General features: G+C 61.7%; 99 protein-coding genes, 3 tRNA genes and 1 riboswitch (1 of these 103 only partly in view). Of the genes, 53 read left to right on the top strand and 49 right to left on the bottom strand.

Going from position 1 to position 115,343, the window contains the following annotated elements:
- The 4 genes from modC to QWI18_RS13565 form a co-directional block, all read left to right on the top strand.
- Positions 1–38, top strand: the end of a protein-coding gene (modC, locus tag QWI18_RS13580) for a molybdenum ABC transporter ATP-binding protein (protein ID WP_192131839.1). 1,051 nt of this gene lie to the left of the window's left edge; the window shows 38 of its 1,089 coding nt (coding positions 1,052–1,089); its start codon lies off the left edge, out of view; its stop codon occupies positions 36–38.
- Between the two features lie 101 nt (positions 39–139).
- The gene (locus tag QWI18_RS13575) at positions 140–1,210 is read left to right on the top strand and encodes a DNA topoisomerase IB (protein WP_192131841.1); all 1,071 of its coding nucleotides are present in this window, start codon (positions 140–142) and stop codon (positions 1,208–1,210) included.
- Positions 1,207–1,380, top strand: a complete 174-nt coding sequence (locus QWI18_RS13570) for a hypothetical protein (RefSeq protein ID WP_192131843.1) — start codon at positions 1,207–1,209, stop codon at positions 1,378–1,380. The genes QWI18_RS13575 and QWI18_RS13570 overlap by 4 nt, the downstream gene beginning before the upstream one ends.
- 36 nt (positions 1,381–1,416) lie before the next feature.
- Positions 1,417–4,083 carry an excinuclease ABC subunit A gene (locus QWI18_RS13565; RefSeq protein ID WP_369319041.1) on the top strand — a complete coding sequence of 889 codons (2,667 nt, stop codon included), beginning with the start codon at positions 1,417–1,419 and terminating at the stop codon, positions 4,081–4,083.
- 47 nt (positions 4,084–4,130) lie between these two features.
- Here QWI18_RS13565 and QWI18_RS13560 read toward each other — a convergent pair.
- Positions 4,131–4,217: transfer RNA gene (locus QWI18_RS13560), tRNA-Leu, on the bottom strand.
- Between the two features lie 232 nt (positions 4,218–4,449).
- Between QWI18_RS13560 and sodC the strand changes: the two genes are divergently transcribed.
- The gene (sodC, locus tag QWI18_RS13555; RefSeq protein WP_369319040.1) at positions 4,450–4,968 is read left to right on the top strand and encodes a superoxide dismutase [Cu-Zn] SodC; all 519 of its coding nucleotides are present in this window, start codon (positions 4,450–4,452) and stop codon (positions 4,966–4,968) included.
- Positions 4,969–5,759: 791 nt separating this feature from the next.
- Here the strand turns inward: sodC and QWI18_RS13550 are convergent.
- From QWI18_RS13550 to QWI18_RS13520, 7 genes are all read right to left on the bottom strand, one after another.
- Entirely contained in the window at positions 5,760–6,413 is a 654-nt protein-coding gene (locus tag QWI18_RS13550; protein ID WP_065990461.1) for a DUF6036 family nucleotidyltransferase, read from the bottom strand.
- A gap of 302 nt (positions 6,414–6,715) precedes the next feature.
- Positions 6,716–6,789, bottom strand: a tRNA-Cys gene (locus QWI18_RS13545).
- Positions 6,790–6,834: 45 nt separating this feature from the next.
- Positions 6,835–6,910: transfer RNA gene (locus QWI18_RS13540), tRNA-Gly, on the bottom strand.
- A gap of 61 nt (positions 6,911–6,971) precedes the next feature.
- A complete protein-coding gene (pgsA, locus tag QWI18_RS13535) occupies positions 6,972–7,532 on the bottom strand; it encodes a CDP-diacylglycerol--glycerol-3-phosphate 3-phosphatidyltransferase (protein WP_065990459.1) in 561 nt (186 codons plus the stop codon).
- 32 nt (positions 7,533–7,564) lie between these two features.
- A complete protein-coding gene (uvrC, locus tag QWI18_RS13530; RefSeq protein WP_296309801.1) occupies positions 7,565–9,388 on the bottom strand; it encodes an excinuclease ABC subunit UvrC in 1,824 nt (607 codons plus the stop codon).
- A complete protein-coding gene (gene uvrY, locus QWI18_RS13525; RefSeq protein WP_065990451.1) occupies positions 9,389–10,033 on the bottom strand; it encodes a UvrY/SirA/GacA family response regulator transcription factor in 645 nt (214 codons plus the stop codon). It lies immediately after the preceding gene.
- Between the two features lie 192 nt (positions 10,034–10,225).
- Positions 10,226–10,576, bottom strand: coding sequence for a helix-turn-helix domain-containing protein (locus QWI18_RS13520; RefSeq protein WP_065990449.1), 351 nt, complete (start codon positions 10,574–10,576; stop codon positions 10,226–10,228).
- Positions 10,577–10,657: 81 nt separating this feature from the next.
- On the opposite strand from QWI18_RS13520, the gene QWI18_RS13515 reads away from it, so the two are divergent.
- The 11 genes from QWI18_RS13515 to QWI18_RS13465 all read left to right on the top strand — a co-directional run bounded on the left by QWI18_RS13515 (position 10,658) and on the right by QWI18_RS13465 (position 23,794).
- Entirely contained in the window at positions 10,658–10,885 is a 228-nt protein-coding gene (locus QWI18_RS13515) for a DNA-binding protein (RefSeq protein WP_192131880.1), read from the top strand.
- A 590-nt stretch (positions 10,886–11,475) separates the two neighbouring features.
- Positions 11,476–12,561: a 3-deoxy-7-phosphoheptulonate synthase gene (locus QWI18_RS13510; RefSeq protein WP_369319039.1), complete on the top strand. Its 1,086-nt coding sequence runs from the start codon at positions 11,476–11,478 to the stop codon at positions 12,559–12,561.
- A 301-nt stretch (positions 12,562–12,862) separates the two neighbouring features.
- Positions 12,863–13,744: an esterase/lipase family protein gene (locus QWI18_RS13505; RefSeq protein ID WP_369319038.1), complete on the top strand. Its 882-nt coding sequence runs from the start codon at positions 12,863–12,865 to the stop codon at positions 13,742–13,744.
- A 108-nt stretch (positions 13,745–13,852) separates the two neighbouring features.
- On the top strand, positions 13,853–14,134 hold the full coding sequence (locus QWI18_RS13500) for a peptidylprolyl isomerase (RefSeq protein ID WP_065990442.1): 282 nt from the start codon (positions 13,853–13,855) through the stop codon (positions 14,132–14,134).
- 211 nt (positions 14,135–14,345) lie between these two features.
- Positions 14,346–16,214 (top strand): extracellular solute-binding protein, encoded by a 1,869-nt coding sequence (locus tag QWI18_RS13495; protein ID WP_369319037.1) that lies wholly within the window; start codon positions 14,346–14,348, stop codon positions 16,212–16,214.
- On the top strand, positions 16,214–17,278 hold the full coding sequence (locus tag QWI18_RS13490) for a microcin C ABC transporter permease YejB (protein ID WP_192131888.1): 1,065 nt from the start codon (positions 16,214–16,216) through the stop codon (positions 17,276–17,278). Before QWI18_RS13495 ends, QWI18_RS13490 begins: the two co-directional genes overlap by 1 nt.
- Complete coding sequence (locus QWI18_RS13485; protein ID WP_192131890.1) at positions 17,278–18,300, top strand: ABC transporter permease; 1,023 nt, start codon at positions 17,278–17,280, stop codon at positions 18,298–18,300. Before QWI18_RS13490 ends, QWI18_RS13485 begins: the two co-directional genes overlap by 1 nt.
- Position 18,301: 1 nt before the next feature.
- The gene (locus QWI18_RS13480) at positions 18,302–19,885 is read left to right on the top strand and encodes an ABC transporter ATP-binding protein (RefSeq protein WP_065990434.1); all 1,584 of its coding nucleotides are present in this window, start codon (positions 18,302–18,304) and stop codon (positions 19,883–19,885) included.
- 63 nt (positions 19,886–19,948) lie between these two features.
- Positions 19,949–21,364 (top strand): sigma-54 interaction domain-containing protein, encoded by a 1,416-nt coding sequence (locus QWI18_RS13475; RefSeq protein WP_369319036.1) that lies wholly within the window; start codon positions 19,949–19,951, stop codon positions 21,362–21,364.
- 257 nt (positions 21,365–21,621) lie between these two features.
- The gene (locus QWI18_RS13470; protein ID WP_369319035.1) at positions 21,622–23,013 is read left to right on the top strand and encodes a GntP family permease; all 1,392 of its coding nucleotides are present in this window, start codon (positions 21,622–21,624) and stop codon (positions 23,011–23,013) included.
- Positions 23,014–23,023: 10 nt separating this feature from the next.
- The gene (locus tag QWI18_RS13465) at positions 23,024–23,794 is read left to right on the top strand and encodes a 3-hydroxybutyrate dehydrogenase (protein WP_065990430.1); all 771 of its coding nucleotides are present in this window, start codon (positions 23,024–23,026) and stop codon (positions 23,792–23,794) included.
- A 154-nt stretch (positions 23,795–23,948) separates the two neighbouring features.
- Here the strand turns inward: QWI18_RS13465 and QWI18_RS13460 are convergent, their stop codons facing one another.
- Positions 23,949–25,115, bottom strand: coding sequence for a PilT/PilU family type 4a pilus ATPase (locus tag QWI18_RS13460; RefSeq protein ID WP_065990428.1), 1,167 nt, complete (start codon positions 25,113–25,115; stop codon positions 23,949–23,951).
- Positions 25,116–25,393: 278 nt separating this feature from the next.
- On the opposite strand from QWI18_RS13460, the gene QWI18_RS13455 reads away from it, so the two are divergent.
- Positions 25,394–25,669 carry a peptidylprolyl isomerase gene (locus QWI18_RS13455; RefSeq protein ID WP_369319034.1) on the top strand — a complete coding sequence of 92 codons (276 nt, stop codon included), beginning with the start codon at positions 25,394–25,396 and terminating at the stop codon, positions 25,667–25,669.
- A gap of 178 nt (positions 25,670–25,847) precedes the next feature.
- On the opposite strand, the gene QWI18_RS13450 is transcribed toward QWI18_RS13455, so the two are convergent.
- From QWI18_RS13450 to QWI18_RS13415, 8 genes are all read right to left on the bottom strand, one after another.
- Positions 25,848–26,789, bottom strand: coding sequence for a sugar kinase (locus QWI18_RS13450; RefSeq protein ID WP_369319033.1), 942 nt, complete (start codon positions 26,787–26,789; stop codon positions 25,848–25,850).
- A gap of 12 nt (positions 26,790–26,801) precedes the next feature.
- A complete protein-coding gene (locus QWI18_RS13445) occupies positions 26,802–28,007 on the bottom strand; it encodes an amino acid deaminase (protein ID WP_192131897.1) in 1,206 nt (401 codons plus the stop codon).
- 40 nt (positions 28,008–28,047) lie between these two features.
- The gene (locus QWI18_RS13440; RefSeq protein WP_369319032.1) at positions 28,048–28,809 is read right to left on the bottom strand and encodes an IclR family transcriptional regulator; all 762 of its coding nucleotides are present in this window, start codon (positions 28,807–28,809) and stop codon (positions 28,048–28,050) included.
- Positions 28,810–28,965: 156 nt separating this feature from the next.
- Complete coding sequence (locus QWI18_RS13435) at positions 28,966–29,352, bottom strand: RidA family protein (RefSeq protein ID WP_369319031.1); 387 nt, start codon at positions 29,350–29,352, stop codon at positions 28,966–28,968.
- Between the two features lie 24 nt (positions 29,353–29,376).
- Positions 29,377–30,168 (bottom strand): amino acid ABC transporter ATP-binding protein, encoded by a 792-nt coding sequence (locus QWI18_RS13430; RefSeq protein ID WP_065990418.1) that lies wholly within the window; start codon positions 30,166–30,168, stop codon positions 29,377–29,379.
- On the bottom strand, positions 30,165–30,827 hold the full coding sequence (locus QWI18_RS13425) for an amino acid ABC transporter permease (protein WP_065990416.1): 663 nt from the start codon (positions 30,825–30,827) through the stop codon (positions 30,165–30,167). The genes QWI18_RS13430 and QWI18_RS13425 overlap by 4 nt, the downstream gene beginning before the upstream one ends.
- A 12-nt stretch (positions 30,828–30,839) precedes the next feature.
- Positions 30,840–31,502, bottom strand: coding sequence for an amino acid ABC transporter permease (locus tag QWI18_RS13420; protein ID WP_065990414.1), 663 nt, complete (start codon positions 31,500–31,502; stop codon positions 30,840–30,842).
- Positions 31,503–31,577: 75 nt separating this feature from the next.
- Complete coding sequence (locus QWI18_RS13415) at positions 31,578–32,426, bottom strand: transporter substrate-binding domain-containing protein (protein ID WP_192131899.1); 849 nt, start codon at positions 32,424–32,426, stop codon at positions 31,578–31,580.
- Between the two features lie 583 nt (positions 32,427–33,009).
- Between QWI18_RS13415 and QWI18_RS13410 the strand changes: the two genes are divergently transcribed.
- The 8 genes from QWI18_RS13410 (at position 33,010) to QWI18_RS13375 (ending at position 40,803) form a co-directional block, all read left to right on the top strand.
- Entirely contained in the window at positions 33,010–33,378 is a 369-nt protein-coding gene (locus QWI18_RS13410; RefSeq protein ID WP_192131901.1) for an NUDIX hydrolase, read from the top strand.
- Between the two features lie 229 nt (positions 33,379–33,607).
- Complete coding sequence (locus tag QWI18_RS13405; RefSeq protein WP_065990411.1) at positions 33,608–34,918, top strand: PAS domain-containing methyl-accepting chemotaxis protein; 1,311 nt, start codon at positions 33,608–33,610, stop codon at positions 34,916–34,918.
- A 152-nt stretch (positions 34,919–35,070) separates the two neighbouring features.
- On the top strand, positions 35,071–35,601 hold the full coding sequence (locus QWI18_RS13400; protein WP_065990408.1) for a GAF domain-containing protein: 531 nt from the start codon (positions 35,071–35,073) through the stop codon (positions 35,599–35,601).
- A gap of 169 nt (positions 35,602–35,770) precedes the next feature.
- Positions 35,771–36,124 carry a type II toxin-antitoxin system RelE/ParE family toxin gene (locus QWI18_RS13395; protein WP_369319030.1) on the top strand — a complete coding sequence of 118 codons (354 nt, stop codon included), beginning with the start codon at positions 35,771–35,773 and terminating at the stop codon, positions 36,122–36,124.
- On the top strand, positions 36,124–36,426 hold the full coding sequence (locus QWI18_RS13390; protein WP_369319029.1) for a Fis family transcriptional regulator: 303 nt from the start codon (positions 36,124–36,126) through the stop codon (positions 36,424–36,426). Before QWI18_RS13395 ends, QWI18_RS13390 begins: the two co-directional genes overlap by 1 nt.
- Before the next feature lie 335 nt (positions 36,427–36,761).
- Positions 36,762–38,348: an ABC-F family ATPase gene (locus QWI18_RS13385; protein ID WP_074883050.1), complete on the top strand. Its 1,587-nt coding sequence runs from the start codon at positions 36,762–36,764 to the stop codon at positions 38,346–38,348.
- A gap of 321 nt (positions 38,349–38,669) precedes the next feature.
- The gene (locus QWI18_RS13380; RefSeq protein WP_192131903.1) at positions 38,670–39,896 is read left to right on the top strand and encodes an MFS transporter; all 1,227 of its coding nucleotides are present in this window, start codon (positions 38,670–38,672) and stop codon (positions 39,894–39,896) included.
- A gap of 157 nt (positions 39,897–40,053) precedes the next feature.
- Positions 40,054–40,803, top strand: a complete 750-nt coding sequence (locus QWI18_RS13375; protein ID WP_296310054.1) for an endonuclease/exonuclease/phosphatase family protein — start codon at positions 40,054–40,056, stop codon at positions 40,801–40,803.
- 12 nt (positions 40,804–40,815) lie between these two features.
- Here QWI18_RS13375 and QWI18_RS13370 read toward each other — a convergent pair whose 3' ends face one another.
- Positions 40,816–40,980 carry a hypothetical protein gene (locus QWI18_RS13370; protein ID WP_167355805.1) on the bottom strand — a complete coding sequence of 55 codons (165 nt, stop codon included), beginning with the start codon at positions 40,978–40,980 and terminating at the stop codon, positions 40,816–40,818.
- A gap of 226 nt (positions 40,981–41,206) precedes the next feature.
- Here QWI18_RS13370 and QWI18_RS13365 point away from each other — a divergent pair, with 226 nt between their 5' ends.
- The 5 genes from QWI18_RS13365 (at position 41,207) to QWI18_RS13345 (ending at position 46,391) form a co-directional block, all read left to right on the top strand.
- On the top strand, positions 41,207–42,202 hold the full coding sequence (locus tag QWI18_RS13365) for an aldo/keto reductase (protein ID WP_065990399.1): 996 nt from the start codon (positions 41,207–41,209) through the stop codon (positions 42,200–42,202).
- A 60-nt stretch (positions 42,203–42,262) separates the two neighbouring features.
- Positions 42,263–42,985, top strand: a complete 723-nt coding sequence (locus tag QWI18_RS13360; RefSeq protein WP_296310047.1) for an aspartate/glutamate racemase family protein — start codon at positions 42,263–42,265, stop codon at positions 42,983–42,985.
- A gap of 220 nt (positions 42,986–43,205) precedes the next feature.
- A riboswitch (cobalamin riboswitch) is annotated at positions 43,206–43,400 on the top strand.
- A gap of 143 nt (positions 43,401–43,543) precedes the next feature.
- Positions 43,544–44,545 carry an ABC transporter substrate-binding protein gene (locus QWI18_RS13355; protein ID WP_369319028.1) on the top strand — a complete coding sequence of 334 codons (1,002 nt, stop codon included), beginning with the start codon at positions 43,544–43,546 and terminating at the stop codon, positions 44,543–44,545.
- An 11-nt stretch (positions 44,546–44,556) separates the two neighbouring features.
- Complete coding sequence (locus tag QWI18_RS13350) at positions 44,557–45,588, top strand: iron ABC transporter permease (protein WP_296310043.1); 1,032 nt, start codon at positions 44,557–44,559, stop codon at positions 45,586–45,588.
- Positions 45,585–46,391, top strand: coding sequence for an ABC transporter ATP-binding protein (locus QWI18_RS13345; RefSeq protein ID WP_369319027.1), 807 nt, complete (start codon positions 45,585–45,587; stop codon positions 46,389–46,391). Before QWI18_RS13350 ends, QWI18_RS13345 begins: the two co-directional genes overlap by 4 nt.
- Before the next feature lie 550 nt (positions 46,392–46,941).
- Here QWI18_RS13345 and QWI18_RS13340 read toward each other — a convergent pair.
- Both QWI18_RS13340 and QWI18_RS13335 read right to left on the bottom strand, forming a co-directional pair.
- Positions 46,942–48,216: a glucarate dehydratase family protein gene (locus QWI18_RS13340; protein WP_369319026.1), complete on the bottom strand. Its 1,275-nt coding sequence runs from the start codon at positions 48,214–48,216 to the stop codon at positions 46,942–46,944.
- Positions 48,217–48,247: 31 nt separating this feature from the next.
- Complete coding sequence (locus QWI18_RS13335; protein ID WP_369319071.1) at positions 48,248–49,591, bottom strand: MFS transporter; 1,344 nt, start codon at positions 49,589–49,591, stop codon at positions 48,248–48,250.
- A 169-nt stretch (positions 49,592–49,760) separates the two neighbouring features.
- Between QWI18_RS13335 and QWI18_RS13330 the strand changes: the two genes are divergently transcribed.
- Positions 49,761–50,669, top strand: coding sequence for a LysR substrate-binding domain-containing protein (locus QWI18_RS13330; RefSeq protein WP_369319025.1), 909 nt, complete (start codon positions 49,761–49,763; stop codon positions 50,667–50,669).
- Between the two features lie 93 nt (positions 50,670–50,762).
- Here QWI18_RS13330 and QWI18_RS13325 read toward each other — a convergent pair whose 3' ends face one another.
- The gene (locus QWI18_RS13325) at positions 50,763–52,052 is read right to left on the bottom strand and encodes an MFS transporter (protein ID WP_065990385.1); all 1,290 of its coding nucleotides are present in this window, start codon (positions 52,050–52,052) and stop codon (positions 50,763–50,765) included.
- 337 nt (positions 52,053–52,389) lie between these two features.
- Here QWI18_RS13325 and uxuA point away from each other — a divergent pair, with 337 nt between their 5' ends.
- Positions 52,390–53,433 (top strand): mannonate dehydratase, encoded by a 1,044-nt coding sequence (gene uxuA / locus QWI18_RS13320; protein ID WP_296311488.1) that lies wholly within the window; start codon positions 52,390–52,392, stop codon positions 53,431–53,433.
- Positions 53,434–53,476: 43 nt separating this feature from the next.
- On the opposite strand, the gene QWI18_RS13315 is transcribed toward uxuA, so the two are convergent.
- The 3 genes from QWI18_RS13315 to QWI18_RS13305 all read right to left on the bottom strand — a co-directional run bounded on the left by QWI18_RS13315 (position 53,477) and on the right by QWI18_RS13305 (position 56,693).
- Positions 53,477–54,184 (bottom strand): FadR/GntR family transcriptional regulator, encoded by a 708-nt coding sequence (locus tag QWI18_RS13315; RefSeq protein ID WP_065990381.1) that lies wholly within the window; start codon positions 54,182–54,184, stop codon positions 53,477–53,479.
- Positions 54,185–54,540: 356 nt separating this feature from the next.
- Entirely contained in the window at positions 54,541–55,671 is a 1,131-nt protein-coding gene (locus tag QWI18_RS13310; protein ID WP_369319024.1) for a mannitol dehydrogenase family protein, read from the bottom strand.
- A gap of 11 nt (positions 55,672–55,682) precedes the next feature.
- Positions 55,683–56,693 carry a zinc-binding alcohol dehydrogenase family protein gene (locus tag QWI18_RS13305; RefSeq protein ID WP_369319023.1) on the bottom strand — a complete coding sequence of 337 codons (1,011 nt, stop codon included), beginning with the start codon at positions 56,691–56,693 and terminating at the stop codon, positions 55,683–55,685.
- Between the two features lie 301 nt (positions 56,694–56,994).
- Here QWI18_RS13305 and QWI18_RS13300 point away from each other — a divergent pair, with 301 nt between their 5' ends.
- A complete protein-coding gene (locus QWI18_RS13300; RefSeq protein ID WP_192136043.1) occupies positions 56,995–57,396 on the top strand; it encodes a hypothetical protein in 402 nt (133 codons plus the stop codon).
- Between the two features lie 45 nt (positions 57,397–57,441).
- On the opposite strand, the gene QWI18_RS13295 is transcribed toward QWI18_RS13300, so the two are convergent.
- Positions 57,442–58,293, bottom strand: a complete 852-nt coding sequence (locus QWI18_RS13295) for a DUF1989 domain-containing protein (protein ID WP_296307139.1) — start codon at positions 58,291–58,293, stop codon at positions 57,442–57,444.
- Positions 58,294–58,509: 216 nt separating this feature from the next.
- Here QWI18_RS13295 and QWI18_RS13290 point away from each other — a divergent pair, with 216 nt between their 5' ends.
- Positions 58,510–59,535 carry a LacI family DNA-binding transcriptional regulator gene (locus tag QWI18_RS13290; protein WP_369319022.1) on the top strand — a complete coding sequence of 342 codons (1,026 nt, stop codon included), beginning with the start codon at positions 58,510–58,512 and terminating at the stop codon, positions 59,533–59,535.
- A gap of 58 nt (positions 59,536–59,593) precedes the next feature.
- Positions 59,594–60,592, top strand: coding sequence for an inositol 2-dehydrogenase (iolG, locus tag QWI18_RS13285; protein WP_296307140.1), 999 nt, complete (start codon positions 59,594–59,596; stop codon positions 60,590–60,592).
- A 56-nt stretch (positions 60,593–60,648) separates the two neighbouring features.
- On the opposite strand, the gene QWI18_RS13280 is transcribed toward iolG, so the two are convergent.
- The 8 genes from QWI18_RS13280 to QWI18_RS13245 form a co-directional block, all read right to left on the bottom strand.
- Positions 60,649–63,750, bottom strand: a complete 3,102-nt coding sequence (locus tag QWI18_RS13280) for an error-prone DNA polymerase (protein WP_369319021.1) — start codon at positions 63,748–63,750, stop codon at positions 60,649–60,651.
- Positions 63,747–65,174 (bottom strand): DNA polymerase Y family protein, encoded by a 1,428-nt coding sequence (locus QWI18_RS13275; protein WP_369319020.1) that lies wholly within the window; start codon positions 65,172–65,174, stop codon positions 63,747–63,749. Before QWI18_RS13275 ends, QWI18_RS13280 begins: the two co-directional genes overlap by 4 nt.
- A 7-nt stretch (positions 65,175–65,181) precedes the next feature.
- Positions 65,182–65,799, bottom strand: coding sequence for a translesion DNA synthesis-associated protein ImuA (gene imuA, locus QWI18_RS13270; protein WP_192136057.1), 618 nt, complete (start codon positions 65,797–65,799; stop codon positions 65,182–65,184).
- Positions 65,799–66,416, bottom strand: a complete 618-nt coding sequence (gene lexA / locus QWI18_RS13265; protein WP_369319019.1) for a transcriptional repressor LexA — start codon at positions 66,414–66,416, stop codon at positions 65,799–65,801. The genes imuA and lexA overlap by 1 nt, the downstream gene beginning before the upstream one ends.
- 121 nt (positions 66,417–66,537) lie before the next feature.
- Positions 66,538–67,341 (bottom strand): isocitrate lyase/phosphoenolpyruvate mutase family protein, encoded by an 804-nt coding sequence (locus tag QWI18_RS13260; RefSeq protein ID WP_369319018.1) that lies wholly within the window; start codon positions 67,339–67,341, stop codon positions 66,538–66,540.
- 70 nt (positions 67,342–67,411) lie between these two features.
- Positions 67,412–67,951: a methylated-DNA--[protein]-cysteine S-methyltransferase gene (locus QWI18_RS13255; RefSeq protein ID WP_192136027.1), complete on the bottom strand. Its 540-nt coding sequence runs from the start codon at positions 67,949–67,951 to the stop codon at positions 67,412–67,414.
- A gap of 216 nt (positions 67,952–68,167) precedes the next feature.
- Positions 68,168–69,088, bottom strand: coding sequence for a DNA-3-methyladenine glycosylase (locus QWI18_RS13250; RefSeq protein WP_192136025.1), 921 nt, complete (start codon positions 69,086–69,088; stop codon positions 68,168–68,170).
- Between the two features lie 250 nt (positions 69,089–69,338).
- Positions 69,339–70,019: a hypothetical protein gene (locus QWI18_RS13245; protein ID WP_065990356.1), complete on the bottom strand. Its 681-nt coding sequence runs from the start codon at positions 70,017–70,019 to the stop codon at positions 69,339–69,341.
- A 480-nt stretch (positions 70,020–70,499) separates the two neighbouring features.
- On the opposite strand from QWI18_RS13245, the gene QWI18_RS13240 reads away from it, so the two are divergent.
- The 7 genes from QWI18_RS13240 to QWI18_RS13210 all read left to right on the top strand — a co-directional run bounded on the left by QWI18_RS13240 (position 70,500) and on the right by QWI18_RS13210 (position 78,541).
- Entirely contained in the window at positions 70,500–71,486 is a 987-nt protein-coding gene (locus QWI18_RS13240; protein ID WP_192136021.1) for an aliphatic sulfonate ABC transporter substrate-binding protein, read from the top strand.
- Positions 71,483–72,361, top strand: a complete 879-nt coding sequence (locus QWI18_RS13235; RefSeq protein ID WP_192136019.1) for an ABC transporter permease — start codon at positions 71,483–71,485, stop codon at positions 72,359–72,361. The genes QWI18_RS13240 and QWI18_RS13235 overlap by 4 nt, the downstream gene beginning before the upstream one ends.
- A gap of 929 nt (positions 72,362–73,290) precedes the next feature.
- Entirely contained in the window at positions 73,291–74,274 is a 984-nt protein-coding gene (locus QWI18_RS13230; protein ID WP_369319070.1) for a LacI family DNA-binding transcriptional regulator, read from the top strand.
- A 105-nt stretch (positions 74,275–74,379) separates the two neighbouring features.
- Positions 74,380–75,201 carry a sugar phosphate isomerase/epimerase family protein gene (locus tag QWI18_RS13225; RefSeq protein ID WP_369319017.1) on the top strand — a complete coding sequence of 274 codons (822 nt, stop codon included), beginning with the start codon at positions 74,380–74,382 and terminating at the stop codon, positions 75,199–75,201.
- On the top strand, positions 75,194–76,159 hold the full coding sequence (locus QWI18_RS13220; RefSeq protein WP_369319016.1) for a sugar kinase: 966 nt from the start codon (positions 75,194–75,196) through the stop codon (positions 76,157–76,159). Before QWI18_RS13225 ends, QWI18_RS13220 begins: the two co-directional genes overlap by 8 nt.
- A 70-nt stretch (positions 76,160–76,229) precedes the next feature.
- Positions 76,230–77,546 (top strand): MFS transporter, encoded by a 1,317-nt coding sequence (locus QWI18_RS13215; RefSeq protein ID WP_369319015.1) that lies wholly within the window; start codon positions 76,230–76,232, stop codon positions 77,544–77,546.
- Between the two features lie 14 nt (positions 77,547–77,560).
- Positions 77,561–78,541, top strand: coding sequence for a 2-hydroxyacid dehydrogenase (locus tag QWI18_RS13210; RefSeq protein WP_369319014.1), 981 nt, complete (start codon positions 77,561–77,563; stop codon positions 78,539–78,541).
- 111 nt (positions 78,542–78,652) lie between these two features.
- On the opposite strand, the gene QWI18_RS13205 is transcribed toward QWI18_RS13210, so the two are convergent.
- On the bottom strand, positions 78,653–80,278 hold the full coding sequence (locus QWI18_RS13205) for a methyl-accepting chemotaxis protein (RefSeq protein ID WP_369319013.1): 1,626 nt from the start codon (positions 80,276–80,278) through the stop codon (positions 78,653–78,655).
- 391 nt (positions 80,279–80,669) lie between these two features.
- Here QWI18_RS13205 and QWI18_RS13200 point away from each other — a divergent pair, with 391 nt between their 5' ends.
- Positions 80,670–80,951 carry a DUF1652 domain-containing protein gene (locus tag QWI18_RS13200; RefSeq protein ID WP_296307175.1) on the top strand — a complete coding sequence of 94 codons (282 nt, stop codon included), beginning with the start codon at positions 80,670–80,672 and terminating at the stop codon, positions 80,949–80,951.
- A gap of 18 nt (positions 80,952–80,969) precedes the next feature.
- On the opposite strand, the gene QWI18_RS13195 is transcribed toward QWI18_RS13200, so the two are convergent.
- Positions 80,970–83,507: a UvrD-helicase domain-containing protein gene (locus tag QWI18_RS13195; protein WP_369319012.1), complete on the bottom strand. Its 2,538-nt coding sequence runs from the start codon at positions 83,505–83,507 to the stop codon at positions 80,970–80,972.
- Between the two features lie 276 nt (positions 83,508–83,783).
- Here QWI18_RS13195 and QWI18_RS13190 point away from each other — a divergent pair, with 276 nt between their 5' ends.
- Positions 83,784–84,479, top strand: coding sequence for a pirin family protein (locus tag QWI18_RS13190; protein ID WP_369319069.1), 696 nt, complete (start codon positions 83,784–83,786; stop codon positions 84,477–84,479).
- Positions 84,480–85,368: 889 nt separating this feature from the next.
- On the opposite strand, the gene pgm is transcribed toward QWI18_RS13190, so the two are convergent.
- From pgm to QWI18_RS13165, 5 genes are all read right to left on the bottom strand, one after another.
- Positions 85,369–87,012 carry a phosphoglucomutase (alpha-D-glucose-1,6-bisphosphate-dependent) gene (pgm, locus tag QWI18_RS13185; protein WP_369319011.1) on the bottom strand — a complete coding sequence of 548 codons (1,644 nt, stop codon included), beginning with the start codon at positions 87,010–87,012 and terminating at the stop codon, positions 85,369–85,371.
- Positions 87,013–87,186: 174 nt separating this feature from the next.
- Positions 87,187–89,418 (bottom strand): ATP-dependent DNA helicase, encoded by a 2,232-nt coding sequence (locus tag QWI18_RS13180; protein WP_369319068.1) that lies wholly within the window; start codon positions 89,416–89,418, stop codon positions 87,187–87,189.
- A gap of 736 nt (positions 89,419–90,154) precedes the next feature.
- Entirely contained in the window at positions 90,155–91,552 is a 1,398-nt protein-coding gene (locus QWI18_RS13175) for an aminotransferase class I/II-fold pyridoxal phosphate-dependent enzyme (protein WP_192130477.1), read from the bottom strand.
- Positions 91,553–91,654: 102 nt separating this feature from the next.
- Positions 91,655–93,157 carry a hypothetical protein gene (locus QWI18_RS13170; protein ID WP_065990327.1) on the bottom strand — a complete coding sequence of 501 codons (1,503 nt, stop codon included), beginning with the start codon at positions 93,155–93,157 and terminating at the stop codon, positions 91,655–91,657.
- A gap of 528 nt (positions 93,158–93,685) precedes the next feature.
- Complete coding sequence (locus QWI18_RS13165) at positions 93,686–94,708, bottom strand: zinc-dependent alcohol dehydrogenase family protein (RefSeq protein ID WP_192130475.1); 1,023 nt, start codon at positions 94,706–94,708, stop codon at positions 93,686–93,688.
- Between the two features lie 475 nt (positions 94,709–95,183).
- Here QWI18_RS13165 and QWI18_RS13160 point away from each other — a divergent pair, with 475 nt between their 5' ends.
- Positions 95,184–96,098, top strand: a complete 915-nt coding sequence (locus tag QWI18_RS13160; protein WP_065990323.1) for a LysR family transcriptional regulator — start codon at positions 95,184–95,186, stop codon at positions 96,096–96,098.
- Positions 96,099–96,761: 663 nt separating this feature from the next.
- Here the strand turns inward: QWI18_RS13160 and QWI18_RS13155 are convergent.
- Genes QWI18_RS13155 through QWI18_RS13135 form a run of 5 tightly spaced genes read right to left on the bottom strand, consistent with a single transcriptional unit; the run spans position 96,762 to position 101,649 of the window.
- Positions 96,762–97,145, bottom strand: a complete 384-nt coding sequence (locus QWI18_RS13155) for a 5-carboxymethyl-2-hydroxymuconate Delta-isomerase (RefSeq protein ID WP_192130473.1) — start codon at positions 97,143–97,145, stop codon at positions 96,762–96,764.
- A 60-nt stretch (positions 97,146–97,205) separates the two neighbouring features.
- Positions 97,206–98,036, bottom strand: a complete 831-nt coding sequence (locus QWI18_RS13150) for a phytanoyl-CoA dioxygenase family protein (protein ID WP_192130472.1) — start codon at positions 98,034–98,036, stop codon at positions 97,206–97,208.
- 40 nt (positions 98,037–98,076) lie between these two features.
- Positions 98,077–99,456, bottom strand: a complete 1,380-nt coding sequence (locus QWI18_RS13145; protein ID WP_369319010.1) for an MFS transporter — start codon at positions 99,454–99,456, stop codon at positions 98,077–98,079.
- 9 nt (positions 99,457–99,465) lie between these two features.
- On the bottom strand, positions 99,466–100,641 hold the full coding sequence (locus QWI18_RS13140; protein WP_369319009.1) for a hypothetical protein: 1,176 nt from the start codon (positions 100,639–100,641) through the stop codon (positions 99,466–99,468).
- Positions 100,642–100,662: 21 nt separating this feature from the next.
- Positions 100,663–101,649: an aldo/keto reductase gene (locus QWI18_RS13135; RefSeq protein ID WP_192130469.1), complete on the bottom strand. Its 987-nt coding sequence runs from the start codon at positions 101,647–101,649 to the stop codon at positions 100,663–100,665.
- Positions 101,650–101,963: 314 nt separating this feature from the next.
- Here QWI18_RS13135 and QWI18_RS13130 point away from each other — a divergent pair, with 314 nt between their 5' ends.
- Genes QWI18_RS13130 through QWI18_RS13095 form a run of 8 tightly spaced genes read left to right on the top strand, consistent with a single transcriptional unit; the run spans position 101,964 to position 109,967 of the window.
- Entirely contained in the window at positions 101,964–103,619 is a 1,656-nt protein-coding gene (locus QWI18_RS13130; RefSeq protein WP_369319008.1) for a GH3 auxin-responsive promoter family protein, read from the top strand.
- A 15-nt stretch (positions 103,620–103,634) separates the two neighbouring features.
- Positions 103,635–104,513, top strand: coding sequence for an alpha/beta hydrolase (locus tag QWI18_RS13125; RefSeq protein WP_369319007.1), 879 nt, complete (start codon positions 103,635–103,637; stop codon positions 104,511–104,513).
- Positions 104,500–105,693, top strand: a complete 1,194-nt coding sequence (locus tag QWI18_RS13120) for an enolase C-terminal domain-like protein (RefSeq protein ID WP_369319006.1) — start codon at positions 104,500–104,502, stop codon at positions 105,691–105,693. The genes QWI18_RS13125 and QWI18_RS13120 overlap by 14 nt, the downstream gene beginning before the upstream one ends.
- Positions 105,690–107,393 carry a thiamine pyrophosphate-binding protein gene (locus QWI18_RS13115; protein ID WP_192130465.1) on the top strand — a complete coding sequence of 568 codons (1,704 nt, stop codon included), beginning with the start codon at positions 105,690–105,692 and terminating at the stop codon, positions 107,391–107,393. Before QWI18_RS13120 ends, QWI18_RS13115 begins: the two co-directional genes overlap by 4 nt.
- Positions 107,394–107,402: 9 nt before the next feature.
- Positions 107,403–108,275, top strand: a complete 873-nt coding sequence (locus tag QWI18_RS13110; RefSeq protein WP_192130464.1) for a sugar transporter — start codon at positions 107,403–107,405, stop codon at positions 108,273–108,275.
- Positions 108,268–108,588 carry a Dabb family protein gene (locus QWI18_RS13105; RefSeq protein WP_192130463.1) on the top strand — a complete coding sequence of 107 codons (321 nt, stop codon included), beginning with the start codon at positions 108,268–108,270 and terminating at the stop codon, positions 108,586–108,588. Before QWI18_RS13110 ends, QWI18_RS13105 begins: the two co-directional genes overlap by 8 nt.
- Entirely contained in the window at positions 108,575–109,285 is a 711-nt protein-coding gene (locus tag QWI18_RS13100; protein ID WP_192130462.1) for an SDR family oxidoreductase, read from the top strand. Before QWI18_RS13105 ends, QWI18_RS13100 begins: the two co-directional genes overlap by 14 nt.
- A gap of 46 nt (positions 109,286–109,331) precedes the next feature.
- On the top strand, positions 109,332–109,967 hold the full coding sequence (locus QWI18_RS13095) for a TetR/AcrR family transcriptional regulator (protein WP_192130461.1): 636 nt from the start codon (positions 109,332–109,334) through the stop codon (positions 109,965–109,967).
- A 201-nt stretch (positions 109,968–110,168) separates the two neighbouring features.
- On the opposite strand, the gene QWI18_RS13090 is transcribed toward QWI18_RS13095, so the two are convergent.
- The 4 genes from QWI18_RS13090 to QWI18_RS13075 all read right to left on the bottom strand — a co-directional run bounded on the left by QWI18_RS13090 (position 110,169) and on the right by QWI18_RS13075 (position 115,135).
- On the bottom strand, positions 110,169–112,571 hold the full coding sequence (locus QWI18_RS13090; protein WP_369319005.1) for a TonB-dependent siderophore receptor: 2,403 nt from the start codon (positions 112,569–112,571) through the stop codon (positions 110,169–110,171).
- Positions 112,572–112,640: 69 nt separating this feature from the next.
- Positions 112,641–113,606 carry a FecR domain-containing protein gene (locus QWI18_RS13085; RefSeq protein WP_369319004.1) on the bottom strand — a complete coding sequence of 322 codons (966 nt, stop codon included), beginning with the start codon at positions 113,604–113,606 and terminating at the stop codon, positions 112,641–112,643.
- On the bottom strand, positions 113,603–114,112 hold the full coding sequence (locus tag QWI18_RS13080; RefSeq protein WP_192130458.1) for a sigma-70 family RNA polymerase sigma factor: 510 nt from the start codon (positions 114,110–114,112) through the stop codon (positions 113,603–113,605). Before QWI18_RS13080 ends, QWI18_RS13085 begins: the two co-directional genes overlap by 4 nt.
- 141 nt (positions 114,113–114,253) lie before the next feature.
- On the bottom strand, positions 114,254–115,135 hold the full coding sequence (locus QWI18_RS13075) for an alpha/beta fold hydrolase (RefSeq protein WP_369319067.1): 882 nt from the start codon (positions 115,133–115,135) through the stop codon (positions 114,254–114,256).
- Positions 115,136–115,343 lie beyond the last annotated feature (208 nt).

The following is a 115,343-nucleotide window of genomic DNA, read 5'->3' as shown; positions in this document are numbered from 1 at the left end:
TGTGGGCGCAGATCAAATCAGTCGCGCTGCTGGCGTAGGCGAGCAATCACCCGTCCCATTCATCAGGTATGCAATTAGTCGGCACGACTGCGCAGCGCAACGGTCAATGCAAAAAGACCCGCATTCAGGACTGCCTTTCATGCCGGACACAATCCACAGCGAAGACCTGCCCAAAGATCTGCATTACGTCGACGACAGCCAGCCCGGATTTACCCGCAAGATTCTGCGCGGCAAGTTCGCCTACTTCGACACTGACGGCCAGCGCATCCGCGACGAGAACGTGATCAAACGCATCAACGCGCTGGTGATCCCACCGGCGTACACCGACGTGTGGATCTGTGCCGACCGCCAGGGCCATCTGCAAGCGACAGGCCGTGACGCTCGCGGACGCAAGCAGTACCGCTACCACCCGCGCTGGCGCGAGATTCGTGACGAGAACAAATACTCGCGGATGATTGCCTTCGGCCAGGCGTTGCCCAAGGTGCGCAAGCAGCTGGAAACGCAGCTGGCCAAACCCGGCATGGGCCGCGAGAAGGTCATGGCGGCGGTGCTGTCGTTGCTCGACCAGACGCTGATCCGCATCGGCAACAGCCAGTACGCCCGGGACAACCGCTCCTACGGCCTGACCACGCTGCGCAACAAACACGTCGACGTGAAGGGCAGCAAGATCTACTTCGAGTTTCGTGGCAAGAGCGGCGTCGAGCACCGGCTCAGCGTCACTGACCGGCGCTTGGCGAACATCATCAAGCGCTGCATGGAATTGCCCGGCCAGAACCTGTTCCAGTACCTGGATGACGACGGCCAGCGGCATACCGTGTCCTCCCACGACATCAACCAGTACTTGCACACCCTCACCGGCGCCGATTTCACAGCCAAGGACTACCGCACCTGGGCCGGCAGCGCGATGGCACTGGCGACCCTGCGCAAGCTGCACTGGGAGCCGGAGGCAGACGCGAAGAAACACGTCGTGTCCATGGTCAAGGAGGTCGCGCGGCTGCTGGGCAATACCCCAGCGGTCTGCCGCAAGTGCTACATCCACCCGGCCGTGCTGGAAGCCTTCGCGATGGGCGAACTGTCCAAGCTGCCGCGCATCCGCCAGCGCAAGGGCCTGCGTCTGGAGGAAGTGGCGCTGGCCGGCTTCCTCCAGGGCCTGCAGGCCGCCGAGGTCATTCGTGAAGCATCCGAAGAACTGACAGGAGAAACAGCATGACCACCCACAGCGCGCATATCCCCGGCGAAAAACTCAACGACCCGGACGCACGCCCGGCTGACGTCGCCGATGACCGCGAGCGCACCGACGACGTGCGTGAAGACGAGCCGCTGACCGGCGGTGATCACGACGACGCCGGGCACACCCCCAAAGTGCCCCTCGCCGAGTAAACCGCTCCCGCTTTCCAGGATTCAAAGGCCTCACCCATGACCACACCGCCGCACCTGCCAGACGACGCCCGCCCTTCTTCCTTCACCGTCGACGCCGACCGCCCCGGATTCGTCCGGGTTCGCGGCGCCCGAGAGCACAACCTCAAGGACGTGGACGTCGACATCCCCCGCGACGCACTGGTGGTGTTCACCGGCGTGTCGGGGTCAGGCAAATCATCGCTGGCCTTCTCCACCCTCTACGCCGAAGCCCAACGCCGCTATTTCGAATCCGTCGCGCCCTACGCCCGACGCCTCATCGATCAGGTGGGCGTGCCCGACGTTGACTCCATTGAGGGCCTGCCCCCGGCCGTCGCGCTGCAGCAGCAACGAGGGACGCCGAGTACGCGCTCATCGGTCGGCAGCGTGACCACTCTGTCCAGCCTGATCCGCATGCTCTATTCCCGCGCCGGCACCTATCCGCCGGGGCAACCGATGCTCTATGCCGAAGACTTTTCGCCCAACCTGCCCCAGGGCGCCTGCCCCGAGTGTCACGGCCTGGGCCGGGTCTATGAGATTCCTGAAGAACTGATGGTCCCGGACGACTCTTTGACCATCCGCCAACGCGCGATCGCGGCATGGCCCCTGGCATGGGGCGGCCAGAACCAGCGGGACATCCTCGTCACCCTGGGTTACGACGTCGACACCCCGTGGCGCGACCTGCCGAAAAAGGATCGCGACTGGATTCTGTTCACTGATGAGCAGCCTAACGTGCCGGTCTACGGAGGGCTGACCCCGGAAGAAACCCGTCTGGCGATCAAGCGCAAACTCGAACCCAGTTATCAGGGCACCTTCACCGGTGCCCGCCGCTACGTGCAGCACACCTTTGCCACCACCCAGAGCGCGTTGATGAAAAAACGCGTGTCGCGTTTCATGCGCGGCAGCCCCTGCCCGTTGTGCGATGGCAAACGCCTGAAGCGCGAGGCCCTGTCGGTGACGTTTGCCGGCCTCGATATCGGCGAATTGGCGCAGATGCCGCTGCTGCGGCTGGCTGAAGTCTTGCGTCCAGTGGCTGCGGGCGTTTTTGAAAATGAAGATCGCGGCAGCGCTGTGCTGGATCGCGAGCAGATGGCCAAGGCGAAAAAGAAGCGGGTCACTGCAGGCGGTTCGGCCCACGACGCAGCCCCCGATGTGCGCGCGACACCGAACCTGTCTGTCGAGAAGCGCCTCGCCGCCCAACGCATCGCCCAGGACTTGCTGGCGCGGGTCAGCACCCTCACCGAACTGGGGCTCGGCTACCTGGCGCTGGATCGCAGCACGCCGTCGCTGTCATCCGGTGAACTGCAGCGCCTGCGCCTGGCGACGCAATTGGGCTCGCAACTGTTCGGCGTGATCTACGTGCTGGACGAGCCTTCTGCCGGCTTGCACCCGGCGGACAGCGAAGCGCTGTTCACGGCGTTGCAGCAGCTGAAGGCTTCCGGCAACTCGCTGTTCGTCGTCGAGCATGACCTGGAAACCATGCGCCGCGCCGACTGGCTGATCGACGTCGGCCCTGCTGCCGGCGAGCATGGCGGGCACGTGCTGTACAGCGGCCCTCCCGCAGGTTTGGCCGAGATCGAATCCTCGCAAACGGGCCGTCATCTGTTCGCCGAGCATTCCGCGCTGAGTTCGGCAAGAAGACAGCCGACCGACTGGCTGCGCCTGGAAGGCATTACCCGCAACAACCTCAATTCACTGAGCGCTGAATTTCCGCTGGGCTGCTTCACCTCGGTGACCGGCATCTCCGGTTCGGGCAAATCCAGCCTCGTCAGCCAGGCATTGCTGGAGCTGGTGGGCGCCGAATTGGGACGCCCTGTTGCGGAGGCCGAGGCGGAAGAATCCAGCCTGGAAGACGATGCGCCGCAACCCACCGGCGGGCACATTGCGGGCGGAATGAGCGCGATCAAGCGGCTGGTGCAGGTTGACCAGAAACCCATCGGCCGCACCCCGCGTTCCAACCTGGCGACCTATACCGGCCTGTTCGACAACGTGCGCAAGCTGTTCGCCGCGACGCCCGACGCGCAGAAGGCCGGCTACGACGCCGGACAGTTCTCGTTCAACGTCGCCAAAGGCCGCTGCGCGGTGTGCGAGGGCGAAGGGTTTGTCAGCGTTGAATTGCTGTTCATGCCCAGCGTCTACGCGCCCTGCCCGACCTGCCATGGTGCGCGCTACAACCAGGACACCTTGGCGATCAAGTGGAATGGGTTGAGTATCGCCGACGTGTTGCAGCTGACGGTTGAACAGGCGGTGGATGTATTCGCCGATCAGCCGGGGGTTGTCCGCTCGCTGACGGTGCTGCGTGATATTGGTCTGGGCTATTTGCGTCTGGGTCAGCCTGCGACTGAGTTGTCCGGCGGTGAGGCTCAGCGCATCAAACTGGCGACGGAGCTACAGCGCAGTCAACGCGGCGCCACCTTGTATGTGCTCGATGAGCCGACCACGGGCCTGCACCCCACCGATGTGGATCGCCTGCTGACGCAGTTGAATGCGTTGGTGGATGCGGGGCACAGCGTGGTGGTGGTTGAGCATGAAATGCGCGTGGTGGCGCAGAGTGACTGGGTGATCGACATCGGCCCGGGCGCTGGGGACAAGGGTGGCAATGTTTTGGCGTGTGGGACGCCTGAGCAGGTTGCCGACGTGGAAGAGAGCCGGACGGCACCGTTTTTGCGCAAGGTATTGAGGGGGTAAAGACGAAAAAGGCACTTGAGGTTGCCCTCAAGTGCCTTTTTTCTGAATGGTGCCCCGAGCCGGAGTCGAACCGGCACATCCTTTCGGACGACGGATTTTAAGTCCGGTGTGTCTACCAATTTCACCATCAGGGCGGTAGCACATATCAACCTCGACCTTCGCGCGTCGTATAGCGAGGCCAGCTGACAAGAGTGGGGAATATATACACCCGCAGCCCTGGAGGCAAGTTCAAAGCTTTCGGATTCAATTGGTTACGTTTGTTTACCGTCGCAGGCTCGATACCTGTTTATGCTTTCTCGCAGCTTAGGGTGACTCGTTGTCGCAGCTGTGCTGCTCCTTTCTTTTGACGAACCAAATGAGGTGTCTATGAAATCCGCTTTATGGCTGGGCCTGATTGGAGCATTTACGGTGGGCGCTCAGGCGGCATCGCTCAATGTTCCGATGAACATGGTGAGCGCTGATGGCAGCCCGCAGCCTGTTGGCGAGGTCACCATCAGCGAGACCGCTTACGGGCTGGTGTTCACCCCCGAGCTAAAATCTCTACCCGCCGGCATTCATGGCTTTCATGCTCACGAAAATGCCAGTTGCGACCCAGGCATGAAAGACGGCAAAAAGGTCGCGGCACTTGCAGCAGGCGGCCACTTTGACCCGGCGCGCACCGGCAAGCACCTGGGCCCCTATGGCGAGGGCCACTTGGGTGACCTGCCGGCGGTCTACGTCAACGCCGATGGGGTGGCCAACTATCCCGTGCTCGCACCACGTCTGAAGAAGATTTCCGACATCAAGGGTCACGCGCTCATGATCCATGTCGGCGGCGACAACCACTCCGATATGCCCATGCCATTGGGCGGTGGCGGTGATCGCATGGCGTGCGGTGTTATCTGACGGCACTCAAACCTGCTTCACTAAACACCACCCACAAAAAAGCCCGTAAGACGTTGATCTTACGGGCTTTAAATGTGGAGGCAGAGGTCGGAATCGAATCGGCCTAAGCGGATTTGCAATCCAATCCTCTGGTGAATACGGATTATGCCTAATGCAAAGATTACATCTGAGTAAAACTAAACTCAAAAAAGAAACTTTGTTCCTCTGTAGGTACCATGCCAAAGGGCCCCCGGATGGTTATCACATCCGGGGGCCCTTTGGCATGGTACCTACAGCGCATTGTCTGTCAAGACATTTCTAACCTTAGAAGCTATTTCAAGCTAGGTTTCACGTTCACGTTTGGCTGGATACGGTCAGATTTTGGCACTAAGTTTTATGCAGTGTGCAATTGTTGCTGAGTAGCTTCGAAGTGCCTAGTTTGGAATTGCATTAGCGCCTGAACCTTCAAACCCAGACCTTTATCCAAGCCCCATGAAAGAGCCAATCGATCTGCGCGCCCCTTCACAGTCACCTGATCAGCCTTATGGGCCACAACACGCTTGAGGGCCCGATTCGCTTCAAAGACGCGGGCCTCCGTAGCACACGTAAATTGAGTCAAGCGCTCCAACAAATACCCTGCTCTCCGCACCTCGACAGCGCTCCGCCTCACACGCAAAAATGAGTCAAGTGCTGAGTCTAAATTATCCGAGGAGTACCAAAAAGCGCGTGCAGCGCGAACGAGGACTGCATCATCAGCTTGATCAAGAGGTTGCTTTGTCAGCAGGTCCAAATCATCCGAGAGGACGGTGGCATTAGCGCGCTTCGTCGTCATCGTTCGTCTCCAGGTAGTCCGCAATAATATTACGAAGGATCGAGCTTGGGGGTTCCTTGTTGCCAACGTACACGTCAATAGCCTGTAAAGCTAGTCGATTGAGATCCGCGGCGGACATTAGGCCTCTTCGCAAAAGCTTTTCAATATCCTCGATGTCCTGTTCAGTGGCTCTTGCTAGCTTAGAGATAGCCAAATCCACCGGTGAAGCGATCATCACATGAATCGGCGAAGACTCACCAAAATCCCCAAGTCGTATCGCCCGCTCCAGATAGTCCTCGTGTAGAGGCCCCAGAGTGGTATTGAATGTTAGATCGTAGTTTAGAGCCAGCGTGCGACCTGTCGAAGGGTCTATAAACTCCTCGGGAGTCGCACCCAAGCTTGCGATTAGCTCATCCTTGCTGAGGGGGAGAGCATTATCAAAATAATACACCTCAGCATCAACATCTACAGAGACCCGATGACTCGTGTAAAGGTTAACCGCTACCCCGCCAAAGATAATGAGCTTGACTGAGCCCGGAGCAGCGCCCTCTACCTCTAGCTCCTCTTGGACTCCTTTGAACATAGCAACGACCGCCTGCCCCAGTGGTTGGGACGTGTCGACGTGTACGGGCAGTATATCTGGGATAGCTTTCATCAAAGGTCCGTCTTGGTGCGTTCAGATCCAATCGCGGTACTTGGCGCGATACCGCTGAAGCGCACGAATCTACCTCGAAACGCTCTAAATTTCGAGGGCGCAGTCCTTTGCAAGGCGGAATTGCTGGAATGAAAATGACCAATCTAGGGGAAATTGAGATGACGTCGAGGAGCTCCACGACTGTCCAATGGTCGCCCGGCAGGCAGGGGATTGCGGAACGCCTGCCCAAAGTTGCGGAACGTTTTACTTTTTCACGGCCCACAAAAAAGCCCGTAAGACGTTGATCTTACGGGCTTTAATAGTGGAGGCCGAGGTCGGAATCGAACCGGCGTAAGCGGATTTGCAATCCGCGGCATAACCATTTTGCTACTCGGCCTCAAACGCTCAACGATCCAACCACTACCGCTAAACGCATACAAACTGGAGCGGGAAACGAGACTCGAACTCGCGACCCCGACCTTGGCAAGGTCGTGCTCTACCAACTGAGCTATTCCCGCTTTGTGTGGGCGCCATTCTATACACTCAAATGACCCCGTCAACCCCTTGATTTAAAAAAACTTATTTTTCATCTGTGGTCGTGCGCAGATGCGGCCATGCGGCGCGAAGGTATTGCACCATCGACCACAGCGTAAGGCCCGCAGCGATCATCAACAGCACGTAACCCAACACCACCCAGAAGGTAAACGCAGGGGGGTTGGCCAACAGGATGACCAGCGCGAGCATCTGCGCAGCGGTTTTCCATTTGCCCAGGTTCGATACGGCGACTTGGGCTCGCGCACCCAGCTCGGCCATCCACTCGCGCAAAGCCGAGATAACGATCTCTCGACCGATGATCACGGCGGCCGGCAAGGTCAGCCAAAGGTTGGCGTGAGCCTGCACCAGCAACACCAGCGCAACGGCCACCATCAGTTTGTCAGCCACCGGGTCGAGAAAGGCCCCGAACGGTGTGCTTTGCTCCAGGCGTCTTGCCAGATATCCATCCAGCCAGTCGGTCGCGGCTGCCAGGGCGAACACCGAACTGGCGGCCATGTAGCTCCAGTGGTACGGCAGATAGAACAACAGAATGAAGATCGGAATCAGCAGGACACGTAATACGGTGATCAGATTAGGGATATTCATCGGCACAACTGGCTACGAGGTGAGCGAGCATTCTACTCGCTGTGCAGGTTTGCATAAATCGACTCTGCGAGCTTTTTGCTGATTCCCGGCGCCTTGGCGATTTCTTCGATGCTGGCACGGGACAATTCCTGAAGGCCGCCGAAGTGCTTGAGCAGGTCGCGGCGCCGGGTCGGGCCCACCCCTGCGACGCCTTCCAGGGTTGACGTTCGCCGGGTTTTACCGCGTCGCGCACGGTGCCCGGTGATGGCAAACCGGTGGGCTTCGTCGCGGATCTGCTGGATCAGGTGCAGCGCCGGAGAGTCGCCCTTGAGGGTGAACTCATGGGCCGCGTCGTTCAAGTACAACGTCTCGAAACCGGCCTTGCGCGTAGCGCCCTTGGCGACACCCAACAGAATCAGGTCGGGGATGGCCAGTTCGTTCATGACGTCGCGGGCCATGCTCAACTGGCCCTTGCCCCCGTCCACCAGCAAGATGTCCGGCAATTTGCCCTCGCCGTCCTTGATGCGGCTGAAGCGACGCGTCAGTGCCTGGTGCATCGCGGCGTAGTCGTCCCCCGCCGTGATGCCTTCGATGTTGTAGCGGCGGTAATCGGACTTGATCGGGCCCTCGGGACCGAACACTACACAAGACGCCACCGTCGCTTCGCCACTGGAATGGCTGATGTCGTAGCATTCCAGGCGCTGCGGTGGTTCATCCAGCTTGAGCACTTGCGCCAAGGCTTCAAAGCGCGCCGTAACGTGCTGACGGTTGGCGAGCCGCGCCATCAGTGCCTGCTCGGCATTGGTCACGGCCAGTTGCTGCCAGCGCGCACGGGTGCCACGCACCCGATGGCTTATGATGATTTCGCGGCCGCGTGAAGCATCGATCGCGTCGATCAGCGCGGGGAAATCCTCGCTGACCACGTTAACGATGACCTCCCCCGGCAGTTCGCGCTCGCCCCCGCCCAAAAAGTATTGGGCCAGGAAGGCCGACATGACTTCGCCCACCTCCTCCTCGATCCCGACCTGGGGGAAGAAATTCTTGCTACCCAATACCCGCCCGCCACGCACGCTGATCAAGTGCACGCACGCGCCGCCCGGATTGACGAACGCGGCCACGACGTCGACGTCACCAGTGCCGCCGTCCATGCTCTGCTGGTCCTGCACGCGGCGCAGCAGGCCGATCTGATCACGCAGCTCGGCGGCGTGCTCGAAATCGAGGTTCATCGCCGACTTTTCCATCAGCGCGTTGAGCTCGTCAGTGAGGGCATTGCTGCGCCCCTCGAGGAACATCACCGAGTGACGCACATCCTCGTTGTAGATCTGCGGCTCGACCAAGTTCACACAGGGCGCCTTGCAGCGCTTGATCTGATACTGCAGGCAAGGCCGAGTGCGGTTTTTGTAGAAGCTGTCTTCACACTGACGAACGTGGAAGGTCTTCTGCAGGATGCTCAGGCTTTCGCGGATCGCACCGGCGCTGGGGTAAGGCCCGAAATAGCGGCCCTTGGCCTTCTTGGCGCCGCGATGAATGCTCAGTCGGGGAAATTCGCCGTCAGACAGGTGCACATACGGGTAGGACTTGTCGTCGCGCAACAGGATGTTGTACGGCGGACGCGACTCCTTGATCAGGGTTTGTTCCAGCAGCAGCGCCTCGGTTTCATTGGCGGTGATGGTGGTTTCAACCTGAGCGATCCGCGCGACCAGCGCACCGGTTTTCGGTGCATGGCCGGTCTTGCGGAAATAGCTGGCGAGGCGCTTCTTTAAATTCTTGGCCTTGCCGACGTACAGCAGCTTGCCGTCGATATCGAACATCCGATAGACGCCGGGGCGGCCACTGCAGGTGGACAGAAAAGCACTGGGATCAAACGGTTGGGTCATTTATGCGCTGGCGTCGACCATGCCATGACGGACGGCCAGCAGGGCCAGCTCCACGTCACTGCTAATCGACAGCTTCTCGAATATGCGGTACCGGTAGGTATTCACGGTTTTGGGGGACAGGCAAAGCTTGTCGGAAATCGTCTGCACTTTCTGGCAGCCGACAATCATAAGGGCAATCTGGATTTCCCGCTCGGACAAGAGGTCGAACGGCGAATTGCTGGTCTGGGGCTGGAAGGATTTGAGCGCCAGTTGCTGGGCGATCTGCGGGCTGATGTAGCGCTGCCCGGCGAACACCAGGCGAATGGCCTGAACCATCTCGGTCAGACCGGCGCCTTTGGTCATGTATCCCGCCGCGCCCGCTTGCAGCAGGCGCGTTGGGAACGGGTCTTCTTCGCACACCGTGACCGCCACCACCTTCATGTCGGGATGGCTGCGGATGAGTTTGCGCGTGGCTTCCAGCCCGCCGATGCCAGGCATCTTGACGTCCATCAGCACGACGTCGGGTTTCAGCTCGCGGGCCTTCTGCAACGACTCTTCGCCGGACTCGGCCTGTCCCACCACCTGCAAGCCTTCGATGTCGGCCAACATGCGTGTGATACCTGTCCGAACCAGATCATGGTCATCGACAACCAGCACCCTAATCAAGCAGACACCTCACCGAACAATGCGTGGCGACGACCCGCCACGTTAGCGAAAAGAAAGTAAGCGACCTGCTCTGGAGCACTGCGAGTGCATGTGTACCAGATGATCTACAAAGAGGTTCACACGCTATCATCATCGACCGCAAAACTTGATAAAAATCTTCAAACGCCCGACCGCTGCATCGCCCGGATTGCCTTATAACTTCCTGTCCGGGGCGTAACTGCTCTGATATTCCGCCAGGGTCGTGGTTAACCGGCAGATGGCATCTTGTTCCTCCTTTCCCAGGCTGCGGTAACTCCCCACCATCCATTCTTCGTTTTCGCTCAGGCCGACAATGGGCACCGGAGTGCGGGAACCTGTCAGCACGTACAACACGTCGACACCGCGAGGGGCAACGCGGGCGAGATAATCGGCCTTGGGGGTGCGTTCACCGTTTTCGTACTTGCCCTGCGCGTTGGCTTCCACGCCACCGATCTCACCGAATGCGCGTTGTGAAAGCCCCAAGCGCTCGCGCTCTTCCCTAATTCGGGCACCTATTCCACTCATTTGGATGCATAGCCTTGTTGACATCACTCTTTTGAGTGATAGAATCGAAATAATTTGAACGAACTTGAACGGTTTTGAACTATGCCCGGAATCCGTACCGCCGCACAAGCCAAGGCTTGGCTGGAACAGCAAGGCAAATCGGTTCAAGAGTTTGCCAGGGAGCACAACGTGGACCCGGCGACGACCTATCAAGTGTTGTCCGGGCGAAAGAAGGGACGCCGGGGCGAGTCCCACAGAGTCGCGGTGCTGCTGGGAATGAAGATCGGCGTGATACCGACCGCCGGATCGTCGGAAGTACCCGAAGACTGATTCATTTTTTTGGCCGTGTTGTGGGTTGCTTAAAAGCGTGTTGTCCCCAATCAGCCTGATTGTAATTTCCAATTGAAGAACCCGATCGGTCTGAAGTAAGCTCGGCGGCATTCCTCGGAGTCAGACCATGTTGCGTTCCCTTTCCTTACAGTTGTTCAGCGCCGCCGACGGTTCACGTCAGGCTGAGCGTGCGGCTGCCTGGAATGCGACGGCGTCTACCGCTCCTGCTTCTTATTTTTATGGGTATTGGTTTAGCCACTGGCGCGCCTGATACCCGAACGGCGCCCTGAACTTCGGGACGCCCACCAGAGATAACTCTCACCCCCGGTCGGCTTCCCGACCGGGGGTTTTGTTTTTCTGGGCCACACATTTCTGACTGATTGATTCAAGGAGCTGCACATGAACCACCACCACTATTACCGCCACGACACCGACTTCGCCTGGCGATTTAGCAACCTCCGTTCGGGACAGCCTGCCGCCTCCGATCGGTCACTGACAGGTGGCATCGCCCTGCTCACAGCCAACCCGGCCAATTGTCGAACACCCCAGTAGGTCCGCGCGGGCAAACCCGCCGACCAGGAAGCCAGCACATGAATTCGCCCGTCGTCAGCAACACCCTCATCGATTTGCCCTCCGGCGTCGTCACTCTGAATGACAGCCGCCCTGCCCCGACACGCTTGCCCACGCCCTTCCAGCTGAAACATCAGCTGCCGCTGGACGCTGCCCTGACCGCTCAGGTCGCCGCCCACCGCCAGTCGATTCGCGCCATTCTCAACGGTGAAGATTCGCGCCTGCTGGTCGTTGTCGGCCCGTGCTCGATCCACGATCCCCACGCCGCTGTGGAATACGCCGAACGCCTGGCGCATCTCGCCGCCGAGGTCAGCGACCAGATGCTGCTGGTGATGCGCGCCTACGTCGAGAAGCCGCGCACTACCGTCGGCTGGAAAGGCCTGGCGTACGATCCCGCGCTGGACGGCAGTGACAACATGGCCGAGGGCCTTGCCCTGTCGCGGCAGTTGATGCGTGAGATGGTCCGGCTCGGCTTGCCGATCGCCACGGAATTGCTGCAGCCGATGGCGGCGGGTTACTTCGATGATGTGTTGAGCTGGGTGGCCATTGGCGCAAGAACCACCGAATCGCAGATCCATCGGGAAATGGCCAGCGGCCTCGGCGTGCCCACGGGTTTCAAGAACGGCACCGACGGCGGCATCTCCGTGGCCTGCGACGCCATTCGCTCGGCGGCCCACGCCCACCGGCATTTCGGTATGGACCCTCAGGGCCACCCGGCGATTATTGAGACCTCGGGCAATCCCGACATCCACATCGTGCTGCGCGGCGGCCACGGCGGGCCCAACTATGACGCCGCCAGCGTTGCAGCGGTGAATGCCAGCCTGGCGAAGCACCGCATGGCCGCGCGCATCATGGTCGATTGCAGTCACGCCAACAGCGGCAAGGATCCGCTGCGTCAGCCCGCCGTTTTCAACGACGTGCTGCAGCAACGGGTGGCCGGTGACCGGACACTGATCGGCATGATGCTGGAGAGTCACCTGTTCGAAGGCTGCCAGCCGTTGAGTGCTCCCCTCAAATACGGCGTGTCGGTGACGGACGCGTGCCTGGGCTGGGAGTCAACGGAACGCCTGCTGCGCGATGGCGTGAACAAACTGCGCTACAGGTAACATTTGCAAACGGGAAGCCGGTAGCAGCCATGCGTCCGGCTTCCCGCAGAAGCGTCGTCGCCGTCAACTGCGGCCCGTGGCAGCGAAGACGCCCCTCGTGGGAAAGCGCCCCGCGCCTTCGGCGTATTTGCACCGTAACGCCCGCGTCTTTTCCAGCCTCTGCGGGACACAAGGTCTGGAGCGATGAAACGCTCGCCACGACCTGCACTAACCGGCGCATGGCCATACTCCGCTGCGCCCTCCGCCCATGACCTTCGCTGGTTAAGCTCAATCCTTCTTTTATATCGAAGGAATGATCGACATGTACAAGGAAGTCACCACCAAATACCCCATCTTGCTGGTCCACGGGCTGTTTGGCTTTGACCGGATCGGCAAGGTCGAAATGTTCCACGCCATCCCCCAGGCGCTCGAGCAAGCCGGATGCAGGGTCCACGTGCCGGCGCTGTCCGGCGTCCACGACAACGAAATTCGCGGGGAGCAGTTGATTGATCAGATCGAACGCTTCCTGCGCCGCACCGGTTACCTCAAGGTCAACCTGATCGGGCACAGCCAGGGCGCGCTGACCTCCCGCTATGCCGCTGCGATGCGTCCGGATATCGTGGCGTCGGTCACTTCCGTGAGCGGCCCCAATCACGGATCGGAGGTGGCCGACCGGGTACGTCGGGCGCTGACGCCCGGACAGATGCCTGAAGCGGTGGCGTCGCGGCTGACCGCAGGTTTTGCCCACTTCCTGGCGCTGCTGAGTGGTAACTCGGACCTTCCACAGGATCCGGTTCAGGCACTGGATGCGCTGACGACCGAGGGCGTCGCGGCCTTTAACCGCACGTATTCCCAGGGACTGCCCGCAACATGGGGCGGCGAAGGCGCCGAACGGGTCAACGGCGTTCATTATTACTCGTGGAGCGGGTGCATCGATGGCTCGCTGTTTTCCGAGGGCCGCAATGCCCTGGACCCGCTGCACCTGGCGCTGCGCAGTTATGCACTGCTGTTCGAAAAGGAGGCTGCGTCCAATGACGGCCTGGTCGGCCGCTTCAGCTCTCACCTGGGCAAGGTGATCCGCTCCGACTATCCGATGGACCACGTGGATTCGATCAACCAGAGTGCCGGTCTGGTCCGCAAGCAGGTGGACCCGGTGAAGCTGTACGTGGATCACGCCGCTCTGCTGTTCCGCAAAGGGCTTTGACCGACGATGTCGTCTGTCACGGGCCGTCAAAGGCGCCTGAACTTTCTCGGGAAACGAGGCCCTTATTCCGGTACGCTTCGTTTCTTTTTTTCACAGGAGTCACCCAAAATGGCCAAAGCCACTGCCCGCCACATCCTCGTCTCCAGCGAAGACAAGTGCAACGAACTCAAAACGCAGATCGAAGGCGGCGCTGATTTTGCTGAAGTCGCAAAATCCAATTCCAGCTGCCCGTCCAGCCGTCAAGGCGGCGACCTCGGCTCCTTCGGCCCGGGTCAAATGGTCAAGGAATTCGACACCGTGGTGTTCAGCGCGCCGCTGAACGTTGTTCAGGGCCCGGTGAAAACCCAGTTCGGTTATCACCTGCTGGAAGTGACCAGCCGCCAGGACTGATCCTCCGCGCTGCTGCACCAACGGCCCGCCCTTGAAAGCGGGCCGTTTGTTTATCCGATGCCCGCTCGGCAATGCATTGTCCGGTTACAAAGACGCCGGCTTTGCGGTACCTTGCCTGCGGGGCAATCAATAAAAAACCGGACCGGCCACCCCGCGCCGTCATGACCTTCAACCCAGATATTGCTCGCCGATGTCAGTCAGGATTCGTGCAATGCGTTTTGTTTTGTCATCGCTGATGGTCGCAACACTCGTCCTCGTTTCTGGTTTTCAGGTTTTATCCGCCGCCCCTCAACACGCATTGACCGTTTACGGCGAGGCGCCGCGTTACCCGGCGAACTTCGGGCATTTCGATTACGTGAACGCCGACGCCCCCAAAGGCGGAAGCATGCGCCGCTCGGCCCAGGAAATCGGTCAGTTCGATCACATCATGCCGTACCTCGACAAAGGCACCGGCGTGGCCCAGGTCAACGGCTTGCTGTACTCGCCCCTGGCGGTCAGGTCGCTGGACGAGCCCTACACCGTTTATGGCCTGATCGCAGAGAAAATGGAGCGCGCCCCCGACGGCCTGTCATTGCGTTTCTACCTGAACCCCAAGGCTAAGTTTTCCGACGGCTCGGCCATCACCGCCGAGGACGTGCGCTTCACCTACAACCTGCTGATGACCCAGGGCAGCCTGTCGTACCGCACCGAGTTTCAAGACGTCAAAGGCGTCGAAGTCGAGTCGCCGACGCAGATCCGCTTTGATTTCAAAAGCAGTGAGAGCCGCACTTTGCCCCTGGATCTGGCCTCGCTGCCGGTGTTTCCCGAGCATTGGTGGAAAGACCGCGACTTCGCCAACGGCGGCGGCTTCGAGATTCCGGTGGGCAGCGGCCCGTATCGCATCGGCAAGGTCGACCCCGGGCGCAGCATCACCTTCGAACGCAACCCGGACTGGTGGGGCAAGGACCTGCCGGTCAATCGCGGCCTGTACAACTTCGATCACTTCAGCGTCGAGTATTTCGGCGACACCGACGTCGCCCGCCAAGTGCTGCGCGGTGGCGGTTATGACTACAACCGCGAATATTCCGCCACGGGTTACTCCATCGGCTACGACAGCCCGGCGTTGACCGAAGGCCGCTTGCAGCGGGCGCACCTGGCCAAGGGCGCGGTGCAGAGCTCTCAGGGTTTCATCTTCAATCTGGACCGTCCGAAATTTCAGGATCGCCGCGTGCGTCAGGCGCTGGCGATGCTGTGGGACTTCGAGTGGACCAACAAGCAGATGATGCGCAACGTTTATGTGCGTCAGAACAGCTACTTCTCCAACAGTGATCTGGCGGCGACGGCGTTGCCCACCGCGTCCGAGCTGAAGATCCTCGAGCCGTTGCGCGGTCAGGTGCCGCCGGAAGTCTTCACCACGGTGTTCCAGACCCCGAAAACCGATGGCAGCGGCTTCATTCGCGACAAACAGCTGCAAGCCCTGGCGTTGCTTGAAGAAGCAGGCTGGATGCCCCAGGGTGACAAGCTGGTCAACGCCCAGGGCCAACCGTTGAGTTTTACCTTTCTCAACGGCCAGAGCGGCTTCGAGAAAATCCTGCTGCCGTATAAGCGCAATCTGGCGCAGATCGGCATCGACTTCGAAATCCGCCGCATCGATTCGGCGCAGTACCTGAACCGGGTCATGGCCCGGGATTACGACATGATCGTCACCGGCTACGGCGTCTCGACCTCCCCGGGCATGGAGCTGTACAACAACTTCGGCTCGAAGGTCGCCAACGATCCGGGGTCCAGCAACTACATGGTCTTGCGCGACCCGGCCGTTGACACCCTGATCGAGGGCCTGGCAAAAGCCGACAGCAAGCCGGCGATGATCGATTACGCCCATGCCCTGGACCGGGTGCTGCAGTGGGGCTTCTACTGGATTCCAAACTATTACCCGCCCGGCTCGTCCACGGTGTGGTGGAACCGTTTCGGCATTCCCAAGGTGCAGGCCAGCAACAGCGAAGCCATCGATACCTGGTGGGAAGTCAGCCCCCAGGCACTGACCAACGAACAGTTCGCCCAGCAACGGGGCGCTTCGGCCATTCCCTCGGAGGTCAAGTAATGCTCGGCTACCTGATGAGGCGCCTGCTGCTGATCATTCCGACGCTGCTGTGCATTCTGCTGGTCAACTTCTTCATCGTGCAGGCAGCGCCCGGCGGGCCCGTCGAGCAAGCCATCGCCAAGCTGCAAGGCGTCGCGGGCGGCACCATCGGCGCAGGCCACACCGAAACCATGAACGCCGGGCAGTCCCGGGCCAGTCGCGGGCTCGACCCCAAGCTGATCAAGGAAATCGAGCACCAGTACGGTTTTGACAAGCCTCTGCATGAGCGCCTGTGGCTGATGCTGAAGAACTACGCGCAGCTGGATTTCGGCAACAGCTTCTTTCGCGGCGCCAAGGTCACGGACCTGATCCTGCAAAAGATGCCTGTCTCCATCTCGCTGGGCCTCTGGGCGACGCTGATCACCTACCTGGTGTCGATCCCCCTGGGCATCCGCAAGGCGGTCAAGCACGGCAGTCACTTTGATATCTGGAGCAGCACGGCCATTATCATCGGTTACGCGATGCCGGCCTTTCTGTTCGCCATGCTGCTGGTGGTGCTGTTTGCCGGCGGCACGTCGCTGAGCTGGTTCCCGGTCCGCGGGCTGGTGTCCGAGAACTTTGATCAACTGAGCACTCTGGGCAAGATCGCCGACTACTTCTGGCACCTGGTGTTGCCGGTCACGTCGCTGGTCATTGGCGGTTTTGCAACGCTGACCATTCTGACCAAAAACTCCTTCCTGAACGAAGTCACCCGCCAGTACGTGGTGACCGCCCGGGCCAAGGGGCTGAGTGAGCGACGGGTCCTCTACGGCCATGTGTTCCGCAACGCCATGTTGCTGATCGTGGCGGGCATTCCCCAGGCGTTCATCAGTGTGTTCTTCGCCGGTTCGTTGATGATCGAAGTGATCTTCTCCCTCGATGGCCTCGGCCGCATGAGCTACGAAGCCGCGGTGTCGCGGGATTACCCGGTGGTGTTCGGCTCGCTGTTCATCTTCACGCTGTTCGGGTTGCTGATAAAGCTGGTCGGAGACATCTGCTACACCCTGGTCGACCCCCGGATCGACTTCAGCGCGAGGAATGCGTGATGCGCAGACTGTCTCCGGTGGCTCGCCGTCGTTTCGAGCGCTTTCGCAACAACCGCCGCGGCTGGTGGTCGCTGTGGCTGTTTTGCGGGCTGCTCGTGCTCAGCCTGTGCGGCGAGCTGATTGCCAACGACAAACCCCTGGTGCTGAGTTATCAGCATGAGCTGTACTTCCCCGCCTTCAAGCGCCACACCGAGCAGGAATTCGGCGGCCAACTGCCCTTTCAGCCGGACTACCGCAGCGACTACGTGCGCCAGCTGATCAGCAAGGGCGATGGCTGGATGCTGTTTCCGCCGATTCCGTTCAGTGATGACACACCCAACTATGACCTGAACAAACCGGCGCCGAGCCCGCCCTCCTCAATCAACTGGCTGGGCACCGACGATCAGGCCCGGGACGTGCTGGCCCGGGTCATTTTCGGCGCGCGGGTATCGATTCTGTTTGCCCTGGCGTTGACGTTCATCAGCGCGCTGATCGGCATCGCAGCCGGCGCGTTACAGGGCTATTACGGCGGCTGGGTGGATTTGATCGGACAGCGCCTGCTGGAAGTCTGGTCTGGCCTACCGGTGCTGTACCTGCTGATCATCCTGTCGGGCTTCGTCGAGCCAAACTTCTGGTGGCTGCTGGGGATCATGGCGCTGTTTTCATGGCTGGCGCTGGTAGACGTGGTGCGCGCCGAATTCCTGCGCGGGCGCAATCTGGAATACGTCAAAGCGGCGCGGGCGCTGGGGCTGAGTGATCGCAAGGTGATCCTGCGGCACATTCTGCCCAACGCGATGAACGCCACCCTGAGCTATCTGCCGTTCATCCTCACCGGGGCGATTTCCACGCTGACCGCGCTCGACTTCCTCGGCTTCGGCATGCCCGCCGGCAGCGCGTCACTGGGCGAGCTGATTGCCCAGGGCAAACAGAACCTGCAAGCGCCATGGCTCGGTTTCACGGCATTTTTCACACTGGCGCTGATACTGTCGCTGCTGGTGTTTATTGGCGAGGCCCTGCGGGATGCCTTCGACCCGAGGTCCTGAGATGTCCGAAAACCTGATCGAAATCCGCGACCTTTCGGTGTCGTTCAACGGGCACACCGTGGTCAAGCACCTCAGCCTGGACATTCCGGCCGGCGAGTGCCTGGCACTGGTCGGCGAGTCGGGCTCGGGCAAATCGGTGACCGCCCATTCGATCCTGCAACTGCTGCCCCAGGCCGGCACGCTGAGCACCGGCAGCATTCGCTACCGCGGCAAAGAGTTGCTCGGCGCCGATGGCAACGTCATGCGCGAGCTGCGCGGCAATCAGATCGCGATGATCTTTCAGGAGCCAATGACCTCGCTGAACCCCCTGCACACGGTGTCCCGGCAGATCGGCGAGACCTTGTTGCTACACAAGGGCATGGCAGGCAAGGCGGCCCAGGCAAGGATCATCGAGCTGCTGGAGCTGGTCGGCATTCAGCACCCGAAAAAGCGCCTGAAGGCCTATCCCCACGAGTTGTCCGGCGGCCAGCGCCAGCGGGTGATGATCGCCATGGCGCTGGCCTGCGAGCCGGAACTGCTGATTGCCGATGAGCCCACCACGGCGCTGGATGTGACGGTGCAGCGCAAGATCCTGCTGCTGCTCAAACAGCTCCAGCAACGGCTGAACATGTCGCTGTTGCTGATCAGCCACGACCTGAATCTGGTCCACAGCATCGCCCAGCGGGTGTGCGTGATGCGCGCCGGGGAAATCGTCGAGCAGTCCAACTGCCAGTCGCTGTTCAAAAACCCGCAACACGCCTACAGCCGCTTGCTGCTGGACGCCGAACCGGCGGGCGAGCCGTTACCCCGGGACACCCGCGAGAAGGTGCTGGAAGTCGATAACCTGCGCGTCTGGTTCTCCCTCGGCGGCGGGATTTTCAACCGGCACCACGAATACCTGAAAGCGGTCGATGACATCAGCCTCAGCATCGAGCGCGGCAAAACCCTGGGCATCGTCGGCGAATCCGGCTCGGGCAAGTCGACACTCGGTCAGGCCATCCTGCGCTTGCTCGAGTCCCGTGGCAGTATCCGCTTCAAGGGTCACGCGCTGGACAGCCTGAATCAAAAGCAGATGCGCCCATGGCGCAAGCAGATGCAGGTGGTTTTCCAGGACCCTTACGGCAGCCTCAGCCCGCGCATGTCAGTGGCACAGATCATCAGCGAAGGGCTGGAAGTCCACAGCGACCTGGACCAGGCCAGCTGTGAGGCCGAAGTGATCCGCGCGCTGGAAGAAGTGGGCATCGACCCGTCCAGCCGGCACCGTTACCCCCATGAGTTTTCCGGCGGGCAGCGGCAGCGGATCGCCATTGCCCGCGCGCTGGTGCTCAAACCTGCCTTGATATTGCTCGACGAACCGACGTCTGCGCTGGACCGCACCGTGCAGAAGCAGGTCGTCGCGTTGTTGCGGCAATTGCAGGAGCGGCATGGCCTGACCTATCTGTTTATCAGCCACGACCTGGCCGTGGTCAAGGCGCTGGCCCATGACCTGATCGTGGTCAAGGACGGCAAAGTGGTCGAGCGCGGCGCGAGCCACGACGTGTTCGATGCGCCGCAGCACCCTTACACCCGGGAATTGCTGGCGGCGGCCCACCCCGGTTTCAATTGAAGCTCGCCCCAAACAGTAGTCTGTGCGGCCAGATGCCGAGGAACAGGATGGATGGAACCGCACATGAACGACAACGAAAGCCTGAAGGATTACCGGCGCGTTCGGCGGCTGGCGATCCGCTCGCTGTTCGAGATCATCGAGCAGTCCAGCGAGGGCACGGTCATCGTCGACCGCGACGCCCGCATCGTCTGGATCAACGAGCGCTACGCCCGCCGTTTTGGCCTCGAAGACCCCAGCCGCGCGGTGGGCCAGCCCTGTGAACAGGTGATTCCCGGCAGCCTGCTGCGTCAGGTGGCGAGCAACGGGCAACCGATTCTGCTGGACATGATGGACACGGCGAAGGACCCGCTGGTGGTCATGCGCCTGCCGATCCATGACGACGGCGGCGCGGTGATCGGCGCCATCGGCTTCGCACTGTTCGATGAGCTACAGGCCCTGTCGCCGCTGCTCAAGCGCTATTCAAGCATGCAGCAGGAGCTGGCCTCGACCCGCTCGCTGCTGCGCGCCCGGCAAGCTAAATACACCTTTACCCACTTTATCGGCACCAGCGCCGCCAGCCTGGAAGTCAAACGCCGCGCCCGTCGCAGTGCCAGTACCGATTCCCCGGTGTTGCTGCTTGGTGAGACCGGCACCGGCAAGGAGCTTCTGGCCCACGCCGTGCACAACAGCTCGCCACGGGCGCACAAACCCTTCATCTGCATCAACAGCGCGGCGATTCCCGAGGCGTTGCTGGAGGCGGAATTCTTCGGCACGGCCCCGGGCGCGTTTACCGGCGCCGATCGCAAGGGGCGCCACGGCAAATTGCACCTGGCCGAGGGCGGCACGCTGTTTCTCGACGAAATCGGCGACATGCCCCTGCCATTGCAAAGCAAGTTGCTGCGGGTGCTGCAGGAAAAAGAATACGAGCCGGTGGGCTCCAACGCGATGATCAAAAGCGATGTGCGCGTGATCGCCGCGACCTCCACCGACCTTGAAGCGGCGATCAAGCGCGGCGAGTTTCGCGCCGACCTGTATTACCGGCTGAGCGTACTGCCCATAAAAGTGCCACCGTTGCGCGAACGTCTGGATGACATCCCAGCGCTGGCCGAGGCGATTCTTGAGGACCTTCACAGCCATCACGAACTGGCCCCCGCGGCCTTGGTGGCCCTCGCGCAGCACGCCTGGCCCGGCAATATCCGCGAGCTGCGCAACGTGCTCGAACGTGCCGCGCTGCTCAGCGACGATCTGCAGCTCAGCCCCGGCGACATTCGCGCCGCCATCGGTACGCTGGTGCCGGTCGCCAGCCCGCCGGTGGCAGCGTGGTCCGCGTCCAATGACCAGACCTACAGCGAGGCGCGCCAGCATTTCGAGCGTGAGCTGATTCAGGCAAAGCTGGCCCAGTGCGCGGGGAACGTGGTGCTCGCGGCACGGCAGCTAGGGTTGGGCCGTTCGACGCTGTACAAGAAGATGGCCGCGCTGGGCATCGCCGAGTCTCAATAAAGAGACTGGCTGTCTACCTTCCGGGATAACGGGCACAGGTTTCCGCACCAGAGCGGCTGCCACCCCGACATGTTTCTTCTAGCGGTTACCGTTTCGGCCTGAGCCGTCTCATTATCGGGACGCACATGATTGCCCCAATCGCCATTTTTAGATAAATCCAATAAAAATCAGCTAGTTAGCGCTCTGGCATGAATGTAGCTATACCTCCTGTGGCGCGGCCTCGCCGCACCCAAAACAAAAACAACAGGAGACACTCGATGAGTGTGATCATCGCTTTAGCGGCGCTTACGCTGCTGATGCTGGCTGCCTACCGGGGTTACAGCGTCATCCTCTTTGCCCCCATCGCGGCCCTCGGCGCCGTACTGCTCACCGACCCGTCAGCCGTGGCCCCCGCCTTCACCGGCGTGTTCATGGACAAGATGGTCGGCTTCGTCAAACTCTACTTTCCGGTGTTTCTGCTCGGTGCCGTGTTCGGCAAGCTGATCGAGCTGTCCGGTTTCTCTCGCTCCATCGTGGCGGCTGCCATTCGCCTGCTCGGCACCCGCCAGGCGATGCTGGTGATCGTGCTGGTCTGCGCGCTGCTGACCTATGGCGGCGTGTCGCTGTTCGTGGTGGTGTTTGCGGTCTACCCGTTCGCCGCCGAGATGTTCCGCCAGAGCAACATTCCCAAGCGGCTGATTCCCGCGACCATCGCCCTTGGCGCGTTTTCGTTCACCATGGACGCCCTGCCCGGCACGCCGCAAATCCAGAACATCATCCCCTCGACCTTCTTCAACACCACGGCGTGGGCGGCGCCTTGGCTGGGGCTGATCGGCACGGCGTTCGTGTTCAGCGTCGGCATGCTGTTTCTGCAGCGCCAGCGCAACAAGGCCCAGCGTGCCGGCGAAGGCTACGGCACCGAGCTGCGCAACGAGCCGGACACCCCGGACGACATCGCCCTGCCCAACCCGTGGATCGCGCTGGCGCCGCTGTTGCTGGTCGGGATCATGAACCTGCTGTTTACCCAGTGGATTCCCCAGTGGTACGGCAAGACTCACACCCTGGCGCTGCCGGGCATGGCCACGCCAGTGCAGACCGACATCGCCAAGATCACCGCGATCTGGGCCGTGGAAGCGGCGTTGCTGGCGGGCATTGTGTTTGTGCTGCTGTTCGCCTTCAGGACGGTGAAATCCAAGCTGGCCGAGGGCAGCAAGGGTGCGGTCAGTGGCGCACTCCTGGCGGCGATGAACACGGCGTCGGAATACGGTTTTGGCGCTGTGATTGCTTCGTTGCCCGGATTCCTCGTGCTGGCCGACGGGCTGAAGAGCATTCCCAATCCGCTGGTCAACGAAGCGATTACCGTGACGCTGCTGGCCGGGATCACCGGGTCGGCGTCCGGGGGCATGAGCATTGCCCTGGCGGCGATGTCCGACAGCTTTATCGCGGCGGCCCATGCGGCGAACATTCCGCTGGAGGTGTTGCACCGCGTCGCGGCCATGGCCAGCGGCGGCATGGACACCCTGCCGCACAACGGCGCGGTCATCACCCTGCTGGCGGTCACCGGCCTGACCCACCGCGAGGCCTACAAGGACATCTTCGGCATCACGATTATCAAGACGCTGGCAGTGTTCGTGGTGATCGGCGTTTTCTATGCAACCGGCATCGTATGAGGAATTGAACATGAGTCTGCAAGGCAAAACCGCACTGGTCACCGGCTCTACCAGCGGCATCGGCCTGGGCATCGCGCTGACGCTGGCCAAGGCCGGCGCACATCTGGTGCTCAACGGCTTCGGCGATGCGTCGGCGGTGATCGAGCAGGTCAAGCAGTACGGCGGTAAGGTCGGCCACCACCCGGCGGACGTCAGCGATGTCGCGCAGATCGCCGACATGATTGCCTACGCCGAGCGCGAATTCGGCGGCGTCGACATTCTGGTCAACAACGCGGGCATTCAGCACGTCGACGCGGTGGAGGATTTCCCCGTCGAGAGCTGGGACAAGATTATCGCCATCAACCTGTCGTCGGTGTTTCACAGCACGCGGTTGTGCCTGCCGGGCATGCGTGCCAAGGGTTGGGGTCGGATCGTGAACATTGCCTCGGTGCATGGCCTTGTCGGTTCGACGGGCAAGGCGGCGTATGTGGCGGCCAAGCACGGCGTCATTGGCTTGACCAAGGTGGTCGGGCTGGAAACCGCGGCAAGCAATGTCACTTGCAACGCCATCTGCCCGGGCTGGGTGCTGACGCCGCTGGTGCAGAAGCAGATCGACGATCGCGCCGCGCAGACCGGCGATGTGGAAAAGGCCAAGCATGACCTGCTGGCGGAAAAGCAGCCATCGCTGGAATTCGTGACGCCTTCGCAGTTGGGGGAGCTGACGTTGTTTCTGTGCAGCGAAGCCGGCGCGCAGGTGCGTGGCGCGGCGTGGAATATCGATGGAGGGTGGCTGGCGCGATAAGGGCGGCAAGCCCTGTAGCACCGGCTTTAGCCGGGAAGACGTCGGTCGCTACACCTCAAATGTGTGGTGTTCATACCGACCTCTTCCCGGCTAAAGCCGGTCCTGCAAGGGAAGGCGTCAGTGATGACACCGCAAAATCCTCGCCGAGGAAACCTCAATTCCCCGGCTCGTCCCGCTCGTCCACCAGCCCCCAATCCTTCACATTCACCTGCGCGGCAGGCTGGGGCGCACGGGGGGCGCTGGCGATGGTCGATGGCCCGTCCTCGCTGTGCAGTTTCAACCGCAGGCGCACGTTGTTGGCCGAATCCGCGTTCTTCAGGGCTTCGTCTTCAGTGATTGCGCCCTCCACCGCCAGGTCATACAGCGCGTTGTCGAAGGTCTGCATGCCGAGGTTGGTGGACTTCTCCATGATGCCCTTAAGCTCGGTCAACTCGTTGCGGTGGATCAGGTCGCGAATCGTCGGCGTGCCCAGCATCACCTCCACCGCAGCACGGCGCTTGCCGTCAGTGGTCTTGACCAACCGCTGGGAGACGAACGCCTTGAGGTTGTTGCCCAGGTCATGGAGCAACTGCGGCCGGCGCTCTTCGGGGAAGAAGTTGATAATGCGGTCCAGCGCCTGATTGGCGTTGTTGGCGTGCAGCGTCGAGATGGCCAGGTGGCCGGTGTCGGCAAAGGCCAGCGCGTGCTCCATGGTTTCGCGGTCGCGGATCTCGCCGATCAGGATCACGTCCGGCGCCTGACGCAGGGTGTTCTTCAGCGCCGCATGGAAGCTGCGCGTGTCGACGCCCACTTCCCGCTGATTGATGATCGAGCGCTTGTGTTTGTGGATGAACTCCACCGGGTCTTCGATGGTAATGATGTGGCCGCTGGCGTGACGGTTGCGGTGGTCGATCAGCGCGGCCAGCGAGGTCGATTTACCCGAACCGGTGGCGCCAACGAACAGCACCAGGCCGTGCTTTTCCATGATCACATCGAGCAGGACCGGCGGCAGGTGCAGGTCTTCGAATTTGGGGATGTCGAGTTTGATGTTGCGCGCCACAATCGACACTTCGTTGCGCTGCTTGAAGATGTTGATCCGGAATCGCCCTACACCGGACAGGGAAAACGCCAGGTTCATTTCCAGGTCGCGTTCGAAATCCACGCGCTGTTCGGCGTCCATGATGCCGTTGGCAATCACCGCGACGTCACCGGGCTTGAACGCTTCGGTGCCCAGCGGCTTGAGCACGCCATTGAACTTGGCGCAGGGGGGCGCGCCGGTGGACAGGTAAAGGTCCGATCCATCCTGGGTGGCAAGCACCTTCAACAACGCCGGAAAATCCATAAGGCAACACCGCACATGAGGTTTGAGGAGACTGCAGGCCTACAGGTTGTGGACCTTCGACCGGTTTTAACGTTCGGGCTGTTTGCTGGCCGGGGCAAGGCCCTTGAACAGCCGGGTCAGGGCCCTTTGGACAGCCGGGTCAGGGCCGTGTGAAGAGCCGGGTCAGGCCTGTCTCAGCGCCGAGCCACACGTTCGTCCGGTCAAGGTGTGGGAAATTACCCGAAATCGCGCAGCAAAGGCATAATGCGCGGCTTTTTTATCGAGACGTCCGGTACCCCATGAAAGCCCAAGCCCGCCACATTCTGGTCAAGACCGCTGAAGAAGCCGAGCAACTGAAGCAGCGCATTGCCAAGGGCGAAGCGTTTGACGTACTGGCGAAGAAGTATTCGACGTGCCCGAGCGGCAAGCGCGGCGGGGATCTGGGTGAAGTGCGACCGGGCCAGATGGTCGGCGCGATTGACCAGGTGATTTTCAAAAAACCGTTGCGGACCGTGCAGGGTCCGGTCAAAAGCAAATTCGGGTATCACCTGGTGCAGGTGTTTTATCGGGATTGAGGGTTGGGGCCGGAATGTGTAGTGGTCGTTCTGGCCCCCTTGCCTTAGCAGGACTGGCTTTAGCCGGGAACAGGCCGGATTGAGCACTCTCGATTTTGCGGTGTGTCGCCTGGCCCCTTCCCGGCTGAAGCCGGCCTACAGGGTGTGCGCGGCCCTACGCAGGGTTCTCGGCCCTGCCTCAAATCGGCATCACACTGCGCGGGATCAACGCCCCCGGGTGCTGAATCACCAGGCTCGCCAACTGATGCCCGGCGTTGGCCGCATCTTTCGGACCGCCGCCGCGCAAACGCCGAGCCAGATAGGCCGCGCTGAAGGAATCCCCCGCCGCCGTGGTATCGATGACTTTCTGCACGGCGTGCGCAGGCACTTCATAACGCCGGTCGTCGACGCTCACGAGACAGCTCTGCGCCCCGCGCTTGACCACCACTTCGCTGACACCCAGGTCGCGGTAGGTCTGCAAAATTTCCTCGCCGTCGGCGTAATCGAACAGCGCCTGCTCGTCCTCCTCGGTCAGCAGGGCCAGATCCACTTCGTGCATGACCGCGCGATACGCCTGCCGCGCTTGCTCGACACTGCGCCACAGGCGCGGGCGGTAGTTGTTGTCGAACACCACCCGCGCGCCACGGTCCCGGGCATCGGCGAGGGTCGACAGCAGCCGCGCCCGACCCGTCTCCCCCAGCACCGCCAGGGTGATGCCGCTGAAATACAGCACGTCGTAATCCGGCAGCGCGGCCAGCACCGGCTCCGCCGCCGGCGTGGTGAAGCATTCGCGCACCGCCGCCTCGTTGCGCCAGTACAGGAAACGCCGCTCGCCGTTGGCGTCGGTTTGAATGCAATACAGCCCCGGCAGCCGCCCCGGCAGACGCTGGACCCGACTCAGGCCAATGCCCTCCTCCGTCCAGACCTGGCACATGGCGTCGCTGAAACTGTCATCGCCCAGCGCCGTGACGTAATCCACCTGCGCCGCCGAACCCAGCAGCCGCGACAGGTACACCGCCGTATTCAGCGTGTCGCCGCCGAAGCTCTGCTTGAGCGTGCCGTTGGCGTGCTGTTGCAACTCGATCATGCATTCGCCGATCAGGGCAACGCGCGGGTAGCTGTGACTGACCATTTCACTCATTGCAGACTCCTGTCAGAAGCAGGTATCGAAGGATTCGATGACGCGCAGGTCATCGCCGACCAGGCACCCCGTGCGCCATTTGTCGAAGGTCAGGCACGGGTGCGAGGTGCCGAACGAAACGATATCGCCGACCTTCAACTCGCAGCCCGGCGCGACGGTCATGAACGCATGCTGATCCATCACCGCCGTGACGGTGCAGGCGCTGACGTCCTCGCCAGTCGCCGGCACCGCCCCTGGCGCATATCGCTTGATCGGGTTGGGCATGCCGGCGTCGAACGCCACGTCGCGCTTGCCCATGGCAATCACCGCAAAACCTGGCTCAGGCATCGACTGCACATGGGCCCAGACTTCCATCGCCGGCCGTAAGCCTTCGCTCAGGTCGTGACGTCGGTCGAGCACGCAGCACTGCGCGTCTTTGTAGATGCCGTGGTCGTGGACCACGTAACTGCCGGGGCGCAGCACGCTGAGGAAACGCTCGCGCACCTGTTGCTTGTCGAATTCCTCGGCAATCAGGTCGTACCAGGCCGAACCCGAGGCTGTGACGATCGGGCGATCCAGGGCAAACGCGCCCTTGTCCTGCAGGGTCACGGCCAGCCGCACCAGCGATGTGGCGAACGCGCGAATGCCGCTCACCGCCTGGTCGCCATGGATCACGCCTTCGTAGCCCTCGATGCCGGTCAGCTTCAACGCCGGTTGCGCCGCAATGGCGTCGGCCAGGGCCATGACCTCGGCTTCGCTGCGGCAGCCGCAACGCCCACCGACCACGCCGTACTCGATCATCACATTGAGGGTCAGGCCCTTGGCGGCGAAGAACTCGCCCAGCGCCTTGACGTTGTCCGGGTGGTCGACCATGCAATGAAAGTCGAACATCCCGTCCGTGAGCATCTCGGCGATGAGCGCCATGTTCGGCGCGCCGACCAACTGGTTAGCCATCAGCACCCGACGCACGCCGTGGGCATAGGCCGCGCGGGTCTGCACCGCCGTGGCGAGGGTCATGCCCCAGGCGCCGTGCTGCAACTGCCGCAGAAACAGCGCCGGCACCATGCTGGTCTTGCCGTGGGGCGCCAGTTCAGCGCCACTGTCGCTGACGAACTTCTGCATCCAGCGCAGGTTGTGCTCCAGCGCCGTGTCGTGGATGACCAGCGCGGGCAGGCTGACGTCCCGCACCAGGTGGTCGCCGGGTTGCGTGGCGCCTTTTTCAATCGCGGCAATGCTCATCTCTGTTCTCCTGAATTTTTTGTTCGTGTGTGCGGCAACGCTATTCGATGACGCGCCGGGCCAGGCCGTTGGCGCTGTCGATCAACACGCGCCGGTAATGATCGTAGTGGGCCGTGGCGTCGGCCCGCGGGGCGACGATGCACAGGGTCGCGATGCAGATGCCCTGTTTGTCCCGCACGGGTGCGGCGAAGCAATGGGTGAAGGTGTCGGCGATGCTGTCGAAGGAAAAGAAGCCGTCGTCGTGGGCCTTGCGGATCTCGGCCAGAAACGTCTCTACCGGCAGGCGCGTGCCGTCCGGGAGGATGAAGTCCTCGTCGTCGATCAGGTCGATGATCGCCTGATCCGTGAGGTGCCCGAGCAGCAGGCGTCCCGACGCGGTCCACGGGATCGGCGCGTCCTCGCCGATGTCGGAGGAAATACGAAAATGCCGCGCGCCCTCCTTCATCAGCGCGACGGTGTATTTGCGGCCGTTGAGCAGGCACATCTGCGCGGTTTCCCGGGTCTGCTCGACGATTTGACCCAGGCTGACCTCGGCCTCGCGGGTGAAATCGAAATGGCGCAGATGCGCCTGCCCGAGGAAATACAACTGCCGCCCCAGGTAGACGTGGCCGTCCTTGCCGACGGTCTCGAGGATCCTTCGTTCCAGCAGCGAACTGACCAACTCGTACACCGTCGATTTCGGGCTGCCGATGCCGCTGGCGATCTCGTTGGGCCGCATCGGCGTGCCGGTTTCCTTGAGGTAATCGAGAATATCGAACGCTCGGTCTAAACCACGGGCCCGGCGTTTGATGTCTTCGGTCATGAGAGCAGCTCCAAGCTAAACGGCGCGGATGCAAAAACGCCTTCAGCCTTTGAATGTGGGGGTGGGCATGTTAGCTGCAAGCTTCAAGCGGCAAGTTGCATCAGCGCTCTCCCGACTTGCAGCTTGCAGCTTATAGCTTGCCGCTTTCAGCTCGCCTCACTTCTTCTTGTAGGCAATGCAATCGATCTCGACCTTGCAGTCGACCATCATGTTGGCCTGTACACAGGCGCGGGCCGGGGCGTGTTCCGGGGAGAAGTACTCGCCGAAGACCTTGTTGAAGCTCCAGAAATCACGCGGGTCTTCCAGCCACACGCCGACGCGCACCACGTCTTCCAGGCCGTAGCCGGCCTCGGTCAGAATCGTCACCAGGTTCTGCAGGGTCTTGTGGGTCTGCTCGACGATCCCGCCGTTGATGATCTCACCGTTTTCGGCCGGCACCTGCCCTGACACATGCAGCCAGCCATCGGCTTCGACGGCGCGGGCGAATGGACGTGGCTGGCCGCCACCTGCGGTACTGCCGGCGCCGTAACGAGTAATGCTCATGAAAATCTCCTTTGAGTGAGCGTCTTAAAAACGAATGTTCTTGAGGAATTCAGCCAGACGCGCTGACTTGGGTTGTTCGAATAATGCCTTGGGTGGGCCCTGCTCTTCGATGCGGCCCTGATTCATGAACACGATCTGATCGGACACCTCATAGGCGAAGCGCATCTCGTGGGTCACCAGCAGCATGGTCATGCCCTCTTCTGCCAGACCCTTGATCACGCTGAGCACCTCACCGACCAGCTCCGGGTCCAGGGCTGAGGTGACTTCATCGAACAGCATCAGGCTCGGGTTCATGGCGATGGCCCGGGCAATCGCCACGCGCTGCTGCTGACCGCCGGAGAGCTGGCCGGGAAAGTGATTGCGCCGCTCCAGCAGACCAACGCGGTCCAGCCACTTTTCGGCCAGGGCGATGGCTTGGTCCTTGGGCAGCTTCTTCACTTTGAGCAAGCCGAGGGTGACGTTCTGCAGCGCGGTCAGGTGCGGAAACAGGTTGAACTGCTGAAACGCCATCCCGGTCATCGCGCGGTGCCGGGCGATGAGCTTTTCCGGGTGGCGCACGCGCTTGCCACTGACGTCGCTGTAGCCGATGTCCTGACCTTCCAGACGAATGTGCCCGCCCTGAAACTCTTCCAGCAGATTGACGCAACGCAGCAGCGTGGTTTTGCCCGAGCCGCTGGAGCCGATCAGCGTGACCACGTTGCCCTTGTTCATTTTCAGGTCAACGCCCTTGAGCACTTCAACCGGGCCATAGGATTTGTGCAGCCCTTCGATGCTCAACAGAGCCGGGGCGGCAGGTGCGGTTTGAGTCTGTGTCATGGCAAGGCCACCCGTTTTTCGATTTGCCGCCCAAGAAGCTCGATGGCGTAGTTGATGACGAAGAAGAGAAAGCCGGCGAACAGGTAAAACTCAAGGGTCATGAAATTGCGCGCGATGACCTGCTGGGTGCTGAGCAACAGCTCGGCCACGCCGATCACCGAGAGCAAGGTCGAGGCCTTGACGATCTCCGTCGAGGAATTAACCCAGGTCGGCAAGATCTGCCGCAATGCCTGGGGCAGCAACACATAGCTGAGGGACTGGGGAAACGTCAGGCCGATGGCCTTGCCGGCTTCCAGCTGCCCGCGCGGGATGGCCTGCAGGGCACCGCGCACGATCTCGGCGACGTGGGAGCCGCAAAACAGCGTCAACCCCAGCGCACCGGCCTGAAACGCGCCGATCTGCCAGCCCAACGCTGGCGCCATGTAAAAGCAGGCCAGCACCAGCACAAACACGGGCGTGCCGCGAATCAGATCCACGTAGGCGCGAAACGGCAGGCGCGCCCACCATTTGCCGTAGGTCAGGATCAGCCCGGCAAATACGCCGATCACCGTCCCGAACACGATCGCCAGGCCCGCGCACTGGACACTGGTGAGAAACCCGGCCCACAGCGCCTCCCGCGCGACCCACAATTCATGCAACCAACTGGGTTGTTCGTACATGGTCCGGGCCTCCTAGCGGCGAATCGCCAGACGCTGCTCGAGGTAACGCAGCAGCATGGCGATGAGGTAACAGGCGGCGACGTACAGCGCCGTGGTCACCAGCCAGGTTTCAATCACCCGGTAGCTCTCGACGTTGATCTTGCGCGCGTAATAGGTCAGTTCCGGCACCGCGATGGCAGCGGCCAGCGACGTGTCCTTGAACAGCGAAATGAAGTTGTTCGACAGCGCCGGCAGCACGTTGCGCAACATCACCGGCACGACGATGTACGCACGCACCTGCCATTCGCCGAGGCCGATCGCCAGCCCCGCTTCGCGCTGGCCCTTGTGGATGCTCAGCAGGCCTGCGCGGAACACTTCGGTCAGGTACGCACCGGCGTACAGCGACAGGGTGACGATGAACGACGGGATCTTGTCCAGACGAATGCCCAGGCTGGGCATGGCAAAGTAAATCAACAGGATCAGCACCAGAATCGGCGTGTTGCGCACCACGGTCACGTAAATCGACGCGACGATCCGCAGGGCGCGGTAGCGGGACAGCATCGCGAATGCTGCCAGCATGCCGATGACGCAACCGATGGCGATGGAAATCAGGGCCAGTTCCAGGCCGAGCCCCAGCCCCGCCAGCAGACTGGGGAAATCCCGCCAGACCGCTGCAAAATTCAGCTGATAATTCATGGTCAGCAGTACCTGGGGCGGGACGGCATCGCGGCCGTCCCCGCCCCCTTCAGTGGGCGACGCGAGCGGCGCGGGTTATTTGTATTCCATCGGGAAACCGATCGCCGGGGTCGGCAGGTCCACGCCGAACCACTTCTTGAACGACTCGGCGTACATCGGGAATTCAACGCCGGTCATGGCTTCATGCAGGGCGGTGTTGACGAAGTTCAGCCAGTCCTGATCGCCACGTTTGACGGCGCACGCGTAGGTTTGCGGGCTCCAGGCGAACGCGGGCGAACGATAGCGACCGGGGTTCTGCACCATCAGGTATTTCACCGACGACTGATCGGTGGCCGCCGCATCGGCGCGACCGGAGTTGATGGCCTGGTACATCAAGTCGACGCTGTCGTACTGGTCGACCTTCGCCTTGGGCAGCGCCTGATGCACCAGCTCTTCGGCGTAGACGTTCTGCAGCACGGCAACGGTGACGCCATCACCCGCGCCTTTCAGGTCGTCGATTTCCTTGTACTTGCTGTTGGTCGGCAGCAGCAGCGCCACGCCTTCGCGGTAATAAGGCAGCGTGAACGCCACCTGCTGGGCGCGGCTGGCAGTCACCGTGATGAACTGGCAGCTCATGTCGACTTTATCCGTCAGCAGGTTCGGGATTCGCGCGTCGGAGGACTGCACGACAAACTCGACCTTGCTCGGATCATTAAACAAGCCCTTGGCGACGATGCGCGCGATGTCGATATCAAAACCCTGCAACTTGCCGTCCGCACCCTGAAAGTGCCAAGGGGCATTGGTGCTCCCGGTACCCACGATGAGATGGCCGCGCTGCAGGACGTTGTCCAGCTTGCTGTCGGCGGCATATGCCGTCGTTGCCAACGTTGCTGCCGTTATCAGGGCCAATGCAAAAGCTTTCAAAGAAAGGGATCCGCGCCGCATGAGAGAAACTCCGCCGGTTGTATTTATTCCGCTATAGCGGAACCTTGTTTGCCACAACGGAATAGACAGCAGAAAGTGTGCCACAGAGTCAGGCGGTAAAAGAAGCGGCGAGAATCACCGGTGTTTTCAATCACATGGGTTGAAATCCAGGTGCGTGCAGGTCGAAACGCCACGCGGGCTGACCAGACTCCGCGCTACGGATCACCCCACACAGTGCGCACAGGGCCCCATCGGCGTGCACTCCGCGCCAATAACGCGCATCACGGTTTGCGTGCCAAGACCGTTCATCGCGCCAAGGGCACGATCCGCCCGCCAAAGAACCCAATCAGCGCGTTGGTTAAGTAGTGGCATTTTGGTTCATGTTGGCACCCCGCCCATCAGGCTGAACAGGACACCGTCTGGCTGGTTATCCCGACACACCCCTCAATCGAGCTATGTTTTTCTTAATACCGGCCGATTCAGGAGGATGAAGGGAACATTGGCACCGTTACTGCTTCAAACGTCTTTATGAAGCTTTTATGACAGCCGCGTGAATACCCAGGGACGGCGGCACTTTTACGGGTTGTACGGTGGAGGAACCCCAATGAAACAGCGAGCCACAGTCATCTGCCGCAGGGACAACCAGATCCTTTACGTGCGCAAATCCAACGCCCGGTGGAACCTTCCCGGCGGCAAAGTCGAAGCCGATGAATCGCCTGCGCAGGCCGCTGCGCGCGAATTACGTGAAGAGACCGGTCTGATCCTGGAAGACCTGGCGTACATCACTCGCTATAAGGGCGGTGCCGTGTTGCATCACGTGTTCGAAGTGTCGGTGACGATGATCGCCACCCCTGCCCCCCACAACGAAATTGCCGACTGCAAGTGGTTCACCAGCAAAGAGCTGGGCGACCAGAAAGTCAGCCCAGCGGCGAAGTCCATCGTGAAGGCTTTTCTGACCAACGCCATTTATTAAGTGTTGTTGAGAGGCGTTCACAGGTTTTTCACATCGGGGGCGATACTCTTCACTTGCTCCTCCAAGACTGACTTTAAGCCCGCACCCCCCATCGCGGGCTTTTTCTTGCCCAAAATTCCTCCCGCCCCCCTCCTTTTCTCCCTGCCTGATCTATAAACATTCTGACGACCGGGCTTAATTTCGGCATCCGAACGCCGACAGTTAAGTGAGCATATCCAAGGAGCGGCAGATGTTTAATTCCAAAATCAAAAAGCAAATGTCCACTCTGAGCTCGGAGCTGGTCGCGCTGAAAAATTTTCACGACGCCCTCATGCAGCAAATGCTGTCGCTGACCGTGGATGCCGACCTGCGCATCACGGACGCAAACAGCAAATTCTGCGCAGCCATCGGTTACTCCCATGACGAGCTGGTTGGCCAGCCCATGGCGGCGTTCATTCCGACCTACGTCGCAACCCTGCCGTGCTTCCGCGACTTCAAGTTAGCGGCCGTCAACGGCACTGCGGTGACCGACGACTACCGCTTCATCAGCAAAGGCGGTTCGCTGATCTGGATTCACGCCACGTGGTCGCCGCTGAAGGATGATCAGGGCCGTGTGGCCGCCCTCAAGTGTCTGGCCACCAACGTTACCGCCGAAGTCAACAAGGCCCGGGAAAACGAGTCGTTCATCAACGCCCTGCTGCGCTCGACAGCGGTCATCGAATTCGACCTCGGCGGCCACGTGCTGAAGGCTAACCAGTCCTTCCTCCAGGAAATGGGCTACAGCCAGGATCAGATTCTCGGCAAGCACCACAGCCTGTTCTGTGACCCGAAATTCGCCGCCACCGAAGACTACAAAGCGTTCTGGAAACGCCTGAACAACGGCGACTTCGTGGCCGACCGGTTCAAACGCATCAACAGCCGTGGCGAGGACGTGTGGCTGGAAGCGACCTACAACCCGGTCCACGACACCCAGGGCAAGCTTTACAAGGTGGTGAAATTCGCCACTGTCATTACCGATCAGGTACGTCGCGAAGCCGAAATCAGCGTCGCAGCCGGCACGGCCTTCGAGATCTCCCAGCGCACCGACGTCTCGGCGCAGCGCGGGGCAGCGGTGATCAACAACACCGTGGAAACCATGAACGGCATCGCCGACCAGATGCTCTCTGCCTCCCATGGCATGGAAGCGCTGGGCAAGCAGTCGTTGCTGATCAGCACCATCGTGCAAACCATCGGCGGCATCGCCCAACAGACCAACTTGCTCGCCCTCAACGCCGCCATCGAAGCCGCCCGTGCCGGCGAACAGGGCCGGGGGTTCGCCGTGGTGGCCGATGAAGTGCGTCAGCTGGCCGGACGCACCAGCACGGCGACCGAAGAGATTGTCGCGGTGGTGCAACAGAACCAGAAACTGGTAGATGATGTGGTCAAGGACATGGGCAGCACCCGCGCCCAGGCGGAGCAAGGCCTGTCGTTGGCCAACCAGGCCGGCAGCGTGATCGTTGAGATCCAGGAAGGCGCGCGTCAGGTGGTGGGTGCCGTCCAGCGGTTCAACCACCAGCTCTGACAGCGGCCGCCCCCGTCCTTAACTCGGGGTGCCCCATGACAAATGGTCGCAGCGCGCCGAGCGGGAGATACGCTTGCCCTACAAAATGCTAATCTGCGCCACATATGTGGCCCCATCCGGGTATGCCACCCCACGTTGACATGGAGCCGACAATGGCTTTGGATTCCCTGCTCTGCCCGGATTTGCTGACCATCGCAGAGCGTTCGGCGATCGCCGAGGTTGAAGCGACGACGAATATCCTCAGGCTCGTGACGCGGCTGACCGGCATGCGCTTCGCCGGTATTGCCAAGTTCACCGACTCCGAGTGGGTCGCCTGCGCGGTTTATGACGAGATTCACATCGGCATCCAGGAAGGCGAAGTGCTGGAGCTGGAAACCACGCTGTGCAACGAACTGATCGCAAACCCGAAAGCGCTGATCATCCCCAGCATCAGCCAGAGCGAGCGCTATGCGGGTCGCCCGGTGGTCAAGCAATACGCCATCGAGAGCTACATCGGCGTGCCGATCAGCCTGCCCGACGGCCAGCTGTTCGGCGCCTTGTGCCTGCTCGATTCCAAAGCCAGCACCTTCGAAAGCCCGGACCTCGTCGAAACCCTGGGCCTGTTCTCCCGGCTGATCGGCTGCATAGTGTTCTCGCATTACAGCACGGTGAACAAGGTCAGGACGCAGGTCGAGCACGCTTAAGCATGTAAGTGGTTTTTGACGATCCCCGACGCCGGTCAACAAGAGCGGAATTGGCGCTAGGTCCACTCCAGCGCTGTTGAACGTTCAACGTTCACTCCGGTTGCGCGAGCATCGCCATGCGCCCAATTTAAGTCATTGCAAGCAGTACCTATTTAGGTACACTGCGCCGATGAACGACATTCCGCTGATACTACAAGTACGTTTTTTCTGCACGGATGCGGGCAACGAGCCGGTTCGTGCATGGCTTTCCGAGTTACCGCGCGAAGATCGCAAATCCGTCGGGACAGATATCAAAACCGTTCAGATCGGCTGGCCTATCGGCATGCCAGTGGTTCGCAAAATGGGTAATGATCTTTGGGAAGTCAGAACCCACATGAAAGACACCATCGCCCGAGTGCTCTTCACCGTTGAAGGGAGCACCATGGTGTTGCTCCACGGATTCATAAAGAAAAGCGACAAAACTCCTGCGTCTGACTTGGACACTGCCAAGAAACGCAAAGCAGCACTAAAGAGGACAAGGTGATGAACCAGCATATCGGTTCTGATTTCGACGATTTCCTTGCAGAGCAAGGTCTTGTGGAAGAGGTGTCTGCCGCCGCCCTGAAGCGTGTCATCGCTTGGCAGATAGCAGAAACCATGAAACTTCAGCGCGTGACGAAGACCGTACTTGCCGAGCGTATGCACACCAGCCGAACAGCCGTAGATCGTGCGCTGGATCAGGACGACCCAGGCATGACACTCGCCACGCTTGCCAGCGCCGCTCGGGCGCTTGGTCAGAGGGTGGAGGTCAGGTTAGTTCCAGAAACAACGATTGAGAGAGCCTAGCTGTCGCATAACGCTCACCGGCGAGCGGCGGTAGGTGGATAACCAAGACGGTGTTACACTGCCGCGCCTTGAATTCGCATGCGCCGCTTGAGCCTTTCACGGGGTCGCGGCGCGCGCCCCAGACCTGTGCGTCTTCCGGCGCACAGCAAGCGTGGTCGATGCAGGTCGGTCACCCGCTGAACCCGTATCGGACGCTGCTCCCGTTCACCCATCTTCATCAGGTCATGTCGCCGTCATCGGTGACGTGCAGGCTGCTGGTTGGATCACGAGCAATCGCCACCAGGCGTCGAAGGCCATCGCCAATCAGCCCCTTGTAAACAATCCAGGATAAGCAATTGATTTCCACAGCTAACATCACCATGCAGTTTGGCGCCAAGCCGCTGTTCGAGAACGTTTCGGTCAAATTCGGCGGTGGCAACCGCTATGGCCTCATCGGCGCCAATGGCTGTGGCAAGTCCACCTTCATGAAGATCCTCGGCGGCGATCTGGAGCCGTCCGGCGGCCAGGTGATGCTCGAGCCGAACGTGCGCCTGGGTAAATTGCGCCAGGACCAGTTCGCCTACGAAGACTTCTCTGTCATCGACACCGTGATCATGGGTCACGAAGAGCTGTGGAAGGTCAAGGCCGAGCGCGATCGCATCTATTCGCTGCCGGAAATGACCGAAGAAGACGGCATGGCCGTGGCCGAGCTGGAAACCGAATTCGCTGAAATGGACGGCTACACCGCCGAATCCCGCGCCGGCGAGCTGTTGCTCGGTCTGGGCATCGGCATCGAGCAGCACTTCGGCCCGATGAGCGAGGTCTCCCCTGGCTGGAAACTGCGCGTGTTGCTGGCCCAGGCGCTGTTCTCCGACCCTGAAGTGCTGTTGCTCGACGAACCAACCAACCACCTGGACATCAACACGATTCGCTGGCTGGAAAACATCCTGACCCAGCGCTCCAGCCTGATGATCATCATTTCTCACGACCGTCACTTCCTCAACAGCGTGTGCACCCACATGGCTGACCTGGATTACGGCGAGCTGCGTCTGTTCCCGGGCAACTACGACGAATACATGACCGTGGCGACCCAGTCCCGCGAGCAGTTGCTGTCGGACAACGCCAAGAAGAAAGCCCAGATTTCCGAGCTGCAGTCGTTCGTCAGCCGCTTCTCGGCCAACGCCTCGAAAGCCAAGCAGGCCACCTCCCGTGCCAAGGCGATCGACAAGATCCAGCTGGCCGAGGTCAAGCCTTCGAGTCGCGTCAGCCCGTTCATCCGCTTTGATCAGAACAAGAAGCTGCACCGTCAGGCGGTCATCATTGACCAAATGGCCAAAGGCTTCGACGGCAAGCCACTGTTCAAGAACTTCAGCTTCCAGGTTGAAGCCGGCGAGCGCGTTGCGATCATCGGCCCGAACGGTATCGGTAAAACCACCCTGCTTCGCACCTTGGTCAATGAACTGACCCCGGATGCCGGCACGATCAAGTGGACCGATGCGGCAGAGCTGGGTTACTACGCCCAGGACCACGCCCACGACTTCGAAGACGATGTCACCCTCTTCGACTGGATGGGCCAATGGACTCAAGGTGAACAAGTCATTCGTGGCACCCTGGGCCGGATGCTGTTCTCCAACGACGAGATCCTCAAGTCGGTCAAGGTGATCTCCGGTGGTGAGCAAGGCCGCATGCTGTTCGGCAAGCTGATCCTGCAGAAGCCGAACGTGCTGATCATGGACGAGCCGACCAACCACCTGGACATGGAGTCGATCGAGGCGCTGAACCTGGCGCTGGAGAACTACCCGGGAACGCTGATCTTCGTCAGCCACGACCGCGAGTTCGTGTCGTCCCTGGCCACCCGCATCATCGAGTTGAGTCCAAGTGGCGTGACCGACTTCAGCGGCACCTACGACGATTACCTGCGCAGCCAGGGCGTCGCGTTCTGATCAGGGCAATCCGCTGACAGAGTGAAGCTGAGACCAAGGAGCCCCGTCCACCGTGACGGGGCTTTTTTGCGACAGTGGGACCGGCGTTGGCCGGGAGGACGCCAAGCCAGGCGCCCCCAATCCTGCGGTGTGACCTTCGACGCGTTCCCGGCTAAAGCCGGTCCTACGAAGGCAAATGCGAACACTCGTAGGACCGGCTTTAGCCGGGAAGGGGCAAGTCCGGCCGCCGTCTAACCCCGGATAAAAACCGTTAGCCAGCTTTCATTTCCCGACCCCACGGGCGATGATGCGGCACTCCCACCGCTCCAGCGAAGAGTCCCCATGTCTGCCGCCCAGCCGCCTGTTTCGCCTGTCAACACGCCTGCCAGCGACGCCAGTTCGATGGCGATCACCCTGCAAATCATCTCCATCGTCGTCTACACCTTCATTGCCTTCCTGTGCATCGGTCTGCCCATCGCGGTGATGCCCGGTTACGTGCACAACCAGCTGGGTTTCAGCGCGGTGGTCGCGGGGCTGGTGATCGGTGCGCAGTACCTGGCGACGCTGTTGAGTCGCCCGGTGGCCGGGCGTATCTGCGACACCATCGGCACCAAGCGCGCCATCGTTTACGGGCTGTCCGGCATCGCGTTGAGCGGCGTGCTGACCCTGGCGGCGATCCTCCTGGAGCGTTTCGCAGACGTCAGCCTGACAATCCTGATCATCGCCCGCCTGTTTCTCGGCGCGTCCCAGGGCTTGATCGGCGTGGGCACCATCAGCTGGTGCATCGGCCAGGTCGGTTCGGAGCACACCGCCCGCTCGATTTCCTGGAATGGCATTGCGTCATACGGCGCCATCGCCATTGGCGCTCCCCTTGGCGTGGTGATGGTCGGAGCGCTGGGCTTTGCCAGCCTGGGGTTGGTGCTGTTCGTCCTGGCGGCCGGGGCGTTGCTGTTGATCCGCAACAAAACGGCGATCCCGGTGGTGCGCGGCGAGCGCCTGCCGTTCTTCTCGGTGTTCGGCCGGGTGGCGCCGTTTGGCCTGAGCCTGACCCTGTCCTCCATCGGCTACGGCACGCTGACGACGTTCATCACGTTGTTTTACGTGGCCCGTGGCTGGGAAGGCGCGGCCTGGTGCCTGACGGTGTTCGGCATCTGTTTCATCGTCGCGCGTTTGCTGTTCATCAACGCGATCAACCGCTTTGGCGGCTTTCGCTCGGCGATCGTCTGCATCACCGTGGAAACCCTGGGTCTGTTGCTGCTCTGGCTGGCACCCGACACCACCTTCGCCCTGATCGGCGCAGGGCTGACCGGTTTTGGTCTGTCGCTGGTCTATCCCGCGCTGGGCGTCGAAGCCATCAAGCAGGTGCCCAACAGCAGTCGCGGTGCCGGGCTCAGCGCTTACGCGGTGTTCTTCGACCTGGCGCTGGCCATTGCCGGACCGCTGATGGGTGCCGTGGCGCTGGGCATGGGCTATGGCTGGATTTTCTTCTTTGCGGCGTTGTTGTCGGTGGCGGCATTGACACTGGCAGTGGTGCTGTCACGCAGGGCGCCGATCGATACGCGGGTGTAGAGGACGCGCGGTACGGCTTCCCGGCTAGAGCCGGTCCCACCTAAAAGCTGAACTGCCGCCTCGCGTCCCGGTCGGAATAGCACATCCCCCGAACAGGAGTGAGGGCGTGACCCACGACCCCTCTGGCTCGAACGCTACCCCTCCGGACCCGGCCACGTTGCGCGAAGTCCACAAACTGCGCGTGCTGACCGTGAACACCCACAAGGGCTTCACTGCACTGAACCGGCGTTTCATCCTGCCGGAATTGCGTGAGGCCGTGCGCAGCACCGGTGCCGATCTGGTGTTTCTCCAGGAAGTCCTCGGCGGCCATGACCGCCATGCCGCCAAGTACGAAGACTGGCCCGACACGCCGCACTACGAATTTCTCGCCGACAGCATGTGGACGGACTTCGCCTATGGCCGCAACGCGGTCTACCCCGACGGTCACCACGGCAACGCGCTGCTGTCCAAATACCCGATCCTCCATTACCGCAATCTGGACATTTCCATCACCGGGCCGGAGCGCCGCGGCCTCTTGCATTGCGTGCTGCAGGTGCCGGGGCATGCGGAAGTCCATGCGATTTGTGTGCACCTCAGCCTGTTGGAGAGCCATCGGCAATTGCAGCTGAACCTGCTCTGCGACCTGCTTGACTCCCTGCCCGAGGACGCCCCGGTGGTCATCGCCGGCGATTTCAACGACTGGCAGCTGCAGGGCAACAAGCGCCTGCAGCGCTGCGGCTACCTCCACGAAGCCTTCGAGCGCAGTCAGGGGCGGTTGGCGAAGACCTATCCGGCGCGCTTCCCGATGCTGCGCCTTGACCGTATCTATTTGCGCAACGCCACCAGCCACCATCCGAAAATCCTCGGCACGCGGCCGTGGACGCATTTGTCCGATCACCTGCCGCTGGCGGTCGAAGTGCATCTGTAATGAGTTGCTTCCTTATTTATCCGGATCAATCAGGGGAACCGTGGCGTCGCGATCAAACTGGGAACCCGGGTCTTCGTTACCCGGATCCATATCGGCATCGAGTTCCGTTTCCGGCTCATCGGGCTGATGCCCAGGGTGCGGTGCAAGCGGTGCAGCATCGGGGGAGTGAGATTGCATGGCAGTTTCCTCGTTTCGGTAGGTTTGCTGAAGACTCTATTCAATGCGTGGAGCTTAGCAGGCGCCTCAGGTGCAACAAGACCGGTCGACACTATCAAGAACACCTATGGCAATCAGCAGTCAGTAAACAAGCCTCGCCGCCTTCGTCGCGCTGTTCCTTATCGGGCGAAGACGGCGTCATGAGCCGCGCATCCAGACACGCCTCACCGCACAGGAAAAAATCCCCATGAGTCTGCACGACAAGATCATCGGCCGCCTCGGCTTTGGCTCCGCGCCCTTGGGCAATATGTTTCGCACCATTGACGAAGACGAAGCGGCAGCCACCGTTCAATCCGCCTGGGACCAGGGCATCCGCTATTTCGACACCGCACCCATCTACGGCGCCGGCCTGTCCGAGCAGCGTGTGGGCAAGGCACTGGCGGGCATCCCCCGCGACCAGTACACCTTGAGCACCAAAGTCGGCCGGCTGATTTCCGATGAGATCGACACCGAAACGCGCAGTGGTCCGTTCGCCGAAGGCCTGAAAAACAAGATTGTCACCGACTACTCCGCCGACGCCACGTTGCGTTCCATTGAAGCGAGCCTGAAACGGCTGAACACTGACCGACTGGATATCGTGTTTGTCCACGACGTCGCCCAGGACGCCCATGGCGATGCCTGGATCGAGCATTTCAACATCGCTCGCACCGGCGCTTTCCGCGCCCTCACCCGCCTGCGCGAGGAAGGGGTGATCAAGGCCTGGGGCCTGGGCGTCAACCGCGTCGAGCCGTGCGAACTGACCCTGGATCTGGAAGAAGCCCAGCCCGACGGCTTCCTGCTCGCCGGCCGTTATTCGCTGCTCGACCATGACCAGCCGCTGCAAAGGCTGTTCGACAAGGCCCGCCAGCACAACGCCGAGTTCGTCGTCGGCGGGCCTTACAGCTCCGGCGTGCTGGTGGGCGGCAAGCATTTCGAGTACCAGGAAGCGTCCCAGGCGATGCTCGACAAGGTCGCGCACATTCAGGAAATCGCTCGGCAGTATCAGGTCGACATCAAGTCCGCAGCGCTGCAGTTCGTTCTCGCCAACCCCCTGGTGGCGGCGGTGATTCCGGGCGCGAGCCGGCCGTCGCGGATCATCGAAGACGTTACTGCGCTCAACGCACAGGTGCCGGATGGTTTCTGGCAAGCCATGCGCGATCAGGGCTTCATTGCCCTGCAGGCGCCGGTCCCCGGCAAAGACTGATATCGTGGCCAATGACGCCGGGCCAGACGCCCGGCTTTGTTCCCTGCGCGAGATCCGTCCATGCGAATTCTGATCGTCAACGTCAACACCACCGCATCCATGACCGAGACCATCGCCGAGCAGGCCCGCAGCGTGGCCTCGCCCGGCACCGAGATCATTGGTCTGACCCCACGCTTCGGCGCCGAGTCGGTGGAAGGCAATTTTGAAAGTTACCTGGCGGCCATCGCAGTGATGGACCGGGTCATGTCCTATGAAGGGCCTTATGACGCGGTGATTCAGGCCGGTTATGGCGAGCATGGCCGCGAAGGTTTGCAGGAGCTGCTTGACGTGCCGGTGGTGGACATCACCGAAGCGGCGGCCAGCCTGGCGATGCTGCTGGGGCATAAATACGCGGTAGTCACCACGCTGGACCGCACCGTGCCGCTGATCGAAGACCGCCTGAAGCTGGCCGGGGTGTACGAGCGCTGCGCCTCGGTGCGGGCCAGCGGCATGAGCGTGCTGGAGCTGGAGGAATCGCCGGAGCGTGCGGTCGAGGCCATCGTCGAGCAGGCCATCGAAGCGGTGAACCGGGACAAGGCCGAGGTGATCTGCCTGGGCTGTGGCGGCATGGCCGGGCTGGATCAACTCATCCGCGAACGCGCGGGCGTGCCGGTGGTGGATGGTGTCACCGCAGCGGTGGCACTGGCGGAATCGCTGGTGCGTCTGGGATTGAAGACCTCCAAAGTGCGGACCTACGCCACGCCACGGCCGAAGAAGATCGTCGGTTGGCCGTTTAAGCTCTAAGCCGGTGGTGTTGAGCTCACGCCGATGGCGCTGCAAACACATACCTTGTGGGAGCGAGCTTGCTCGCGAAGACGGCATTCCAGCCGCTGAAGATCAAGTGAATGTACCGCCTCTTCGTGAGCAAGCTCACTCCCACAGGTGTTGCGTCCGTCCAGTTACTGCGAGGTGCCAATACATCTCCGGCACACCACCGCTGCATTCGCCTCCACCCGCCGAATCGTTTAGTATCCCCGCCGCCGGTTTCCACTCGGAATTAATAGGGAATCCCGGGCGCGTCATCGCGCTTAAACGGAACTGTCCCCGCAACTGTAGGCGCCGAGCCCTGCTTCCTGTTTGCCACTGGGTCACCCCGGGAAGGCCGAAGCATGGCAATGAAGCGCCAGTCAGGAGACCTGCCGGCCAGCATATTCATTCACCGGCGGGGTGTCCGGGGAAGGACTCCCGTTCGTGCGTCGTTTCGCGCACGCTGTGCGCGCCCCCACTTTCAGGGCGCCTGCCGGGATGGACTTTCCAGCGCCTGCTTCGCCAAGCAATCAGGCTTTCTGGAGATCGCTGTTCATGCCGCTGCGCCGCCTCGCCGCCCTGTTCGTCACGCTGACCTTGCCCACCGCCGCGCTCGCGGCGTCGACGGCCTACCCCTTGACCGTGGACAACTGTGGCGAAGCGCTGACGTTCAACCACGCGCCGCAGAAAACCGTGACCATCGGCCAGGCCGCCACCGAAATGCTCTATGCCCTTGGCCTGGGCCCGAAGGTCGTGGGCACGTCACTGTGGTTCAACCCCGTCCTGCCCCAGTACCAAGCCCTCAACGACGGCATCGAGCGCCTGGCCGACAATGCGCCGAGCTTCGAATCGGTGATCGGCAAACGCCCGGATTTCGTCCCGGTGCAGTTTGAGTGGATGGTCGGCCCACAGGGCGCGGTCGGCACCCGCGAGCAGTTTCGCGATTTAGGCATTCCTACCTACATCCTGCCCTCCGATTGCGAGGGCAAGAACAACCGGGTCGGCGCCGACGGCACGCGCCTCGAAGCCTTCCGCATCGAAACGCTGTACAAAAGCCTCGGTCAGCTGGCGCAGATCTTCGATGTGCAAGACCGTGGCGAGCACCTGATCGCGGATTATCAGGGGCGGCTGGCCAAAGCTGTGGCGCAGGCAAAAGCCCATGCCAACCCACCCGTCTCGGCGGTGTTCTGGTTTTCCAGCCCTGACATCAACGTCGATCCGTACGTGGCCGGGCGCAAGGGCATTCCCAACTTCATGCTCGACACCCTCGGCATGCGCAACGTCATCGACTCCGATGAGGAATGGCCGACCGTGGGCTGGGAAACCATCGCCAAGGCCAACCCGACCGTGCTGGTCATCGCGCGCATGGACCGCCGCCGCTTCCCGGCTGACGATCACGAGAAGAAGCTGGCCTTCCTCCGCTCTGATCCGGTCACCCGCAATATGGATGCAGTGAAAAACAATCGCATCGTGATCATGGACGCCAGCGCCATGGAGTCCAGCGTGCGGCTGTTTGACGGTATCGAACAGCTGGCCGGGGCCACTCTCGCGCCATGACGTCTGTCGGCATGCTCCGGTCGAGCGTCGTCCGCATCTTCGGGCATGGCGCTTGGGCCATCGCATTACTGGCGTTGGCGGTGCTCGCGGGCGTGGCGATCGGCGAGACGTCGATCAGCCTGCCGGTGATCATTCAGGTGCTGGCGAACAAGCTGTGGGCCGCGGGTTTTCCTCTGGACCCGATCGATGAGGGCATTGTCTGGAATTACCGGCTGACCCGGGCCATCGTTGCCGCCACCTGCGGCGCAGGGCTGGCGGTGTCGGGCGTGGTTTTGCAATCGCTGCTGCGCAACCCCCTGGCCGATCCCTACTTGCTGGGCATTTCTGCCGGTGCTTCAACCGGCGCGGTATTGGTGGCGATCATCGGCATCGGTGCCGGGACGATCTCCCTGTCCACCGGCGCATTTGCCGGGGCGATTGCCGCCTTTGCGCTGGTCGCCCTGCTCGCCCGCTCCTCTCGGGGGCAGACCGCTGCGGGCCAGATCATCCTGGCGGGCATTGCCGGGTCCCAGCTGTTCAACGCCCTGACGTCCTTCCTGATCACCAAGTCGGCCAATGCCGAGCAGGCCCGCGGGATCATGTTCTGGCTGCTGGGCAATCTCAGCGGCGTGCGCTGGTCGTCGGTGGCGCTGTCGGTGCCGGTCGTGGTCCTCGGTTTGCTGGTGTGCCTGTGGCATCGGCGCGCGCTGGATGCGTTCACGTTTGGCAGCGATTCGGCCGCGTCCCTGGGCATTCCGGTGCGCCGGGTGCAGGCGGTGCTGATCCTCACCGCCGCACTGATGACGGCGGTGATGGTGTCGATTGTCGGCTCCATCGGCTTCGTCGGTCTGGTGATTCCCCATGCGGTGCGTCTGGTGGCGGGCGTGCGCCATGCCCGGTTGCTGCCCTTGAGCGCCCTGATCGGCGCGCTGTTCATGATTGCCGCCGATGTGCTGTCGCGCACGTTGATCAAGGGTCAGGTGTTGCCGATCGGGGTCATCACGGCGCTGGTGGGCGCGCCGGTGTTTGCCATGATTCTGGTCCGCGGGAATCGTCCTCGATGAACGCGCGTCAGGAGGTGTCCGGCGCCATGCTCGAAGGCAGCGACCTGAGTTACTCGGTCAAGGGCGCGCCACTGCTCAGCGGGGTAAGCCTGGCGATTCGGCCGGGGGAAAACCTGGGGGTCGTCGGGCCCAATGGCTCGGGGAAGTCGACGCTGCTGAAGTTGCTGGCGGGGATTCAAACGCCGTCCCAGGGCGACGTTCGCCTGGGTGGGCAGCGCTTGTCGGCGTTGAGCCGGCGAGACATTGCGCGGCAGGTGGCGGTGGTGGAGCAGCATGCGCAGACGGGTGATTCGATCAGTCTGTTGCAGGCGGTTGAGCTGGGCCGTACGCCGTGGCTGTCGGCGCTGGCGCCGTGGGGTGAGCTTGATGACCGGATTGTGGCGCAGGCGCTGGCGGATGTGAGTGTGCAGCATCTGGCGCATCGGGCGTGGCATACGTTGTCGGGCGGGGAGCAGCAGCGGGGGCATATTGCGCGGGCGCTGGCGCAGCGGCCGCAGGTGTTGCTGCTGGATGAGCCGACGAATCATTTGGATATTCAGCAGCAGTTGTCGATTTTGCGGTTGGTTCAGCAGTTGCCGGTGACGACGGTGGTGGCGTTGCATGATTTGAATCAGGCGTTGGGGTGTGATCGTCTGGCGGTGATGGACGGGGGGCGTTTGGTGGCGCTGGGTTCGCCGTTTGATGTGTTGTCGCCGGAGCTGTTGAGTGACGTGTTTGGGGTGCGGGGGCATTGGTTGGTTGATCCGTTTGACGGGGCTCGTGTGCTAAGGCTGAGGGCGCCAGAATCACAAGCGTCTGCCTAGGGGCAGACTGTTTCGCCTTCGGCGAGTTACTTTTAAAAAGCACTAAAAGTAACCAAAAGTGCCTGCTCTCGGTTTGGCCCGACTGCGTCGGGTTCCCTCACTCCGACGACGCTCCGTGGGCCCGCGCCGAACGGACATCCATGTCCTGACGGCGCTCTCGCCGCATCCATGCGGCTCGGCCCACTCCGCGTCGTCTACGTTCGGCCTGCACCAAAGTCGCGATTGGCGGTGTCTGGACCTTCTGCGCAGGAAGATCAAAAGCAGATCAAAAGCAAAGCAAAAGCTTCCCGGCTGAAGGCGGTCCTACGGGCGCGTGCGGTCTGTTAGTGGGACCGGCTTTAGCCGGGAAGAGGCCGGTGACGGCAACGGAAATTTCGCTGCCCAACGCTGATCGTTCCCACGCTCTGCGTGGGGATACATCCGGCACTGGAGGATCTTCGGGTTTTTCCAAAGGGGACTGATTTATTTACAACGCTTTACCGTAAATTAATCTGTCCCCGGTCTGTCTGTTCTCGCTTCCGACCCGCCCTGGCAATGACTCCCTCCAACCTCAATACCGTGGCTTCACCGCCTTCCACTCCGGTTTGTATTTCTGCATTTGCCGCACGTCGTCACGCTGGCGAATGCCGCACGTTAGATATTGGTCGTTGAGTTTGCCCAGCTGGTCGTAGTCCAGCTCCAGTCCCAACCCGGGCTCGCGGGTGAGGTGGACGCAGCCGTCGATGATGGGGAGTTTGCCGCCTTTGATGACTTCTTCGTCCGGTTCTTGCCACGGGTAGTGGGTGTCGCAGGCGAAGTCGAGGTTGGGGACGGCGGCGGCGACGTGGGTCATGGCCATGAGGCTGATACCCAGGTGGGAGTTGGAGTGCATGGAGACGCCGAGGCCGAAGGTGTCGCACATTTTTGCCAGCGCCTGGGTGTCGCGCAGGCCGCCCCAGTAATGGTGGTCGGCGAGGACGATCTGCACGCTGTTCAGCGCGACGCTGCGGCGGAATTCGTCGAAGTCGGTGACGACCATGTTGGTCGCCAGCGGCAGGCCAGTACGTTTATGCAGTTCGGCCATGCCGTCCAGCCCGGGGGTCGGGTCTTCGTAGTATTGCAGGTCGTCGCCGAGCAGTTCGGCCATGCGGATCGAGGTGTCCAGGGACCAGTTACCGTTGGGGTCGATGCGCAGCGGATAGCCCGGGAATGCCTTTTTCAGCGCCTTGATGCACGCCACTTCGTGTTCCGGGTCCAGCGCGCCGGCTTTCAGTTTGATGCTTTTGAAACCGTAGGCGTCGATCATCCGCCGCGCCTGGGCGACGATCTGTTCTTCGCTCAGCGCTTCTCCCCAGATGTCCGGCGCGTAAGGCGAGTCGGCGTGTTGGGCGTATTTGAAGAACAGGTACGCGCTGAACGGCACGCGGTCGCGAACGGCACCGCCCAGCAGGTCAACCAGCGGCAGATTCATGGAGCGTGCCTGCACATCGAGAAACGCCACTTCGAACGCCGAATAGGCATTGCTCACCGCTTTGCTGGCGTGAGAACCCGGCGCCAGCTCGGCACCCGCCATTGAAGCAGGTTTGTTGGCCGCCACCGTAGCGTTGACCACCGCCCGCAAGTGGTTGAGGTTGAACGGGTCCATGCCAATCAACTGACTCTGCAACTGCTGTTGAATCGCCAGGGCCGGCGCGTCGCCGTAGCTTTCACCGAGGCCGAGGTAGCCGTTGTCGGTTTCGACTTCGATGATCGAGCGCAGGGCGAAGGGCTCGTGGATGCCGCTGGCATTGAGCAACGGCGGATCGCGGAAGGCAATCGGGGTGACGCTGACGCGTGTGATTTTCAAATGACTTCTCCCGGTCAATCAGGGTTCGAGGCTAGGGTTTAAGACTTGAATGGGGGCTGAGCGCGCTGGCTGCAGGCCGTGGCGCAGCGTCTTCAAGCTTTGGGCGGTATGGGTCGCCCTTCGGCGTGGTACGGGCGAAGAAGATCACCACGGCCGCTACCAGCGAGGTCAGTGCCAGGCCGTACATGCCGCCTTGAATAGAGCCGGTTTTCTGCTCCAGAAAGCCGAACGCGGTGGGCGCCACGAAGCCGCCGAGGTTGCCGATGGAATTGATCAGCGCGATCACCGCCGCTGCGATGCGCGCGTCCAGATAGCCTTGGGGAATGGGCCAGAACAGCGCCGACGCCGCCTTGAAACCGATGGCCGCAAAGCAGATGGCGACGAAGGCGAAGATCGGCCCGCCGACGGTGGACATGAACATCCCGCACGCGGCAATCACCAGGGTGACCGCGACCCACGCCTGTTGATGCTTGAAGCGTGCGGCCAGCGCCGCGAAGCCGTACATGGCGACGATCGAGATGATCCACGGGATCGAGTTGAACAGGCCGACTTCGAAATCGCTGAGGCTGCCCATCTTCTTGATCATGCTTGGCAGCCAGAAGGTCGCGCCGTAGATGGTCAGGGCCACCGAGAAGTAGATGAAGCAGAACAGCATGATCTGCCGGTCGGCGAGCAGCTTGAAGATCGACGGCTTGACCACTTGCGCCGCCTCCCGGGCGCGCTGTTCGGCGTCGATGGCGCTGATCAGTGCGCCCTTCTCTTCTTCGCTCAGCCACTTGGCGTCGCGGATATGGGACTGCAGCCAGAACCAGACGAAGCCGCACAAGGCGATGGAAGCAAAGCCTTCGATGATGAACATCCACTGCCAGCCGTGCAGGTTCAGACCGCTGACGCCGAGCAACGCGCCGGACACCGGCCCGGAAATCACCGACGCAATGGCCGAGCCGCTGAGAAAGATGGCCATGGCCTTGCCGCGTTCGCTGGAAGGCAGCCATTGGGTGAAGTAATAAATGATGCCGGGAAAGAACCCCGCTTCCGCCGCGCCGAGGATGAAGCGCAACACGTAGAAACTGGTTTCGCCACGGACGAAGGCCATGGCCATTGCCGCAGCGCCCCAGGTGAACATGATGCGCGTCAGCCAGGCGCGGGCGCCGAACCGTTGCAGCAGCATGTTCGACGGGACTTCGAACAGCGCGTAGCCGACGAAAAACAGACCGGCGCCGAGCCCGTAGGCGGCGGCGCCGATGCCCAGGTCGGTTTCCATGTGGCTGCGGACGAAGCCGATGTTGACCCGGTCGATGTAGTTGACGATGAACATGATCACGAACAACGGCAACACATGACGCTTCACCTTCGTGGCCGCGCGGGCCAGCACGGTGGGATCGGCGCTGCTGAGGGGTGCAGGGGTGGGAACGGTGCGGTTCAAGGTGCGACTCCCGGTCTTTGTATTTTTTGTGGGATAGCGTGGAATGAACCGATCATGGACCGAGGCATTGTTCCCGTCTAATCTAGATTGACTGTTGATTGATACCTGGATTAGATCAATGTTCGAGCTCGCCCAGCTGCGCTGCTTCACCACCGTTGCCACCGAACTCAACTTCCGCCGGGCTGCCGAGCGGCTGAACATGACCCAGCCGCCCCTCAGTCGGCAGATCCAGTTGCTTGAGCATTCGCTGGGGGTTCAGCTGTTCAACCGCAACACCCGCAGCGTCGCGTTGACCGCGGCGGGCCGGGCGTTTTTCATCGAAGCGCAGACGCTGCTGGAGCGGGCGCATCAGGCGGCCATCGCGGCGCGGCGCTTTGCCGAAGGCGACATCGGCTCGGTCACTATCAGCTTCGTCGGCAGCGCGGTGTACGAGTTTCTGCCACGGGTCATCGCCGAAGCCCGGCAGAACCAGCCCCACGTGAAAATCTCCCTGACTGAACTCAACACGTACCAGCAACACGAAGCCCTGCGCGCCCGGCGCATCGACCTGGGCATCGTGCGGGCGCCGCTGCTGCAGCCCGGTTACGAGACCGAATGCCTGGTCCGCGAGCCGTTCGTGCTGGCGGTGCCCAGCAGTCATCCGCTGGCGAACGCCCGGAACATCAGCGTGCAGGACCTCGACGCCCAGCCCTTCCTCATGTACTTGCACTCGGCCTACCCGCCGTTCAACGAACTGCTCACCGGCATGTTTCGCTCGGCGCAAGTGGCGCCCGAGTACGTGCAGTGGCTGGGTTCGTCGCTGACCATTCTGGCGCTGGTGAATGCCGGCATGGGCCTGGCGCTGGTGCCGCGCTGCGCCGCCAACGTGGTGTTCAAGGGCGTGACGTTTCGCGACATCGATCTGGGTGAAGGGGTGCAGAGCGAGCTGCATCTGGTGTGGCGCTCGGACAACGACAACCCGGCGTGTCAGATGCTGCTGGAAGCGATTCGCGCCGCGGTGAAAGCCGAAGGGCGCACCGCGCAGTAGGACCGGCTAGAACGCCGACTTGTGGGACCGGCTTTAGCCGGGAAAGCGTCAGTGGGCACCCCGCAGAAGTGGTGCCCGCATCTGTTTCAACATTCAGGTGCGCTGGGCGACCGCCGACGCGTCCAGCGGCGCGGCATCCTCCGGCGTCGTGGAAAACGGCTCGATCTTGCCGACGATGAACAAATAGCTGAACGCCCCCAACAGGGCAAACGCCCCGGCGGTCATCAGCGGCGCGGTGAACGAGCCGTTGCCGATCACCAGCATGAAGCCGGTGAAGGTGGTGATGAAGATCCCGGCGGTGTTCGACGCGAAGTTCTGGATGCCGCCGATCGACGCTACGTGGGCAGGCGACGGCGCCACATCAGCCGGCAGGCACCAGATGCTCGCGCCGGCGAACGCCAGGCTGGCATAGGCCAGACTGAAAAAGCCGAGCATCGCCCAGGTGCTGTCAACGAACACCGACAGCGAAATGCTTGACGACATCAGCATGCCGCCGACGATGCAAGTCTTGCGCGCGGCGGTCAGGCTCCAGCCCCGGCGGTACAGCGCGTCGGACGTCAGTCCGCCGATCCAGCCACCGACGATGGACGCCACCGCCGGGATGGTGCCCAGCGTACCGAGGGATTTCAGCGAGAAACCGCGCTCGGTGACCAGGTAGGTCGGGAACCAGGTGATGAAGAAATAGATCACGAAGTTCAGGCAGAAGAAGCCCAGCATCATCCCCCACAGGGTGCGGTGGCGAAACAGCGACGCCCATTTCACTTTCGGCCGCGCGGCGAGGGTTGCCGCCTTGCCTGCCTCATGCTGCTCGATGGCCGCAACGGCTTGGGGCTCTTTGTAGATCAGAAACCAGCCCACGACCCAGATCAGGCCCACCGCGCCGGTGATGATGAACGACGCGCGCCAGCCCCACAGCTCGATGATCAGCGCCACCAGCGGGATCGACAGCGCCGAGCCGACCCGCGAACCGCTGTCGAAGATGCTGGTGGCAAAGCCGCGCTCCTTGACGTCGAACCACTGGCTGACGATTTTCGCGCAGGACGGATACGCCCCCGCCTCGCCCACGCCGAGCATCAGCCGGCAACCGAACATCGACGCCAGGCTGCTCGCCGCCGCCGTGGCCGCCGTGAACAGCGACCACCAGGCCACCGCGAGGGGCAGCGCGATGCGCGCGCCGACCTTGTCGACGAACCAGCCAAACGGCATTTGCATGAGTGCGTAGGTCCAGAAGAAGCCGCTGAGCAGCAGGCCCATTTGCCCTGAGCCCAAGGCGAGTTCTTTCTGGATGTAAGGGGCGGCAACCGCGAGGTTGGCCCTGTCGATGTAGTTGATGGCCACCGCGAGGAAGCACAGAAAAATTACCAACCAGCGCCCTTTCTGCATGGCGAGTCCTCCTAATTATTTTTATGAGTAAGACGTCGTTAGAGCTTCGCATAGCGCCCTGGCCTTGATTCACACGCTGCTCAACGAGGGATAAAGCACCCGTCGAGAACCGCGGAATTGGCCTGACCAAATATCCGAATGCAGCGGATACTAGACCCGCAAATCGGGTTAGGGAAATCAAAACGGCGATTTATTTGCGGCTTTATGGCTGGACGGTCGGAATTTGCATAATTTGGCCTGACCAATCTATTCTGCTGCGCAAGCCACCTCGGGCCGCTGGCGGCGACGCACTGGCGGTCTTGAGCGGACTGCCCCCCATAACAACAAGGACTGCGCAATGAAGATGACCTTCCGTTGGTACGGCGACAGCGATCCCGTCACCCTGCCCTACATCCGCCAGATCCCCGGCATGACCGGCGTGGTCTCGGCGATCTACGACATCCCGGTGGGCGAGGTCTGGCCGCTGGACAAGATCGCCGCCCTCAAAGCCACGGTGAATGCCCACGGCCTGGAGCTGGAGGTCATCGAGAGCGTGCCGGTCCACGAAGACATCAAGCGAGGCCTACCTTCCCGCGATCAGTTGATCGACAACTACGGCCAGACCCTGCGCAACCTGGCGGCCTGCGGGATCAAGGTGGTCTGCTACAACTTCATGCCGGTGTTCGACTGGACCCGCTCGACCCTGGCCATGGAGCTGCCCGACGGTTCGACCACCCTGGCGTTCGACGTGGCGGTGATCGAGCAGGCGAACCTGGACAACGGCATCAGCCTGCCCGGCTGGGACGTCAGCTATGAGCCGGAGGTCCTGCGCGCGTTGATCAACGAATACGCCCAGGTCGACGAAGCCACCCTGCGCGAACGGCTGGCGTACTTTCTGGAGCGCATCATCCCGGTTGCAAAAGACGCCGGCATCAAGATGGCCCTGCACCCGGACGACCCGCCGCGCTCGATGTTCGGCATGCCGCGGGTGGTGAAGAATCGCGAAGACCTGGCGCACATTTTGGCCATGGTCGATGACCCGGCTAACGGGTTGACCCTGTGTTCAGGCTCCCTCGGCGCCGATCTGGGCAATGACCTCCCCTCGCTGGTGCGGGAATTCGGCGGTCAGGGGCGCATTCACTTCGCCCATCTGCGCAATGTGAAGGTCAACGAAGCCGGTGATTTTTTTGAGACCGCACACCGCTCCGAAGACGGCTCGCTGGACATGGCCGAGATCGTCAAGGCTTACGTCGAGACCGGCTTCGAGGGCTATTACCGCCCCGACCACGGACGGATGATCTGGGGCGAAACCGGCAAGCCGGGCTACGGCCTCTACGACCGGGCGCTGGGTGCGGTGTACCTGAATGGCTTGTGGGAAGGGATCCGCAAAACGATGGCGTGAGGCTGAGGACTTTTGAACAGCACCGCCTTGCGACGGGCGACTGTTAACGCAGCTCCGCATCCATCCCGTCCAGCCAGCGCGCTTCGGAGCGGCGCAGGTGTTCGCGCATGGCGGTCTGGGCGCCAATCAGGTCGCGGGTCTGGACGGCGTGCAGAATGGCTTCGTGTTCGGCCACGGCCATGGCCCAGGTTTCGGTGGTTTCGGAGTGTTCGCTGACATGGGCGGTCAGCGGGCTGTACCGCTCTTCGAACAATGAGGTGATGATGCGCACCAGGGTCGAGTTGCCGCTCATTTTCGCCAGCCGCTGGTGGAACTTGCGGTCGTCGTCCAGCGCCGGCACGCCTTTGAGCGCCCCCTCGCGCATCTTGTCGATGCAACCCTGCAGGTAGCGAAAATCAGCCTTGCTGCCGTGCAGACAGGCCAGCATCACGCTCTCACCTTCGATCAGTGCTCTGGCCTGCATCAGCTCGGACGGGCTCTCGCCCAGCGTGCGGGTTTTGCCTTTGACCCCGAGCAGGTGCTCACAGACGTAGATACCGGAACCCATGCGGATTTCGACGCTGCCTTCGATTTCCAGGGCGATCAGGGCTTCGCGAAGGGATGGCCGGGAGACGCCGAGCAACTGCGCCAGATCGCGCTCGGGAGGCAGGCGCGCGCCAGGGGCGATGCCATGCTTGCGAATGTGCTCGCGCAATCGGTCGGCGGTGATCTGGTACAGGCGGCGTTCGGGTGCGGGGCTTGGCGCGGTCATCAATCACGTTCCATCAGGATGCGCCGGAGGATATCACAGGCGTTGGGGCGCCTTGTGGCGGGGCCGTGCACGCGGTCATCACTGGATGCACGCGATCTTTTAGTTTGATTGTTCCCACGCTCCGCGTGGGAACACATCCCCTGACGCTCTGCGTCACAGGAGGGGACGCGGAGCGTCCCGGGCGGCATTCCCACGCGGAGCGTGGGGACGATCATCAGTGGATGCATCCTATTTAGTAGGACCGGCTTTAGCCGGGAAGAGGCCGGCGCGTTCACCCTCAATTTTGCGTTGTGCCCACCGACGCCTTCCCGGCTAAAGCCGGTCCCACTATTTAGTGCGCGGTGTGTCAGGCGGGATCAGTCCGGCAACGCGCCCTCGAGCTTCGGCTGCTCCAACCCCACAATTCGCCGCCCCATCTCCACCACCGGCAAGAACCTGCGGCGTTTCTTCTCTTCGTGGTTTTGCGCGATGTCGGCAATCCGGTGCTGCAAGAACGGGTTGAGAAAACGGTCGCGGACGCTTGCCAGATAGTTGTGCGCCTGATCCCCTTGGCCCTTCGCCGCAAACACGGGCAGCACCTCCCGCTCCCACAGATCCTCCAGGCTCCCGCGCAGCAGCGGGTCGTTCATGGCCTCAAACACCGTCTCGCCCTCAGGCCGGCCATCTTTCGACCAACGTTCGGCCAGCCAGGTGTGCCCCAAATTCAGCATGAACAGCTTGAACTGCTCGTACTGCTCCAGCTCATCCGTCACCACCACACAAGGATGCCTACACGGCACCACCAGCCCAGGCTGACGCTCAATCGCCCAGATCGCGTACGGCTCGGCAATGGCGCCCACCGGCTGGATGGGCTGCGAGACGATGCGATCCACCAGGGAATTCGCCCAGCGGCAGGTGTCGCGCAGGTAGTGCGCAAACCCGGCGTCGATGCCCCACTCCACCGCCAGTTGAATGATCAGGTCGCGCAGCACATCGCCATTGCGTGACACCAGCTCACAGGGAAACAGCGACAGCGGCGCATCAGGATTCTCCAGCCAGCGGTCATGGAGCAACACCAGCAGTTTCGCCGGAAAACTCCGGGGCGTCGGCGCATCGGCGGCCAGGCAAGAGGCCGTGTCCGCCGCCTCCAGCACATAGCCTTTGTCGCCAGTGTTAGAGATCACCACCTGCACGTCGTGCCGAATCGCCTGACGAATCACCGGCCAGTCAGGGCCGGCTTGCAGCGCGCCGGCAATGGAAGTGGACCAAAACTCCTCGTTCACCGTGCGACCGTTTTCTGCGCCCTGAATGCGCACCGGATAACCCGTGCCACCGGCCAGCGCCTGCACCCGCTGCGCGCTGTCGGCGCTGCCAGTGGTTTGCACGACGGTGATTCTGCCCAGCGCTTCGCCCTTCTCCAGGGCCTGGGAAATGAACAGATCGGCATGGGCCTGGAGAAAACGGCTGGTGCCGAACTGCAGGATGGGGGTGAACGGGGTTGCCTGCATGCCCGCGCCTCCTAGCATTCGACGATGGCTTTGACGACCCGCTGCGCAGGGTCGAGCAGCGTGGTGAAGCGCTCGGTCACTTCGCTCAGGGCCATGCGGTGGGTATTGAGCGCGGCGTCCGGGATCAAGCCGTCGCGCAGACATTGCTCGACGTAGCGGAAGTCTTCGACGGTGGCGTTGCGACTGCCCATGAGCGTCGCTTCGCGCTTGTGAAATTCAGGGTCGGAGAAGCTGATGGTGTCGCGGACGATGGACACCAGCACGTATTTGCCGCCGTGGGCGATGAATTCGAAACCGCGCTCCATGGCCTTGGCGTTGCCGGTGGCGTCGTACACCACATCGAAGAATTCGCCCTCGGTCAGTTGCTCCAGTTGCTGCTTGTCGTCTTCGCCGATCAGCACGGCCGAGTCGATCTGCAGGTGCTGCTTGCAGAACGTCAGGCGGTCCTCACGGGTGTCGAGCACCGTGACTTTCGCGCCCCGCAGACGGGAGAAAATTGCCACCGCCATGCCAATCGGGCCGGTGCCGACCACCAGCGCCCGCTGGCCGGCTTGCACGTCCGAACGACGCACCGCATGGGCGCCAATGGACAGAAACTCGATCATGGCCGCCTGATCCAGCGTCACCCCGTCCGCCTTGAGCACGAAGTTGTGGGGCAGGCTCAGGTATTCGGTGAATGCGCCGTCGCGATGGACGCCCAGCACTTGAATGCGCACGCAGCAATTGGTCTTGCCCTGGCGGCAGGCAATGCAGTCGCCACAGGACAGGTACGGCATCACATAGACCACGTCGCCCGGCTCTAGCCCGCTGCCCGCCTCGCTTTGCTCGACAATGCCGGAGAATTCGTGGCCCATGACCCGGGGGTATTCGAGGAACGGCTGGTTGCCGTTGAAGATATGCAGATCAGTGCCACAGACCCCGACCCGCTTGATGCGGACCAGCGTCTCGCCGGGTGCCCGTTCGGGTTTCGGACGGTCAAGGGCCAGCAGGGAACCGGGTTTTTCGCAGACGACGGTGAGCATCTTCTCTCTCCAGACCAGGCACGCCGGTATCGCTGAAACGGCCAGAGCCGCAGGTTACCGGGCAGTGATCTTGTTGTTGTGAGGTGGCGGATGGATTCTGGAAGCGCGGGCCGCAGCTGCAGTGGCTGCAGCCATGACAAGCGCGGCGATGCAGGAAAAAATGACACAGCCGCCTGACCATTGGCAAGACCAATTAATTTATTTAGGTATTGGCCTTACCAAATAAGTCATTTGAGTTTTCAGCGCGATCACCAGCGCTACGGCTGTAAATCCCAATAGCCCATGGTTATGATCGGAGCCCATGACTTCCCCATTGCCGATCCGCTCACCCTGCCCGCCCGGCGCCTGTAAATGCGACCGCGACCGACTGTTGGAGCTGGAGGGCGCGGACGTGCGCATCCTTCGCCTGACCCGTCAGGAAGAGAAACGTCTGCTTGAGCGGCTGGAAAATATCGCCACGCTGGAAGATCTGCAGCGCCTGCAAGCGCGGATGTTCGACCAGTTGGGCATCCGCCTGGACATCGGCCCCGGCTTCAATGAAGTGCGCAGCATGCGCGGCATGGTCATCGACATCGCCGAGCTGCCCGGCATGTGCCGCAAAACCCGCGCCGCCATCCCCGCCGCCATCCGCCGCGGCCTGGAAAAGAATCCCGAAATCGCCTGGCGCCTGCTCGACGCCCACGACTTGTTTCGGGATGCGTGAATGCGGTGAGGACCTGGTATTAGAAATACCAGACTCAGCGCGCCCTTACTCCTCCCAGTCCGCCTTGTCGATCTTCAACCCGTGCAGACCGTTGTACGCCGCCCGTTTGGGCTGCTCCCAGCCTTGCAGCAACGCCGCATCAATGTCGTAGATTTCTACACCCAGCGGCCGGCAAACGGTCAGCGGGTCCTGGGCATCCGGGCCCCACATCGGCAGGGAAAGGTCGCCGCCGGGACACGTCGACAGCGCACAGAGCAGGTCGATTTCGGCGAAGAATTCCAGGTAATCCCCCTGTTTGGCCGGGCAGGCTTTCATGAAGTACAGGTCGTCGTGATTCAAGCCGGTGCACTGGAAGATATTCAGCACGTCGTGCACGTCGAATTCGGTCAGGCCATGGGGCAACACGGCGCGAGTCAGATTCGAATGGCAGTGGTGGTGAAAGTCTTCGCCGGTGAGCATCTTGTTCACGTAGGGATCGCAGCGGGTGCCGAGCAGGTCATGCAGCCGACCGCCGTGCTCGTCGATGCCGTAACTGGCGAGGCTGTCGTCGGTGATGGTGATCATCGGCCGCAGGAACGGCAGGTTCGACCACAACCGGTCGTGGGTCGTGACATGGGCGCCCTGCAATTGCCGGGTGCGCGCCGCCCACAGGCGCTCGCGGGGATCATCGGCGCTCCAGACGTTGAAGTCGCCCACTTGCGGGCCCACCGGGGTGGTAACGCGGAACACCTGACCGGCCTTGACCTTCCACGCTCGCCCGGTGCGGATCGGCACTTCGAACTGCTCGACCAAGGTGCGACTGTCCTGCGCCTCGCGGATGCGTTGATAAAACGCCGTGTCGACTTGCAGCGCCGAGCCTTTGCTGACCTGATAAGCAGCGGGATAGTCTTTGAACATGGGTGCTCCTGGCGAATGATGGGGGTCGGACACACTGGCCACAGCACAGCCCGTGCCAAATGCGTTGAGTCGTTGAACACGCAAAACCACGACGTTTATTTGGAATTTAATTTCCATCTGTACAAGCAATAGAACTGCGACTAGCATTGCGACAGCCTCACCGAGGCCCCGAATCGACCTCAACAAGACCTCATCGAGAGGCTTCAGGGGATTCACATGCTCGACCGCGCCAGACGTTTTTCCATCAAGCAGATCGCGACTCAAGCCGGCGTAAGCAAGGCGACGGTCGATCGCGTCCTGCATCAGCGCGGCAGCGTGCATTACCAGACCCACCGCCGCATCCATCAAGCCCTCGAAGAGCTCGAAGCCCAGGAAAAGTCCGGGCCTGCGGTGGGCCGCACCTTTCATATCGACGTCATCCTGCACACGCCCAAGCGTTTCAGCGATGCCGTGCAAGAGGCGGTTCTCGCCCAGCTCGGCAGTCTGGCGCCGTTTCGTATCTTTCCGCGCTTTCACCTCCATCAGGCCATCGGCCCGCAGCAGATGCACGACCTGATTCTGCGTTGCGTCGGCAAAGGCAGTCAGGGCCTGATCATCAAGGCCGCGGACGAGTTGCCGATCAACGAAGCGGTGAATCAGGCGACGGCGGCGGGTGTGCCGGTGGTGACGTTTGTTTCCGACCTGCCCCAGAGTGAGCGCATCGGTTACATCGGCATGGACAATCGCACGGCCGGGCAAACGGCGGCGTATCTGATGTCGCGCTGGCTGGCCGACGAGGCGCAAGACGTGGCCGTGGTGATCAGCAGCGAGCTGTTTCGTGGCGAGGAAGAGCGCGAGATGGGTTTTCGCACCTGGCTGCGCAGCCGTGCCGCCCATCTGCGCGTCGTTGACGTCACCGGAGGGTTCGGCGTGCATGAGCCGACCTTTGAAAAAGTGACCCGGGCGCTGCAGGACAATCCGTCGATCAAAGCCATTTACAGCGTTGGCGGCGGTAACCGCGCCATCGTCGAAGCCTTCGCCGCACTGGACCGCCCCCTGGAGGTGTTCATCGGCCACGACCTCGATCAGGAAAACCGGCAACTGCTGGCGGAAGAAAAGATTGCCGCGATCATCGATCACAACCTGCACGTAGATGCCCGCAATGCGTTTCTGCACATCCTGCAGTTCCATCGCCTGTGGAAGGCGGTGCCGATTCCCGTGTCCCACGTGCAGGTCGTCACGCCGTTCAACCTGATGCACTGATGTGCAGCCGCACCCGTTACGCCGATCACCCCATAACAACAATCCCGGAGATCCACCCATGCTACGCATTGCTGTCCTCGGCGCAGGCCGTATCGCCAACATCCACGCGGCCAACGTGGCCGCCAATCCCGACGTGAAACTGGTGCTGATCGCTGACCCATGGCGCGAAGGCGTCGACGCCCTGGCCGGCAAGCTGGGTTGCGCCGCGGCCTACGATTGCGCCGACGCCATTGCCCGGGACGATGTGGACGCGATTGTCATCGGCACGCCGACCGACACCCACATCGACCTGATGCTGCGGGCGGTGAAACTGGGCAAACCGGTGCTGTGCGAGAAACCCATTGACCTGGATTTCGCCAAAGCCGCCCGCGCGGTGGAAGAGATCGAGCGCCTGAACGGCAAGGTGATGCTTGGGTTCAACCGCCGTTTTGACCCGGACACCCTGCAGATGCGCAAAGCCATTGCCCGTGGGGACGTCGGTGAGGTCCGCCAGGTGGTGATCACCAGCCGCGATCCAGGGCTGGCGCCGGTGGAGTACCTGACCCACTCCGGCGGCATCTTCCGTGACATGACCATCCATGATTTCGACACCGCACGGACGTTGCTCGGCGAAGAACCCATCGAAGTCATCGCCATCGCCAGCCGCCTCGTGGAACCCGCACTGGCGCAGATCGACGACTACGACAGCGTGATGGTGCTGCTGCGCACCGCCTCCGGTAAACAGTGCCACATCAACTGCTGCCGCGAGGCCGTGTACGGCTATGACCAGCGCCTGGAAGTGTTCGGCTCCAAGGGCATGATCCTCAACGACAACCATCGCCCGAGCACCGTGCGCAGCTACAGCGCCACGCAGACCGAAGTGCGCGAGCCGCTGGAGAACTTCTTCCTCGAGCGCTACGCCGCTTCCTACCGCATCGAGCTGAACCAGTTCATTGACGCGGTGCGCGGCAACCAGACCCTGCCGACCAACGCCCGGGATGGCTTGAGAGCGCTGCATCTGGCCAACTGCGCCATCGAGTCGATCAAGACCGGGCGAGCGGTGAAAGTGGACATGTGAATCCTGCGGTGCCCATCGCCCGTACTTGGGTGCGGGCATGATGAACGCCCGGCGGATCATTTGAAATCGCGACTGCGCACGTCGAGCCCGGTGAGCATCGGCGTGAGGTCGAACAATCGCTGGGCGATGACGTGGCGTACGCCCTTCTGGAATTCGAACTTGCCGAACACCTGCATCAACTGCGACCCTACCAGCACCTTGCGTTGACGCTCGGCCAGATCACGCCAGACCACCACGTTGATCATGCCGTGTTCGTCTTCCAGGGTCACGAAGGTCACGCCGCTGGCGGTGCCGGGCCGTTGTCGACCGACGACAAGCCCGGCGACGCTGAAGCTGCGGCCGTGTTCTTCATCCAGCAAATCCTTTGAACTGCGAAAACGCTTCGCCGCCAGCTTATGGCGCAGCAGGGCCAGCGGGTGCGGGCCGAGTGTGGTGCCGAGGGTGTCGTAATCGGCAGCAAGGTCCTGGGCGACACTGGGCAGCGGCAGCGCGACCTGGGCCTCTTCGCCAAAACAGTCGTCGCCGAACAACGGACGCTGCATCTCGACGCCGGCGATCTCCCAGCGCGCCCGGTGCCGATGCCCCACCAGCCCCCGCAGCGCACCGGAATCGGCCAGCGCAGCACGGGCGCGATTGTCCAGCTCGGCGCGGATGCACAGGTCGGCCACGTCCTTGAAAGCACGTACGCCGCGCGCCTGTTCAATACGCTTGGCGTCCTCCTCGCGAAAGCCGCGGATCATGCGCAGACCCATGCGGATCGCCAGGTTCTGGTTGTATTCCCGGCCGGCCACAGGCTCGAGTGAACAGTCCCAGTCGCTGTACCGCACGTCCACCGGGTGCACGTCGATCTGGTGGCGCCGTGCGTCCTGCAGCAGTTGATCCGGGCTGTAAAAGCCCATGGGCCAGCTGTTGATCAGCGCGCAGGTAAAGGCCGCTGGCTCGTGGCATTTCAGCCAGCAACTGGCGTAGGTCAGCAAGGCGAAGCTGGCGGCGTGGGATTCCGGGAAGCCGTAACTGCCGAAGCCCTTGATCTGCTCGAAAATCCGCTGGATGAACTCGTCGGGGTAGCCCTTTTCCTTCATGCGCTCGCTGAGGCGAATGCGATGGGGCTCGAGACCGCCATGGCGTTTCCAGGCCGCCATGGAACGGCGCAGTTGGTCCGCCTCGCCGGGCGAGTAATCCGCGGCGACGATCGCCAGTTGCATGACCTGCTCTTGAAACAGCGGCACACCCAACGTGCGCTCGAATACCGCTTTCAGTTCTTCGGACGGGTACGTCACGGCCTCTTCGCCGTTCTTGCGGCGCAAGTACGGATGCACCATGCCGCCCTGAATGGGCCCGGGCCGGACGATGGCCACCTCAATCACCAGGTCATAGAAAGTGTTGGGCTTGAGGCGCGGGAGCATGGACATCTGCGCCCGGGACTCGATCTGGAACACGCCGATGGTGTCGGCGCGGGTGATCATGTCGTAGGTCGGTTTGTCCTCGGCGGGGATGGTCGCGAGGGTCAGGTCGTAACCGCGATAACCCCTGACCAGGTCGAAGGTCCGGCGCAGTGCGCTGAGCATGCCCAAGGCCAGAATATCGACCTTGAGCAGGCCCACCAGATCGAGGTCATCCTTGTCCCACTGAATGATGGTGCGGTCCACCATGGCGGCGTTTTCCACGGGCACCAGGGTTTCCAGCGGATGCTCGGAAATCACAAAACCGCCGGGGTGCTGGGACAGATGCCGGGGGAAGCCGATCAGTTCGCCGGTCAACGTCAGCACACGTCGCAGAATCGGGCTGTCAGGCTCGAAACCGCATTCCCGGAGCCGTTCGGCGGGCGGCATGTTGTCGCTCCAGCGGCTGAAACAATCGGCCAACGCATTGATCTGGTCGGGCGGCAAACCGAGGACCCGCGCCACATCCCGGACGGCCCCCGCACCGTGGTAGGTACTGGCAACGGCGGTGAGCGCCGCCCTGCCCCGGCCGTATCGACGGAACACGTATTGCAGCACTTCCTCGCGCCGTTCATGCTCGAAATCGACGTCGATGTCCGGGGGCTCGTCTCGCTCTTGCGAGATGAAACGCTCGAACAGCAGGTTGCTTTTTGACGGGTCCAGCTCGGTGATGCCCAGGGCGAAACAAACTGTGGAGTTAGCCGCCGAGCCACGGCCCTGGCAGAGGATGTGCTGACCGCGGGCGAAGCTGACGATGTCGTGCACCGTGAGGAAGTAACTCTCGTACCGCTTGGCCGCGATGACCTTCAGCTCTTTTTCGATGTTGCTGCGGGCGACCTCCGGCACGCCCTGAGGCCAGCGCCGACTAGCGCCCTGCTCGGTCAGGTGCCGCAACCAGCTGCTGGGGGACTGGTCAGGCGGCACCAGCTCATGGGGGTATTCGTAGCGCAATTCACTGAGGTCGAAGGTGCAACGCCGGGCGATGTTCAAGGTTTCAATCAGCAGGCTCGCCGGGTAAACCTCGCTCAATACCGAGAGCGGCCGCAGATGCCGCTCGCCGTTGGCAAACAGCCGATGCCCCGCTTCGGCCACGGTGGTGTGGTGGCGGACGGCGCTCATGGTGTCCTGCAACGCTCGACGACCGCGGGCGTGCATGTGCACGTCTCCACTGGCGACGGCAGGAATCGCCATGGCCCGCGCCATGCCGAGCAAGGTGTTGAGGCGCTTTCGGTCATCCGGACCGCAATGCAGTTCGACGCTCAGCCACAGATTCTGCTGAAAGATCCCCCGTAGCCATTCGCCTTGCTCCCGTCGGGTCGGGATGTCCTGATCAAGATCAGGCAGCCACAGCGCCAAAAGCCCTGGGACCGGCTGCTGAAAGTCCTCGTGCAGCAGCCGGTATTCGCCTTTCTTGCTGCGGCGCCGCCCTTGGGTGATCAAGCGACACAAGGCCTGGTAGCCGGCGAGATTCTCCACCAGCAAGACGATTTTCGGCCCGTTCTCGATGGTGATTTCGCTGCCTATGATCAGTGGCAGCTCACATTCCTTTGCGGCCTGCCACCCACGCACGATGCCCGCCAGGGTGCATTCATCGGTGATCGCCAGCGCTTGATACCCATGCAGCTTTGCCCGCTCGAACAGCTCCTTAGCACTCGACGCCCCGCGCTGAAAGCTGAAATTCGACAGGCAATGCAGCTCGGCGTATCCCCCGCTCATGCGAACCAGCCGTGCAGCAACAGGCTGCTGTCGCCGACGCTGCGGTACGCCCAGCCACGCTGGCCGTTACGGGTTTCAACCAGGTAGTAGTCGCGGCGTACATCGCCGCCGTCCCACCAGCCCGACTCAATGCGCTCCGGCCCCGCCAGCACACGCACGCCGGGCTCGGTCAGTAACTCGGGCTCCGGCAATAGCCAGCCGGGGCGCGGTACTTTGTGGAGCAGCGCCGGCGGTTTGCCCGGGCACGCGGGCAACGAAGCACACTCGGGGCGATGGTCGGCTTGAAAGCCCAGACCGGCGACCGCTTCGTCCCCAAGCCGTGCGCGCAGGCGCTCGCGCAGCTGCTCCCACGGCATGGTCTGCTGCGGACGGTCGTCGAACAGCTCGCGGTGGGTCGGCACGAACGCCGGCAGATCCTTGGCCTGCAATCGCAACGCGCGGACCGGAGACGGCACTCCAATTTGTTCCAGACGACCCCGTGCCAGCTCGAACAGCATGTTGGCTTCGCGCTCGGCGCTGAGCAGGCCGACGGGAATTTGCGTGTCCGGCGCAACGCTACCCACGCTTGGCACGTGTTCCAGATGAATCACAAAACGTTGCACGCCGCTGTCGCGTCCGGCCAGAAACACCGCCAGATCGGCAATCATGCGCTTGAGCGGGAACAGCAGCGCCTGATGGGATTCGACGTCGAAGTTGAGCTCGATGCGGGTATCGAAACGGTCAGGCGGCACATAACACTCCAGCCCCATGGGCCTGCGCCCGAACAGCGTATCGAGGTGTTGCAGCACGGCCGCCGGAAAACGCCGGGCCAGGGTGTCACGGGGCAAGCCATGAACCTGGCGCACGCGATGCAGGCCCATGCGCGCCAGTGCAGTGGCGACTTCGGCTGGCAGGCCGATGCGGTTGACCGGCATCTGTGCCAGCACCTCCTGCAGCGTGTCGGCATCGGTCACGGCCAGACCGTCATGGGCGTTGGCGAGCATGCGGGCCGCCAGCGGATTGGGCGCCGCGACGATGCGGTGGGTGAAGCCCAGCTCGGTCAGCTCCTGACGCAGTCGCGCCTCGAACACCGGCCACGGACCGAACAGGCCGAAGCTGGATTCCACCTCCATCAACAGCACGCGCGGGTACTTGAGGCTGACATGGGAACTGAAACGGTAGGCCCAGGCCGCCAGCAAACGGTGCCAGCGCTCGGTTTCGTCCGGGTCGTATTCGACGGTGGCGAATTCCCGGGTCATGGCGTGGGCTGCGGTCAGAGACTGGCCGGCACGCAAGCCCATCGCGCGGGCGGCCGGGTTGACCGTCTGCAGCACCCGGCGCTGGGCCGTGCCGCTGATCAGAGCCAGCGGTTCTTCAGGGTTTTCGCGACGGCGCATGACGCCGTCCAGCGCCAGCTGCGGCAGGAGGACACAAGCCCAGAGCATGGCAACCTCAAGCGTCAGCGATGAACGGAACGGGGGAAGAAGGCGCCAGCCCGCCGCGACACTTGAGCACCCGCAACTGACTGGGGCGCGCGTCGATGGCAATGCGCAGCGCGGCCGGAGACGGATTGGCTGCCGCCTCATGCCCACGGCAGGCAAAGGCCAGGGTTTCACCGGTTTCGGCGGCCACCTGCAAACGACGCAAGGCACGGTCGTCGACCTTGGTCGGCCAGCACAGCACCGCGCCGCAACTGCCCGAACGCAGGCATTGCTCCACCGCCCACAGGGCATCGCGCTCGTTGGCGTGGATGATCGACAACTGCTTCAGGTCGATGCCCGCCATCTGCCACGCCTGGGCATAGGGCAAAAAAGGAGGCGCAACCAGCACGATGCGCTCGCCGCTGTCCGCCAGTCGCGCCAGGGTCGGCCACATCAGACGCAACTCGCCGCTGCCGTTGGCCGCCACCAGCACTTCAGTCATTGCTGCAGGCGGCCAGCCTCCCATGGGCAACGCCGCATCGAGGGCGGCATGGCCGGTAGGCTGGGCGGCAACCGAGGCAACGTGCTGACGCCCCTTCCAGACGCGTCGCTCGTCCAGCAGCGCGTCGAGGCTGACCACCGCGCCCATCATTCCCGGCGCACCAGGCCACAGAACACGCCTTCGATGGCGAAGTCCTGGTCGGGCCGCACGATGATCGGTTGATATGCCGGGTTGCGCGGCAGCAAGCGAAGCTGATCATCGCCGCGCTCAAGGCGCTTGATGGTCACTTCGCCGTCCAGCCGGGCGACGATGATCTGACCGTCGCGGGCCTCGGCGCTTTGCAGGATGCCCACCAGATCACCGTCGAAGATGCCGTCGTCGATCATTGAGTCCCCGCTCACCCGCAACAGGTAATCCGGGACGCGCATGAAGGTGCGGCTGTCGAGCGTGAAGGTGTCGTGATTGTCGAGGTCGGGCCCGATGGGCGCGCCGGCGGCCACCCGACCGAGTACGAGAATGTCGAGCATCTGCGGCCGTGGCCCAGTGTCCAGCAGGCGGATGCCGCGGGCCTGATTGGCGACGACTTCGATCAAGCCGGCGTCGGTCAGGGCCACGATGTGCTTGCGCGCGACACTGCGGGAAGCAAAACCGAAGGCTTCGGAAATTTCAGCCAGGCTGGGAGGCTGGCCATTCTGGGCGATGCGATCTCGTATGAACGTGAGGATGGCAGCGCGTTTGGGGGATAGGGTCGTCATGGAGCACATTTGTACTCTTTTCGACTAATCCTGACCAGCGCCTCCTGTCGATCCCTTGGCAATTTTTGTAACAGAGCGGCGAATCCACAGAATCGCCCCCCCTTATTTCATTTATTGCGATGGGTGCTATCTAGCGCTCAAACAACGCCTGGATCTGCGGGTAGGTCAGGCTGCCTTCGGTGACCGCTTCCGATCGCCCTTCCTGCAGAAAGCCCCGCGCCAGTTGCTCGGCCTGTCCCCATAAGGTCTGCGTGATGGTGGACCCGGCGCTCAAACGGTGCACGCCCAGCTGGGCCAGCGCGTCGGCGGCGGGCAGGCCCTGTCGCGCCAACAGATTGATGGGCAGGTCGATGCCTGCAACGACGGTCTTGATGTGCTCGACATCCACCAATGCCGCCACGAACAGGCCGTCTGCACCCGCTTCCCTGTAAAGCTGGCCGCGCTTCAGTGTTTCCTCCAGACGCAACTCTTCAGCGACCAGACTCGCCAGGTAAACGTCGGTGCGGGCGTTGATAAAGACGTCCAGCCCGTTGCGGGCCGCCATGCTTTTGATCGCCTCGATCTTGCGGGCCAGCAGCACCGGCGCGTCGGAAGCGTCCTCGATATTGATGCCGATCGCGCCGACGTCCAGCACCCGCTTGACGTTTTCCGCCACGGTTTGCGGGTCGTCCGAGTAGCCGTTTTCCATGTCCACCGACAGCGGCACGTTGATCAGCCGCGCGATGCTGGCCGCGACGGTTACCGCGATGTCCACCGGAAACACACGGCCATCGGCATAGCCCTGGGCCCAGGCGACCCCGGCGCTGGTGGTCGCGATGGCGGTGGCGCCGAGGCTTTCGAACAGCCGAGCGCTGCCGGCATCCCAGGCATTGGGCAGGCGCAAAACGGTGGACTGGTGGTGCAGTGAGCGAAACGTCTGAGCGGAACCGGGCATGATCATCTCCATTGATTCGGTTTCTGTGCGGGTTTTTACTGACAGGGTGTGCGTGTGTGTGGGGGCCAGTCTAGAACAGTGACGCCTGGGTCAAAGCCGCCGCCGTAATGCCCTTGCCACGCGACGCGGGCTGATACCCCTCAAGCGTCAGGAGCAGGTGCTTGGCGTAGAGGCCACCGGCAAAACCGGTGAGCGCGCCGGAACTGCCGATCACCCGGTGGCACGGGGCGATGATGGAAATCGGGTTCTTGCCATTGGCGGCACCGACGGCGCGCACGGCGGCGGGGTTGCCGATCTGCACGGCAATGTCGAGATAACTGCGGGTTTCGCCGAAAGGAATATTCAACAAGGCCTGCCAGACTTTCTGCTGAAATGCGGTGCCATGGAATTCGAGCTCAAGGTCGAAGCGCTGTCGGCGACCGGCAAAGTATTCGCCGAGCTGGCGCTCGGTCCGGTCCAGCATATCGCTGCCGGCATCTTCGCTCATCGGCCCGAGCAGCACGCGGTTGGGGCGGTCGGTTTCCCAGAGCACGGCGGCCAGACGCGGGCCCTTGGCGATCAGCTTCAACTGACCGACCGGGGAATCGATGAAGCGGTAGGTGAAGATCATCGTCTGGCTCCTGCTCTGACTTGTGGCCTGGCTTGCGGTCTTGCGCGTGTTGCGGATTTCGCACTGGATCGTGGTGCGCCTTGGTCATCGGCAATGACCCGACATGATCCGTGATCATGCGGCATGACCCAGACCGTCCGGGCGCCGGGTCGAATGCCGACATACTACTCGCGCGCCCGGTTCGAACCACCCGCTTCTTGCGCTCGAACTCACAGGTCAGCCGCCCTTCTGCTTGCCCGCCGCGTCCGCCGCGGAATTCCAGATGTGAATCGCGGCGTAGGCGCGCCAGGGTTTCCAGGCTTCGGCCCGCGCCTTGTGCTGCGGCAGGCGCAGCAGGGTCGGCTCCTGCAGGGTCATCAGATTCATCAGCACCAGATCGGCGGCAGGCCAGGCGTCCGGGTCACGCCAGGCGCGCATGGCGATGTATTCCACGGTCCAGGGGCCGATGCCGGGCATGGCCAGCAACTGTCGCCGTAAATCGCCAATGACGCCATGACGAACGTCAAGGGACAGCTCGCCACTGGCCACCGCCGCCGCGAGACGCTGCAGGGTCTCGACGCGCTTGCCGGGCATGCCGATCTTGTCCAGGTTGGCCTGCGCCAGGGCCTCAGGCGTCGGGAAGCGCCAGGCCAATTGTTCATGCAGCCCATCGTGGACCTGAACCCCGGCGCGCTGCACGAGGCGACCGATAATCGTCGTCGCACCCTTGACGCTGACCTGCTGCCCGACAATCGTGCGCACCGCCAGCTCGAACCCGGAAAACGCCCCCGGCACGCGCAGCCCCGGGCGACGCTGCACCAGCGAGGCCAGCCACGGGTCTTGCGAGAGAGCCTGGTCGATGATGGGCGGTTCGGCGTACAGATCGAACATGTGCGAAACCGGCACGATCAGCTCATCAATGTGCTGGCTGACCTCGCCATGGACGGTCGCCAGCAATTGCTGCCCGTCCGGCGCCAGTGCGACCGACAAGGCACCTTGGCTGCCCTTGAAGTCGATCGTGCGCATGTACACCCCATCGACCACCGCCTCCACGCCCGCCGTCATCCGCGCCGCAAAGAAATCGAGCATGCGCTGCCAGTCGAACGGCGGGTTGAAGGGGATCAGGCGCGAGGCGTGGGGCTGGAGAGGTCGAAGCATGGGGAATCGCCGGCAGTCAGGTCGGCTGACGCTAGCGTAATCGATGAAGGCGTACAAATTTTTTGGGCTCGAACACATCAGGCGGTGTCGACCCCAGGACCGGATCGCGCCCCGACTGTAGGACCGGCTTCAGCCGGAAACATGACAGGTGTCACACCGCAGAATTGGGGGTGAGTACACCGGCCTCTTCCCGGCTGAAGCCGGTCCCACAATGGCATCGCGTCCTACGAGGGGATCCCATGCATTCCCGTCAGCTCGGGCAGCCCACTGCGCCGCCGTTGAGGTTCTGCTTGTAGTTTTCGTACTGCAGCGTGGCTTTGCCGTCGTTCCACTTGAGCGTCAGGACCAGCACGGAATCGAAGTCCTCGGCAACCCAGTCGTCGACCAGTTTGAGTTTCTCGCCCGATGCCTCCTCGGCGACTTTGTTGATCAGCTCCGGCAGGTAACCGTGGGACCAAGCCGTGTAGATAGTGGCGTCGTGGTATTTGTCGCGCATCAACTCATCGGCCAGATCACCGGTGTCGTTGGCAGCGAAGTCGATGTTCACCGGCAGGCCCAGCTTGATCGCGCTGGGGCCAACGGTCATGAGCGGGCGAAGGTAACTGTAGGAATGATCATGTTCGCCTTCTTCTACATGACGGCTGGGGTTCGCCGCGAAGATGAAGTCGGCCTTGCCGAAGGTGTTCGGCAGCACTGTGGACAGGTCGATAGCGCGATTAAGACCCTGACAATTGAGCTGACCCAGGCCGGTTTCGGGCTTCTCGGCGTGGCGTAGAAACACCAGCGTCTGAGTGCCGTTCTTGGACTCGGCGTGCACGCCTTTACCGGCGGCGAACCAGAAAATGGCGGACGCGATCAGCAGGGTCGGCAACAGAAAATAGGTCATGCGCTGCATTGCGCGGGACAACAGAGGAGGCGTTGAAAGGCTCATATCGGCATGGAATTCTGATGGTTCGTGATGGGCGTGACGCCCGATGCAACGTCCTTGTCAGCGTGTGGCTCGGCGCAGTATGGCGAGCGAATGTTTCCGTATAACGAATGCCCATCAGATGAGTAAATGCTCAAGAGGTTGCACGCAACCACCTGATTTCCCGAATTAATCGCCGAACGGTCAAATGGCGTTGTTTTGAGTCAACGGTGTGTAGCCGCTGCGGACCACCGCGCTGAGCAGTACAGCGACCTCCGCGGAGGTGCCAATTACCTTTGTTCGCCCAGCAACAGTCAATCAACAGACTGTTGTTTCAGAAACCCCGCTGCCTCTGTTCTGCCCCGCAAATACGGCATAACGGCGGCCTCTGGCCAATGGCACAAAGCCTGCAATATTCCAATCAAGCAGACCGATTCGCTCCGAATGCTGATTTCGCCATAAGCAGCCGTGCGCAGCTTCCGCCCCTTGATTGGACACTTACCCATGACCCCATTTTCCCGTCTGCCGACTTCTTTCAAACTGCTCGCCGTTGCTCTTGCCCTGACGCTACTGCCGCAGGCCCAGGCTGCCGAGGCGCCACCTGCCGAGGTGCATCTCGATTACGCCTACTACTCGCCGGTCAGTCTGGTGCTCAAGCATTTTGGCTGGCTGGAAAAGGCGCTGCCACAGAGCAACGTCAGCTGGGTGTTCAGCCAGGGCAGCAACCGCTCGCTGGAATACCTCAACAGCGGTGGCGTCGACTTCGCTTCCTCCGCCAGTCTTTCAGCGGTACTGGCGCGGGCCAATGGCAGCCCGATCAAATCGGTTTATGTCTACAGCCGCGCCGAATGGACCGCCCTGGTGGTGCGCAAGGACTCGACGCTGCAGAGCGTTGCCGACCTGAAAGGCAAGAAAATTGCCGCCACCAAAGGCACCGACCCTTACCTGTTCACCCTGCGCGCCTTGCAGCAGGCGAAGCTGACCAAGGACGACGTCGAACTCTTGCATCTGCAGCACCCGGATGGCCGCATTGCGCTGGAGAAAGGCGACGTCGATGCCTGGGCGGGGCTCGATCCGCACATGGCGGCAAGCGAAATTCAGGCCGGCTCGCGCTTGCTGTACCGCAACAAGGACTTCAACAGCTTTGGCGTCGTCAGCGTGACCGAGCGCTATGCGAAGGAGCACCCGGAAGCGATCAAAACCGTCCTTGGCGCGTACGAAAAAGCCCGGGAGTGGTCGCTGAAACATCCGGACGAGCTGGCGCAATTGCTCGCCACCGAGTCAGGCCTGCCGCTGGATGTCGCCAAACTGCAATTGACCCGCACTGACCTCGGCAGCCCCCTGCTGACCGACAAGGACGTCACCGCGTCGAAGGCCGCCGCGCCGATTCTGGTGTCCGAAGCGCTGGTGCGCAAAGGCACGAACGTCGACCAGATCATCGACCAATTGATCGACCCTAGTTTCGGCAACGCGATCGACGTCCAGCCATGAGCAACACGCGGGGCAGCCAAGCCAGTGGCAGCAGCATCGGAAACAGCGTCAGCCCCAGGGCTCAGGCGTTGAAGGACGAGGCATCTGACGCGCCACCGGTTGTGCGGCAAGCCCATGGGAATTGGCGGACCCGCTTGAAGGGCCTTGCCGTGCCGGTGGCTATTTTGCTCTTGCTGGAAGTCGCCGTACGGGTGGGCTGGGTGCAGTCCTACCAGATGCCGGCCCCCAGCGAGATTGCAACGACCCTGACTGATCTGGCCGACGGCGCGCTGTGGAAACACATCGGCGCCAGCCTGACGCGTGTGCTGTCGGGGTTCGCGATCGGCGCGGGGCTGGGGCTGGTGTTTGCGGCGTGGGTCGGACTCAGCCGCGAGGCGGAAGCGTATCTGGAGCCGACGTTCGCCGGCCTGCGCTCCATCCCGAGCCTGGCTTGGGTGCCACTGTTGCTGTTGTGGCTGGGGATTGGTGAGACCTCCAAGATTGTGTTGATTGCCATTGGGGCGTTTTTCCCGGTGTACCTGAACGGCGTTGCGGCCATTCGCAATATTGATCGCAAGCTGGTGGAGGTGGGGAGGATGTATCGCTTCAGTCGGCGGCAGATGATCGTGCATGTGTTTTTGCCCGCCGCGCTGCCCGGTTTGTTCACCGGTTTGCGTTCGGGGTTGAGTCTGGCGTGGATGTTTCTGGTGGCGGCGGAATTGATCGCCGCGACGAAAGGGTTGGGTTATTTACTGAGTGACGGGCGCGAGACGTCACGGCCCGATATTGTGCTGGCGGCGATCATTGTGTTGGCGGTGTTGGGCAAGCTGACCGATGGGGTGCTGGCGATGCTGGAGCGGCGGTTCCTGGCCTGGCGGGATGCTTTTACAGGTTGAGATCAAGATCAAAATCTAAAGCGTCGGCCTAACGGCCTCGGTTTCGCCTTCGGCGAGTTACTTGGAAAAGCACCCCAAGTAACCAAGGGTGCTTGCTCTCGGTTGGGCCCTTCGTTCCTCAGGGTTCCTTCACTCCGGTCTCGCTCCGTGGGCCCGCTGCCATCCGCCATCCATGGCGGGGGGCAGCTCTCGCCGCATCCATGCGGCTAGGCCCACTCCACGAGACCTCCGTTCAGCCTGCACCAAAGTCGCGTTATGCGGTGCCTGAACTATCTCGGTTGAAGATCAAGATCAACAGCTTCCCGGCTGAAGCCGGTCCTACGTTTGGACCGCATACTCTCGCGCAATGAACGTGCCCACGCTCCGCGTGGGTATGCATCCCAGGACGCTCTGCGTCCATTCCCGGCTAAAGCCGGTCCCGCTAAAGGCACCGCATACAACCTGTGGAATCGCCTCCAACTGTAGGACCGGCTTCAGCCGGGAAGCCCTTGATCTGCTTTTGATGTGCTTTTGATCTTCGTACACAAAATGCCCAGACACCGCGAATCGCGACTTGGGTGCAGGCTGAACGCAGGTTTCGCGCAGTGGGCCGAGCCGCAGGGATGCGGCGAGAGCGCCGTCAGGACATGGATGTCCGTTTGGCGCGGGCCCACGGAGCGAGACCGGAGTGAAGGAACCCTGAGGAACGAAGGGCCAAACCGTGAGCAAGCACCCTTGGTTACTTGGGGTGCTTTTCCAAGTAACTCGCCGAAGGCGAAATATCTGCCGTTAGGCAGATGCTCTGAAAGCCATATTGACGCCAACCCCGAATCTGGTGTCTCCTGAAACCGGTTTCAGAGCCAAAGAGCTCTCCCCATAAGCCTGCTGATAAATCCAATAAGGTCCAGGCCGTGAACAGCATCTCCACCCCGACGCGCACCCGCGTCACCATGAACGACGTCGCCGACCTCGCCGGCGTCTCCAAGGCCAGCGTCTCGCGCTTCATCGGCGATGACCGCCAACTGCTGTCCGACGCCATCGCCAAACGCATCGAACAGGCCATCGACACCCTCGGCTATCGCCCCAACCAAATGGCCCGCGGCCTCAAACGCGGCCGCACCCGCCTGATCGGCATGCTCGTCGCCGACATCCGCAACCCCTACTCCATCGCCGTCATGCACGGCGTCGAAACCGCCTGCCGCAAGCACGGCTACAGCCTCGTCGTCTGCAACACCGACCGCGACGACGAACAGGAACGCCTGCACCTCGCGGCACTGCGCTCCTACAACATCGAAGGCCTGATCGTGAACACCCTCGGCCATCACCTCGACGAACTGCGCGAACTGCACCGCGAACTGCCGATGGTGCTGGTGGACCGCAAAGTCGATGAACTGCGCAGCGATCTCGTCGGCCTCGACAACGTCGCGGCAGTCCGGCAAGCGCTGGATCATCTGCATGAAGCCGGATACCGCGACGTACTCATGGTCACCGAACCCCAGGACGGCACCAGTTCGCGGATCGAGCGGGTCGACGCCTTCAAACACCAAATCACTCAGCGCGCCGGCATGCGTGGCCAGGTCTGCGAAACCGGCGAACCACTGCGCGACCGGTTGCGCGACTTCCTCGCGCAGCAAGGCCCCGGCCCCAAGGCCCTGTTCACTGCCAACGGCGTCGCTACCCTGATCACCACCCGTCAACTGCATGAGCTGGGCTGCCACCTGTTCAACGACATCGGCCTGATCGCCCTCGACGAGCTGGACTGGTACCCACTCGTCGGCAGCGGCATCACCTCCCTGGCGCAGCCCACCCACGAAATGGGCATTACCGCCTTCGAGTGCCTGCTGAACCGACTGCGTGGCGACCAGGAGCCGGTGCGGCTGTACGACTTCCCTGCACAGTTGATCGCCCGCGGCTCGACCCGACGACAGACCTGACCGACCCAAACAGATACCGCAGGTCAACCACTGCACGCCGACGCGAACTTTTACTCGGTTCGCTCGTTCGAACAAAAATGTAACCGGTTTCAGAGGACAATAATAATGACCCTACCATCCGTTGCCATCAGCCTTGGCGCCTTCGGTGCCGATCATGTACGCGGCCAAGGCCAGGCCAGTTTCATCCCGTTGCTGGTCAACGCTGGCGTCACGCGCATCGAGCTGCGGGAAGAGCTGTTCAGCCCCAGCGTCGACGACCAAGACCTCCCTGCCCTCGCCCGCGCCATTGCGGCTCACGGCCTGGAATGCCTGTACTCCGCTCCCCTTGAGCTGTGGCTCGAAGGCGACAGTCAGCCGAACCAAGAACTCATCCCGACCCTCGAACGCGCCACGGCGTGCGGTGCGTTCTGGCTCAAAGTATCGCTGGGGCATTTTGGCGAGCACTGCGACGTGGCGGCGCTGGCCGATCGTCTTGCACCCTATGACGTTCACTTGCTGGTGGAAAACGATCAGACCGAGCAAGGTGGCCGCATCGAGCCCTTCGTTCGGTTCTTCGCGCAGCTCACCGCGCTGCAAATGCCCATCGGCATGACCTTCGACATCGGCAACTGGCGCTGGCAGGAACAGTCCGCCCGCGACGCCGCACAGCAGCTGGGGCGTTACGTCGAGTACCTGCACTGCAAGGCAATCACCCGGAACGGGGCAGGCAAGCTCATCGCCGTACCGCCAGCGCCGGCCGATCTGCAAGCGTGGGAACAGCTCATCCAGCACATGCCGGTAAACCTGCCCCGCGCCGTTGAATACCCGCTGCAAGGCGATGACCTGCTGCAAGTGACCCGCGAACAGGTTGCCCTGCTCGCCCGCCTTGGCCAGTCGCAGCCCACTCACTCCAACGCGAAGGAAACGGAGGCGCTGAGCCATGTCTGAGATCGATATTCTCTCGTTCGGTGAGACCATGACCATGCTGGTGGCCGAGCAAACCGGTGACTTGGCGCAGGTTCGCCACTTCGAGAAACGCATCGCCGGCGCCGACAGCAATGTGGCGATCGGGCTGTCCCGACTGGGCTTCAAAGTGGCGTGGCTAAGCCGGGTCGGCAACGATTCCATGGGCCGCTTCGTCACCGACAGCCTGCAACAGGAAGGCGTCGATTGCGGCCACGTTACCGTGGACGCCGCGCACCCCACCGGCTTTCAGTTCAAATCCCTGGAGCTGGAAGGCGCGGACCCTGTGGTCGAGTACTTCCGTCGCGGCTCGGCGGCCAGCCATCTGTCGGTCAACGACATCGTCCCCGATCTGCTCAAGGCCCGGCATCTGCACGCCACGGGCATCCCGGCGGCGCTGTCCGACACCTGTCGGGAGCTTTCCCACGTGCTGATGACGCAAATGCGCGAGGCCGGCCGCAGCGTGTCGTTCGACCCCAATCTGCGGCCTTCGCTGTGGTCGAGCCAGGCGACGATGATCCGCGAAGTCAACCACCTTGCCAGCCACGCCCACTGGGTCATGCCGGGGCTGGCCGAGGGTGAGTTGCTCACCGGTTTCGACACACCGGCGGACATCGCCCGTTTCTACCTGGACATGGGCGTCGAGGCGGTGATCATCAAACTCGGCGCCAAGGGTGCGTATTACCGCACCCAACTCAATGAGGCGTTCCTGCCCGGCGTGCCGGTGCCAAAGGTGGTCGACACCGTGGGCGCAGGCGACGGTTTTGCCGTCGGCGTGATCAGCGCGCTGCTGGAAAACCTCGGCTTCGAACAGGCCACTGCCCGGGGCAACTGGGTCGGCAGCCAGGCCGTGCAAAGCCGTGGCGACATGGAAGGCCTGCCCTCCCGCGCCGCCCTCGATGCGGCCAACGTCTCGGCAGGCGCGCGACGACAGAGCGCCTGACCCTCGCGTTTACACACACCGAATCTTCATCACCTGCTGCGACAAAAACAACATGCTCAGGGAGCCTGAAATGGACAATCTGCTCGAATCCGTGAAACACGCCGGCCTCAAACGTCGCTGGCTATTGATCATGCCCATCGTCTTCATCACCTACAGCCTGGCGTACCTGGACCGCGCCAACTATGGCTTTGCCGCTGCTTCGGGGATGGCCGAAGACCTGCACATCACGCCGGGCATGTCGTCCCTGCTGGGGGCGTTGTTTTTCCTCGGTTACTTCTTCTTCCAGGTGCCCGGCGCCATCTATGCGCAGAAGAAAAGCGTCAAGAAACTCATCTTCGTCAGCCTGATTCTGTGGGGCGGCCTGGCCACCCTGACCGGCATCGTCTCCAACGCCTACATGCTGATCGGCATCCGCTTCATGCTCGGTGTGGTCGAAGCGGCCGTCATGCCGGCGATGCTGGTGTACCTCTGCTACTGGTTCACCAAGGCCGAACGCTCGCGGGCCAATACCGTGCTGATTCTCGGCAACCCGGTGACGATGCTGTGGATGTCGGTGGTGTCCGGCTATCTGGTGGCGCACTTCAGCTGGCGCTGGATGTTCATCGTTGAAGGCCTGCCGGCGGTGATCTGGGCGTTTATCTGGTGGCGTCTGGTGGACGAGCGTCCGGCCCAGGCCAAGTGGCTGACCGCTGAAGAAAAGACCGAACTGCAAGCGCGCCTCGACGCCGAACAGGTCGGCATCAAGCCAGTGAAAAACTACGCCGAAGCCTTCCGCTCGCCACGCGTGCTGCTGCTGGCCGCGCAGTATTTCTGCTGGAGCATCGGCGTTTATGGCTTCGTGCTGTGGCTGCCGACGATCATCAAGAAAGGCATGCAGATGGACATGGTTGAAGCCGGCTGGCTTTCTGCCTTGCCGTATCTGGCGGCGGTGATCGGCATGGTGCTGGTGTCGTGGGCGTCCGATAAAACCCAGAAGCGCAAAGCGTTTGTCTGGCCGCCGCTGCTGCTGGCCGCCGTTGCGTTCTACGGTTCGTACGCGCTGGGCACCGAGCATTTCTGGTGGTCGTACTCGCTGCTGGTCATTGCCGGTGCCTGCATGTACGCGCCCTACGGTCCGTTCTTCGCCATCGTCCCGGAAATCCTCCCGGCCAACGTCGCGGGCGGCGCCATGGCCTTGATCAACAGCCTCGGCGCGCTGGGTTCCTTCGCCGGTTCCTACCTCGTCGGCTACCTCAACGGCGTCACCGGCACCTTGAGCGCGTCGTACCTGTTCATGAGCGGCGCGCTGCTGGTGTCGGTGGTGCTGACGCTGCTGCTCAAGCCGGACAGCAAGCCCCGCCCGCTGAGCGACAAGCCTGGCGTTGGTCCCGCGCCTGCCCATTCCTGATCCGGAGCCCTTCGATGACTCACCATGTTGTGCTGTACAAAAAACTCTCGGCGCCTTTGATGGAGCGCCTGCAAGCCCAGGCCGAGGTCACGCTGATCGACGATCCGAAATCCAGCGACGGCCTGGCCCGCCTGCGCGACGCCCTGCCCCGCGCCGATGCCCTGCTCGGCGCGAGCGTGAAGCTGGATGCCGAGCTGCTGGACCTGGCGCCGAAGCTCAAGGCGGTGTCCAGCGTCTCGGTGGGCGTCGACAACTACGATATCGAGTACCTGATACGGCGCGGCATTCTGCTCACCAACACGCCGGATGTGCTGACCGAAACCACCGCTGACACCGGTTTCGCGCTGATCATGGCCACTGCCCGTCGGGTGGTGGAGCTGGCGAATATGGTTCGCGATGGCCAGTGGAAGCAGAACATCGGGCCAAAGCATTTCGGCTCAGATGTGCATGGCAAGACGTTGGGCATCATCGGCATGGGCCGGATTGGCGAAGCGGTCGCGCAACGGGGTCATTTCGGTTTCGGGATGCCGGTGATCTATCACAGCCACTCACCGAAGCCGGCGGTGGAAGCGCGCTTTGAGGCCCGCTATCGCAGCCTGGAGGACCTGTTGCGCGAAGCTGATTTTGTCTGCCTGACCGTGCCGCTGACCGCTGAAACCGAGGGACTGATTGGCACGGAACAATTTGCGCAGATGCGCCCGGAGACGATCTTCATCAACATCGCCCGGGGCAAAGTGGTGGAGGAGCCGGCGCTGATTGCCGCGCTGCACAACGGCCAGATCCGCGCGGCAGGTCTGGACGTCTTTGAACAGGAGCCCGTGAGCCCGGACTCGCCGCTACTGAGGATGGACAACGTGGTGGCAACCCCCCACATGGGCTCGGCGACCCACGAAACCCGCGAGGCCATGGCCCGCTGTGCCGTGGACAACCTGCTGGCGGCCCTGGCAGGCGAGCGACCGAAGGATCTGGTCAATCCTGCTGCGTGGCATGGCTGACATCTACCCGGTGGGATCAGGTAATGCTCGCGAACTCAGCCCGTCGAGCAAGCTCGCTCCCACTCGATTCCGCCAGTCCTTGAGACCTGTGACCCTCACCAAATCAGCCGCTTAGACCACAAACTTCGCCACCATTGCTTTCAGGTCCACCGCCAGTCGTGACAGTTCATGGCTGGCCGCGCTGGTCTGGTTCGCGCCGGCCGCCGTCTGCGCGGCGAGGTCGCGGATGTTGACCAGATTGCGGTCGACTTCCCTGGACACCTGCGCCTGCTCTTCCGATGCGCTGGCGATCACCAGGTTGCGTTCGTTGATCTGGGCAATGGCTTCGGTGATCAGTTCCAGTGCATCACCCGCCGAACTGGCCAGGCTGAGCGTGGTGCGGGTGCTCTCGGTGTTGCGCGACATGGATTGCACAGCGTCGCCGGTGCGGGTCTGAATGCCGGCGACCATCTGTTCGATTTCCGTGGTCGATTGCGCGGTGCGGTGGGCCAGCGCGCGGACTTCGTCGGCGACCACGGCAAACCCGCGACCCGCCTCCCCCGCACGCGCGGCCTCGATGGCCGCGTTGAGGGCCAGCAGATTGGTCTGCTCGGCAATCGAGCGAATCACGTCCAGCACCTTACCGATGTCACGCCCCTGGGCAGCAAGCCCCTCGACCAGCCCGGAAGTGGCCTGGATCTGCTGGGCCATGTCCTGAATCGACCTAACCGTCTCGATGACCCGTTCACGGCCCTGACGCGCAGTCTGGTTGGACTGCTGTGACGCTTCGGACGTCGACACCGCGTTGCGCGCGACCTCCTCGACGGCGGCCGTCATCTCGTTGACCGCCGTTGCCGCCTGCTCGATCTCGTTGTTCTGCTGTTGCAAACCGCGCGAGGACTCTTCTGTCACCGCGCTCAGTTCCTCGGCCGCCGAGGCCAGTTGCGTGGACGAGCCGGAAATCAGCTCGATGGTCTGGCGCAGATTGCGCTGCATCGTTGCCAGGGCGCGCAACAGCAGGGTCGCTTCGTCCTTGCCGTCGACTTCGATGGACCGGGTCAGATCGCCCGATGAAATTTCTTCTGCGGCACGAACCGCTCGGCTCATCGGGTTGACGATACTTCGGGTGAGCACCCACGCCAACAGGATGGTGAGCAGGACGGCGACCGCTGACACCGCAATCATGCTCAGGTTGGCGCTTTCATATTCCTGTCTGGAAATCTCTCCCGCTTCCGTGGCGCTCTTCGTGTTCATGGCGATCAACTGGTTGATCTGCGCACCCATGAGATCAGTGGCTTCCTTCATGCGGGTGTTGATCAACGCGCGCATGTCATCAACCTTGTCTTGATGGGACAAATCCAGCACGTTGGCCTGAATGCCAAGGAACGTCGCCAGCGTCGCTTCAAACTGGTTGTAAAGCGCCAGCTCATCCGCCTCGGCCGGCAGTGCGGCGTAGGCTTTTTTGGCAGCCTGCAACTTACCGATCAGTTCAGCGATCCGTGCATCGGTTTCACGCAGCGATGCCGGTTCCCGGTTGACCAGCGTGCGAAACGAGGTGATGCGCAAGCGCAGGCTGTTCTCCAGCATCCCGGTTAAATGGCCGATACTCGGCAGTTGGTTGGACTCCATGTCAATGGTGGCCTGGCGAATCTGCGCCATCCGGTGGACCGAGAAAACGCTCAAGCCAATGACCAGCGCGGCAATGAAAGCGAATCCCAGGAATGCGCGAGGCGCAATGTTCATGTTTCTTATCGACATGGATGATCTCTCTGGAAGGCTGATACTGCATGGCGTCTTTTTATTGTCACTCGTCCTGTTATCGGCAGCGCCTTAACTTTCATGCGAACGCTTTAAACGTTTAAAGAGATATATTTATGCGCGCCAACTTCGTACGAGAGCTTTTAGATAGCTATAACGATTCAGCCTTTGTTTAAACATGCGCCTGGATATAAGCGTCACATGACAAAGATCAACTAAAGATGAAATTTCCAATCGGCCGGGATTTATTTACCGACACGGTCTAAACGCGGTGCTACCTTTACCTGACCCTTGGTCTGGGTGCCGGGCTTGGCCAAGCGACGTGTCGATCGCTACCGAAGCCTGGACAGACCTGCCGTTTTCCTACCCTGCGGAGCTTGTGAAGTGCTCGATTGAACGAGGTGGGTCCATGAACAAAGTCACGTTCCCGAACGCCTGCCAGCTGATGCGCTGGCATTTTCATCCGGTGGGCTTCGAAGCCAACATGGATGCACCCGGCAGTATGGTGGCCCGCCTGTTCGACCGGGCCAGCGGCGAGACGGTGATCGCCATCGCCGCCATCCCCTGCGCCACCGTGATGAATGCGACGGATGTCGAGCGCATCATCGAGGCCATCGAACTGGAGATCGAAACCTTCATTCCGAGACGCTCGCTGTACCTCAATCGGGCCTGAAGGCCTGGGCGTCATGCTCTATTCGACTGAAGTGCCGAGTGACGTGCTCAACGAAGTGCTGAGTGAAGCAGCGCCTCGGCGATCATCGAAAAACGGCTTGTCCCCTGCAACCCGCGCCGACGCGCGCGGGATGTTTGCATCGTCGTTACCCGCGGCGTCGATAAACCAGTAGCAGTGACGAACCGCGCGGGTGATGGCGACATAGGCCAGACGCAACACTTCATCTTTCTGCGCGTTGTCGAACGCTTCCAGATCCCCTTCCCGGCCCAGACCCGCCAGCTGATAGACCTGATTCTTGTACGGCGACTGCGTCAGATGCTGACAATCGCCGAGCAGAAACACGGCGTCGGCCTGCAGGCCCTTGGCGCTGTGGTAGGTCAGTTGCTTCAGGCGACGTTCCTGGGGCGGCAACCGGTAATCGGCATCGGCGAGGGCCTGCAAGGCTTCCGGCAAGCGGCTGCGTTCACTGCCTTTGCGGTACAGCAGCAGCACCGAGTCGCCGGCATTGTAATGTTCCGTCAGGCTGGCGAGCAGCCGGTCATCGTCGCGGTCCAGTACGGTCACCGGCAGCAGCGCCTGCTCGGCGCCGCTCGCGCGGGCCTTCTTGCCGCTGATGGCCGGCGCGGCGCGTACGATGTGTTCGGCGGCGTCGATGATGTGCTGGTGGCTGCGGAAGTTGTCGCTGAGCATGACCTTGGTGGTCGCGGGGGAGGAAAACTCCTTGGCAAACTCCATGAAGAATTTCGGCGAACTGCCGCGCCAGCCGTAGATCGATTGCCAGTCATCGCCCACGCACAGCAGCGATGAACGCTGGGCGCCACGCCCGACATGCAGCGCCGGACCACGACTGCGGATCTCGCGCAGGCTGGCGCGGATCCACGAGACGATCTGCGGCGAGACGTCCTGGAACTCATCGATCATCAAATGCGACAGCGGTCGCAGCCCCGCGTCACTGACCAGCTTGAGGTTTTCGGGCGAGTTTTCACCGAACAGCGAGAACATCCGGTTGTAGGTCATTACCGGCGGCGATTGATCCAGCAGGTGATTCTCGAAGGCCTTCCAGAACAGGCTGAGTGCTTCGAAGAAAAACCGGTCGGGGTCCTGATCCGAGAAGCTCATCTGCGCCACGGCGTCCGGGACGTCCAGCCCGAGGTTCTCGATGAAGCTGGCAGCGGCGACAAAACAGTCCAGCAGCGGCGCCGCGCTCAGCTCGCCTTTGACCTTGTAATCGAAGCCCGGCCCCGCCACGGCCGCGCCGGACAACGACTGCATCATGCCCCGCGAGGCCTGGTAGTTTTCCAGCCAGATGACCGGCTTGCGGCAAAACGCCTGAAACAGCGTGCGCTTGATCACCCACTCGGCCCACACCGGCAGCTTGGCGTCCGGGCGGCGCAAGTGCTGGTCTTCGCTGGGGTCGAAACCGAGGACGATCCAGGCATCCAGCTCGGCGGCATACCCGTGGACGTGGAAGGTCAGGCCGCTGACTTCGACGGTCTGGCGCATCGGCTCGACGCCCTGGATCGGCCAGGCGCCAGCGCGAATCCACAGGTCTTCGATGACGTCGCACAGTTCCTCGTCGCGCTTGGACGACAGGCCCATCACGGTGATGCGCTTCTGCACGTCCGGGTGATCGCGGTCCAGCTCCTTGAGTTGCAGGGACTGCCGGTACAGGGGCGCCATGACGTCACGAAAGCGTGAATTGGCGGCGTACAGATCGCGGTAACACAGGTTCAACTGCTGGCGCTGGGCGTCATTAATGCGCAGGTCGAATGGGTTGCTGTCGGCGCTGTCGTCGAAGAGCTGGCCGGACTGGCTGCTGAGGTTCTCGAAGGCCTGCAACTGCTCGAAACCCGGCAGGCTGCGCACCAGCGGCAGGATGCGCGAATGGAACGTGCGCACCACCTCGCGGGCCTGACGCAGGCTCAGGTCATGGCCCCACAGCGCCATGATCTCGATGAGTTTGTGGATGAAATCCTTGCGCGACTCGCGGGTGAAGGTGACCACGGTCATGGCGTCCAGCTCGAAGCCCAGGTAGTGATTGAGCAGCAGCACGCGCAACACCAGGGAGGTCGATTTGCCTGCCCCGGCACCGGCAATCACGTAGGTCGACGGCGTGTCGCTGAAAATCATCTTCCACTGGGCGGCGGTCGGTTGCGCGTGAGCGGGCAGCTTCTCGGCGACGTCAGCCTTGATGCGCTTTTTCAACTCGTTGGTCAGTGGCAGGCGCCAGTCGTCGAACAGGTGATCGTCACCCCGCGGACCGCGGTGCTCAAGGGGCCGGGTGTCGCGAATCACCAGCACCTGCCGGCCTTCTTCGATGCCATCCAGATGCCCCTCGGCGTAACCCTCGTTCATGCCCTCGGCATGGCCGTTGAGGTAGCCATCGGCGTGGCCCTGGTGCCACGACGGCACGTGCTGCGCCTGCATGCGCGACAGGCCGCCGCCCATCATTCGGGCCATGAGCCGTTTGAAGAACGGCAGGCGTTCGGGGGTGTTGAGGTCCGGCGGCAGTGAGTTGGGCTCGTTGGGTAGCTCGGCGGAAAAATCGTGCGGCACGCGGGCTCCGGGTATCGGGTTATCGACAGGGCGCCTATGGTCGCCCCATTCGTCTTTCAGAACCAGTGAAATGCTTTGCCGTCAGGGAGTTAGCCGATAAAGGGCAACGGGTTTATAGCGTGTAACAACGGCTAAACATCTAATTAACCGATTGCATTCATGCAGAACTTACGCTTTTTATCGATAATTAGCTGATAGATCATGGCCCCATCGACTGACAAGTCATCACCAGCGGCGCCCTGCCACAGGCCCGGCCCTGCTACGGAGGAAGTGATCATGCTGCAACTTCGACCTTTCAAATCCCTTGGCGGCGCCGACCACGGCTGGCTGAACGCCCATCACCATTTTTCGTTCGCCAGTTACTACGACGAGAGCCGCATGAACTGGGGCCAGCTGCGGGTGTGGAACGATGATGTGATCGAAGCCGGCACGGGCTTCCCGCGTCATCCGCACCGGGACATGGAGATCATCACGTATGTGCGTGAGGGCGCCATTACTCACGAGGACAGCCTGGGCAACCGTGGCCGTACCGAGGCGGGTGATGTGCAGGTGATGAGTGCTGGCACGGGTGTGGCGCACAGTGAATATAATCTGGAGTCGAAGGAGACGCGGATTTTCCAGATCTGGATCATGCCGGACGAGGTCGGTGCTCCGCCGTCCTGGGGCGCCAAGCCATTCCCGAAAGGCGACCGCGAAGGTTTTGTGACGCTGGCGAGCGGCAAGGCGGATGATGATATCGAGCTGCGGATTCGGGCCAATGCCCGGTTGGTGGCGGCGAATCTGAAGGCCGGGGAGTCGGCTGAGTATGTGCTGGATGCTGGCCGCCGGGCTTATCTGGTGCCTGCGACGGGTGTTATTGAGGTCAACGGCCTTCATGCCGAAGCGCGAGATGGTGTGGCGGTTGAGGATGAGCGTGTGTTGCGGGTGACGGCCCTCGAAGACAGCGAAATCGTCCTCGTGGATGTGGCTTGAAAAGCGGTAGATCAAGATCAAGGGCGTCTGCCTAAGGGCAGACTGTTTCGCCTTCGGCGAGTTACTTGGAAAAGCACCCCAAGTAACCAAGGGTGCTTGCTCCTGGTTGGGCTCCTCCTTCGTCGGAGTACCCTCACTCCGGTCCCGCTCCGTGGGCCCGCGCCGAACGGACATCCCTGTCCTGACGGCGCTCTCGCCGCATCCATGCGGCTCGACCCACTCCGCGAAACCTCCGTTCAGCCTGCACCAAAGTCGCGATTGGCGGTGTTTGGGATTTTTGTGTAAGAAGATCAAGAGCAGATCAAGGGCAGATGCAGGTCAAAAGCTTCCCGGCTGAAGCCGGTCCTACAGGACACCGCGTGTATTCAGTGGGACCGGCTTTAGCCGGGAATGGACGCGGAGCGTCCCGAGATGCATGCCCACGCGCAGCGTGGGCACGATCAACAAAGCAACGCGTGCAATCGATTGAGTTGGCGCGGACTGTAGGACCGGCTTTAGCCGGGAAGCTTTTGATCTGCACTTGATCTTGATTTGATCTTCTTCCGCGATGGCTCAAACACCACAAATCGCGACTTGGGTGCAGGCCGAACGCAGACGGCGCGCAGTGGGCCGAGCGGCATGGATGCCGCGAGAGCGCCGTCAGGACATGGATGTCCGTTCGGCGCGGGCCCACGGAGCGTCGTCGGAGTGAGGGAACTCCGACGAAGGAGGAGCCCAACCGGGAGCACTAGCCCTTGGTTACTTGGGGCTTTATCAAGTAACTCGCCGAAGGCGAAACGTCTGCCCTTAGGCAGACGCTCTTGATCTTCGTACGCCACAGCGCAGGTTTAACCGGGGACAGATTAATTTACGGTGGAGCGCTGTAAATAAATCAGTCCCCTACACACTTTCAAGGCGCTATAGCGCCGTCAACGAGCACTTGCGCCTCAGCCACCAGACGCTTGAGGTGATCCTCGCCCTTGAAGCTCTCGGCATAGATCTTGTAAATATCCTCAGTCCCCGACGGCCGCGCAGCAAACCAGCCATTCTCGGTAATGACCTTCAGGCCACCGATCGCCTGATCATTGCCCGGCGCCTTGCTCAGGATGCTTTCGATCTTCTCCCCCGCCAGCTCCGTCGATGTCACCTGCTCCGGCGACAGCTTGCTCAACAGCGCCTTCTGCTCGAAGTTCGCCTTCGCCTCAACGCGGGTCGAGACCGGCTCGCCCAACTCATCGGTCAACGCCTTGTACATCTCGCTCGGATCGCGCCCTTTGCGCGCGCGGATTTCCGCGGCCAGCAATGCCGGAATCAAACCGTCCTTGTCCGTCGTCCAGACCGTCCCGTCGCGGCGCAGGAACGACGCACCGGCGCTTTCTTCACCGCCAAAGCCCAGCGAACCCTCGTACAAACCTTCGGCAAAGAACTTGAAGCCCACAGGCACTTCATACAGGCGGCGGCCCAGACGCTGGGTCACGCGATCAATCATCCCGCTGCTGACCACGGTCTTGCCGACGGCCGCGTCTTCGCGCCAATCGGGACGGTTCTGGAACAGGTAATCGATGGACACCGCCAGGTAATTGTTCGGCGCCAGCAAGCCACCGGTCGGCGTCACGATGCCGTGGCGGTCATGGTCCGGGTCGCAGGCGAAGGCCACCTGGAAGCGGTCCTTCAGGCCGATCAGGCTTTGCATAGCGAAATTGGACGAAGGGTCCATGCGGATCTTGCCGTCCCAGTCCACGCTCATGAAGCGGAAGGTCGGATCAACGAATTTGTTCACCACGTCCAGATTCAGGCCGTAATGCTCACCGATCGCCGACCAGTAACGCACGCCCGCGCCACCCAGGGGATCAACGCCCAAGTGCAGGTTGGCGCCACGAATGGCGTCCATGTCGATGACGTTTTTCAGGTCAGCCACGTAGGTGTTGATGTAGTCGTGGCGATGGGTGGTGTCGGCGCGCAGGGCTTTTTCGTGGGTGATGCGCTGGACGTTGACGATGCGCTCGGCCAGCAATTCGTTGGCTTTGTTCTCGATCCACTTGGTGATGTGCGAGTCAGCCGGGCCGCCGTTGGTGGGGTTGTACTTGAAGCCGCCGCTTTGCGGCGGGTTGTGCGAAGGGGTGATGACGATGCCGTCGGCCAGACCGGTCGTGCGCCCGCGGTTGTAGCAGATGATGGCGTGGGAAATCGCCGGCGTCGGGGTGTATTCGTCGCCCTCGGAAATCATCACGTTGACACCGTTGGCCGCCAGCACTTCCAACGCCGAAGCGGCCGCCGGGGTCGACAGGGCGTGGGTGTCGGCGCCGAGGAACAGTGGGCCATCAATGCCGTTAGCCTTGCGGTACAGGCAGATCGCCTGACTGATGGCCAGCACGTGCCACTCGTTGAAGCTCAATTCGAAAGAGCTGCCGCGGTGCCCGGAGGTACCGAAGGCAACACGCTGGGTCGCCACCGACGCATCGGGCTGGCCGGTGTAATAGGCCGTCACCAGACGAGGAAGATCGACCAGCAATTCTGCAGGCGCCAATTTGCCCGCGAATGGACTGATACTCATGCGAAACCTCCGTGGATGAAAAATAGGGAAATGACAAAAAGAAAAGGTCCCGACGAGGCGGAAAGCAACCTTAACCGCCGCCTGAAACGCCATTAGCGCGGCAGTTTACTGGCAGTTGGACCGTGGCGCTCGGCTATTGATCCGTAACGTCCTGAGACAATTAACAGACGCTGATCAGAGTTGCCACCACGCCGGCAACAGCTGCTGAATCTTGCGCTCGGCGAAGCGATCGTCGATCAGCACCACCACGCCGCGATCGTCCAGACCCCGAATCACCCGGCCGGCGGCCTGTACCACTTTCTGCATGCCGGGGTAGAGATAGGTGTAGTCGTAACCGGCGCCAAACAACAGACTCATCCGCTGCTTGAGTTGCTCGTTGACCGGGTTGATCTGCGCCAGGCCCAAGGTGGCAATGAACGCGCCGATCAACCGCGCCCCCGGCAGGTCGATGCCCTCGCCGAACGCGCCGCCCAGCACCGCAAAACCGATGCCCTGACTGGCTGGCGTAAAGCGCTCGAGAAAGGCCTGCCGTTCCGCCTCGGCCATACCCCGGGACTGTTTCCACACCGGCACATCAGGGTGGCTGCGTTCCATCAGCTCGGCGACTTGCTGGAGGTAATCGAAGCTGCTGAAAAACGCCAGATAATTGCCCGGCCGCGCCTCGAACTGCCGCGCCATCAGCTCGACGATAGGCGCCAGCGAGGCCTGCCGATGGGTGTAGCGGGTCGAAATGCGGCTGACGATTTCCACGTCCAGCTGCGAGCGCTGAAACGGCGACTCGACGTCGACCCACGCCGTGGTGTCGGGCAGGCCCAGCAAGTCACGGTAGAAATGCCGTGGATTAAGGGTCGCGGAGAACAGCACCGCGCTGATCGCAGCGGTCAGGCGCGGACGCACGAAACCGGCCGGCACAACGTTGCGCAGGCACAGCCGGGACAGCGATTTGCTGCCCAGCTCACGCTTGCTGATGTCGAACAGGAAGTGCTCGTCGAACAGCTCGGCAATACGACCGAACTGGATCGCCTCGAAATAAAAGCTCTGCAACTCGCCGTTGGCCGCGTGGGGGTGCTCGTTGAAGTAGTCGCCGAACGCCGTGATGCACAGATTGAGGCTGTTCAGAAACTTGGCCGGTGTGGCGGCGTAGGCCTGGTACGGCGCGACTTGCTCTTTGTGCAGGGCGTTCCAGTCACGATTGAGCCGCTGCAGGGCTTTTTTCACCGGCTCCGGCGCGCTCTGCCGCACCTGATTCATGCTGTGCTGATCCAGGGTCGCGCTGTACATCGACCGCGCCCGCTCGACCATGTTGTGGGCCTCGTCCACCAGCACCGCGACCCGCCACTGATTGAACTGACTGAGCCCGAACAGCATGCCGCTGAGGTCGAAATAGTAGTTGTAGTCGGCGATCACCACGTCCGACCAGCGCGCCAGCTCCTGGCTCAGGTAATACGGGCAAACCTGATGGCCCAGCGCAACCTCACGCACGCCTGCCTGATCGAGCCACGGCTTGATCATCGCCTCGCTCCGCGCCGCCGGCAGTCGGTCGTAAAAACCTTTGGCGAGAGGGCATGAATCCCCGTTGCACGCCTTGTCCGGGTATTCGCAGGCCTTGTCCCGCGCGACCATTTCCAGCACCCGCAGGTTCAGCTCCGGCGCACTTCGGCCAATCACGCTCAGCGCATCCAGCGCCAGCTTGCGGCCCGGGGTCTTGGCGGTCAGGAAAAACACCTTGTCCAGCTTGCGCGTCGGCGCGGCCTTGAGCATCGGAAACACCGTGCCGATGGTCTTGCCAATGCCGGTGGGCGCCTGGGCCATCAAACAGCGCCCGGTGCTCACCGCCTTGTACACCGACTCGGCCAACGCCCGCTGCCCGGTACGGAAATCGGCGTGGGGAAACTTCAGAGCGCTGAGCCCATGGTCGCGGGCATCGCGGTGGGCCAGCTCCTGCCGCGCCCACTGCAGAAAGATTCCAGCCTGAGCTTCGAAAAACGCCTGCAACTCGGCCGCCGTGAAACGCTGCTGAATGAGGGTTTCCTGCTCACTGATGATGTTGAAGTACACCAGCGCCAGATTGACCTCGGCCAACTGCAGTTGCTGGCAAAGCAGCCAGCCGTACACCTTCGCCTGGGCCCAGTGCAGCTGCCGATGGTTGGCGGGCATGCTGCTCAGGTCGCCGCGATAGGTCTTGATCTCCTCGAGCTGGTTCAGCGCAGCGTCGTAACCATCCGCCCTGCCCCGAATCTTCAGCTCATGAAACACCCCGCTCAACGCCACTTCGGTCTGATACTGCGGCCCACGCCGCGCCGCCACCGTCCGATGCCCGGCAATCCCCTCCTGCGCCGTGGGCGACGGCGTAAACCGCAAATCCAGATCCCCCGCCTTCGCCGTAAACTCACACAACTCCCGCACTGCGACCCGATACCCCGATTCCGGATCGACAGCCGCCACCGCCACAGGCTCGACAGAAACTGCGCGGGTATCGGGGGAAATGCTGGAAATGGAAGTCACTGAAAAGGCTGGCCGTCGATCGGAACACTGGACGGACGTACAGATAACAGCTCAATGCGGTCGAGGCAAACGGAAATGGATTGGCGGACAGATTTCAGCGCAGAGCGCCAGGGGATACATTCCCACGCAGAGCGTGGGAACGATCAACCAAGCCGGTTTCAGGATCAAAATCGATGCTGTATGAACCGGCCTCTTCCCGGCTAAAGCCAGTCCTACAAAGGCATCGCATGCGTACAGTGGGATTTGCGGCGACCTCGACCGTAGGACCGGCTTCAGCCGGGAAACTCTTGATCTGCGCAGCGCTTTTGATCTTGATCTTCCTACGCAAAACGCCCAAACGACACCCATCGCGACTTGGGTGCAGGCTGAACGCAGGTCTCGCGGAGTGGGCCGAGCGGCATGGATGCCGCGAGAGCTGCCCCCCGCCATGGATGGCGGATGGCAGCGGGCCCACGGAGCGAGACCGGAGTGAAGGAACCCGACGAAGTCGGGCCAAACCGAGAGCAAGCACCCTTGGTTACTTGGGGTGCTTTTCCAAGTAACTCGCCGAAGGCGAAACAGTCTGCCCCCAGGCAGACGCTCTTGATCTTAAAGACCTTGATCTTGATCTAGATCTTGATCTTGATCTGAAAGGGACCTATCCCATCCGCTCTTGCACCAGCGCATTACGAATAATCACCAGCATCGACTCAATATTCTGATCCCAATCCACCGTCGCGCTGACCCGCACACACTGCTGATGCAACCCCCGCACACTGAACAACTCCCCCGGCGCTACCACGATCCGCTGCTCCAGCAACCGATTGAACACCCGCGCTGTATCCACCCGATGCACACTCTCCAGCCAGATCGACGCCCCACCCCGAGGACGCACAAACGCCACCTCATCCCCCAGATACTGCTCCACCCCACTCGCCAACTCACCAACCCGCCGCTCAAGACAACCCCGCAACTCACCCATGTGTCGATCCAGCTGCCCCGACGCGTACAACCGCGCAATCGCCTTCTGCCGAACCGGCGGCAAACGGAACGAACGCAACACCCACTGCTGATGCAACAGCGCCCGCGAATGCCGACTCAACAGATACCCGAACGGCGCCTCGAGTCCGATCATCTTGTCGAACGCCCCCAGCACCAGCAGCCGCTGCGGATCAATCAAATCCCGAAACGGCGAACGGCCCTCCTCGAAACACAAGCCGCCATGGGTATCGTTCTCCAGCACCCACAATCCCTGCAGGTTCAACACCTCCGCCATCCGCGCACGCTGGGCGAAAGGCATCAATTGCCCGCGAACCGGGTCCATCCGCGACGACACAATCGCCATCTTCACGCCTTCCTGCTGGATCAGCGCACCCAGCTCATCGACGTCGATGCCCCCTTGCGCGTCGGTGCAGACTTCAATCACCCGAATCCCGTACGCCTGCAGTGTGCGCAGAATGCTCCAGCCGCACGGCGACTCCACCAGCACGGCACAATCACGCAGTTGCAACGCTTCAATGACCGTCTTCAGAACGCCGGTCTTGTCCGGCCCGATGAACACGTTGTCCGGGTGCCAGCAATGCTCGGTGGAAGAGGTGTAGTGGCCCGCCAGGGCCGTGCGCAGCTCGACATCGCCGAAGGGCTGAAAACGCGGGTCGGGCTGGCAAGGGTAGTGACGCATGAGGTCGCGCTCAACGCTCAGCAGCGCGCCGTGAAGGGACACCAACAGCGTCGGCTCATCGGCGCCGAAGACGAACATGTCCGGGCGCCGGGCGCTGGCATGGAAACGCGTGAACACGTCACCGCCTTCCAGCGGCATATCGTTACTGGGATTGGGCAGCGCGAAATAGCCGGACTTGGGCACGGAACAGATTCGTCCTTCCTTTTCGAGCAGGCTGTAGGCGTTCTGCACCGTGGAAATCGAAACGCGCAGCCTTCGCGCCAGCAGCCGCAACGAAGGCAGACGTACAGCCGGCCCGGACGACATTTCGTTGGTCAGCCTGAGCAGGTAGCGGTACACCCTCTGGTAGGCAAAGTCGGTCTTGTTGTGATTCATCGAACACCCCATCCATGCGTCAGGCGCAGGGTCATTGAGAAAGAACCCCGTCGACCGCCCGAGGCTCGTCGCATCACTTCGCATCAGTTCACGGAGCAGCCTTCAGCGCCCCGAAATCAGTTCCGTGGTCCGGGCGCCGGTGTGCGGATCGACCGTCGCCACCCGGCGTTTGTCAGGGTCGCTGGCGCGTACCCGGGCGATGATCGAGTGGTCGTCGTTGAAGTCCACGTGGCGCTTGGCGTACAGCGATTGCAGCCCCTTCAGACTGAGGCCGCTGACTTCCACCAGCCAGTGCGGCACCAGGTCCGGGACGATCTCACCGGCGAGGGTCTTGTGCAGATCGCTGAGCCCTACCAGCATGCCGGGGTGATAGCGACGCAGGAAATCCTCGAGCCGGGCGCCGGCGTCGACGAAGGGTGAGAACAGCAGGCACACCCACTGTGTCTCGCCCAGGCCAAATGCCTCCTGACCGTAGCCTTCGGCCAGCTGACGGCGGTCGTCGATTTTTTCCGGGCTGTCGTAGGCGGCCAGCGCCTGGGCGATCAATCGAGCGGGCATGCGTTTGCGGCGCATCATGGCACCCGCCAGCTGCAGGTACTCGGCGATGCCCTCGCTGTACGCCCTCCCCTCAATGAATTCGGCCTTTAGCCCGCGCAGGTGGGCCATCAGCAGCGGGTTGGCGCAGTCCGATTCGCTGAAGCTGAACGCCAGGTCATCAAAGCGGAAACCCAGAAAGTCAGTGAGCAGCCCCCAGTGTTCCTCCGTGCGAAAGCCGATGAGGTCCGCGGCAGTCAGCAACGTCGGGGCGATGTTGCGGTGCGGGTATACCGGTGGCCGGCCGTAGCCCGTCCCGTCTGCCGACTCGCCATACAGCTCCTCGTAATAGGCGCGCCCGACCCTGTCGATGACGCTCAATGCTCCGCTGAAACCCAAGGTGTGCCAGGGGTCGACTTTTCGACCGCCATGGCGCGCCAGACGCATGATCCAGGTCGCGTACTGTTTTTGCTCCTTGAGCGAGTCGCCGCTGATTACCGCGTGGACGCCGTCCCCCCAGCTGGCAGCGCGGACCATGAAATCCGCCATGCCCAGATAACAGCTGTTGCAGAAGGTGGTTCGCGCATCGCCAGCGGTCAGGTGGCCGCCCAGCAGCAGGTCGGAGCGATTCTGTTCACGACCCGCCGTCGAAAAGGGCAAATCGGGCTCGAAGATCTGCACGTACTGATGATCGATCACCAGCAGCTCGACCCTAGGGTCGTCGTGCAGAAACAGCGCCGAATAGCAGCGGTCGATGTTGCCCATTACCGCCGAGGTAATGCCCGCATGACGCATGTTGGCCACCCGCAGCCTGAACGTTGCCGGCCCGCGTGCGGCGATGGTCAGTTGCGCAGCACGCAACATGGCCACGGTATAGGCGCTGTCTTTGCCGCCGCTAAATGCCACCAACACTTTATAGCCGCCAATCCTGTCAATTCCGCCTGCGGCAACAATCAAACGCTGGATCAACAACTGCAGCGCTGTTCGTTCGTTGCGATTCAAATAACCCGACAGCCGCTGCAGCACTTGCTGATACACATAGTTCATGGCTTGTTCGTGCATTGAACTCATGGTTTCACTACCCGACTGATCAGCCTGGCGACACTGTTGGCCATAAGAAGCTTGATACCCCTGCAGGAGGCTGGCCCAACCGTTATGGCCGCGGCGGACCGATTACCAGGCAAAGCAGAGGGCGGCAGGTCAATAGGCATCGACTCGTTCCTTGAGCATTTAATTATTGAAACTATTATCGACGCCTACAGAACAATTACAAGCCAGTCACTGCCGACACGTGAATGTTCTCCTTTCGGCAAATCCGAATCGGAATTAAACAGGGCTGTTTAAAACTGTGTTTAGTAAAACGGGCAATGTATTGATTCGACTGCATTTAAAAGACTTGCCGACGCCACGCATGACGCGCGTTGATCAATATATTAAACACTCCATAAACAAAAAGCCTTCCAGAAGATTCGGGAAGGCTTAAGTGATACAACATGACCCGTGACTGACAGGGCGGATACCTTCAAATCGGTCTCCGGCACCTCAATCCCGACGCTGGATCAAAAGCGTCGAGCATTCAATGAGCGCGATGGTCTGCGCTCAGGATGGATCAACCTCAACCACCACACGACCGCCTACCGGGCAACCGTCCATCAAACGGTGGGCTTCGACCAGTTGATCGAAGGGAAACACTTTGGTGATCTGCGGCACCAGCATGCCATCCGCCGTCATCTGGTTGATGTCGCGCAACGCCCGCTTGATCGCCTCTTCGTCCTGCTTGATGCCCAACTCCGGCTTGCCGGTGAAGTTGCCCACGCAGTGCACAAAGAACTGAATGTTCTTCTGAAACGCTGCACACGCCGGGAACGGCGTCTGGTTGCCGCCTTGCAGGCCATAGAGAATCAGGCTGCCACGTGGCGCCAGCACATCACCCAGGATCGACATCTGCGGACCACCCAGACCGTCGAGGACAATGTCCACGCCGCGGTTGTCGGTGTAGCGGTTGATCGTCAGAAGCAAATCCTCTTCTTCGGTGACGATCACCTTGTCCGCGCCCATTTTCAGCAGGTATTCGCGGCACGCGTCGGTCTTGGTCGCCGCGATCACCTTGACGCCGAGCGCCTTGCCCAGCTGCAGGAACGCAGGCCCCGCGCAATGGCTGGCATCGGTCACCAGCGCCGTTTGCCCGGGTTTGGCCCGTGCCAGTTCAACGAACGCAAAGTATGCCACCAGCATCGGCGTGTAGTGGACGGCCGCCTGATTAGGCGTCAGCACGTCCGGGTAATGGGTCACGGAAGTGCGCGGCAACAGGATCAGCTCGCCATAGACCGGGTACACATTGACGTCAGCCGAAGGGAAGCTGGCCACCTTGTCGCCCACTTTCAGGTCGGTCACGCCATCGCCGATGGCAGTAATGACGCCCGCCATTTCGGAACCCAGACCGGCCGGCAGGCGAGCCTGGGATGAAGCCAGATTTTGTCGCCACAGCACGTCGTACCAGGTGACGCCGATCGCCTGGACGCGCACTTGCACCTCACCGGGTGCAGGCAACGCGACCGGCAGCTCTTCTACTTTGAGCACCTCGGCCGGACCGAACTGATGAAAACGGATCGTGCGGGACATTTCGAACCTCGCCTTATGAACCTTGATGCCCTGAACTCTATCCGGACGCCGCCGGTAACACTATCAGTGGCTATTAATAGTCAACATGCCTGCTGTCGATTCTGATGGGGCAAGCGGTCGCCGAATCTGTAGCAGCCGTCCCGGGCCTGCAGGGCGCACATTGTTGGGTGCTCACCGCGACATTGCAACCCGGTCGCCCAATATCGATGAATGCCGGGCGCCACGCTGGCTGCATCGACGCAGATTACAAAGGGCCAGTACATAGGGATTGGTGTGTTTCTGCCCGTCAAGGTTTCATCGGCGCCTATCGGCGGCAGCGCACGAAGCGCATTTCCAGACACGCCGGAAAATTCAACGATGCAGACAACCGGTATTTACCCGTAATATCCCTGCCTGAGTTGAACACGTGGCGTGCGTCTGGGCCGCCGCTGCTGTTTTGAACCTGTATCGACCCAATGTCCCCGAGACCCCCGTCATGAATCGCAACGACCTGCGTCGCGTCGACCTCAATCTGCTCATCGTTTTCGAAACACTGATGCATGAACGCAGCGTCACCCGCGCGGCCGAGAAGCTGTTCCTCGGTCAGCCGGCGATCAGTGCGGCGTTGTCGCGGTTGCGCGGGCTGTTCGACGATCCGCTGTTCGTGCGCACCGGCCGCAGCATGGAACCCACCGCACGGGCCATCGAGATCTTTGGCCTGCTGTCCCCTGCCCTGGACTCCATTTCCACCGCCGTCAGCCGCGCCGCCGACTTCGACCCGGCCACCAGCACCGCCGTGTTCCGCATCGGCCTGTCCGATGAAGTCGAGTTCGCCCTGCTGCCCTCACTGCTCAAGCGCCTGCGCTCGGAGGCACCGGGCATCGTGCTGGTGGTGCGTCGCACCAACTACATCCTGATGCCCGCACTGCTGTCCTCCGGCGAAATCTCCATCGGCGTCAGCTACACCGACGACCTCCCCGCCAACGCCAAGCGCAAAGTGCTGCGCCGCAGCAAACCCAAACTGCTGCGCGCCGACACCATGCCGGGGCCGATCACCCTGGACGACTTCTGCGCCCGCCCTCACGCACTGGTGTCGTTTGCCGGCGACCTGGGCGGTTTCATCGACGAACACCTGGAAAAAATCGGCCGCAAACGCCACGTCGTGCTGGCGGTTCCGCAGTTCAACGGGCTGGCGACGCTGATTGCCGGGACCGACATTGTAGCGACTGTGCCGGACTACGCCGCCGCCGTGTTGACGGCTGCAGGGGGTGTGCGCTCGGAAGAGTTGCCGATCGAATCGCGTACGTTCGAGCTGCACATGGCCTGGCGCGGGTCGCAGGACAATGATCCGGGGGAGAGATGGTTGCGGTCGCGGATTCAGATGTTTTTTGGTGATCCGGATAGTCTCTAGGCGCGTAGTAAACAACTCAGCTGGAACGGGGGAAACAGGTAGAACAGCTCATGGTAGCTATCCAGTCATGTGAAAATATTAGACGTGCAGAGGCGCAAATGTTGACGCTGATTCGGTACTCTTCGCTCCAGTCCTCCGATGAGCCCCTTTATCATGCCCCCTTCCGTCGTGACGAGCACCCTAGAGAGCATAATCTGCTGCGGGACTATGCCCGACTTGATCATATTGAGGCCGATGAATCGTAAAAACATCTGCTGCTTGCATTTGATCTTATCGATGCAGATTGGCTCGACAATCAGGGGCAGCACGATCCTCTTTTGAATATGGAAACTCCTTTCAGGCGTTCACTAGCTTGGCAAAAAGGGAAGGGCCAACAGCATTTGCAGCTTCACAACTTTTTTGAACGATGCCGATTTATCGCCTAAAACTGGAAGTGCCAAGGGGTAGCGGTTTTTTCGATCCCCCCCCCTTCCTGATCAACGTCAAGAGTCTTCCTTCCTGGCAGCCACTGGCGATTTGGAAAAAAACTGGTTTGAGCTTGAAATCTCCCGCATAAAGGATGCGTCTTGATGGGGCGTAAACCGCCTGACACGCTGATGCGCGGGCTCAGTGCGCCGACGGCAACTTCCACACACCACTGAATGGCTGCTTACGCGCACCGGATCACGGCGCCAGCGTCGCTGATCGCTTGCGCACGTAACCACTGGCCGGTACTTCAGTGATCTGTACGGACAGATCAACCTTGTGCTGCTGCATCAACGGCTCGAAGACGTCGGCGAGTACGGCGAGCAGCGCACTGCTGATCGCATGCCGTTTTTCATCATCTCCGGCCTTGCCGGACACCGTCGAGACGTTCAGGTGTATGAACTCCTGGCGCTCATCGCAATTGCCGATGAAATAGCCGTCGTATCGAATGAGGCGCGTCTTGACCAAGTCCAGCCGCAGGCCGGATGCCTCGACGAGGGCATTATGAAGCCGTTGGCAGGCACCCTTGAAATCGACGTCCTCGCCAATTCCCGCGGAATATTCCAGATAAACCTGTGGCATGTTCAGCTCCTCAAGTGCAACCGAACGCCGACCGGCAATTGCCGGCCGGCGAGGTGCGTTTCAGCGGGTTGGAATGACGGGGAACTTAGGATGTTCCATGGGCATGTCGAGCGTCAGTCCGAGGGGGTCGGTTCGGTGATTGGACGCCCCGGTGTAGCGCGCCGAAACAGGCAGCCAGAGGGTCGAATACACCCAGCGCGGCGTGTTCGAGCTGTTGGCGGGGGCGGCGTGAATGACGTTCATGTCATGCACCGTGGCATCACCCGCTTTAAGGGAGATGGGCGGCGACATTTCAAATTCATCCAGCACCCACGGATGCTCGTCGATCAGCGTCACATCGTCGCTGCGGTTGAAGTACCGGCCGAGCATCCCCGCCCGATGGCTGCGGTTGAGAAACTGCATGGTGCCCATCTCAGGGGTGAGATCGACCAGCGCGATCCAGATGTTCAACGCGCCCTGGCGGTCCAGCGGGTGATGAGGAAAGTCCTGGTGCCAGGGGGTATCGCCCCCCGCTTCCGATTCAGGGTTCTTGGCGAATACGTGATCCGAATAGAAACGCACCTCCTCCCCCACCAGCTGTGACGCAATGCTGGCCAACTGAGGGGAATGACTGAGGGCCTTGATCTGCGGACAGGTGCTTGATACTTCATCCCAGCGCGCATACCAGCGGTAGGCATTCTCGATCTGCTTGCCCGGGTCGTTGCGGTCAACGGTGCGTGCAACCTCACCCATCCTTGTCTTGGCTTCCGTCAGCAGCATCTGCACCGTTTCAGCCGAGATCACGTTTTCAAGCTTCATCCATCCATTCGCCCGGAAATCCAGAACTTGCTGGGCGCTTAGCTGGACCGGCGCATAGCCTGGATTTGACTCAGTATTCATGACTGCTTGCATGTTCACTCTCCATAGCTTTCAGGGGTTATCGAGCACTGCTTCAGGTCGCCGATTGCACGGCCAATGGTTGCTTGCGCAGCAACAGGAGCGTCAACACCCAGCCCGTCGCCAACAGCAGCGAGGACAAGGCGATAACCTGGGCGAATCCGTGGCCGAACTGTGAGGCGTCGGCCACGTTGATCATCAGACTGAAGACCGCCACGCCCACCAGACCACCGACCTGGCGCGAGGCGTTGACGAGGGCCGAGGCAACTCCGGATTTGTCACCGCTGACGTGGTTGACGGCCGTCGCGGTGAGCGTGGGAACCGTCAGCGATATGCCGAAGCCGATAATGAACATCTGCAACGCGATATCCGCGTAGGGCGCGCCCCCTACGAAGGGCAACAAAGAGACGACCCCCAGCAATGCAATGGCCAGGCCCAGCGCGAGCAGGCGCCGTTCACCCAATTTGGGCAGCCACCGGGCTGCGAGCTGATTGCCGAAAAACAGCACGCCTGTCATCGGAAGGAAGGCCAGACCGGTGTTGATCACCGTGTAGTGGTTGACCTGCTGCAGAAAAATACTGAAAACGAAAATCAACCCGTAGAACACGAAGTTCACAATCACCCCCAGGATCGAGGCCAGGCTGAATGCGGGATTGCTGAAGACCGAAAGCGGCACCATGGGACGTGCCGAGCGCGACTCCACCCAGATAAACCCGATCACCCCGGCCACAAAGCACAGGGCGTGAACGATAACGCGCTCGTCAACACCGCGCGCCCGGCCCAGTTCGATCAACGCGTACGTCAGGTTAGCGAGAGTGAACAGCGCCAGCAGTTGTCCCCAGAGGTCGAACCCGCCTTTGTGGTTGGCGGCAATAGTGGGCGCGTTGGCCAGGCACAACACAATCCCGATCAGTCCGATGGGCAGGTTGATGAAAAAGATGCTGCGCCAGCCGAACATGCCGATCAGCAGACCGCCCACCACCGGCCCGGCGGCCAGGGCGATCCCTGCAACACCGGCCCAGAGCGCAATTGCTTTGCTGCGTTCGGCGGGAACGTCGTAGGCCAGACGTACCAGCGCCAGCGACGTCGGCACCAGCAATGCGGCACCGATGCCTTGCAACGCGCGGAAACCTATCAGCATAGGTAACGTGTTCGCCACGCCACAGCCCAGTGAGGCCAGGGTGAACACCGCATACCCCGACAAAAACACTTTTTTGTGGCCAAACCGATCACCCAGTGCGCCGCCCGTGAGCAGAAACGAGGCGAACAGCAAGGTGTAAGCGTTCACGATCCACTGCAGTTGCAGTACATCCGTGGCGAACTCGGTCTTGAAGCTTTCCAGCGCCACGTTCACCACGCTCACATCGAGCAGCACCACGACGAAGCCCAGGCACGTGGCGAGCAGCGTGAGTTTTTTATTGCCGGAGTTATTCATGTCAACGCCTCATGGAAGATTGAATGCCGCGGGCAATGCGCAAAGCGCCGCCTCGATCTGCGATTTGAAGGCGCATGCCGCCGCGCGATGGACCTTCAGGGAACTGAAGGCAAGCGCTGCGTGCCACGTGCCGTTGAACCTGCCCAGGTGCAGGACGAACTCATAGTTGCCGCCGGAACGGTTGACGAGGGTGGAGAACCCCAGGACGCGGCCGGTCGGGGGCGTCAGAAAGCGGTCCAGCAGCCCGGTGTTAGTGAATGCCAGCGCTGGCCGCGTCGGATTGTCTGCTACGTCGACGTGGCGCACCGGGGTCGCCACCTTTGCACGGAGCTGAGCCTTGTCCTGGCTAACCACCCACCCGTAGCGCTCGATGTACCCCATCAAATCGAGGGGTTCGGCGCTGAACGTAGCCTTGCGCACGTCGATCAGGCAGGCCTTGCTCAAAGGCTCGGCGTGGCCGCTCGGATCACGCAGGGAATACGCCGTAAACAAATCCAGCGCGGGCACGCCGGTGTGCCGCAGGTAGCTGTAGGCAAATACCCCACCCCAGATAGCATTGCTCGTGAAACCCGATGTCTCGCGCAGTTGGCCGATGCGCTGCGCGGCGTCAGCACTGACCTGCAAGCGCAGGAAATCGGCGTAGCTGGCCTTGCCCGTCTCAATGGGGGACTCACGCCAATGATGCAGGCGCAGATGAAAAGCGCCCGGCTGCAAGTCATCGGCGCCGGACGGCGTCGAGCCGAGATAGAGGGTCAGGCTGTTGACCAGCCTGGCGGTGCTGTAGCCATCCGAAATGGCATGGTTACGTGTCAGGAGAATATGCGTCCTGTTGACCGCAGGATCAGGAACGACCAATGCGCGCCAGCCCTCCTGGTCGCCCAGCAAACAGTTCAGCTCAAGCTTGAGCAATGCGTCGGCGCACAACGGTGGTTGCGTTGCACAGAGTGTTGCGTGCACGTGGTCTTCAACCTGCACGAAGCCATATCGTTGACTGCTGATGGGGACGATTTTCTGGCGCAGAAACGGGTAGTCGGCGATCAGCTGTGCAAACGCCTTGCGTGCTTGCACAGCGCTGACACAACCGGGCACCGTCAGCAATGAGGTCACTTGGGTGTTGCCATTGCGGTGCAAAAAGTTCTGATGAAAACGCTGTTCGGTTTCATCCAGCAAGCGATACGGTTGCATACCCGGCCTCCCTGGCAGTGCCTATCGGTCGATGAACTGCATCATTCGCTGTTCATATCGCGCACCGGCGACAGCCCACTGCCCCAGCAATGTCTCCACCGCCTGCAATTGCTCGCCGGTTAGCTCGACGGCATCGGCGGCAACGTTTTCCTCCAGGTAACTGACGCGCTTGGTGCCGGGGATTACCGCCATGTGCGGGCTACGAGTCAGCAGCCAGGCGAGCGCGAGCTGCGCGGGGGTCATCGACCAAGACCCAGCCAGCGCCTGAATCGAATCGGTCAGAAAGGTATTGGCGGCGAAATTCTCTTCTCGAAAACGCGGGTCCTGCTGACGGAAATCGCTGGCATCGTAATGTGTAGCGCTGGCAGCTTTGCCGGTCAAAAAGCCACGGCCCAAGGGGCAAAACGCTACGTAGCCAATGCCCAGGTTTTCCAGCAGCGGCAGGATCTCCTCCTCGACGTTGCGCTCCCAGAGCGAGTATTCACCCTGAATCACCGAGATCGGATGAGTCGCATGGGCACGCTCGATGGTGCGCTTGCCCACTTCGCAAAGGCCCAGGTATTTCACCTTGCCCTGCTCGACAAACCGCCCCATCGCGCCCACCACGTCCTCAATCGGTATCGATGGGTCTAGCCGATGCTGATACAGCACGTCGATGTAATCCGTGCCCAGCCGCTGGAGCGACTCATCGACGACTTTTTGCAGATTGCGCGTTGAGCTGTCCACACCGACGATCTGGTCGTCGACGATGCGGAAACCGAACTTCGTCGCGATTACCACCTCCTCTCGCCGCCCGGCAAACGCGCGTTGCAACAGCCGCTCATTGGTGAAAGGCCCATAGGCTTCGGCGGAATCGAAGAAGTCCACTCCCAGTTCCAGCGCACGGTGCAGTGTGCGCACCGATTCGGTGTCATCCGTCGCGCCATACCACTGGCTCATTCCCATGCAGCCCAATCCTATACGGCCTACGCGTAAACCCTGCGTGCCCAGCGTGATCTTGGAAACCATGGAATCGCCCCCCTTTTGATACTGGTCGTTCTACATAATTTTCAAATTCGCGCCCTCCCGTCAACACTTTGTTGCAATTTATTTTGTTTTGATGATCGGGAACAGGCGGACGTGATGCTACCCGTCCTCCTTTTATTAGCCATTTTTTCAGCGACTTACACACGTTTCGAGATGCTGGCCACGAACGCCTTTCAGAACCAATTCACTGGATCCAATAACTGGAAACACCTTGACACATAAAATTCGAACCGCTAAATACTGTCAACAGAGACATACCAGTCTCTCTTTCCATCCACGAGATCGAGGACGAACGCATGGGCAAGATGGACTCTTGGATCGACCGGTGGCAGCGCAGGGTGCCAGGCTTCAAAGCGGAATGCGCTCAGGCACGGGCGAACTATCTGGAAAGGCTCGACAACCCTCTCAGAGCACAAGAGCACGTGCTGGAGGACGTCGTTCATGTGTGCCACAAGTCGCTGTTCTGGAAAGAGAACGGCTTTCAGGTAAGTCACTCCAACGGCAGGATCACTCGCACCAATATTCCGGTCATGACCTATGACGGGTTCAAGGAAATCCTGATACGAGAAGGCCAGCAAAAAGGCGGAATACTCAGTTGCAGCCCGGTGGTGCGGTGGCTCAAAACCAGCGGAACCACCGGCGATTCGAAGCGCATTCCCTATACGCTGCACTGGATCCATCAATACCGGGTACCCGCCATCCAGGCGATGTGGGGGTTCTTCGCCGACGACTACCCCGCCCTGCACGCCAATCCGTGGGCCACGCTGGATACGCAGACCGTTCGCGATCCGAGTACCGAATACGTCGAGGGGCTGCCCTACCAAGCCATCAGCAACCGACATCCGCAGGTCGGCAGCGGGGACTGGAACCCTCCCTGGTACGACGCCCCCTGGTTCAGCCCGACGCTGGATGCCAGCCATGAGCAGAAGATGTATGCGCGGCTTTTATGGACGCTGGGCCAGGATGTAAGGCTGCTCACCTCCATCAACCCCAGCACCCTGCTCTCCTTGCACCACTGCCTGCTGGAAAACCGCGAGCGCCTGCTGCGCGACGTGCATAACGGCGCGTGTACCGGCAGCCATCTGCGCCCGGCCGACCCTGTGGCGGCTCGCAGGCTGGAACAAGTGCTGGCATCTGACAGCGTTTCGCTGACCGATGTGTGGCCCGGCCTCGAGCGCTTCAGTTGCTGGACGGCCGCCTCGGCCAAGCTCTACAAACCGCAGTTGGAGCGGATCATGGGTCAGGCGAAGGTGCTGCCCTTCATGTCATGCGGGACCGAAGGCGTGGTGACCCTGCCAGTAGACGACGATCAGGACAGCCAGCCGCTGGCGGTCGATCAGGCTTTCTTCGAGTTCATCCCCGCTTCAGTCGACATGGACGCGCTGATCCGCGACCGCCTACAGCCGGAAACCGTTGCGCTCGACCAGTTAAAGGAAGGGGACGAGTACCACCTGGTGATGTGGCAGGCCAACGGAATGGTCCGGTTGTACACCGGGGATATCTATCGCGTGCATGGTTACTACCATGGCGTGCCCCGCATCAGTTTCAGCCGGCGCAACGGTGTCATGCATTCCTTCACCGGCGAGAAAATCACCGAAACCCAATTGCATGAAGCCGTACAGATGTGCGGGATCCCCAATGCCGGGCTGTATTTATGCGCCCCGGTCTGGCGCGAAACGCCCTACTACGCCGTCGCCATCGAGGCAGCAGGCTCGCTCTGCGGCGAGTCGGAGACTCTGAGCCAATTACTGGACCGCCATCTGCAGGCGATCAACATCGAGTATGAGTCCAAACGCACCAGCAAGCGGCTGGGGCAAATCAAGGTCATCACCGTTCCTGGCAATGCCATCTCCATGGCCATCGAGCAGCAGAAGGCAGCCCGGAAAACGCTTCAGATCAAGTACAAGCCGTTCCAACCGGACCTGTCCCTGCTGGGCATCCAGCATTTCTGACCTTGAGAGGCATTCATGAACATGCATCTTTTACAGCACATCATCGCCCGAGAAGTTCATTACATGGCGCAGGCAGGGCGCAGGATCGCCTTGCACGCGTGGCGTCCTCAACGGCCGCAGGGTGCCATCCTGTATTTCCATGGGCTGCAAAGCCACGCCGGCTGGCTGTGGTCGGTGGGCAACGCGTTTGCCAATCTGGGCATTGCGTTCTATGCACTGGACCGAGAAGGCTGCGGCATCAGCAGCGGGCAGAAACATCAGTTCCCGGACGTTCGCACGCTGCACGAGGACGCGCGGGCAGCCATTGATCACATTCGCCGCGAAGTGCCCGACGATATTCCGTTATCGCTCTTCGGGCATTGCCTGGGCGGGTCGGTGCTGGCAGCCATTGCGAGCTGCGCTTACGGCGAGCTCCCCTACGACAACCTCGTCATCTGCTCGGCATGGCTGGGCAAGATGCATGACCGCCTGAGCGAGCATGAGCGCGCGGACATCGACCTGGACGACAGGCAGAGCCTGTGGCACGCGGGCCTGAATGCCGAAGACTTCACGGCCAACCCGCACCTGATCGAGTTCATCCGCAACGACACCCTGGCCACCACTCACCTGCAGCATCGCGAACGCAAAAAACTGCTGGCACTGGAGAAGATTTATCTGGCTGCCGATGCCCAGCCGATTGATGCACCCAGCCTGTTCATTTGCGGCGACAAAGACCCTCTGGTGGATGTGAACGCCTCTGTACGGCATTTCCAGCGCCTGTGCACCAACGGCTCAACCTTGCTGGTCAACCAGGACAAGCACTATCTGTTCTTCACCTCTGCCATGGGTCAGATCGTGCAGTTCACCGCCGACTTCGTCAAAGCCAACGGACGCCTTGCTTATGACGCGGCCTGAGGTTTTCCTTGTCCGCCAGCCCATGGCCAGCCCGTTCATTCACGGGGCTCACCGACGGCAAACCTCCGATAGCGTTCTACTGCGCTGGGCACGTGGCCCCTACACCGGGATCGGCGAGTGCGCACCGCGCCGTTACGTGACGGGCGAAACTTGCGAGTCAGTACTCGGTGAGCTGCGCAGCATTGACTTCGACACTCTGGCGCGAGCATTGGCCAGCGAGGACCCGGTTGATCGCGGGCGCACGCTTTATGAGCAGGGCCTATCGTCCTTAACCGAGGGCGGCGTGGGCAACAACACACGGTGTCTGGTGGAAATGGCAGCGCTGGATAGCCTGGCCCGGCAGGCGCAACTGCCGTTGTCCGCATACCTGCAGCGCGTCATCGGGCCAGACGCCCCGGCGCACCGCACCCTGCCCGCCGCGGTCAACATCACCCAAGTGCTCGACCTGTCACAGCCGGTTCAGGCATTCCTCGAGCAACGCAAACCCCGGCACTCGCTCAAGCTCAAGCTCGCCAGCGACCCGCACGCCAATCGTCAACGCCTGGAAGCCATCAGCACGCTGGAGCCGACGCTGGCGTTATATGTCGACCCGAACATGAGCTGGTCGCCGGAACAGTTGCACAGCAGCGCTGCGCAGTTTCGTGAACTGGATGTGGCGCTATTCGAGGAGCCGCTGCCCCAGGGCAGCCTGGAGGAATACCGGCGGGCCCGCCTCACGCATAACGTTGCGATCATGCTCGACGAATCGGTCACCTCACCCTCCACCCTTGAGCGGGCCTGGCAATGCGAGGCGCTGGATGCGGTGAACCTGCGCATCGCCAAATGCGGCGGCTTACTCGCCACGGCGAAGATGATCGAGCAATGTTTTCGCTGGGGCCTCCCGGTTTACCTGGGCGTTCAGGTTGCCGAGGTGGGGCCGTTGATCGCCGCGCATCGTGCCCTGCTGTCGGTTTACGACGGGTTCCTGGGTGTGGAGGCAGGCCAGCATGACCGGTTCTTTGACGTCACCATGATGGAGCCCATGCCGGTGATTGATCGACAGCAAAACGCCATTCACTTGCCCGTACCCACGCAACATGGCCTCGGTTGCGCGCTGACCCCGCACGTATTGCCCTTTCACTGTGCAACCGATGATGCCTCACCTCTCAACAATCCCCTTCACATGGAGCGTGCGCGATGAAGTATTTTTCCGATTTGCTTGTCGACCTGCTGATCAGTCAGGACATTGAGTACGTTTGCTTCAACCCCGGCGCCTCGTTTCGCGGCATTCATGACTCCCTTGTGCATCACCCGGACCCCGCAGTCCCGGCCATCCTGATGTGCTGCCACGAGGAAATCTCCGTGGCAATGGCCCACGGATATTACAAGGCCAGCGGCAAGCACATGGTGGTGCTGGTGCATGCCAACATTGGTTTACAGCACGCGAGCATGGCCATTTTCAATGCCTGGTGCGACCGGGTTCCGCTGCTGGTTCTGGGCGGCAATGGCCCGCTCGACGCTGCGCTGCGTCGTCCCTGGATCGACTGGATACACACCTCTCAAGGCATCGATAAACTGCTCTCGGGCTACACCAAGTGGACGGACATGCCGATTTCTCAGGGCGCCACCCTCGAATCGGTCCAGCGCGCGCTGAAACTCTGTGCCGCCGAACCCTATGCCCCCTGCTATATCGCCATCGACAGCGCGGTTCAGGAGGAGACTCTGGCGGACGGGTTTTCTCTACCCGCAGGCCCGGTGCGCAAGGAGCGCTTACCGGCGTTGGACGGTCAGCAACTGGCCGAATTGATCGACCGGCTGACGGCCGCGCAACGCCCTGTCATTGCCATTGATTACGCCGGACTGACCGATGATCAGGCCGAGCAGTTGCTGGGGATCGCCACCGCCGTGGGTGCAGCGATCATTACGCGCAATGGCCGCTACAACGTGCCCAATACCCATCCGCTGGTGTTCCAGGACCACGACGCCGAGGTCATGCACGGGTGCGATTTTCTGCTGGCGCTGGAAGTCCAGGACCTCTATGGCCTGCTGGCCAATTCTGGCGTGGCGCCGCACCCCGGGCTGTACATCGCGACCCTGGGCACCCACTCCCTGCTGATCAGCAGTTGGGTGGCCGACAGCCAGAAACTGATCAGTGCAGACCTGTCGCTGCATGCCAACGTCGCCGCGTCGATCACGCGCATTGCCCAGGCTGTGGCTGAATCTCCCGGGCAGACCGGGGCTGCCGAACGCATCCAGCGCATCACTGCACACAAGCAGGCACGTGGTCAGGCGCTGCTGGCACAGGTCAATCAGCCCGCCGACGGACTGACAATTGCCCAGGCGCTGGTCGCCATTCATGAAGCCATCGGCCACCACCCCTGGGTGCTGACCAATACCGGCAGCGTGACCATCGACACGCTGGTTCGCCAACTCTGGCCCATCGAGCGCAGTGCGGCCTACATCGGCATGAGCGGCGGGGCCGGCCTGGGTTATGGGCTGGGCGCCGCTATTGGCGCAGCCCTCGCCCATAAAGGCAGCGGCAATCTGTGCGTCAACCTGCAATCGGATGGCGACCTGCTCTATACACCCAGCGCGTTATGGACCCTGTCAGCCTATGACATTCCGCTGCTGGTACTGGTCATCAACAACCGCCTCTACCTCAACTCCAAACAGCACGCTGAACGCATCGCCGATTTGCGTCAGCGACCCAGTGACCTCTCCGGCCTGGGTACCAGTTTCCATGACAACGAGGTGGATTTCGTCGCGCTGGCCAAAACTTTTGACCTGTATTGCCCGGGCAGTGCCGACACTCCGGAGGCCATCCAGGAAAAGATCGTGGAGTGCCTGGCCTATATGGAAACTCACGGCAAACCCGCCCTGCTTGAAATCAAGACGCTTTAGGAGCTTCCAATGTCGATCATCTTCGAATGCGAACGGGACGGGCAGCGTTACGTGACCAGTCCCTCCACCAGCGGGCAGTACACGCTGTATCCACTCAACAGCTTGTACCATCTTCTTCGAGACACGCCAGCGGGCCAGCATCCCGGCGGACCGCTGGAATACCTGCGCGCCCGCGCCATCCAGCCGTTGACAGTGGAAGACCTGTCAGGCTTCGAGTTGCTCCCATGTCTGCTGCCGCCGGACCCGCGCCAAGGGATGGTGTGCGGCTTCGGCCTTACCCACCAGAGCAAGGTCGCGGAGCAACCGGCGCAGGACGAGCGGCCGGCTTTCTTTATCAAGGGCTTTGCCAACACCCTCAAACGCAGTGGCGACGTACTGCGCATGAGTCCCGGTGCGCTGTCGGCGTGTGAAGAAGCCGAAGTCGTGGCGCTGTTTCTGGTGGCGGAGAACGGACAGCCGGACTACATCGGCTACACCTTTGGCAACGACCTGACCGACATCGCACTTGCCAAGTCCAGGCGCAACTATCTGGCGTACGCCAAGCTCCAGCCCAGTGCCATTTCTCACCAATTCTTCCAGCAGCCACTGCCACAGCTGGTCCAGGGCCGAACATCCATCTATCGGGCGGGCGACCTGCACTGGGAGCAGCGTTTCAGTACGGGGCTGTCGTGCCTGTGCTATCAGGCGAGTGACCTCTTCGAGACCTTGTGGCAGCACCCTCCACTGCGCCTGCCGGGCACGCTGATCTATCTCTATATGGGCGCAGATCGCAACAGCGCCGACGCAGGTATCCAGCTCAGCCACGGCGACACGGTGGTGTGTGATTTCGAGAGCGGCCCCCGGCTGAGCAACCTGATCGAATGGGAGAACGCCCATGCTTAAGCGCATCGTGTTGTTGAAAACCCAGGACCCCGCCGCCTTGTCAGCGTTGCTGCAAGAACTGCACGGTTTCCCCGGACGTGTCCCGGGCCTGGTATCGGTCGAAGTCATTTTCGATAGCGGTGACCGCTCACTGGGCTTCGATCAGGGTTTCATCCTGACGTTTACCGACGACTCGGTACTCCCTGGCTGGCGAGAACACCCTTTGCACGCCGCCTTTCGCCCCAGATTACGCGCACTGACCGAGATGCTGATTTTCGATTACCCGCACACCGAGCCATCGCAGCAGAAGGAGGGTCATCATGACCACGTTTGAGCACAACACCCGGGTTCTGGTCATCGGTGGTTCCGCCGGTATCGGTTTTGCCATCGCCAAATTGTTCCACCGGCAAGGTGCGACCGTGACCCTCGCCGCGCGCAGCCTGGCGGGCCTGGATCAGGCGGCGCGGGACATCGGCCCGGACGTTGCCGTCGCCCAGCTCGATATCACGCAGCGTTCAGAACTGGAGCATTTCTTCGCCAGCTCCACCCGCTGGAATCACATAGTGGTCACGGCCGCATCGCTGACGTTCGGCCCTCTGCAAACGGTTGCTCTGGAAGACGCGCAACGGATCTTCGACAGCAAATTCTGGGCGGCCTACCACATTGCCCGACTTGCCCAGTTCGAAGACGGCGGGTCCCTGACGTTGGTCTCGGGCCGGTTCGCCCAGCGTGCCGGTCCTCAGACCGCCCTGATCAGCGCAGTTAACGCCTGTGTCGAGGGTTTCGCACGCGGACTGGCCAGCGAGCTGTCGCCGGTTCGGGTGAATGTGCTGTCGCCAGGGTTTGTGGACACGGGCATGCATCCCGAGGCACTGGTACAAAAAATGCGCCAGCGCAGTCAGTCTCTCCCCGTCAAGCGTATTGCGCAGCCTGAGGACATCGCTTCGGCGGCGCTTCTTCTGGCCAGCAACCCGATGATCAGCGGCACAGTATTGGCCGTTGACGGCGGGGACACGGTGACGTTCACCTGATAATTTGAAATCCGGGGGCGGAGCGTCGAACAGTCACTGATATAGAATGGTCTACATCAAAATGTTACGGCTTTCGCCCCTCACACTTTCCCGACTCTGGAGTTCTGAGTTGTCTGTATCGAAGAAGCAGCATGTCGTGGACACTGCCACTGCCCTATTTTCGCAGTACGGTTTTCACCCCGTGGGCGTTGACTGGATCATCGAGGCTTCCGGCGTCGCAAGGATGACGATGTATCGCAACTTCAACGGCAAGGAAGACTTGGTCAAAACTGTGTTGAGGCAGCGTTCCGAGTATCTGATCGGGCAGCTCAAGGCGCGTATGGATGATAAGCCCAGCCTGGACGAGAAAATCATTTCGATCTTCGACTGGCGGGGCCAGTGGTTCTGCTCGACCAGCTTCGCCGGCTGCCTGTTCGGCCGTGCCGTGGCGGAGTTTCCGGAACATTCGGACATTCGTGGGATTGCCCTCGATTACAAGCGCCAGTTGCTTGGACTGGTCGAGAACGAAATGGCTCGGTACCACACGCCCGAGACCGCCAAGACCCTGGCCACCTACTTGTTGATGCTGCTCGATGGTGCGACGGTAAATGCCCAGGCCTTTGGCGAGCATCGCTTCGCGGGTGACGCGTGCGACGCAGCGCTGATGTTGCTGCGTTTTAACGTGGGCAAGCAGATCCGCTGATCCGCTGATCCGCTGCAGCGGCCCGGCTTTACTTGGTTTCGTGCCGTTCCGCAGGACCGGCTTCAGCCGGGCAGCATTTGCGGCTTAGAGCGGGTCAGGGTCGGCAGTTTCCGATGCCATTTCGGTGCTTCGAACAGTTGATGGCGAGGCATGGCGCGAGCCTCGTCATCGTCCAGCGTTGATCGGGGCAGTCAACTGCATTCAAAAACCGATGGTCGCGGACAGCAGATAGGTCCTGGGAGTTGCCAGTGTCAAGCCGGGCTCGCTGTCATCCGACGCGCCGGCGGAGGCCCAGTAACGCTTGTCCATGACGTTTTCGACATTGGCGCGCAGCGTGATGTCCTTCTGGTCGACTTTGAAGGCATAACGCGCACCTACATCGAACCGCTCGGAAGAATCGATGCTTTTGCTGTTGGCCTGGTCCAGATACTGCGAACTGGTGTAGATGCCCCGTCCGGTCAGGGTCAGGCCCTTGACCTGCGGCACGTCCCACTCGGCACTCAGGTTGACGTTGTATTCGGGCGTGGCAGGTGCCCGGTTGCCATCGAACTGACCGTTGACGGTGTGGGTGAGTTCGCTGTCGATGTACATCACCCCGCCCAGCAGGCGGAAGCCCTTGAGGGGTTCGCCGAACATCGTCAGCTCGACACCGTCATTCTGACGCTTGCCATTGGGGCCGAAGACCCGCGAGGTGGCGTTGGTCTCGTAAGCCGGCTGCTTGATACGGAACACACTGGCGGTGAACGCATACGATCCCAGGTCATACTTGGCACCGACTTCGACCTGACGACTGACGAACGGCGGGAATATCTCGTCCTCATTAATCGAGGTAGACGGCGCGATTTTGCCCTGGCTCAGGCCCTCCATGTAGTTGGCGTACACCGAAAAGTCATCAGTCACCTTGTACAGAATGCCACCTGAAGGCGAGACCTTCTCCTCGTTGTAGGCGGTGTCACCCTTGACGTTGTCAGTCCAGTCATCAACCTTGACCCGCTGCCAGCGGGCACCGAGTGTCAGCAGCAGGCGGTCATCGAAAAAACCCAGTGTGTCGGTCAAGGCCAGGCCGCTGAAACGGTTTTCGGTATAGACCTTGGCGTCGGATCGAGTCGGGTTGACGGGAGTCGGCGTCTCGACCGGGTCGTACAGGTTGCTGGGCGAGGACGCATAGCGCGCGCCGCCGTTCTCGAAGTCCATGTAGAAATAGCTGGCAGCCAGATTGACCTCGTGGCTGACCGGACCGGTGTGGAACCAGTTGCGCACCCCGGCGTTGGCCGTCCGGACATTTTCGTCACGGGTAAAGTCGCGGGGCTGCACGCTGAAGTCACCCGCATTGTTGGTCACCGACACCGCATGGCGCAGGAACTCATGGTTGCTTTTGCGCGCACCGACGCCGCCGTAGAGCATGACCGAATCATTGACGTCGTACTCGGCATTCACCGCCCCGAAGGTGTCACGGGTGCGCGCCTTGCTCCAGGCCTGCGCATAGTTGTCGCGCACATCGCTGGCGTTGGGCACTTTGGCGTTGGCACCGACCTGCACGCGCTCCTGGGGTGCGTCGGTGTCACGTTCGGTGTGACCGATATCGGTCGACAGGCGCAAGCGCTCGCCCCGGAAGTCCAGCCCCAGCACCGCCATCTCGCGGTCGACGCTCTGGTGGTCCCACTCGGTATCGCCAGACTGTTTGACGCCGTTGAAGCGGATACCGAATTTGTCGTCTTCACCGAACCGGCGAGCCACGTCCACAGCGCCACCAACCTGTCCCTTGGAGGCATAGCTGCTGGTGAATTCGGTGATGGGCGAGTCGGTTGCCCGTTTCGGCACCACGTTGATGCCGCCGCCGACACTGCCGCGCGGCGAGATGCCGTTGATCATCTGGCTCGGGCCTTTAAGGATGTCGACCCGCTCGGCCATCTCCATGTCGATGGTGTAGGTGGGCAGGATGCCGTAAAGACCGTTGTAGGAAACGTCACTGTTGAACAGGCTGAGACCACGAATGGTGAACTGTTCGTACCGTCCGCCCGCCGGGTTGGTGGAGCGCACCGACGGGTCACTGGCAATCAGGTCGCCCAACGTGCGGGCCTGCTGGTTTTTCACCGCCTCCTGGGTGTAAGTGGTCATGCTGAACGGCGTTTCCATGAAATCCCGCGAGCCGAGCATGCCTTGCGAGCCTTTGCGCGCCACCTGACCGCCTGCATATTCCTGACCGTCTGTGGAGCCTACGTCGCCGACAATCGACGTCGGCGCCAGTTGCAGGCTCGTGCTTTGAACGGCAGGAATCAGCGTGTACGCCTGATCGCCGACGGACACCAGTTGCAGGCCAGTGCCCTGCAACAGTCGCGTGAAGCCTTCTTCGACTGCGAAGTCGCCCGACAGCCCGGCGCTGTTACGTCCGTTCACCAGCGCAGGGTCTACCGACAGGTTGACGCCGGCCTGTCCGGCAAACCGGGTGAGCGCGGCACTCAGCGTGCCAGCAGGCACTTCGTAGGCGCGCCTGTTCGCGGTGTCGGCCCAGCTGGTCGAGATGAACAGAGGACTGGAATTCAGGGTCAGCAACAGACTGAAATGCAACAGCGGGCGCAAACGGTGGGGAGACACTGCGGACATAAAGGGAAGCTCTCGTCATTTTTTTTCACTACCTGGAATGACCGGCGGGACGAAAAAAAGGGACAGGCTTCACGCACTATTTTTTGGGGGGGCGGTTTTTCGGGGGGCCAGGGTGACCCAGTAGCGAGTACGCATATGAATGTCTACCGGCAGACTGGCTGCCAGCAGCGACAGAACCCGGTCGGTGTTATCGAGCTTGAAACTGCCGGTTACCCGTAATGCTTCAAGCTCGGGCTCCCAACGCAGCAGGCCGGGGCGGTATCGACCGAGCTCTCGCAGAAAATCGCCCAACGGCTGATTCTGCGCAGTCAGCACGCCGTCTCGCCAGCCGGGCAGCATGGCGTCGAACGCGGTGACTGGCCCTGCGCCGTCTGTGCGCAGGCTGATCTGCTGTTGCGCCTGCAAAACCAGCGCAGGGCCTTGCAACGGATGGACCTGCACCGAACCGCGGACCACCGAGACCCGGCAGTCGTTCTCGTCAAGACGCACGCAGACCTCACCCTGACTGACCCTGACACGACCGTAGGGACCGTCGATGGACAACGGCGCGCTACCCGGCACGTTGAGTGCGATTTCTCCGCGTATCAGCGTGATCTGCCGGGCACCGAGATCGACGTTGACGGCGCTGTCGGTGTTCAGCTGCAGGACACTGCCATCGGCCAGTGTCAGTCGCTGGTGTTCACCAATGGCGGTGTGCAGGTCGGCGCGCCAGACCTCCAGCGGTAACTGACGCGCCAGCAGCCATACCGCCGGAGCCAGTGCGACAACGCCCAATGCCCTTTTCAGCGCGGCACGTCGAGCCGGGTCGGGACGGTCCAGCGTCGCCATTGCCAGATTGGCCGGCAAGGCCGAAAAACGCTGTCGCAGTTGCTGAGCCTTTTGCCAGGCGCGCTCGTTGTCGACCGCACTGTCGCGCCAGCGCTGCAGCATGAGGTGATCTTCTTCACTGGCACTGCCGGACTCGAGCAGCGCCAGCCATCGTGCAGCGCTGCGAATCACCTCGCGCTCTTCGTTCGAAGGTGACGACCGAATCACCAATCCACCAGCAGGCAGTGCTCATAGGCTTGCGCCATGTAGCGTTTGACGGTGCGCTCCGACACTTCAAGGCGCTGCGCAATGTCGCGGTAGCCCAGGCCTTCGAGCTGACTCCAGAGAAATGCCCGACGTACCGCCGCCGGCAGACCGTCCAGCAACTCGTCGAGTGCTTGCAGGGTTTCCAGCAGCAGCCAGCGCTGTTCGGGAGACGGCACGCTGTCCTCAGGCAACCGGGCCAACGCCTCCAGATAGGCCTGCTCAAGACTGCGCCGCGTGTAGAAATTGCTGAGCAGGCGCTTGCCCACGGTCAGCAAAAATGCCCGTGGTTCCCGCATATCGGCGATCTGTTGCGAGCTGGACAGCACCCGTAAAAAGGTGTCCTGACTCAGGTCCGCCGCATCCCAGGCATTGCCCATTCGCTTGCGCAGCCAGTTTTCAAGCCAGCCGTGATGGTCGCGGTACAGGGAATGCAGGGTCTGCGGAGGGAGCGTCGCTGTGTCAATCATGACAGGAGCCTTGAGCGATGGATGCGCCAAATGCGAATGATTCTAATCAGTGCGCTATGCCGAGTCCATGCTCTTTTATTAAAAGGCTCGAGCAAGCGCCTCAGCGCATCACCGCTAGATGACGCGGAGACACAGGCGTTCTCACGCCTTCAGCTTGCGCGCCAGGAAATCCCGAATGTACTGCGCTATCTCGGGCGCATGGGTCTCCAGCGCAAAGTGTCCGGCGTCCAGAAGATGGACCTCGGCGTTCGGGATGTCCTTGCGAAACGCCAGCGCACCCGGCGGGATGAAGGCCGGGTCGTGCTCGCCCCATACGGCGAGCAACGGCGGTTGGTGCGTGCGCAGATACGCCTGGAACGCGGGATAGGCGGCGACGTTGGTGCGGTAGTCGAGAATCAGGTCCAGCTGGATGTCCTCCGCGCCGGGCCGGGCCATGTAAAAAATGTCCAGGTTGTAGCCGTCGGGCGAGAGCTTCTCGGGATCGGCACCGGTGCCGTATTGCCAATCACGAATGGTCTTCGGCGACAGCGACGGGCGACAGGCTTCGCGGTTGGCCGCCGAAGGATCACGCCAATAGGCTTGCCACGGATCCCACTGAGCGCTGAAGCCTTCAAGGTAGGCGTTACCGTTCTGGCTGATGATGGCCGTCACCTTTTCCGGGTTGGCGGCGGCGAGGCGCAGGCCGGTGGGCGCCCCGTAGTCGAACAGATACAGCGCGTATTGAGTCAGCCCCAGCGCCTCGGTGAACCCTTCGACCACCTTGTAGAGGTTGTCGAAGGTGTAATCGAACTGGCCCCGCGGCGGGGCTTGGGTGTTGCCGAAACCGGGCAAATCCGGCGCGATCAGGCGGTACTGGCTGGCCAGCAATGGCATCAAGGTGCGGAACATGTGGCTTGCGCTCGGGAAGCCGTGGAGCAGCAAAAGCACAGGAGCGTCTTTGGCACCGACTTCGCGGTAGAACACCTCGACGTCGCCGACCTTTTGGGTGTGGAACCTGACATCGAATGCATCATCGACCTCGATGCTGCCCTGCTGAGCGGATGGGAGTGAGCTGGCGGATGCAGCACCCACGAATGAAGCAGCGACCGCGGACGCTGCTCCCACCGCGGACGCTTGCAAGATGCCGCGGCGACTGACGCCAGGCTTGATGTTCGCCGAGGTGGCCGAATCGATGGTAGTCATTGGGAGACCTGCATGAGTGGATTCATGCTGAAGCCTATTGCCGGCAGTG

The sequence above is a fragment of the Pseudomonas sp. W2Oct36 genome (assembly GCF_041060465.1).
Classification (GTDB): Bacteria; Pseudomonadota; Gammaproteobacteria; order Pseudomonadales; family Pseudomonadaceae; genus Aquipseudomonas; species Aquipseudomonas graminis_B.
The sequence above is the reverse complement of the archived record's forward strand: the minus strand, read 5'-3'. Positions and strand labels throughout refer to the sequence as shown.

Excerpts from the sequence above, each read along its gene's own strand:
- QWI18_RS13575 (WP_192131841.1), top strand. The coding sequence starts at position 140 with ATGCCGGACACAATCCACAGCGAAGACCTGCCCAAAGATCTGCATTAC.
- QWI18_RS13570 (WP_192131843.1), top strand. The coding sequence starts at position 1,207 with ATGACCACCCACAGCGCGCATATCCCCGGCGAAAAACTCAACGACCCG.
- QWI18_RS13565 (WP_369319041.1), top strand. The coding sequence starts at position 1,417 with ATGACCACACCGCCGCACCTGCCAGACGACGCCCGCCCTTCTTCCTTC.
- sodC (WP_369319040.1), top strand. The coding sequence starts at position 4,450 with ATGAAATCCGCTTTATGGCTGGGCCTGATTGGAGCATTTACGGTGGGC.
- QWI18_RS13550 (WP_065990461.1), bottom strand. The coding sequence starts at position 6,413 with ATGAAAGCTATCCCAGATATACTGCCCGTACACGTCGACACGTCCCAA.
- pgsA (WP_065990459.1), bottom strand. The coding sequence starts at position 7,532 with ATGAATATCCCTAATCTGATCACCGTATTACGTGTCCTGCTGATTCCG.
- uvrC (WP_296309801.1), bottom strand. The coding sequence starts at position 9,388 with ATGACCCAACCGTTTGATCCCAGTGCTTTTCTGTCCACCTGCAGTGGC.
- QWI18_RS13520 (WP_065990449.1), bottom strand. The coding sequence starts at position 10,576 with ATGAGTGGAATAGGTGCCCGAATTAGGGAAGAGCGCGAGCGCTTGGGG.
- QWI18_RS13515 (WP_192131880.1), top strand. The coding sequence starts at position 10,658 with ATGCCCGGAATCCGTACCGCCGCACAAGCCAAGGCTTGGCTGGAACAG.
- QWI18_RS13510 (WP_369319039.1), top strand. The coding sequence starts at position 11,476 with ATGAATTCGCCCGTCGTCAGCAACACCCTCATCGATTTGCCCTCCGGC.
- QWI18_RS13505 (WP_369319038.1), top strand. The coding sequence starts at position 12,863 with ATGTACAAGGAAGTCACCACCAAATACCCCATCTTGCTGGTCCACGGG.
- QWI18_RS13500 (WP_065990442.1), top strand. The coding sequence starts at position 13,853 with ATGGCCAAAGCCACTGCCCGCCACATCCTCGTCTCCAGCGAAGACAAG.
- QWI18_RS13495 (WP_369319037.1), top strand. The coding sequence starts at position 14,346 with ATGCGTTTTGTTTTGTCATCGCTGATGGTCGCAACACTCGTCCTCGTT.
- QWI18_RS13490 (WP_192131888.1), top strand. The coding sequence starts at position 16,214 with ATGCTCGGCTACCTGATGAGGCGCCTGCTGCTGATCATTCCGACGCTG.
- QWI18_RS13485 (WP_192131890.1), top strand. The coding sequence starts at position 17,278 with ATGCGCAGACTGTCTCCGGTGGCTCGCCGTCGTTTCGAGCGCTTTCGC.
- QWI18_RS13480 (WP_065990434.1), top strand. The coding sequence starts at position 18,302 with ATGTCCGAAAACCTGATCGAAATCCGCGACCTTTCGGTGTCGTTCAAC.
- QWI18_RS13475 (WP_369319036.1), top strand. The coding sequence starts at position 19,949 with ATGAACGACAACGAAAGCCTGAAGGATTACCGGCGCGTTCGGCGGCTG.
- QWI18_RS13470 (WP_369319035.1), top strand. The coding sequence starts at position 21,622 with ATGAGTGTGATCATCGCTTTAGCGGCGCTTACGCTGCTGATGCTGGCT.
- QWI18_RS13465 (WP_065990430.1), top strand. The coding sequence starts at position 23,024 with ATGAGTCTGCAAGGCAAAACCGCACTGGTCACCGGCTCTACCAGCGGC.
- QWI18_RS13460 (WP_065990428.1), bottom strand. The coding sequence starts at position 25,115 with ATGGATTTTCCGGCGTTGTTGAAGGTGCTTGCCACCCAGGATGGATCG.
- QWI18_RS13455 (WP_369319034.1), top strand. The coding sequence starts at position 25,394 with ATGAAAGCCCAAGCCCGCCACATTCTGGTCAAGACCGCTGAAGAAGCC.
- QWI18_RS13450 (WP_369319033.1), bottom strand. The coding sequence starts at position 26,789 with ATGAGTGAAATGGTCAGTCACAGCTACCCGCGCGTTGCCCTGATCGGC.
- QWI18_RS13445 (WP_192131897.1), bottom strand. The coding sequence starts at position 28,007 with ATGAGCATTGCCGCGATTGAAAAAGGCGCCACGCAACCCGGCGACCAC.
- QWI18_RS13440 (WP_369319032.1), bottom strand. The coding sequence starts at position 28,809 with ATGACCGAAGACATCAAACGCCGGGCCCGTGGTTTAGACCGAGCGTTC.
- QWI18_RS13435 (WP_369319031.1), bottom strand. The coding sequence starts at position 29,352 with ATGAGCATTACTCGTTACGGCGCCGGCAGTACCGCAGGTGGCGGCCAG.
- QWI18_RS13430 (WP_065990418.1), bottom strand. The coding sequence starts at position 30,168 with ATGACACAGACTCAAACCGCACCTGCCGCCCCGGCTCTGTTGAGCATC.
- QWI18_RS13425 (WP_065990416.1), bottom strand. The coding sequence starts at position 30,827 with ATGTACGAACAACCCAGTTGGTTGCATGAATTGTGGGTCGCGCGGGAG.
- QWI18_RS13420 (WP_065990414.1), bottom strand. The coding sequence starts at position 31,502 with ATGAATTATCAGCTGAATTTTGCAGCGGTCTGGCGGGATTTCCCCAGT.
- QWI18_RS13415 (WP_192131899.1), bottom strand. The coding sequence starts at position 32,426 with ATGCGGCGCGGATCCCTTTCTTTGAAAGCTTTTGCATTGGCCCTGATA.
- QWI18_RS13410 (WP_192131901.1), top strand. The coding sequence starts at position 33,010 with ATGAAACAGCGAGCCACAGTCATCTGCCGCAGGGACAACCAGATCCTT.
- QWI18_RS13405 (WP_065990411.1), top strand. The coding sequence starts at position 33,608 with ATGTTTAATTCCAAAATCAAAAAGCAAATGTCCACTCTGAGCTCGGAG.
- QWI18_RS13400 (WP_065990408.1), top strand. The coding sequence starts at position 35,071 with ATGGCTTTGGATTCCCTGCTCTGCCCGGATTTGCTGACCATCGCAGAG.
- QWI18_RS13395 (WP_369319030.1), top strand. The coding sequence starts at position 35,771 with ATGAACGACATTCCGCTGATACTACAAGTACGTTTTTTCTGCACGGAT.
- QWI18_RS13390 (WP_369319029.1), top strand. The coding sequence starts at position 36,124 with ATGAACCAGCATATCGGTTCTGATTTCGACGATTTCCTTGCAGAGCAA.
- QWI18_RS13380 (WP_192131903.1), top strand. The coding sequence starts at position 38,670 with ATGTCTGCCGCCCAGCCGCCTGTTTCGCCTGTCAACACGCCTGCCAGC.
- QWI18_RS13370 (WP_167355805.1), bottom strand. The coding sequence starts at position 40,980 with ATGCAATCTCACTCCCCCGATGCTGCACCGCTTGCACCGCACCCTGGG.
- QWI18_RS13365 (WP_065990399.1), top strand. The coding sequence starts at position 41,207 with ATGAGTCTGCACGACAAGATCATCGGCCGCCTCGGCTTTGGCTCCGCG.
- QWI18_RS13360 (WP_296310047.1), top strand. The coding sequence starts at position 42,263 with ATGCGAATTCTGATCGTCAACGTCAACACCACCGCATCCATGACCGAG.
- QWI18_RS13355 (WP_369319028.1), top strand. The coding sequence starts at position 43,544 with ATGCCGCTGCGCCGCCTCGCCGCCCTGTTCGTCACGCTGACCTTGCCC.
- QWI18_RS13350 (WP_296310043.1), top strand. The coding sequence starts at position 44,557 with ATGCTCCGGTCGAGCGTCGTCCGCATCTTCGGGCATGGCGCTTGGGCC.
- QWI18_RS13345 (WP_369319027.1), top strand. The coding sequence starts at position 45,585 with ATGAACGCGCGTCAGGAGGTGTCCGGCGCCATGCTCGAAGGCAGCGAC.
- QWI18_RS13330 (WP_369319025.1), top strand. The coding sequence starts at position 49,761 with ATGTTCGAGCTCGCCCAGCTGCGCTGCTTCACCACCGTTGCCACCGAA.
- QWI18_RS13325 (WP_065990385.1), bottom strand. The coding sequence starts at position 52,052 with ATGCAGAAAGGGCGCTGGTTGGTAATTTTTCTGTGCTTCCTCGCGGTG.
- uxuA (WP_296311488.1), top strand. The coding sequence starts at position 52,390 with ATGAAGATGACCTTCCGTTGGTACGGCGACAGCGATCCCGTCACCCTG.
- QWI18_RS13315 (WP_065990381.1), bottom strand. The coding sequence starts at position 54,184 with ATGACCGCGCCAAGCCCCGCACCCGAACGCCGCCTGTACCAGATCACC.
- QWI18_RS13310 (WP_369319024.1), bottom strand. The coding sequence starts at position 55,671 with ATGCAGGCAACCCCGTTCACCCCCATCCTGCAGTTCGGCACCAGCCGT.
- QWI18_RS13305 (WP_369319023.1), bottom strand. The coding sequence starts at position 56,693 with ATGCTCACCGTCGTCTGCGAAAAACCCGGTTCCCTGCTGGCCCTTGAC.
- QWI18_RS13300 (WP_192136043.1), top strand. The coding sequence starts at position 56,995 with ATGACTTCCCCATTGCCGATCCGCTCACCCTGCCCGCCCGGCGCCTGT.
- QWI18_RS13295 (WP_296307139.1), bottom strand. The coding sequence starts at position 58,293 with ATGTTCAAAGACTATCCCGCTGCTTATCAGGTCAGCAAAGGCTCGGCG.
- QWI18_RS13290 (WP_369319022.1), top strand. The coding sequence starts at position 58,510 with ATGCTCGACCGCGCCAGACGTTTTTCCATCAAGCAGATCGCGACTCAA.
- iolG (WP_296307140.1), top strand. The coding sequence starts at position 59,594 with ATGCTACGCATTGCTGTCCTCGGCGCAGGCCGTATCGCCAACATCCAC.
- QWI18_RS13280 (WP_369319021.1), bottom strand. The coding sequence starts at position 63,750 with ATGAGCGGGGGATACGCCGAGCTGCATTGCCTGTCGAATTTCAGCTTT.
- QWI18_RS13275 (WP_369319020.1), bottom strand. The coding sequence starts at position 65,174 with ATGCTCTGGGCTTGTGTCCTCCTGCCGCAGCTGGCGCTGGACGGCGTC.
- imuA (WP_192136057.1), bottom strand. The coding sequence starts at position 65,799 with ATGGGCGCGGTGGTCAGCCTCGACGCGCTGCTGGACGAGCGACGCGTC.
- lexA (WP_369319019.1), bottom strand. The coding sequence starts at position 66,416 with ATGTGCTCCATGACGACCCTATCCCCCAAACGCGCTGCCATCCTCACG.
- QWI18_RS13260 (WP_369319018.1), bottom strand. The coding sequence starts at position 67,341 with ATGCCCGGTTCCGCTCAGACGTTTCGCTCACTGCACCACCAGTCCACC.
- QWI18_RS13255 (WP_192136027.1), bottom strand. The coding sequence starts at position 67,951 with ATGATCTTCACCTACCGCTTCATCGATTCCCCGGTCGGTCAGTTGAAG.
- QWI18_RS13250 (WP_192136025.1), bottom strand. The coding sequence starts at position 69,088 with ATGCTTCGACCTCTCCAGCCCCACGCCTCGCGCCTGATCCCCTTCAAC.
- QWI18_RS13245 (WP_065990356.1), bottom strand. The coding sequence starts at position 70,019 with ATGAGCCTTTCAACGCCTCCTCTGTTGTCCCGCGCAATGCAGCGCATG.
- QWI18_RS13240 (WP_192136021.1), top strand. The coding sequence starts at position 70,500 with ATGACCCCATTTTCCCGTCTGCCGACTTCTTTCAAACTGCTCGCCGTT.
- QWI18_RS13235 (WP_192136019.1), top strand. The coding sequence starts at position 71,483 with ATGAGCAACACGCGGGGCAGCCAAGCCAGTGGCAGCAGCATCGGAAAC.
- QWI18_RS13230 (WP_369319070.1), top strand. The coding sequence starts at position 73,291 with ATGAACGACGTCGCCGACCTCGCCGGCGTCTCCAAGGCCAGCGTCTCG.
- QWI18_RS13225 (WP_369319017.1), top strand. The coding sequence starts at position 74,380 with ATGACCCTACCATCCGTTGCCATCAGCCTTGGCGCCTTCGGTGCCGAT.
- QWI18_RS13220 (WP_369319016.1), top strand. The coding sequence starts at position 75,194 with ATGTCTGAGATCGATATTCTCTCGTTCGGTGAGACCATGACCATGCTG.
- QWI18_RS13215 (WP_369319015.1), top strand. The coding sequence starts at position 76,230 with ATGGACAATCTGCTCGAATCCGTGAAACACGCCGGCCTCAAACGTCGC.
- QWI18_RS13210 (WP_369319014.1), top strand. The coding sequence starts at position 77,561 with ATGACTCACCATGTTGTGCTGTACAAAAAACTCTCGGCGCCTTTGATG.
- QWI18_RS13205 (WP_369319013.1), bottom strand. The coding sequence starts at position 80,278 with ATGTCGATAAGAAACATGAACATTGCGCCTCGCGCATTCCTGGGATTC.
- QWI18_RS13190 (WP_369319069.1), top strand. The coding sequence starts at position 83,784 with ATGCTGCAACTTCGACCTTTCAAATCCCTTGGCGGCGCCGACCACGGC.
- pgm (WP_369319011.1), bottom strand. The coding sequence starts at position 87,012 with ATGAGTATCAGTCCATTCGCGGGCAAATTGGCGCCTGCAGAATTGCTG.
- QWI18_RS13175 (WP_192130477.1), bottom strand. The coding sequence starts at position 91,552 with ATGAATCACAACAAGACCGACTTTGCCTACCAGAGGGTGTACCGCTAC.
- QWI18_RS13170 (WP_065990327.1), bottom strand. The coding sequence starts at position 93,157 with ATGAGTTCAATGCACGAACAAGCCATGAACTATGTGTATCAGCAAGTG.
- QWI18_RS13165 (WP_192130475.1), bottom strand. The coding sequence starts at position 94,708 with ATGTCCCGCACGATCCGTTTTCATCAGTTCGGTCCGGCCGAGGTGCTC.
- QWI18_RS13160 (WP_065990323.1), top strand. The coding sequence starts at position 95,184 with ATGAATCGCAACGACCTGCGTCGCGTCGACCTCAATCTGCTCATCGTT.
- QWI18_RS13155 (WP_192130473.1), bottom strand. The coding sequence starts at position 97,145 with ATGCCACAGGTTTATCTGGAATATTCCGCGGGAATTGGCGAGGACGTC.
- QWI18_RS13150 (WP_192130472.1), bottom strand. The coding sequence starts at position 98,036 with ATGCAAGCAGTCATGAATACTGAGTCAAATCCAGGCTATGCGCCGGTC.
- QWI18_RS13145 (WP_369319010.1), bottom strand. The coding sequence starts at position 99,456 with ATGAATAACTCCGGCAATAAAAAACTCACGCTGCTCGCCACGTGCCTG.
- QWI18_RS13140 (WP_369319009.1), bottom strand. The coding sequence starts at position 100,641 with ATGCAACCGTATCGCTTGCTGGATGAAACCGAACAGCGTTTTCATCAG.
- QWI18_RS13135 (WP_192130469.1), bottom strand. The coding sequence starts at position 101,649 with ATGGTTTCCAAGATCACGCTGGGCACGCAGGGTTTACGCGTAGGCCGT.
- QWI18_RS13130 (WP_369319008.1), top strand. The coding sequence starts at position 101,964 with ATGGGCAAGATGGACTCTTGGATCGACCGGTGGCAGCGCAGGGTGCCA.
- QWI18_RS13125 (WP_369319007.1), top strand. The coding sequence starts at position 103,635 with ATGAACATGCATCTTTTACAGCACATCATCGCCCGAGAAGTTCATTAC.
- QWI18_RS13120 (WP_369319006.1), top strand. The coding sequence starts at position 104,500 with ATGACGCGGCCTGAGGTTTTCCTTGTCCGCCAGCCCATGGCCAGCCCG.
- QWI18_RS13115 (WP_192130465.1), top strand. The coding sequence starts at position 105,690 with ATGAAGTATTTTTCCGATTTGCTTGTCGACCTGCTGATCAGTCAGGAC.
- QWI18_RS13110 (WP_192130464.1), top strand. The coding sequence starts at position 107,403 with ATGTCGATCATCTTCGAATGCGAACGGGACGGGCAGCGTTACGTGACC.
- QWI18_RS13105 (WP_192130463.1), top strand. The coding sequence starts at position 108,268 with ATGCTTAAGCGCATCGTGTTGTTGAAAACCCAGGACCCCGCCGCCTTG.
- QWI18_RS13100 (WP_192130462.1), top strand. The coding sequence starts at position 108,575 with ATGACCACGTTTGAGCACAACACCCGGGTTCTGGTCATCGGTGGTTCC.
- QWI18_RS13095 (WP_192130461.1), top strand. The coding sequence starts at position 109,332 with ATGGTCTACATCAAAATGTTACGGCTTTCGCCCCTCACACTTTCCCGA.
- QWI18_RS13090 (WP_369319005.1), bottom strand. The coding sequence starts at position 112,571 with ATGTCCGCAGTGTCTCCCCACCGTTTGCGCCCGCTGTTGCATTTCAGT.
- QWI18_RS13080 (WP_192130458.1), bottom strand. The coding sequence starts at position 114,112 with ATGATTGACACAGCGACGCTCCCTCCGCAGACCCTGCATTCCCTGTAC.